Source organism: Paraburkholderia ultramafica (assembly GCF_902859915.1).
Classification (GTDB): domain Bacteria; phylum Pseudomonadota; class Gammaproteobacteria; order Burkholderiales; family Burkholderiaceae; genus Paraburkholderia; species Paraburkholderia ultramafica.
The window spans coordinates 1-115343 of record NZ_CADIKK010000001.1 but is presented as its reverse complement, the minus strand read 5'-3'; the positions used below and the strand labels follow the sequence as shown (position 1 = coordinate 115343).

At 63.1% G+C, this 115343-nt stretch carries 105 protein-coding genes, 1 rRNA gene and 3 pseudogenes (1 of these 109 running past the window's edge); 69 read left to right on the top strand and 40 right to left on the bottom strand.

The annotated features are described in order from the left end of the window. Positions 1–386 carry the 3' portion of a DUF3455 domain-containing protein gene (locus HV744_RS00545; RefSeq protein WP_175147628.1) on the top strand. It extends 130 nt beyond the left edge of the window, so 386 of the gene's 516 nt are visible here — the last part of the coding sequence; its start codon lies off the left edge, out of view; its stop codon occupies positions 384–386. Between the two features lie 141 nt (positions 387–527). Here the strand turns inward: HV744_RS00545 and HV744_RS00540 are convergent, their stop codons facing one another. The 3 genes from HV744_RS00540 to HV744_RS00530 are packed head-to-tail and all read right to left on the bottom strand — an operon-like array spanning position 528 to position 3807. Beyond that, the gene (locus tag HV744_RS00540; RefSeq protein ID WP_175147627.1) at positions 528–1949 is read right to left on the bottom strand and encodes a serine/threonine-protein kinase; all 1422 of its coding nucleotides are present in this window, start codon (positions 1947–1949) and stop codon (positions 528–530) included. Beyond that, positions 1946–2866, bottom strand: coding sequence for a c-type heme family protein (locus HV744_RS00535; protein WP_175147626.1), 921 nt, complete (start codon positions 2864–2866; stop codon positions 1946–1948). The genes HV744_RS00540 and HV744_RS00535 overlap by 4 nt, the downstream gene beginning before the upstream one ends. After that, positions 2863–3807, bottom strand: coding sequence for a hypothetical protein (locus HV744_RS00530; RefSeq protein WP_175147625.1), 945 nt, complete (start codon positions 3805–3807; stop codon positions 2863–2865). Before HV744_RS00530 ends, HV744_RS00535 begins: the two co-directional genes overlap by 4 nt. Before the next feature lie 380 nt (positions 3808–4187). Here HV744_RS00530 and tssB point away from each other — a divergent pair, with 380 nt between their 5' ends. From tssB to HV744_RS00440, 18 genes are all read left to right on the top strand, one after another. Then, the gene (gene tssB / locus HV744_RS00525; protein WP_175147624.1) at positions 4188–4709 is read left to right on the top strand and encodes a type VI secretion system contractile sheath small subunit; all 522 of its coding nucleotides are present in this window, start codon (positions 4188–4190) and stop codon (positions 4707–4709) included. Between the two features lie 8 nt (positions 4710–4717). Beyond that, positions 4718–6220: a type VI secretion system contractile sheath large subunit gene (tssC, locus tag HV744_RS00520; RefSeq protein ID WP_175147623.1), complete on the top strand. Its 1503-nt coding sequence runs from the start codon at positions 4718–4720 to the stop codon at positions 6218–6220. Positions 6221–6341: 121 nt separating this feature from the next. Next, positions 6342–6833 (top strand): Hcp family type VI secretion system effector, encoded by a 492-nt coding sequence (locus HV744_RS00515; RefSeq protein WP_246278882.1) that lies wholly within the window; start codon positions 6342–6344, stop codon positions 6831–6833. 78 nt (positions 6834–6911) lie between these two features. Next, positions 6912–7724 (top strand): type VI secretion system accessory protein TagJ, encoded by an 813-nt coding sequence (locus tag HV744_RS00510; protein WP_217469074.1) that lies wholly within the window; start codon positions 6912–6914, stop codon positions 7722–7724. Positions 7725–7737: 13 nt separating this feature from the next. After that, positions 7738–8241, top strand: a complete 504-nt coding sequence (gene tssE / locus HV744_RS00505) for a type VI secretion system baseplate subunit TssE (protein WP_175147621.1) — start codon at positions 7738–7740, stop codon at positions 8239–8241. Between the two features lie 5 nt (positions 8242–8246). Further along, positions 8247–10136, top strand: coding sequence for a type VI secretion system baseplate subunit TssF (gene tssF, locus HV744_RS00500; protein WP_175147620.1), 1890 nt, complete (start codon positions 8247–8249; stop codon positions 10134–10136). After that, entirely contained in the window at positions 10100–11116 is a 1017-nt protein-coding gene (gene tssG / locus HV744_RS00495) for a type VI secretion system baseplate subunit TssG (protein ID WP_175147619.1), read from the top strand. The genes tssF and tssG overlap by 37 nt, the downstream gene beginning before the upstream one ends. A 98-nt stretch (positions 11117–11214) precedes the next feature. Then, entirely contained in the window at positions 11215–14073 is a 2859-nt protein-coding gene (gene tssH, locus HV744_RS00490; RefSeq protein WP_175147618.1) for a type VI secretion system ATPase TssH, read from the top strand. Between the two features lie 185 nt (positions 14074–14258). Then, the gene (locus tag HV744_RS00485) at positions 14259–14873 is read left to right on the top strand and encodes a YopT-type cysteine protease domain-containing protein (RefSeq protein ID WP_175147617.1); all 615 of its coding nucleotides are present in this window, start codon (positions 14259–14261) and stop codon (positions 14871–14873) included. A gap of 173 nt (positions 14874–15046) precedes the next feature. Continuing rightward, positions 15047–16933 (top strand): type VI secretion system tip protein TssI/VgrG, encoded by a 1887-nt coding sequence (gene tssI / locus HV744_RS00480; protein WP_246278881.1) that lies wholly within the window; start codon positions 15047–15049, stop codon positions 16931–16933. Then, positions 16930–17478, top strand: a complete 549-nt coding sequence (locus HV744_RS00475) for a DUF6931 family protein (protein WP_175147616.1) — start codon at positions 16930–16932, stop codon at positions 17476–17478. Before tssI ends, HV744_RS00475 begins: the two co-directional genes overlap by 4 nt. Then, positions 17475–19079 (top strand): type VI secretion system-associated FHA domain protein TagH, encoded by a 1605-nt coding sequence (gene tagH / locus HV744_RS00470; RefSeq protein WP_175147615.1) that lies wholly within the window; start codon positions 17475–17477, stop codon positions 19077–19079. The genes HV744_RS00475 and tagH overlap by 4 nt, the downstream gene beginning before the upstream one ends. A 65-nt stretch (positions 19080–19144) precedes the next feature. After that, a complete protein-coding gene (gene tssK, locus HV744_RS00465) occupies positions 19145–20482 on the top strand; it encodes a type VI secretion system baseplate subunit TssK (RefSeq protein WP_175147614.1) in 1338 nt (445 codons plus the stop codon). Next, positions 20479–21849, top strand: coding sequence for a type IVB secretion system protein IcmH/DotU (gene icmH / locus HV744_RS00460; protein WP_175147613.1), 1371 nt, complete (start codon positions 20479–20481; stop codon positions 21847–21849). Before tssK ends, icmH begins: the two co-directional genes overlap by 4 nt. A 4-nt stretch (positions 21850–21853) precedes the next feature. After that, positions 21854–25429 (top strand): type VI secretion system membrane subunit TssM, encoded by a 3576-nt coding sequence (gene tssM, locus HV744_RS00455; RefSeq protein WP_175147612.1) that lies wholly within the window; start codon positions 21854–21856, stop codon positions 25427–25429. Next, entirely contained in the window at positions 25426–27042 is a 1617-nt protein-coding gene (gene tagF, locus HV744_RS00450; RefSeq protein ID WP_175147611.1) for a type VI secretion system-associated protein TagF, read from the top strand. Before tssM ends, tagF begins: the two co-directional genes overlap by 4 nt. Beyond that, on the top strand, positions 27039–27797 hold the full coding sequence (locus tag HV744_RS00445; protein WP_175147610.1) for a PP2C family protein-serine/threonine phosphatase: 759 nt from the start codon (positions 27039–27041) through the stop codon (positions 27795–27797). Before tagF ends, HV744_RS00445 begins: the two co-directional genes overlap by 4 nt. A 10-nt stretch (positions 27798–27807) precedes the next feature. Further along, complete coding sequence (locus tag HV744_RS00440) at positions 27808–28152, top strand: hypothetical protein (protein WP_246278880.1); 345 nt, start codon at positions 27808–27810, stop codon at positions 28150–28152. Between the two features lie 52 nt (positions 28153–28204). Here the strand turns inward: HV744_RS00440 and tssA are convergent, their stop codons facing one another. After that, on the bottom strand, positions 28205–29257 hold the full coding sequence (gene tssA, locus HV744_RS00435; RefSeq protein WP_175147609.1) for a type VI secretion system protein TssA: 1053 nt from the start codon (positions 29255–29257) through the stop codon (positions 28205–28207). Between the two features lie 201 nt (positions 29258–29458). Beyond that, a complete protein-coding gene (locus HV744_RS00430) occupies positions 29459–29761 on the bottom strand; it encodes a hypothetical protein (RefSeq protein WP_175147608.1) in 303 nt (100 codons plus the stop codon). On the opposite strand from HV744_RS00430, the gene HV744_RS00425 reads away from it, so the two are divergent. The 4 genes from HV744_RS00425 to HV744_RS00410 all read left to right on the top strand — a co-directional run bounded on the left by HV744_RS00425 (position 29760) and on the right by HV744_RS00410 (position 33592). Next, a complete protein-coding gene (locus tag HV744_RS00425; RefSeq protein ID WP_175147607.1) occupies positions 29760–30314 on the top strand; it encodes an RNA polymerase sigma factor in 555 nt (184 codons plus the stop codon). The genes HV744_RS00430 and HV744_RS00425 overlap by 2 nt on opposite strands. Next, on the top strand, positions 30311–31261 hold the full coding sequence (locus HV744_RS00420; protein ID WP_175147606.1) for an anti-sigma factor: 951 nt from the start codon (positions 30311–30313) through the stop codon (positions 31259–31261). Before HV744_RS00425 ends, HV744_RS00420 begins: the two co-directional genes overlap by 4 nt. A gap of 125 nt (positions 31262–31386) precedes the next feature. Then, complete coding sequence (locus HV744_RS00415) at positions 31387–32466, top strand: catalase family peroxidase (RefSeq protein ID WP_175147605.1); 1080 nt, start codon at positions 31387–31389, stop codon at positions 32464–32466. Positions 32467–32728: 262 nt separating this feature from the next. Then, positions 32729–33592: an anti-sigma factor family protein gene (locus HV744_RS00410; RefSeq protein WP_175147604.1), complete on the top strand. Its 864-nt coding sequence runs from the start codon at positions 32729–32731 to the stop codon at positions 33590–33592. 58 nt (positions 33593–33650) lie between these two features. Here the strand turns inward: HV744_RS00410 and HV744_RS00405 are convergent, their stop codons facing one another. Further along, complete coding sequence (locus tag HV744_RS00405; RefSeq protein WP_175147603.1) at positions 33651–34001, bottom strand: hypothetical protein; 351 nt, start codon at positions 33999–34001, stop codon at positions 33651–33653. Between the two features lie 388 nt (positions 34002–34389). Here HV744_RS00405 and HV744_RS00400 point away from each other — a divergent pair, with 388 nt between their 5' ends. Then, positions 34390–35520, top strand: a complete 1131-nt coding sequence (locus HV744_RS00400) for a hybrid sensor histidine kinase/response regulator (RefSeq protein ID WP_175147602.1) — start codon at positions 34390–34392, stop codon at positions 35518–35520. A gap of 64 nt (positions 35521–35584) precedes the next feature. On the opposite strand, the gene HV744_RS00395 is transcribed toward HV744_RS00400, so the two are convergent. The 4 genes from HV744_RS00395 to HV744_RS00380 form a co-directional block, all read right to left on the bottom strand. Beyond that, positions 35585–38137 carry an ATP-binding response regulator gene (locus HV744_RS00395; RefSeq protein ID WP_175147601.1) on the bottom strand — a complete coding sequence of 851 codons (2553 nt, stop codon included), beginning with the start codon at positions 38135–38137 and terminating at the stop codon, positions 35585–35587. A gap of 16 nt (positions 38138–38153) precedes the next feature. Continuing rightward, positions 38154–39380, bottom strand: a complete 1227-nt coding sequence (locus tag HV744_RS00390; protein WP_175147600.1) for a hypothetical protein — start codon at positions 39378–39380, stop codon at positions 38154–38156. Between the two features lie 847 nt (positions 39381–40227). Then, positions 40228–40866: a sulfotransferase gene (locus tag HV744_RS00385; RefSeq protein ID WP_175147599.1), complete on the bottom strand. Its 639-nt coding sequence runs from the start codon at positions 40864–40866 to the stop codon at positions 40228–40230. Between the two features lie 167 nt (positions 40867–41033). Continuing rightward, positions 41034–43040 carry a bifunctional DedA family/phosphatase PAP2 family protein gene (locus HV744_RS00380; protein ID WP_175147598.1) on the bottom strand — a complete coding sequence of 669 codons (2007 nt, stop codon included), beginning with the start codon at positions 43038–43040 and terminating at the stop codon, positions 41034–41036. A gap of 254 nt (positions 43041–43294) precedes the next feature. On the opposite strand from HV744_RS00380, the gene HV744_RS00375 reads away from it, so the two are divergent. Together HV744_RS00375 and HV744_RS00370 are read left to right on the top strand one after the other, a co-directional pair. Next, on the top strand, positions 43295–43642 hold the full coding sequence (locus HV744_RS00375; RefSeq protein WP_175147597.1) for a hypothetical protein: 348 nt from the start codon (positions 43295–43297) through the stop codon (positions 43640–43642). Positions 43643–43731: 89 nt separating this feature from the next. Next, complete coding sequence (locus tag HV744_RS00370) at positions 43732–44208, top strand: OsmC family protein (protein WP_175147596.1); 477 nt, start codon at positions 43732–43734, stop codon at positions 44206–44208. 186 nt (positions 44209–44394) lie between these two features. Here the strand turns inward: HV744_RS00370 and HV744_RS00365 are convergent, their stop codons facing one another. Together HV744_RS00365 and HV744_RS00360 are read right to left on the bottom strand one after the other, a co-directional pair. Next, a complete protein-coding gene (locus HV744_RS00365) occupies positions 44395–44628 on the bottom strand; it encodes a hypothetical protein (protein ID WP_175147595.1) in 234 nt (77 codons plus the stop codon). 75 nt (positions 44629–44703) lie between these two features. Further along, positions 44704–45171 carry an Lrp/AsnC family transcriptional regulator gene (locus tag HV744_RS00360; RefSeq protein WP_175147594.1) on the bottom strand — a complete coding sequence of 156 codons (468 nt, stop codon included), beginning with the start codon at positions 45169–45171 and terminating at the stop codon, positions 44704–44706. A 155-nt stretch (positions 45172–45326) separates the two neighbouring features. On the opposite strand from HV744_RS00360, the gene HV744_RS00355 reads away from it, so the two are divergent. Beyond that, a complete protein-coding gene (locus tag HV744_RS00355; protein WP_175147593.1) occupies positions 45327–45980 on the top strand; it encodes a LysE family translocator in 654 nt (217 codons plus the stop codon). Between the two features lie 65 nt (positions 45981–46045). On the opposite strand, the gene HV744_RS00350 is transcribed toward HV744_RS00355, so the two are convergent. Continuing rightward, a complete protein-coding gene (locus tag HV744_RS00350; RefSeq protein WP_175147592.1) occupies positions 46046–46219 on the bottom strand; it encodes a DUF1289 domain-containing protein in 174 nt (57 codons plus the stop codon). 138 nt (positions 46220–46357) lie between these two features. Here HV744_RS00350 and HV744_RS00345 point away from each other — a divergent pair, with 138 nt between their 5' ends. Further along, complete coding sequence (locus HV744_RS00345) at positions 46358–46678, top strand: YnfA family protein (protein WP_175147591.1); 321 nt, start codon at positions 46358–46360, stop codon at positions 46676–46678. Positions 46679–46761: 83 nt separating this feature from the next. Here the strand turns inward: HV744_RS00345 and HV744_RS00340 are convergent, their stop codons facing one another. Then, positions 46762–47271 carry a DUF1993 domain-containing protein gene (locus HV744_RS00340; RefSeq protein WP_175147590.1) on the bottom strand — a complete coding sequence of 170 codons (510 nt, stop codon included), beginning with the start codon at positions 47269–47271 and terminating at the stop codon, positions 46762–46764. 304 nt (positions 47272–47575) lie between these two features. Between HV744_RS00340 and HV744_RS00335 the strand changes: the two genes are divergently transcribed. The 4 genes from HV744_RS00335 to HV744_RS00320 all read left to right on the top strand — a co-directional run bounded on the left by HV744_RS00335 (position 47576) and on the right by HV744_RS00320 (position 51714). After that, the gene (locus tag HV744_RS00335) at positions 47576–49135 is read left to right on the top strand and encodes a S53 family peptidase (protein ID WP_175147589.1); all 1560 of its coding nucleotides are present in this window, start codon (positions 47576–47578) and stop codon (positions 49133–49135) included. A 101-nt stretch (positions 49136–49236) separates the two neighbouring features. Continuing rightward, complete coding sequence (locus HV744_RS00330) at positions 49237–50901, top strand: S10 family peptidase (protein ID WP_175147588.1); 1665 nt, start codon at positions 49237–49239, stop codon at positions 50899–50901. A gap of 385 nt (positions 50902–51286) precedes the next feature. Then, positions 51287–51445 carry a hypothetical protein gene (locus HV744_RS00325; RefSeq protein WP_175147587.1) on the top strand — a complete coding sequence of 53 codons (159 nt, stop codon included), beginning with the start codon at positions 51287–51289 and terminating at the stop codon, positions 51443–51445. A 5-nt stretch (positions 51446–51450) separates the two neighbouring features. Next, entirely contained in the window at positions 51451–51714 is a 264-nt protein-coding gene (locus tag HV744_RS00320; protein WP_175147586.1) for an RNA recognition motif domain-containing protein, read from the top strand. Between the two features lie 132 nt (positions 51715–51846). Here the strand turns inward: HV744_RS00320 and nadE are convergent, their stop codons facing one another. Then, positions 51847–52707 carry an ammonia-dependent NAD(+) synthetase gene (gene nadE / locus HV744_RS00315; protein ID WP_175147585.1) on the bottom strand — a complete coding sequence of 287 codons (861 nt, stop codon included), beginning with the start codon at positions 52705–52707 and terminating at the stop codon, positions 51847–51849. Positions 52708–53172: 465 nt separating this feature from the next. Here nadE and HV744_RS00310 point away from each other — a divergent pair, with 465 nt between their 5' ends. Continuing rightward, positions 53173–54144 (top strand): L,D-transpeptidase, encoded by a 972-nt coding sequence (locus tag HV744_RS00310; protein ID WP_246278879.1) that lies wholly within the window; start codon positions 53173–53175, stop codon positions 54142–54144. Positions 54145–54163: 19 nt separating this feature from the next. Here HV744_RS00310 and HV744_RS00305 read toward each other — a convergent pair whose 3' ends face one another. Both HV744_RS00305 and HV744_RS00300 read right to left on the bottom strand, forming a co-directional pair. Beyond that, complete coding sequence (locus HV744_RS00305) at positions 54164–55033, bottom strand: DMT family transporter (protein ID WP_175147583.1); 870 nt, start codon at positions 55031–55033, stop codon at positions 54164–54166. A gap of 269 nt (positions 55034–55302) precedes the next feature. Then, positions 55303–56862: an ABC1 kinase family protein gene (locus tag HV744_RS00300; RefSeq protein ID WP_175147582.1), complete on the bottom strand. Its 1560-nt coding sequence runs from the start codon at positions 56860–56862 to the stop codon at positions 55303–55305. 688 nt (positions 56863–57550) lie between these two features. Here HV744_RS00300 and HV744_RS00295 point away from each other — a divergent pair. Further along, a complete protein-coding gene (locus HV744_RS00295; RefSeq protein ID WP_175147581.1) occupies positions 57551–57811 on the top strand; it encodes a hypothetical protein in 261 nt (86 codons plus the stop codon). Between the two features lie 123 nt (positions 57812–57934). Here HV744_RS00295 and HV744_RS00290 read toward each other — a convergent pair whose 3' ends face one another. Beyond that, positions 57935–58573: an IS110 family transposase gene (locus tag HV744_RS00290; protein ID WP_246278878.1), complete on the bottom strand. Its 639-nt coding sequence runs from the start codon at positions 58571–58573 to the stop codon at positions 57935–57937. A gap of 294 nt (positions 58574–58867) precedes the next feature. Here HV744_RS00290 and HV744_RS00285 point away from each other — a divergent pair, with 294 nt between their 5' ends. Then, positions 58868–59866, top strand: a complete 999-nt coding sequence (locus HV744_RS00285; RefSeq protein WP_175147580.1) for an ABC transporter substrate-binding protein — start codon at positions 58868–58870, stop codon at positions 59864–59866. Positions 59867–60016: 150 nt separating this feature from the next. Here HV744_RS00285 and HV744_RS00280 read toward each other — a convergent pair whose 3' ends face one another. Together HV744_RS00280 and HV744_RS00275 are read right to left on the bottom strand one after the other, a co-directional pair. After that, positions 60017–60889, bottom strand: coding sequence for a 4Fe-4S dicluster domain-containing protein (locus tag HV744_RS00280; RefSeq protein WP_175147579.1), 873 nt, complete (start codon positions 60887–60889; stop codon positions 60017–60019). Beyond that, entirely contained in the window at positions 60859–63816 is a 2958-nt protein-coding gene (locus tag HV744_RS00275) for a molybdopterin-dependent oxidoreductase (protein ID WP_175147578.1), read from the bottom strand. Before HV744_RS00275 ends, HV744_RS00280 begins: the two co-directional genes overlap by 31 nt. 319 nt (positions 63817–64135) lie before the next feature. Here HV744_RS00275 and HV744_RS00270 point away from each other — a divergent pair, with 319 nt between their 5' ends. The 9 genes from HV744_RS00270 (at position 64136) to HV744_RS00230 (ending at position 73838) form a co-directional block, all read left to right on the top strand. After that, a complete protein-coding gene (locus HV744_RS00270) occupies positions 64136–64675 on the top strand; it encodes a MarR family winged helix-turn-helix transcriptional regulator (RefSeq protein ID WP_175147577.1) in 540 nt (179 codons plus the stop codon). A 195-nt stretch (positions 64676–64870) separates the two neighbouring features. Continuing rightward, a complete protein-coding gene (locus tag HV744_RS00265) occupies positions 64871–65917 on the top strand; it encodes a cupin domain-containing protein (protein ID WP_175147576.1) in 1047 nt (348 codons plus the stop codon). Between the two features lie 33 nt (positions 65918–65950). Then, a complete protein-coding gene (locus HV744_RS00260; RefSeq protein WP_175147575.1) occupies positions 65951–67051 on the top strand; it encodes a Gfo/Idh/MocA family protein in 1101 nt (366 codons plus the stop codon). A 598-nt stretch (positions 67052–67649) separates the two neighbouring features. After that, positions 67650–70127, top strand: a complete 2478-nt coding sequence (locus HV744_RS00255) for an ATP-binding cassette domain-containing protein (RefSeq protein WP_175147574.1) — start codon at positions 67650–67652, stop codon at positions 70125–70127. Between the two features lie 29 nt (positions 70128–70156). Further along, the gene (locus HV744_RS00250; RefSeq protein ID WP_246278877.1) at positions 70157–71155 is read left to right on the top strand and encodes an ABC transporter permease; all 999 of its coding nucleotides are present in this window, start codon (positions 70157–70159) and stop codon (positions 71153–71155) included. A gap of 264 nt (positions 71156–71419) precedes the next feature. Next, positions 71420–72487 (top strand): porin, encoded by a 1068-nt coding sequence (locus HV744_RS00245; RefSeq protein ID WP_175147573.1) that lies wholly within the window; start codon positions 71420–71422, stop codon positions 72485–72487. An 83-nt stretch (positions 72488–72570) separates the two neighbouring features. Then, positions 72571–72954 (top strand): nuclear transport factor 2 family protein, encoded by a 384-nt coding sequence (locus HV744_RS00240; RefSeq protein ID WP_175147572.1) that lies wholly within the window; start codon positions 72571–72573, stop codon positions 72952–72954. A gap of 17 nt (positions 72955–72971) precedes the next feature. Then, the gene (locus tag HV744_RS00235; RefSeq protein WP_246278876.1) at positions 72972–73226 is read left to right on the top strand and encodes an SDR family NAD(P)-dependent oxidoreductase; all 255 of its coding nucleotides are present in this window, start codon (positions 72972–72974) and stop codon (positions 73224–73226) included. Positions 73227–73298: 72 nt separating this feature from the next. After that, positions 73299–73838 (top strand): MarR family winged helix-turn-helix transcriptional regulator, encoded by a 540-nt coding sequence (locus HV744_RS00230; protein WP_175147571.1) that lies wholly within the window; start codon positions 73299–73301, stop codon positions 73836–73838. A gap of 33 nt (positions 73839–73871) precedes the next feature. Here the strand turns inward: HV744_RS00230 and HV744_RS00225 are convergent, their stop codons facing one another. Further along, positions 73872–75617 (bottom strand): FAD-binding protein, encoded by a 1746-nt coding sequence (locus tag HV744_RS00225; RefSeq protein ID WP_175147570.1) that lies wholly within the window; start codon positions 75615–75617, stop codon positions 73872–73874. 192 nt (positions 75618–75809) lie between these two features. Here HV744_RS00225 and HV744_RS00220 point away from each other — a divergent pair, with 192 nt between their 5' ends. Beyond that, positions 75810–76400: a MarR family winged helix-turn-helix transcriptional regulator gene (locus HV744_RS00220; protein WP_246278875.1), complete on the top strand. Its 591-nt coding sequence runs from the start codon at positions 75810–75812 to the stop codon at positions 76398–76400. A gap of 58 nt (positions 76401–76458) precedes the next feature. On the opposite strand, the gene HV744_RS00215 is transcribed toward HV744_RS00220, so the two are convergent. The 7 genes from HV744_RS00215 to HV744_RS00185 form a co-directional block, all read right to left on the bottom strand. Continuing rightward, entirely contained in the window at positions 76459–76695 is a 237-nt protein-coding gene (locus tag HV744_RS00215) for a hypothetical protein (RefSeq protein WP_175147569.1), read from the bottom strand. Between the two features lie 50 nt (positions 76696–76745). After that, the gene (locus HV744_RS00210; protein WP_175147568.1) at positions 76746–77858 is read right to left on the bottom strand and encodes a Gfo/Idh/MocA family protein; all 1113 of its coding nucleotides are present in this window, start codon (positions 77856–77858) and stop codon (positions 76746–76748) included. 41 nt (positions 77859–77899) lie between these two features. Next, a complete protein-coding gene (locus HV744_RS00205) occupies positions 77900–78409 on the bottom strand; it encodes a nuclear transport factor 2 family protein (protein ID WP_175147567.1) in 510 nt (169 codons plus the stop codon). Between the two features lie 112 nt (positions 78410–78521). Further along, positions 78522–79469: a 3-keto-5-aminohexanoate cleavage protein gene (locus tag HV744_RS00200; protein WP_175147566.1), complete on the bottom strand. Its 948-nt coding sequence runs from the start codon at positions 79467–79469 to the stop codon at positions 78522–78524. A 434-nt stretch (positions 79470–79903) separates the two neighbouring features. Further along, positions 79904–81274, bottom strand: a complete 1371-nt coding sequence (locus HV744_RS00195) for a substrate-binding domain-containing protein (protein ID WP_246278874.1) — start codon at positions 81272–81274, stop codon at positions 79904–79906. 221 nt (positions 81275–81495) lie between these two features. Further along, positions 81496–82953, bottom strand: coding sequence for an NAD-dependent succinate-semialdehyde dehydrogenase (locus tag HV744_RS00190; protein WP_175147565.1), 1458 nt, complete (start codon positions 82951–82953; stop codon positions 81496–81498). A gap of 11 nt (positions 82954–82964) precedes the next feature. Beyond that, entirely contained in the window at positions 82965–83723 is a 759-nt protein-coding gene (locus HV744_RS00185) for an SDR family NAD(P)-dependent oxidoreductase (protein ID WP_175147564.1), read from the bottom strand. Between the two features lie 161 nt (positions 83724–83884). Here HV744_RS00185 and HV744_RS00180 point away from each other — a divergent pair, with 161 nt between their 5' ends. Then, positions 83885–84670: an IclR family transcriptional regulator domain-containing protein gene (locus HV744_RS00180; RefSeq protein ID WP_175147563.1), complete on the top strand. Its 786-nt coding sequence runs from the start codon at positions 83885–83887 to the stop codon at positions 84668–84670. A gap of 25 nt (positions 84671–84695) precedes the next feature. Here the strand turns inward: HV744_RS00180 and HV744_RS00175 are convergent, their stop codons facing one another. Continuing rightward, positions 84696–85526, bottom strand: coding sequence for an IclR family transcriptional regulator domain-containing protein (locus HV744_RS00175; RefSeq protein ID WP_175147562.1), 831 nt, complete (start codon positions 85524–85526; stop codon positions 84696–84698). Between the two features lie 123 nt (positions 85527–85649). On the opposite strand from HV744_RS00175, the gene HV744_RS00170 reads away from it, so the two are divergent. From HV744_RS00170 to HV744_RS00155, 4 genes and pseudogenes are all read left to right on the top strand, one after another. Beyond that, positions 85650–86921, top strand: coding sequence for an aromatic ring-hydroxylating dioxygenase subunit alpha (locus HV744_RS00170; protein WP_175147561.1), 1272 nt, complete (start codon positions 85650–85652; stop codon positions 86919–86921). Positions 86922–86923: 2 nt separating this feature from the next. Further along, on the top strand, positions 86924–87394 hold the full coding sequence (locus HV744_RS00165) for an aromatic-ring-hydroxylating dioxygenase subunit beta (RefSeq protein ID WP_175147560.1): 471 nt from the start codon (positions 86924–86926) through the stop codon (positions 87392–87394). Positions 87395–87449: 55 nt separating this feature from the next. Continuing rightward, complete coding sequence (locus tag HV744_RS00160) at positions 87450–88436, top strand: 2Fe-2S iron-sulfur cluster-binding protein (protein WP_175147559.1); 987 nt, start codon at positions 87450–87452, stop codon at positions 88434–88436. Positions 88437–88475: 39 nt separating this feature from the next. Continuing rightward, positions 88476–89082: pseudogene (locus tag HV744_RS00155) on the top strand (substrate binding domain-containing protein); the annotation flags it as partial. Between the two features lie 13 nt (positions 89083–89095). On the opposite strand, the gene HV744_RS00150 reads toward HV744_RS00155, so the two are convergent. Continuing rightward, a complete protein-coding gene (locus HV744_RS00150) occupies positions 89096–90025 on the bottom strand; it encodes a LysR substrate-binding domain-containing protein (protein WP_175147558.1) in 930 nt (309 codons plus the stop codon). A gap of 179 nt (positions 90026–90204) precedes the next feature. Between HV744_RS00150 and HV744_RS00145 the strand changes: the two genes are divergently transcribed. The 5 genes and pseudogenes from HV744_RS00145 to HV744_RS00125 all read left to right on the top strand — a co-directional run. Then, the gene (locus HV744_RS00145) at positions 90205–90909 is read left to right on the top strand and encodes a pirin family protein (protein WP_175147877.1); all 705 of its coding nucleotides are present in this window, start codon (positions 90205–90207) and stop codon (positions 90907–90909) included. 42 nt (positions 90910–90951) lie between these two features. Beyond that, positions 90952–91374: a DoxX family protein gene (locus HV744_RS00140; RefSeq protein ID WP_175147557.1), complete on the top strand. Its 423-nt coding sequence runs from the start codon at positions 90952–90954 to the stop codon at positions 91372–91374. A gap of 104 nt (positions 91375–91478) precedes the next feature. Continuing rightward, complete coding sequence (locus tag HV744_RS00135) at positions 91479–92240, top strand: SDR family NAD(P)-dependent oxidoreductase (protein WP_175147876.1); 762 nt, start codon at positions 91479–91481, stop codon at positions 92238–92240. 59 nt (positions 92241–92299) lie between these two features. Beyond that, positions 92300–93160, top strand: coding sequence for an aldo/keto reductase family oxidoreductase (locus HV744_RS00130; RefSeq protein WP_175147875.1), 861 nt, complete (start codon positions 92300–92302; stop codon positions 93158–93160). A 54-nt stretch (positions 93161–93214) separates the two neighbouring features. Then, positions 93215–93589, top strand: a pseudogene (locus tag HV744_RS00125) (alcohol dehydrogenase catalytic domain-containing protein); the annotation flags it as partial. Here HV744_RS00125 and HV744_RS00120 read toward each other — a convergent pair. Next, positions 93579–93923, bottom strand: a pseudogene (locus tag HV744_RS00120) (LysR family transcriptional regulator); the annotation flags it as partial. The pseudogenes HV744_RS00125 and HV744_RS00120 sit on opposite strands and share 11 nt — an antisense overlap. A gap of 166 nt (positions 93924–94089) precedes the next feature. Here HV744_RS00120 and HV744_RS00115 point away from each other — a divergent pair. After that, positions 94090–94704: an FMN-dependent NADH-azoreductase gene (locus HV744_RS00115; RefSeq protein ID WP_175147555.1), complete on the top strand. Its 615-nt coding sequence runs from the start codon at positions 94090–94092 to the stop codon at positions 94702–94704. Positions 94705–95094: 390 nt separating this feature from the next. On the opposite strand, the gene HV744_RS00110 is transcribed toward HV744_RS00115, so the two are convergent. The 5 genes from HV744_RS00110 to HV744_RS00090 form a co-directional block, all read right to left on the bottom strand. Beyond that, complete coding sequence (locus HV744_RS00110) at positions 95095–96543, bottom strand: DHA2 family efflux MFS transporter permease subunit (RefSeq protein WP_175147554.1); 1449 nt, start codon at positions 96541–96543, stop codon at positions 95095–95097. Positions 96544–96590: 47 nt separating this feature from the next. Then, positions 96591–97445: a pirin family protein gene (locus tag HV744_RS00105; RefSeq protein ID WP_175147553.1), complete on the bottom strand. Its 855-nt coding sequence runs from the start codon at positions 97443–97445 to the stop codon at positions 96591–96593. Between the two features lie 45 nt (positions 97446–97490). Next, entirely contained in the window at positions 97491–98021 is a 531-nt protein-coding gene (locus tag HV744_RS00100; protein WP_175147552.1) for a carboxymuconolactone decarboxylase family protein, read from the bottom strand. Between the two features lie 29 nt (positions 98022–98050). Beyond that, positions 98051–98893 carry an NmrA family NAD(P)-binding protein gene (locus HV744_RS00095; protein ID WP_246278873.1) on the bottom strand — a complete coding sequence of 281 codons (843 nt, stop codon included), beginning with the start codon at positions 98891–98893 and terminating at the stop codon, positions 98051–98053. A gap of 102 nt (positions 98894–98995) precedes the next feature. After that, positions 98996–99601: an FMN-dependent NADH-azoreductase gene (locus HV744_RS00090; protein WP_175147550.1), complete on the bottom strand. Its 606-nt coding sequence runs from the start codon at positions 99599–99601 to the stop codon at positions 98996–98998. A gap of 110 nt (positions 99602–99711) precedes the next feature. Here HV744_RS00090 and HV744_RS00085 point away from each other — a divergent pair, with 110 nt between their 5' ends. Next, the gene (locus HV744_RS00085; RefSeq protein ID WP_175147549.1) at positions 99712–100635 is read left to right on the top strand and encodes a LysR family transcriptional regulator; all 924 of its coding nucleotides are present in this window, start codon (positions 99712–99714) and stop codon (positions 100633–100635) included. A 401-nt stretch (positions 100636–101036) separates the two neighbouring features. After that, entirely contained in the window at positions 101037–101225 is a 189-nt protein-coding gene (locus HV744_RS00080; protein WP_175147536.1) for a hypothetical protein, read from the top strand. A gap of 1 nt (position 101226) precedes the next feature. On the opposite strand, the gene HV744_RS00075 is transcribed toward HV744_RS00080, so the two are convergent. Next, positions 101227–102111 carry an SDR family NAD(P)-dependent oxidoreductase gene (locus tag HV744_RS00075; protein WP_175147548.1) on the bottom strand — a complete coding sequence of 295 codons (885 nt, stop codon included), beginning with the start codon at positions 102109–102111 and terminating at the stop codon, positions 101227–101229. Positions 102112–102215: 104 nt separating this feature from the next. Next, positions 102216–103046, bottom strand: a complete 831-nt coding sequence (locus HV744_RS00070; RefSeq protein WP_175147874.1) for an SDR family NAD(P)-dependent oxidoreductase — start codon at positions 103044–103046, stop codon at positions 102216–102218. A gap of 124 nt (positions 103047–103170) precedes the next feature. Between HV744_RS00070 and HV744_RS00065 the strand changes: the two genes are divergently transcribed. Continuing rightward, entirely contained in the window at positions 103171–103734 is a 564-nt protein-coding gene (locus HV744_RS00065; RefSeq protein ID WP_217469072.1) for a TetR/AcrR family transcriptional regulator, read from the top strand. Between the two features lie 75 nt (positions 103735–103809). Here HV744_RS00065 and HV744_RS00060 read toward each other — a convergent pair whose 3' ends face one another. Both HV744_RS00060 and HV744_RS00055 read right to left on the bottom strand, forming a co-directional pair. Then, entirely contained in the window at positions 103810–104175 is a 366-nt protein-coding gene (locus HV744_RS00060; protein ID WP_217469071.1) for an NADPH-dependent F420 reductase, read from the bottom strand. Next, positions 104151–104522 (bottom strand): hypothetical protein, encoded by a 372-nt coding sequence (locus HV744_RS00055; protein ID WP_175147547.1) that lies wholly within the window; start codon positions 104520–104522, stop codon positions 104151–104153. Before HV744_RS00055 ends, HV744_RS00060 begins: the two co-directional genes overlap by 25 nt. Before the next feature lie 364 nt (positions 104523–104886). On the opposite strand from HV744_RS00055, the gene HV744_RS00050 reads away from it, so the two are divergent. From HV744_RS00050 to HV744_RS00005, 10 genes are all read left to right on the top strand, one after another. Then, on the top strand, positions 104887–105642 hold the full coding sequence (locus tag HV744_RS00050; RefSeq protein ID WP_175147546.1) for a DeoR/GlpR family DNA-binding transcription regulator: 756 nt from the start codon (positions 104887–104889) through the stop codon (positions 105640–105642). 782 nt (positions 105643–106424) lie between these two features. Beyond that, entirely contained in the window at positions 106425–107516 is a 1092-nt protein-coding gene (gene phnS, locus HV744_RS00045) for a 2-aminoethylphosphonate ABC transporter substrate-binding protein (protein ID WP_175147545.1), read from the top strand. A gap of 125 nt (positions 107517–107641) precedes the next feature. Further along, positions 107642–108742 carry a 2-aminoethylphosphonate ABC transport system ATP-binding subunit PhnT gene (gene phnT / locus HV744_RS00040; protein ID WP_175147544.1) on the top strand — a complete coding sequence of 367 codons (1101 nt, stop codon included), beginning with the start codon at positions 107642–107644 and terminating at the stop codon, positions 108740–108742. After that, positions 108720–109670, top strand: a complete 951-nt coding sequence (locus tag HV744_RS00035) for a 2-aminoethylphosphonate ABC transporter permease subunit (RefSeq protein WP_175147543.1) — start codon at positions 108720–108722, stop codon at positions 109668–109670. The genes phnT and HV744_RS00035 overlap by 23 nt, the downstream gene beginning before the upstream one ends. After that, a complete protein-coding gene (gene phnV / locus HV744_RS00030) occupies positions 109660–110523 on the top strand; it encodes a 2-aminoethylphosphonate ABC transport system, membrane component PhnV (RefSeq protein ID WP_175147542.1) in 864 nt (287 codons plus the stop codon). Before HV744_RS00035 ends, phnV begins: the two co-directional genes overlap by 11 nt. An 80-nt stretch (positions 110524–110603) precedes the next feature. Then, positions 110604–111371 carry a phosphonate utilization associated transcriptional regulator gene (locus tag HV744_RS00025; protein ID WP_175147541.1) on the top strand — a complete coding sequence of 256 codons (768 nt, stop codon included), beginning with the start codon at positions 110604–110606 and terminating at the stop codon, positions 111369–111371. Between the two features lie 66 nt (positions 111372–111437). After that, positions 111438–112703 (top strand): phosphonoacetate hydrolase, encoded by a 1266-nt coding sequence (phnA, locus tag HV744_RS00020; protein WP_175147540.1) that lies wholly within the window; start codon positions 111438–111440, stop codon positions 112701–112703. Next, the gene (phnY, locus tag HV744_RS00015) at positions 112700–114151 is read left to right on the top strand and encodes a phosphonoacetaldehyde dehydrogenase (protein WP_175147539.1); all 1452 of its coding nucleotides are present in this window, start codon (positions 112700–112702) and stop codon (positions 114149–114151) included. The genes phnA and phnY overlap by 4 nt, the downstream gene beginning before the upstream one ends. A gap of 4 nt (positions 114152–114155) precedes the next feature. After that, the gene (locus tag HV744_RS00010; RefSeq protein WP_175147538.1) at positions 114156–114716 is read left to right on the top strand and encodes a phosphonate degradation HD-domain oxygenase; all 561 of its coding nucleotides are present in this window, start codon (positions 114156–114158) and stop codon (positions 114714–114716) included. Between the two features lie 537 nt (positions 114717–115253). Then, positions 115254–115343 (top strand): 16S ribosomal RNA (locus tag HV744_RS00005); the annotation flags it as partial.

The window sequence follows — 115343 nt, the reverse complement described above, 5'->3', positions numbered from 1 at the left end:
CACTGGTTGCGTCGGGCGTACAGACCTATGCGTGCGAGTTCGATGCGCAGCATCGTCTGGGATGGGTGTTCAGGAGCCCTCAGGCGACGCTGTTCGACGCGGGTGGCCACGCTGTGGTGCGGCATGGGGCGGGGCCGTCGTGGGAAGCGGAAGACGGAAGCCGCATCGTGGGGCAAGCGATCGCGCAACTGCCGAGCGAGACGAAGGCGAGCGTGCCGCAACTGTTGCTCGAAACTCATGGCACGGCGGGAAGCGGTGTGTTGTCGGCTGTGCGGTATGTGCAGCGTGTGAACACGATGGGCGGCTTGATGCCGGCGGCGCCATGTTCGACCGCGCATGAGGTCGGCAGCTCTCCGTATCTTGCGGAATATGTGTTCTATAGATAGTGGACGTACTGCACAGCGCTTTGCGGCAAATTTGAGTCGCCTTGATGGAGTCGGTCGCACCGCGCGCGATCCCGGCACGCGGTCGCAGCGACAAGGAGACCCGATGCGGGATCTGTTACGCCGCAAACGCCGCGCCGCCTGTCAGGCAGCCGGATCGTCGAGCGTATTGAGAAACGCGTCCCTGTCCACGGAAGCGGGTAACGCAGCGACAAGCCGCGCATGGAAGGTCGCCGTATCGGCGCCGACAGCGGCGCGCTGAGCGACGATGCGGGCGATTGGGCCGATATGCGAGGCAAGCCGCCGCGCGGCTGATTCAATGTGCGCCGGATCAAGTGCCGGTACTGCCGTTCGCGCGGCGCTGGTCTCGCGCGCGACCCGTGTCGACTCGATCCCCGAAGCCGCCGCATGACGCTCGAGCAGCGTATTGAATTCGTGGCGCGCGGCGTCGTCGGGCAGATGGCGCGCGAGTTGGGCCGCGAGCATCCGCGAATCGGTGGCCTGCGCCGCGGCGCGCCGTACCAGGCGCGACGCGACCGGGCCGACATGGCTGACGAGCCGCTGCTCCAGTTGCGCAAGCAAGGCGGGCGACCAGTCGACCGGGAAGGAACCCGGGCTGGCGGCGGGCGACGGTGGCGCGAGCGCTTGACGGGGCACTGGCGCGACGACGACCGTCTGGTCGGGATCGAGCCGCGCCGTCAGCTTGTCGAGCAGCGCCAGTACTTCGCCGCGCCAGCTTTGCGCGGACGCGTAACGTTGGTCGGGCCGCTTCGCGAGCGCTCTTTGCACCATCGCGTCGAGTTCGACCGGCAGGTTCGCGGTCCGGCTCGACGGTGCGGCCGGCGTGTCGTTCAGCACCTGCTGCATCACCGCGGCCGACGAGCCGGTGAACGGACACTTGCCGGTCAGCATTTCGTAGAGCACGACGCCGGCGGAGAACAGATCGCTGCGTGCGTCGATCTCCACACCGGCATACTGCTCTGGCGACATGTAGCTAGGCGTGCCAATCATCATGCCGGGTTGGGTCAGGCGGCCGGTATCGAGCTGCGCGATGCCGAAATCGGTGATCTTGCACTCGCCGCGTGGCGCGATCAGCAGGTTCGCCGGCTTGATGTCGCGATGGATCACGCCGACCTCGTGCGCGTAAGCAAGCGCGTCGAGCAACTGCGCGAACCAGACGAGCACACTCGTCAGCGGCATCGTGGTGCCGTTGTCGGCGTGTTGCGCGAGCCGCGCGGCGAGTGTTTCGCCGGGCACGTATTCGAGTGCGATGAACGCGACGCCGTCGGCCTCGCCGTAGTCGAACACGCTGACGATATGCGGATGCAGCAGCCGTCCGGCCGCCCGCGCTTCGTTGATGAAGCGCGCCGGCAGTTCCGCTTCCGACGCGCCGCCGCCGTCATGCGCGTCGTGCAGCAGCTCGGTGCGGATCGTTTTCAGCGCGACCTGCCGCTGGATATGCGGATCGCTCGCGAGATAGACCGTGCCCATTGCCCCCCGGCCGAGCACGCGCTCGACCTGGTAGCGGCCGATCCGCCGAGGCGGCGGTTCCGTGCGCTGGATCATGCTTGCGATCCGCTTGGCACGGTGGCCCCGGCGCCGGTTTCGTCGAGAATCTCGAACGCGGTGACGAGGCTCGTGCGCATCCGCCCGAACGACACCGCGAGCGATGCGATCTCGTCGCTGCCGCGGGTCGGCAGCTCGACCTCGCCGAGCTTGCCGAGGCTCACTTCGTCGGCCGCACGCGACAGTGTCTGCAGGCGCCGGGTAACGAGGACATGCACCATCAGGTTCAGCACGACCAGCACGACGGCGAACACGACGGTCAGCGCCTCCATGAAGTTGCGCCACAGCGCGCGGCCGCGCGCGATCGATTCGGACATCGGCACCGACACGAACTCCGCGCCGATCACGTCGTTCATCTTCCAGCCGAAGCCGTTCGCCGGTCCGTACTTGTCGAGCATGGTGCGCGGCGCGGCCGACGGTGTGCTATGGCACTGCATGCAGGTCGAATCCGTGATGCTGGCCGGGCGCGCGAGGAACAGCAGGTGCTCGCCGCCGGGCGTGCGGCGCTGCCCGGTGATCTCCTTGAGCGCCGGCTGGTCGTGCAGATGTGAAATGACTTCGGTTTCCCAATCGGTCGGCCGGTCGCGCGGATTGGTCGGATTGAGCATTGTCGAACGGTACGAGAAGTTGGGGAACGCGCTTTGCAACGTGTTCAGCATCTCGATCGCGGAGAACGCCGGCACCGATTCCGGCACGAACGAATACTGGATCTGCGTTGCGAGCAGCGGCGTGATGTGCTGCGCGGTGTAGCTTTGCATCGCCTCGGCCGCGCTCATCAGCACGTTGGCGTCGTGGCGCGTCTCGTCCAGCGCCTGCTGCTGCAGTACCCGGTCGGCGACGACTCCGGCCGCAGTCAGTCCGATCGCGAAGATCGTGACGAACACGAGATTGAATTTGATGGCGAGTGACAGCTTCATGGGCGAGCGGATATCGATGGGTAAGCGGAAGGCACCGCGAGGATCGCGGCGCGCGGCGTCAGCCGCGGCTGTGGAAACACGAGCGGGCGCCAGTCGGGCAGCTCGCGAACGTGCTGCCTCACGTCGCGGCGGAATGCCGGATCCGACAGGCGCGCGCGGAAGCGCCCGGTGAAGCGGGTCGCCGGGTCGGTCCGTACGGCGAGCGCGCTGCCGAGCCAGTCCGACACGTCGTCGTAGGTCACTGGGCGCAGATCATGAGTCGGCAGGTTGCGCGGGTTCGCCGGCGACGGCAGCGTGCGCAAGGCATCGCGAAACGTGATCGGCATCGTTGCGACGAACTTCGAATCAGGGCTTGCGTAAATCGAGATCGCCTCATTCGTTTTCGCACGCAGGGCGAACTGATGCGCGTCGATCCGGACGTCGACCGGCTTGCTGCGCGACTTGCCGAGTGCGAGCAGCTGGGCCGAGCCGCTTTCGCAGTACACCGCGTCTGCGCTGTCGTAGCCGGGCGGCGCCGCGGCAATGACCAGCGCGGTGCGATCCGCCAGCGTGAAGCGCGTGCGTTCGGTATCGACGACGGGCGGCACGCAGTTCGCCACGCTACATGCGTTCAGCACCTTGACCCAGCCGCGCAGCAACGCGACATGCGCGTCGCGCATCAGCAGCACGCGCGTGTCGTGGCCGAACGCGACGATGTTGCCGCTCTCGTCCTGGATCTGTACGACGCCGCTGGACGGCGTCTGGACGATGTCGTCCTGCACGAGACGCTGGCCGGCCTCGGCCTGATACACGCTCGTCGCGTGAATCGTGGTGACCGGCGTGTCGGCACGCGCCAGCGTCCAGCCTGCATGCGCGTACGACGCGATCGCCAGCAGGACGAGCGGCACGAGCCGCAGCGGCGCTCTGAAGAGCGTTCGATCGGGTTTTACTGAACGTGTCATTGGGTGCGGTGCAGTGAATCCACTGTCGGCTAAGGCGGTAATACGGACTGAACAGCCAGCCCCGCGCGTTTATTCCTCTGCGCGCCGATCAATCCAATGCGCGATGCGCGATCCCCTGGCGGGCGAATTGCGATTCATCGATCCGAGCCATGGAATATTCGCGGCCTCCGGATTGTTCTGTTTTGCGCAGGCAATGCGGTGACGACCGGAAACCCGTGCAGGTCGATTGAGGAAACGTGGAATAGATCGCGGCGCTGCGCTGTTCTGTGAGCGTGAACGACGGTCGCGGAACGACACGAGTCCATTGCCGGCCGGCCGGTCTTGGTCGCGCGATTCCGTCGAATCCCTGAAAACCTTACGTACCCCAAAGGAACAAGCGTATGGCAACGAGGCAGAGCAGTCAGAAATTCATTGCGCGGAATCGGGCACCGCGCGTCCAGATCGAGTATGACGTGGAGCTGTACGGCGCGCAGAAGAAAGTGCAAATCCCGTTCGTGATGGGCGTGATGTCGGATCTGTCCGGCGCGAATGCCGGCGATCTGCCGCCGATCGAAGAGCGCAAGGCGCTGGAGATCGACGTCGACAACTTCGACAGCCGCATGCATTCGATGAAGCCGCGTGTGAACTTCAACGTCCCCAATACGCTGACAGGTCAAGGCAATCTCGAAGTGGACATTACGTTCGAGAGCATGGACGACTTTTCACCCGCGGCGGTCGCGCGCAACGTGGATTCGCTTGCCAGGCTGCTCGAGGCGCGCACGCAGCTTGCGAACCTGGGCACCTATCTCGACGGCAAGGCCGGTGCTGAAAAGCTGATCGCGCAGGCGATCAGGGATCCGGCGCTGCTGCAATCGCTGAGCGCGGCCCCGAAGCCCACCGACACCGAACCCGGACAGGAGTAACGGCGATCATGGAAAGCCAGAATCAATTCGAAGCGGCCGCGCAGGACGCGCACGCTGCACTCAGCGAGACCAGCGACTTTGCGGCGCTGCTCAGCAAGGAGTTCAGGCCGAAGAACGAGCGCGCGAAAGAGGAAGTCGAAGCGGCGGTGCGCACCCTCGCGGAGCAGGTATTGCAGGATTCGAACATCGTATCCGACGACGTGACGCAGACGATCAATGCGTACGTCGCGGAGATCGACCGCAAGCTCGGCGAGCAGTTGAACCGCATCATGCACCACGCCGAGTTTCAGAAGCTGGAAGGCGCATGGCGCGGCCTGCACCACCTCGTCACGAATTCGGAAACCGATCCAATGCTGAAGATCCGGGTGATGAACGTGTCGAAGAAGGAGCTCGGAAAAAACCTCAAACGCTTCAAGGGCGTTGCGTGGGACCAGAGCCCGGTGTTCAAGCGGATCTATGAAGAGGAATACGGCCAGCTCGGCGGCGAGCCGTACGGTTGCCTGATCGGCGACTACTACTTCAATCAGAGTCCTCAGGATGTCGAACTGTTGCGCGGCATTTCGCAGGTCGCCGCCGCCGCGCACGCGCCGTTCATCTCGGCCGCCGATTCGACGCTGCTCGGCATGGAGAACTGGAACGAGCTCGCGAATCCGCGCGATCTATCGATGATCTTCACGACGCCGGATTACGCCGGCTGGCGCTCGCTACGCGAGATGGACGACGCGCGCTATCTCGCGCTGACGATGCCGCGCACGCTCGCGCGCCTGCCTTACGGCGCGAAGACGGACCCCGTCGAGGAGTTCGACTTCGAGGAGGACACCGAAAGCGCGGATTCGTCGAAGTACACGTGGCAGAACGCGGCGTACGCGATGGCGGTGAACATCAACCGCTCGTTCAAGCTGTACGGCTGGTGCACGCGCATTCGAGGCGTGGAATCGGGCGGGGCGGTGGAGAACCTGCCGGTGCATACGTTTCCCAGCGACGACGGCGGCGTCGATATGAAGTGCCCGACCGAAATCGCGATCACCGACCGCCGCTCGGCCGAGCTGGACAAGATGGGCCTGATGCCGCTCGTCCACCGGAAAAACTCGGATCTGGCCGCGTTCATCGGCGCGCAGTCGGTCGCGAAGCCGGAGGAGTACGACAATCCGTCGGCGACGGCGAACTCGAACCTGTCGGCGCGCTTGCCGTATATGTTCGCGTGCTGCCGCTTCGCGCACTACCTGAAGTGCATTGTCCGCGACAAGATCGGCTCGTTCAGCACGCGCGAGCAGATGGAGAACTGGCTCTCCAACTGGGTGATGAATTACGTCGACGGCGATCCGGTGAACTCCAGCGAGGAAACCAAGGCGCGCAAGCCGCTGGCCGCCGCGCAGGTGGTCGTCGAGGAAGTCGAGGACAACCCTGGCTATTACACCTCGAAGTTCTTCCTGAAACCGCATTACCAGCTCGAAGGCCTGACCGTGTCGCTGCGTCTCGTGTCGCGTCTGCCTGCCGCGCGCGCCGCGTGAGCATCCGGCGGTACGCCGCGCGCAAGAACCCTATCCGGAGCGCAGACGCTCCGGTCCCATCGTTCGTCGGACCGGCGAGCACACTCATTAGCAATCAGCAGAGGTAATTATGGCATTCGACATGCATCTGAAATTCGGCACTGGTTCGGTCACGATCCAGGGTGCGTCCAACCATTCGAAGCACAAGAACGAGGTTCCGATCATCGCGTGGTCGTGGAGCGTCAGCAACACCGGCAACCTGCACACAGGCGCGGGCTACGCATCGGGCGGCAAGGCGAACATCCATGACATCACCATCACGAAGTACATCGACAGCTGCTCGAACGCAATCCTGAACGCGTGCTGCACGGGCGCGCGCGTCGAAACCGCGTACCTGTACGTGACCAACGCGACCGGTCAGCAGACCGACTTCGTGACGATCGAGCTCAGCGAAGGCGTGCTGATCACGTCGGTGTCGACCGGCGGCAGCGGTGGCGACGAGCGCCTGACCGAAAACATCACGCTGCACTTCGGCAAGTTCAAGTATTCGTTCCAGCCGCAGGACGACGAAGGCAAGGCAAATGGCGGCACGAAGGACTTCACCTTCGACATCCAGCAGGTTGCGAAGCAGTAAGCACGCACGCGTGCGAGCCGGCTTCCGGCACGCACCGGGCCCGTCACCTGCCTTCATTCGTTAAATGGACTATCTACCGTGAGCATTTCTCCAGGCGTCGCCAATCCAGAAACGCTGCTCGTGAACGGGCAACTGGACGAGGCATTGCGCGTACTGTCCGCCGAGGTCAGAAGCCGGCCCGCCGATGCGGTGCTGCGTGTGTTCCTGTTCCAGCTGCTCGCGCTGCTGGGCGACTGGGAGCGCGCCGCGAATCAGCTGAAAGTGGCCGGCGAACTGGACGAGCAGAACGCGCTGATGGTGACCGCCTACGGCTGCGCGTTGCGTGGCGAACGCGAGCGCGAAGCGGTGATGACGGGCAGCGCGAGCCCGAACTTGATCGGCGAGCCGGCCCGGTGGCATGCGTCGCTGGCGCAGTCGCTGCAAGCGCTGTGCGCCGGCCGCGTCGCGCAGGCCCTCGAATTGCGCGCGAACGCGTTCGATGCGGCCGGGACGGTTGCCGGCACCATCGACGGCGAGCCGTTCGCATGGCTCGCGGATGCCGATCCGCGTTTCGGCCCGTGCCTCGAACTGATCCTGAAGACCGGCTACGCGTGGGTTCCGTTCGCGCAGATCCGAGCGCTGACGTTCGAGGCGCCGGCCGATCTGCGCGACAAGATCTGGGCGCCGGCGCAGATCACCTGGCAGAGCGGCGCTCAGGCGGTCGGCTTCGTGCCATGCCGTTATCCGGGCAGTGAACGCTCCGGCGTCGCCGGGCTCGCGCTCGCGGCACGTACCGAGTGGATCGCGCAGGGCGACGACTGCTTCGCCGGCCGCGGCCAGCGCATGTTCGTCACCGACACCGCCGAGTATTCGCTGCTCGACGTGCGCTCGGTGACGTTCGGCACGCGCTGAGGAGAATGCACGGATGGCGGAACTGACACCGCAGGAACGCCTGCAGCCTTCGCTGCTCGACCGGCTGACCGATCTGGCGCCGGCCGAGCCTGATGAGAGCCGCGAACAGCGGGTGATCACCGCGGCGCGCCTGCGCGAGTGCGTGACCCGCGACATTGCCGCGTTGCTGAACTGCACCCGTCAATGGAACGGCGACGAGCTCGACGGGCTCGATCAGGTTGGCAACTCCGTGCTCAATTTCGGTATTCCCGATCTGGCCGGCGCCGCATTGTCGGGCATTGATGCCGCCATGCTGCAGAACCGCATCCGCGTCGCGCTGCTCGACTTCGAGCCGCGGCTGATCGGCGAAACCGTGCAGGTGAGTGTGAGCATTGACGACGCGCGGATGGACGGCCGCTCGCTCAGTTTCCGCATCGAGGCTCAGATGTGGGCGCAGCCGATGCCGCTCGGCCTCTACCTGCGAACCGATGTCGATCTCGAAACGGGCGAATTCCGCGTGTCGCAATACTTCGGCTGACCATCATGGATCCACGACTTCTTCACTATTACAACCGCGAGCTGCAGCACGTCCGTGAGATGGGCGCGGAATTCGCAAGCGAGTACCCGAAGATCGCCGGCCGGCTCGGCATGGCAGGCTTCGAGTGCGCGGATCCTTATGTCGAGCGGCTGATCGAGGGTTTCGCGTTTCTCGCCGCACGCGTGCAGTTGAAACTCGACGCGCAATATCCGGTGTTCACCCAGCACCTGCTGGAGATGATTTACCCGCACTACCTGTCGCCGATTCCGTCGATGGCGGTGGTGCAGATGCATCCGGACGCGTCCGAGGATCTGCCGCCCGCCGGCCATGCGGTCGCACCGCATACGGTGCTGCGCAGCGTGACCGGCTTCGGCGAGCGCACCGCGTGCGAATACCGGAGCGCGCACGAGGTGACCCTGTGGCCGCTCGAACTCGCCGACGCACGCTACTTCGACACGCCGGCCGCGCTCGCCGCGGCGGGACTCGTGCCGCCGTCCGGCGGGCAGGTTCGCGCGGGCCTGCGCCTGCGGTTCCGGACGCTGTCCGGCGTGCAGGCGAAGATGCTCGCGCTCGACCGCCTGCCGGTCCATCTCGCCGGCGCTGACCAACTGCCCGGCCTGATCTACGAACAGCTGCTCGCGAATGGCGTCGGCTACACGGTGCGCGCCGCGGCGGCGCAAGAAGGCGAATTCGTCAGCCAATCTCATGACGCGGCGGCTTTGCGCGCGATCGGCTTCGACGAGCAGGAGGCGATGCTGCCGTACGCCGACCGCTCATTCAGCGGCTACCGTTTGCTGCAGGAATATTTCGCGTGTCCCGAGCGCTTCCGTTTCGTCGAATTCACCGGGCTGCGCTCGCTGCTCGCGCGCGCCCAGGGCAACGAGTTCGAGATCGTCGTGTGGCTCGAGCGCAGCGTCGCGCGCCTGCACAACGCGATCGACGCGGGCAATTTCCGGCTGTTCTGCACGCCGGTGATCAACCTGTTCGAACGCCGCGCGGACCGGATTCATCTGCAACAGGGCAGGACCGAGTATCACATTCTCGGCGACCGCACGCGTCCGATGGATTTCGAGGTGCACAGCGTGCTCGACGTGCAGGGTTACGGTGATCGTCAGGAACCCGAACAAAGCTTCATGCCATTCTACGGCGGCACGTCGCGCACCTGGCATGACACGCAGGCGGCGTTCTACACGCTGCGCCGAGAACCACGTCTGTTGTCGAGCCGCCAGAAGCAGAACGGCGCGCGGTCGAGCTATGTCGGCAGCGAGACGTTCATCGCGCTGGTCGACGCGAATGACGCGCCGTACTCGACCACGCTGCGCCAACTCGGCCTGCGGCTGCTATGCACGAACCGTGATCTGCCGTTGCATATGCCGGTCGGCAAGTCATACACCGATTTCACGCTGGACACCGACGCGCCGGTCGCATCGATTCGCTGCGTGGCCGGGCCGACCCGGCCACGTGCGCCGACCGCCACCGGCGAAACCGCGTGGCGGCTGATCAGCCACCTGCAACTGAACTATCTGTCGCTGCCCGACGAGGACGGCGAGCACGGCGCGGCGGCATTGCGCGAGATGCTCGGCCTGTATCACGACGAGTTCGACGCGGCCACGCGACGGCAGATCGAGGGCATCAAGCAGGTCATCGCGAAACCGGCGACGCGCCGGGTGCCCGTGCCCGGGCCGATCACCTACGGCCGCGGGCTCGAGATCACGCTGACCTGTGCCGACGCGGCGTTCGAGGGCGGCAGCGCGTTTCTCCTCGGGTCGGTCTTGCAGCATTTCTTCGCGCGTTACGTTTCGCTGAATTCGTTCACGGAGACGGTATTGCGCACGTTCGAACGTAACGAGGTAGCCCGATGGCCCGCCACGCCCGGCAAGCGTCCGATCCTGTAGCGCTAGAGACGGCGCTGCGCGACCGGCCTTTCGACTTCGAGTTCTTCGAGGCGATGCGCCGGCTCGAATGCGCGTATCCGGATCGTCCGCGGCTCGGTCATTCGACGAAGCCGGCCGAGGATCCCGTGCGGCTCGCGCATGCGGCGGCGCTCGAATTCCCGCCGCGCAGCATCGAGCGCTTCGAGCCGGGGACGGCCGGCGCGCCCGGCCGGCTGCACGGACTGTTTCTCGGGCTGTTCGGGCCGAACGGGCCGCTCCCGCTGCATCTGACCGAGCATGCGGTCGATCGTCAGCGGAACGCGAAGGACCCGACGCTCGTGGCGTTTGCCGACATCTTTCATCACCGGATGTTGAGCCTGTTCTACCGCGCGTGGGCGGACGCACAGCCGACCGTGCAGCTCGACCGCCCGGAGCAGGACCGTTTCCGCACGTATCTCGGGGCGCTGATCGGCATCGCGACGCCGCAGCTCGAGGGGTGCGACGCACTGCCGGACCAGTACAAGCGCTTCTTCGCCGGGCGGCTCGTGCCGCAGGCGCGCAACGCCGAGGGGCTGAAGGGCTTTCTCGAACATTACTTCGGCGTGCCGGTGGGCGTACTCGAGTTCGTGGTCGGCTGGATGCAGCTGCCACGCGATGCGCATCTGCGGATGGGCACCGGCATGGCGTCAATCGGGCGCAACGCGACGATGGGCGCGCAGGTGCGCGGCGCACAGCAGCACTTCCGGCTGCGCATCGGGCCGCTGAGCCTGAACGACTTCAACCGCTTTCTGCCTGGTGGCGACGCGCTCGGGCAACTGGTGGCCGCGGTGAAGCTTTACGTCGGCGGCGAGAAAGGTTGGGACGTGCAGCTCGTGCTCAAGAAGGACGACGTACCGACGACACACCTGGGCCAGTCGGGACGCATGGGCCTCAGTACCTGGATGGGCCACTATCCGAAGCCCGTCGATGCCGACCAGGTCGTGCTGAGTCCGGTCGAATGAAGCTCGTCGGATGAAACGCATCGCACCCCTGCCGTGGCTTTTTCAAGTTGAACCGGTGGCCGCCGAGCGGCCGCCTCACTCTCTACAGGATTGACATCATGGCCGAGATCAGTCGCGGCGCCCTGTTCGGCAAGCTCAACGCGGTTGCCTACCGGGGTATCGAAAGCGCCACCGTGTTTTGCAAGCTGCGCGGCAACCCGTACGTCGAACTGGCGCACTGGGTTCATCAGATCCTGCAACTGCAGGACTCCGATTTGCACCGGATCGTCAGGCACTTCGCCCTGAACCCGTCGAATCTCGCGCGCGACATGACCGCGGCGCTCGAACGGCTGCCGCGCGGCAGCACGACGATCTCCGATCTGTCCGCCGAGGTCGAGGAAGCCGTCGAGCGCGGCTGGGTGTTCGCCACGCTGATGTTCGGCGAGGCGCAGGTGCGCACCGGCTATCTGCTCGTCGGGCTGCTGCGCACGCGTCATTTACGTCATGCGCTGCACGCGCTGTCGGCCGAGTTCGCGAAGCTGAAGCCGGAGGCGCTCGCGGACGGGTTCGCCGGGATCGTCGCCGGATCGCCGGAAGACCAGTTGCAGGCAACTGACGGCTTTCGTGTCGATGCCGCCGCCGCGCCCGGTGAAAGCAGCGGCGCGATCGCGCCCGCGCAGATGGGCCGGCGGCAGGCGCTGCAGCAGTTCACCGTCGATCTGACCGCGCAGGCGCGCGATGGCAGGCTCGATCCGATCGTCGGCCGCGACGGCGAGATTCGCCAGCTCGTCGATATCCTGATGCGCCGGCGGCAGAACAACCCGATGCTGGTCGGCGAGGCGGGCGTCGGCAAGACGGCCGTGGTCGAGGGCTTCGCGCTGCGGATCGCGCGTGGCGACGTCCCGCCGGCGCTGAAGGACGTGCAGGTGCGCACGCTCGACGTCGGGCTCCTGCAGGCCGGCGCGAGCATGAAGGGCGAATTCGAGAACCGTCTGCGCCAGGTGATCGACGAGGTGCAGGCGTCGCCGCAGCCGATCATCCTGTTCATCGACGAGGCGCACACGCTGGTCGGCGCCGGCGGCGCGGCCGGCACCGGCGATGCGGCGAACCTGCTGAAGCCGGCGCTCGCGCGCGGCAACCTGCGCACGATCGGCGCGACCACCTGGGCCGAATACCGCAAGCACATCGAAAAAGATCCGGCGCTGACCCGGCGATTCCAGACCGTGCCGGTCGACGAGCCGAGCGAGGAGAAGGGCATCCTGATGATGCGCGGCGTCGCGAGCGTGATGGAGCAGCACCATCGCGTGCAGATTCTCGACGAAGCGCTCGAAGCGGCGGTGAAGCTGTCGCATCGCTATATCCCTGCGCGCCAGTTGCCGGACAAGGCGGTCAGCCTGCTCGACACGGCCTGCGCGCGCGTCGCGATCAGCCAGCACGCGGTGCCGGCGGAGATCGACGACACGCTGAAGCGGATCGAGGCGCTGGAGACCGAACAGAGGATCATCGCGCGCGAGAAGCGCGTCGGTATCGACGTGGCGGCGCGCGAAGCCCTGGTCGTCGCGTCGCTCGATACGCAGCGCGTGCGCCTGTCGCAACGCGAGGCTGCGTGGGCAACAGAAAAGACGCTGGTCGAGCAGATTCTCGCGCTGCGTGCGCAACTGCGTGCCGATACCGCGCCGGTCGAAGGAACAGGCAGCGAACTCGAACAGGCGGCGCGGGCCGAGGCTGAACAGAAGACGCAGGAGACCCAGGTGGAACGCGCCGCTGAGGCCAGCGATGACAGCACGGCGTCGCCGGCAACCCTCGCGCTCGACGACGACGCACGGACCGAGGTGCTCGCCGACCTGAAGCGTCTTCAGGCGCAGCTGGCCGAATTGCAGGGCGAGAACCCGCTGATTCTGCCGAACGTCGATTACCAGACAGTCGCGTCGGTCGTCGCCGACTGGACCGGCATTCCGGTCGGGCGGATGGTTCGCAGCGAACTGCAAACCGTGATGAATCTCGCGAGCCTGATGTGCGAGCGCGTGATCGGCCAGGACCACGCGATGGAGGCGATCGCGAAGCGGATCCAGACGTCGCGCGCGGGCCTCGACAATCCGGATCGCCCGATCGGCGTATTCATGCTCGCGGGCACGTCCGGCGTCGGCAAGACCGAGACCGCGCTCGCGCTGGCCGAGGCGCTGTACGGCGGCGAGCACAACCTGATCACCATCAACATGAGCGAGTTTCAGGAGGCGCATACGGTATCGACGCTGAAGGGCGCGCCGCCGGGCTACGTCGGCTACGGCGAAGGCGGCGTCCTGACCGAAGCGGTCCGTCGCAAGCCGTATTCGGTCGTGCTGCTCGATGAAGTCGAGAAGGCGCATCCCGACGTGCACGAGATGTTTTTCCAGGTGTTCGACAAGGGGGCGATGGAGGACGGCGAGGGCCGCTCGATCAACTTCCGGAACACGCTGATCCTGCTGACCACGAACGTCGGCACCGAGCTGATCGCGGGGCTGTGCAAGGACCCGGACCTGATGCCCGACGCGGACGGGCTCGCCAAGGCGCTACGCGAGCCGCTGCTGAAAGTATTCCCGCCCGCGCTGCTCGGCCGCCTCGTGGCGATTCCGTACTTCCCGCTCAGCGGCGCGATGCTCGCGCGGATCGTCACACTGCAACTGAATCGGATCAGGCGGCGTGTCGAGGAACGCTATCGCGTGCCGTTCGGCTACGACGACGCGGTCGTGCGTCTGGTTGTCGGCCGCTGTACCGAGAGCGAATCGGGTGGCCGGATGATCGACGCGATTCTGACCAACACGATGCTGCCGTCGATCAGCCGCGAGTTTCTCGCGCGCATGATCGGCGGCGGCGCGGTCAAGCGGGTTCGCGTGAGCGTCGAGGACGGCGATTTTGCGTATCGCTTCGACGAGTGTGCGCCGGTTACCACTGCGATGCCCGGCGTTGCCGCCTGGCGTGACGGGAGCGCCGTGCGCTGAGTCGGTCCAAAGAAAGTGACCTGTATAGGAGTTCGAAACGTGAAAGCCATTCCAAAGGCAATTCTTATTATCTGGATCGGCGGCGGCATCCCGCAACGAAACCGCGATTGTTGACTACCCGTCTCATCTGGACAGCGACCGCCGCATTCCGCGGCTACGAAAGCAATTCTGACAACGAGGAAACGATGGAACAACCGACGTTTGTGTTCAAGCAGGGTGATCTCCTGAAAGGCATGACGAGTTCGCTAAAAAAAGGAGCATGTTGGGGGCTAACCGTCAGATGGCTGCGAGACTGCTTCTCCGGTGGCCCAAGTGTCGCCGGCCTGGGTATCAATCATGGTACGACGGGGCACGAGGCGTTGATCGACCATTCCGAACGGGCCAATCAGTTCCTGAGCGGCATCTCGGGCGACAGTCAGATCGCGAACGGAATCGTCATGCTCTCCTCCGGTCGACTCGATGGCGCGCGCGACTCGCGGATCGATAACCCCGCCGGCTCTTCGGCGGGGCTTCTCTCGATGAGCAAGGCAATCTCGATCACGTCCGCATTGTCGAGCGATGGCAACAACTATTTCGGGATGATCGTCTTCACTTGTGCGATCGGCCGACACGCGATGGCGGTCGTCAAATGGCGCAATGTGTGGGCATTGTTCGATCCGAACTATGGCACGTGGACGTATGCCGGCGATGCCCAGGGCGCACCGCCGAAGTTTTCGGCCTTGCTCAAGGACAACTTCGACAGCTACAAGGTAACGGAAGTGAAGCTCTTCAATATCACGAGACTTACCACCGAGTACTAAAGCGGTCTGCTCGCCGGCGCGCGCGATCCCGCGCGGATGTGCCGCGCCGCTCTGTTGCGGAGCCAGCATCCTTGGCGTCGCGCAAGCCGAGCCCGCCATGTCGACGGAATAGATAAGGGTATCCAGCTGTTCTTTGTCGTGATGCACATCGACAAACGCTCGCAGATCATCCTATGGCTCACGCAATCACGCTCACCTCCAATCTCGGCAGCAGCCTTCTGTTCTCGAACATGACCGCGACCGAGTCGCTCGGCCGGCTGTTTTCGTATCAGCTCGAAGCGATCAGCAAGAACGCCGAGGTCGATCTTCGCGCGCTGCTCGGCACCCCGATGACGGTGAAGCTCGTCAGCCCGCAGGGCTACACGCGGTATTTCAACGGCATCGTCTGCGAGGGCGAGCAGCGCGGGTTCGTCAACATCGACAACGTGCGCTATGCGGTCTACAAGTTCGGGCTCGTGCCGAAACCGTGGCTGTCGACACGCCGGCGCGACTGCCGGATCTATCGCAGCATGAGCGTGCCGCAGATCATCCAGTCGGTGCTCGGCGACATCGGCTACGGCGACGTGAAATTGAGCCTGAGCGGCAGCTATCCGGCGCGCGACTACTGCGTGCAGTACCGCGAGAGCGACTTCGACTTCATTAGCCGGCTGATGGAGCAGGAGGGTATCTATTACTTCTTCACGCACACGGACGGCACGCACACGATGGTGCTCGCCGATGCGCTCGGCGCGCACTCGAGCGTGTCCAGCTTCGAGCAGATTCCGTATGCACCGCCGATCGAGCGCGGCAAGCGAATGAAGGCATCGATCAGCGAATGGAAAACCGCGCGCACGGTAAACACGACCCGTGTGCAGCTCGACGACTACGACTATCTGAAGCCGAAGGCGTCACTGCTCGCGACCGAGGAGCTGACCGACAAGGACGATGCGCACAACGTCGGCGGCCTCGACATCTACGATTACCCGTATGAGTACGTCGGCTACGACCAGCGGCTGCCGGACGGACAGCGCTATGCACAGGCGCGTGCGGACGCGCTGAATGTGCCGCTGCTGACGAGCGCCGGCCACACCGACGCGTGCGGCCTCGCAACCGGCGCCCTATTCAGGTTGAAGGATTTCCCGCTTCCCGACGCGAACCAGGAATATCTGGTGATCGAGACCGAGATGCGGCTCGTCGAGCCCGACTACGTGACGGGCGGCGGCGCGGACGACGGCGAGGAGCCGTTTCGCTGCGCGTTCAAGGTGATCCGCAGCCGCCAGCCGTTTCGCACGATGCCGGTGACGCCGCGCCCGGTGATCGCCGGCCTGCAGACCGCGGTGATCTACGGCGACACGCCGGAGGACATCGCGGTGGACAAGTACGGCCGCGTGCAGGTCACCTTCTTCTGGAGCCGCCCTGGCAAGCCGAACGCGCAGAACTCGTGCCCCGTGCGCGTCGCGCAGATGTGGGCCGGCAAGCGCTGGGGCGCACAGTTCATTCCGCGCGTCGGGCAGGAGGTGGTCGTCAGCTTTCTCGACGGCAATCCGGACCGGCCGCTGATTATCGGCAGTGTCTACAACGCGGACAACATGCCGCCGTACAGCCTGCCCGACAACAAGACGCAGAGCGGCGTGAAGAGCCGCAGCCACGCAGGCGGCGGCAGCGAGGACTACAACGAGATTCGTTTCGAGGACAAGCAGGGCGGCGAGCAGGTGCTGATCCATGCGCAGCGGGATCTGCGCGAGGAGTCCGGGCACGACCATGACGTGCAGGTCGCGCGCAACTACACGCTGACTGCCGGTGACCAGATCAAGCTCGTCACCGGGCTCGCGAGCATCACGATGAAGAGCTCCGGCGAGATCGCGATCCAGGGCACCAACCTCACGATCAACGGCGACCTGAACGTGACGATGAGCTCGGGCCTCGCGATGGAGATCAACTCGAAGGCCAATCTGAACATGAGTTCGATCGCGGCGATGGAGATCCTGTCCGAGGCGGACTGCCTGGTCCAATCGACCAACCTGCAGTTGATCGGCACGGCCACCGCGGTACTCGGCGGCGCGGCGCCGATGATCCTATGAGCACGATCCTCGACGCCGCCCGGCAGATGCGGCTTTCCGCGCCGGCGAATGCCCGCCTGCGGCCGGCGATGGACCCCCATGCGGCTGTCCAGACCCTGCTCGACGACGGCCTGACGGCCGACGCGCTGAGCCTGCTCGCGCGGCTGCTGCCGCGCCGCTACGCGGTGGCGTGGGTGTGCCAGTGCGGCAGCCGGCAGACGCTCGGCGAGCACGACCACGCGGGCCTCGCGCTGGCCGAAACGTGGGTGCGCGATCCCGGCGAAGCGCATCGGCAGGCCGCGGCGTCGTTTGCAAACGCGCACCGCTACCGGACCATCGGCGCATGGGCCGCCGCTGCCGCCGGCTGGACGGGCGGCAACCTGAATCCGCGGCATCAGCAGCCGACCCCGCCGCCAGAGCATCTGACCGCGATCGCGGCAATGGCGGCCGTGACCTACATGGCCGCGCTGATTCCCGCGCAACTGGACGTGCGCCGCACCGACTTCGTGCGCGACGCGCTGGGCCTGCTCGGCGTCCCTAACGGTATCGACGGAGGGTTCAAATGAGCAGCGCGCCGAGTCTGATCCTGTCGGTGCAGGGCGAACGGGCCGGGCGTTTCGACGGCCGGCGCGAGCAGAGATTCGATTGTCGCGACGGCAGCATCGGCCGCTCCGACGAGTGCGACTGGGTACTCGGCGCGGAAGGCGTGTCGCGCCTGCACGCGCTCGTGCGCTACCTGAACGGCCTGTACTTCATCGAAGACCGCAGCACCAACGGCATGCTGCTGAACGGCGCATCGCTGCGCAGGGGCGACCCCGCCGCGCTGAAGCACGGCGACCGTCTGCAGATCGACACATTCGAGATCGGTGTGCGTCTGAGCGGCGACACGGCGACGCTATCGGATGCCTCGCCGGACAGCGGCCGGTCCGCGATGCCGCCGCCCGCGCCGGTCTCCGCATTGGCGCCCGCGCCGGCAACCGCGCAGAACATCGATCCACTCGATCTGAGCCTGTTGCTGGCGCCCCGGCGGACCGATGCGCAGACCGGCGCGGGCGACGCGGGCCATGCCGCAGGATTGATCCCCGGCGCGACCGATGCGGCGGCGCCGGGCGCGAGTCTCGATCCGCTCGCGCTGTTCGATGCGCCGTCGTCGTATTTCGACGAGGCGGCGCCGCCCGCGCCGCCCGCGCAGGGTTGGAACCACACGCCGGCCGTGTCCGACCGCTTCCGGCCGCCGCAGATCGAAGCGGTGCGCGCGAGCGGCCCGCTGCTGCCGGACGATTGGGACGTGAGCGGCAGCCGGGTTGCACCGCGTCCCGAGCCGCAGCGGGGCGACTCGCTGCTCGCGCGAGCTTCGCCAGCTTCGCCAGCTTCGCCAGCTTCGCCAGTTTCGCCAGTTTCGCCAGCTTCGCCAGCTTCGCCAGCTTCGCCAGCTTCGCAGCCGGGCGCCTCGGCGTCCGAGTCGTCCGCGGCGGTACAGCCACATCCCCCGCCGCACGAGGCGCCCGCGATCCGGGTCGCGCCGGTGCCCGGTTCACAGCGGCCGCCGGGGCCGACGTCGATGCCGGTTTCGACGCCGGCGCCGGCACCGTCAGTCGCCAGCTCGGCGGCCGCGGCCGAGTCCACCGCCGCCGTGCAGCCGGCGTCGTCCGCCGGCACCGCGTCGCCGGAGTTGACCGAAATGTTCCATATCGCCGTGGACGCGATGATGGACGTGCTGCGCGCACGGGCGGAACTGAAGAACAGCTTCCGGCTGCCCGCCACGCTGATCCAGCGCTCGGAGAACAACCCGCTGAAGTTCGCGCCGACCGCGCAGGAAGCGGTCAGGAAGCTGTTCGCGCCGCCGGACAACGGCTTTTTGTCGGGCAGCGCGGCGCTCCACGACGCCGCCGACGACATCCGCAATCACCAGATGGCGATGCTGGCCGGCGTGCGCTCCGCATTCCAGTCGCTGCTCGCGCATTTCGATCCGGCGCGCATCGAAGAGTCCGAAGGCAGCGTGCGACGCTTGCCGCTTGGCGGCCGACCGCGCCACTGGGAGCGCTACAAGGCGCAGTTCGACGCGCTCACCAGGCATCCCGACGAATGCTTCCAGCGCCTGTTCGGCGACGAATTCGCGCGCGCCTACGAGGAACAGCTAGCGCGGCTGAAACGCCGTCGCAACTGACCATCGCGAACGCCCGTCGTCCAGCAGCCGGACGACGCATAGAGAACCTTGATCGACGTACGAACATGACCCATAGCAACAAAGTCATCTGGAGCGAAGGCCTGTTTCTGAGGCCGCAGCACATGCAGCAGCAGGAACGCTACTTCGAGCGCTACGTGGAGTTGCGTGCCGGCGGACTGCGCCCGTATGCGTGGGGCTTCCAGCAGCTGGAGCTCGAAACCGACCTGCTGGCGATCGGCAAGCTTGGCATCAAACGCGCACGGGGCGTGTTCCCCGACGGCACGCCGTTCGCGATGCCCGGCGACGATCCGCTGCCGCCGCCGCTCGACATCGATTCGAACTGGCGCGACCAGGTTGTTCACCTGAGCTTGCCGCTGCGCTCGTCGACGCAGCCCGACAGTGCATGGGCCGATTCCGGCGCCGAGCAGATGTTCCGCTATCGGGTTCGTGAAACCGACGTGCGCGACGCGTCCGGCAGCATGGAGGGGCTCACCGCGCTCGAGGTGGCGGGCATGAGCACGCGGCTGCTGCCCGAGTCGCAACCGGCCGAAGGCCTGGTGCGGATTCCTGTCGCGCGTGTGATCGAATGCCGGGCGGACCGGCGCGTGATCCTCGACGAAGGCTTCATGCCCACCGCGCTGCACACCGAGGCCGCCGGCCGTCTCGTGACCTTCCTGTCCGAACTGCTCGGCCTGCTGCACCAGCGCGGCGAGGCGCTCGCTGGCCGTGTCGCCGAGACCGATCGCGGCGGCGCGGCCGAGATCGCCGACTTCCTGATGCTGCAGGTGATCAACCGCTATCAGCCGCTCGTCGCGCATCTCGCCGAGGCGCCGCTGCTGCATCCGGAAGCGCTGTACCGGCTGCTGCTCGAACTGGCCGGCGAACTGGCGACGTTCACCGCACCGGGCAAGCGCGCGCAGACGTTCCCGCCATATCGGCACACGGCGCTGCGCGAGAGCTTCGAGCCGGTGATCGCCGCGTTGCGGATCGCGCTCAGCGCGGTGCTCGAGCAGAGCGCGGTGCCGATTCCGCTGCAGCAGCGCAAGTACGGCGTGTGGGTCGGCGTGGTGCCCGATCCGACGCTGCTCGACACGGCGACGTTCGTGCTCGCGGCGAAGGCCGACATGAAGGCCGAAGACATGCGCCGGCAGTTGCCGACGCAGTCGAAGATCGGTCCGGTCGAGAAGATCCGCGATCTCGTGAACCTGCAACTGCCGGGCATCGGCGTGTCGCCGATGGCGGTCGCGCCGCGCCAGTTGCCCTACACGTCCGGCTTCCTCTACTTCGAGTGCGACCGCAACTCGTCGATGTGGCGAATGCTGAAGACGTCCGGCGGCATCGCGATGCACTTCGGTAGCGGCTTCGCCGGGCTCGACCTGCAATTCTGGGCGGTACGCACATGAGTACCAGCCATCGCAACGACGATCCGACGCCGCGCATCGACGCGACCGTGCTGCGGCCGCAAGGGAGCGCGGGCGCCGACGGCGCGACCCATCTCGGGCCACCGCGCGTGCCGCCGCGTACGCCGTCGACCGGCTTCGCACAACCTTCGCCTGCTGCGCCTTCCGCACGTTCGGCGCGGCGCGCCGAGCTAGCCGACTTCATGAGCGGCGTGGCGAACCCGCTCGTGCGCGCGGCCAATCCGTTGCTGCTGCTGACCGTGCAGTTGCGGCACAGTGTGGCGTCGCCCGCCGACGTCGCCCGGCTGCGCGAGCAGGCAGTCGCGCAGGTGCACAGCTTCGAGCGCCACGCGCAGAACGCGGGCATCAACACGCAGACCGTCATGGCCGCGCGCTACGTGCTGTGCACGATGCTCGACGAGGCCGTGAACAACGCGCCGTGGGGTGATCTGAGCGGCTGGGCGCAGAAGACGCTGCTCGTCACGTTCCATGGGGAGACCTACGGCGGCGCGAAGTTCTTCCAGATCCTCGATCGCCTGAGCGTCGATTTCTCGCGTCATCTCGATCTGATCGAAATGATGTACATCTGCCTCGCGCTGGGTTTCGGCGGCCGCTATCTCGTCGAGCCGGGTGGCCTGGGCCGTCTCGCCGACATCCAGGACGATCTGTATCGCCGCATCCGCGGGCTGCGCGAAGCGCCCGCCGCCGAGCTCGCGCCGCACTGGCGCGGCGTCGAGGATCGCCGCAATCCGGTGATGCGCCATGTGCCGCTGTGGGTCGCGCTCGCCGCGTCGGCCGTGATCGTGCTCGGCGCGTTCTTGTACTTCTTCACGCGGCTCAATGCGCTGACGGAGCCCGTCAGCGCACAGCTCGCCGCGATCGGCCTCGAGAGCGCGCCACCGCCGCAGAGCGCGGTCGCGCCGAAGGCCGCGCGCAAGAGTCTGAAGCAGTTGCTCGCGCCGCTCGAACAGTCCGGCGCGCTGGGCGTCGACGAGCAAGCCGACGGCCGCGACACCGTGCGTCTCGCCGCGAGCGCGCTGTTCCCGTCCGGCGGAGCCGACCTCGGGCCCGACGAGATCCCGCTGCTGCGCCGTGTCGCTGCGGCGCTGAACCAGGTGCAGGGGCGCGTGATCGTCGTCGGCCATACCGACGACCAGCCGGTGCATTCGCTGAAATTCAAGGACAACTTCGAACTGTCGACGGCACGCGCGCAGAACACGCTGGCGATCCTCGCGCAGGGGCTCGACGATCCGCGCCGGCTCGAGGCGAATGGCGCCGGCTCGTCGCAGCCGATCGCGACCCCGCCGAGCCTGCCGGCCAACCGGGCGCGCAACCGGCGTGTGGAAATCCTGTACATCCCGGAGAACTGAACCCATGAACACGCTGAAAACCTGGGTGAAGTCCCGGTGGTTCGCAATCGCGATCGGGCTGTTGCTGGTCGCGGCGCTGATCTGGCTCGGCGGCCCGTACCTCGGCATTGCCGACCGGCAGCCGCTTGCTAGCCCAGCGGCCCGGCTCGCGCTGATCTTCGCGATGGTGCTGGTCTGGCTGCTCGTCATGCAGCTCCTGCAATGGCGCGCGCAGCGCAAGACCGCGCGGCTGTCCGGCGCTCTCGCCGGGCAGGAAGCGCAGCTCGCCGCCGAGGAACCGGGCAGCGCCGAGCGTGCGCAACTTCAGCAGCGCTTTCGCGAGGCGATCGACATGTTGCGCAAGACGCGCCGTAACGGCCGCAATCTGTACGCGCTGCCGTGGTACGTCGTAATCGGCCCGCCCGGATCGGGCAAGAGCACGCTGCTGCAAAACTCCGGCCTCGACTTCCCGCTGTCGGAGCGCTTCGGCAAGGAAGCGCTGCGCGGCATCGGCGGCACGCGCGACTGCGACTGGTGGTTTACCGACGAGGCGGTGTTTCTCGATACCGCCGGCCGCTACACCACGCAGGATTCCGACGCGATCGTCGACGCGTCGGCATGGCAGTCGTTCCTGACGCTGCTGCGCCGCTATCGCAAGCGCCGGCCGCTGAATGGCGTGATCGTGACGATGAGCGTGTCCGATCTGCTGACGTTCGACGACGACGCGCGTCAGCAGCACATCCGCACGGTGCGCCGGCGCCTCGACGAGATCACGCAGCATCTGAAGGTCGCGGTGCCCGTCTATCTCGTGTTCACGAAGTGCGACCTGGTCGCGGGCTTCGGCGAATTCTTCGACGATCTCGGGCCGGAACTGCGCAGCCAGGTCTGGGGCATCACGTTCCCGCTCGACGCCAGCCTCGACGGCAGCGCGTGCAGCCGGTTCGCGGGCGAATACGACCTGCTGCTCGAGCGGCTCAATACGCGGCTGATCGAGCGTCTGCACGCCGAGCGTGACCGCAGCCGGCGCGCGGCTGTGCTCAGCTTCCCGCAGCAGCTCGGCGCGTTCCGCGAGATCGCCCGGCAGTTCGTCGAAGGCGCGTTCGGACCTCACGAGTACGGCACGCCGCCGCTCTTGCGCGGCGCGTATCTGAGTTCCGGCACACAGGAAGGCGCGCCGATCGACCGGATGTTGAGCGCGGTCGCGCGCACCTTCGGCGTCGATGCGGCGCGGGTGCAGGTCGGCGCCGGGCAGCGGCACACCTACTTCGTCGAACGGTTGCTGAAGGAAGTGCTGTTCCGCGAGTCGGGCCTCGCCGGCACGAATCCGCGGCTCGAACGGCAGAAGCTGCTGATCCAGGCGGCCGCCTATGCGGGCATGGCACTGGTCACGGTGCTGCTGGTGGCCGGCTTCGCGACCAGCTACGCGCGCAACCGCGGGTTCGTCGCCGACGTGCAGGGCGCGCTCAAGGATCTGCCGGGCGCCGATACCCTGGCCGGCGTGCCGGACGTCAAGTCGTATTTCGCGCGGGCGCTGGCACGGCTCGAGGTGATCTCCGCTACGCAGGATGTCGCGGGCCAGTACCGCGATCATGTGCCGTTGCTGATGCGCTTCGGCCTGTTCCAGGGGCATGCGCTGTTCGCACAGGCGCACGGCGCGTACCTGCGCGAACTCGACACTACGTTGCTGCCGGGCATCGGCGTGCGCTTTCGCGAAGGCCTCAGCGCGAGCGCGAGCGATCCGCAGTCGCTGTACGACTATCTGAAGGGCTATCTGATGCTCGGCGAGCCGCAGCATCTGGATCCGGGCGAACTCGCCGCGCTCGCGCGCCTCGAGTGGCAACGATTGTTCCCGCAGGATCCGGCGATCAGCAAGGCGCTCGACAAGCACTTCTCGGCGCGGGTCGGCGATCCGCAGAAACCGCGTGCGCTGTCGCTCGACAATGCGCTGGTCGACCAGGCGCGCGCGACGCTGAAGACCGCGGATCTCGCCACGCTGATCTACGGCAGCGTGCAGCTCGAAGCCGGGCGCTCGGGCACCTCGCCGGTGCGCCTCGACGAATCGTTGGGACTGCTCGGCAATGTGTTCCGCCGCACGAGCGGGGCGCCGCTGTCGCAGCCGCTGCCGGTGCTGTTCACGCGGCCGTATTTCGCGTTCGAGGTCGACGGCGGGCTCGGCCAGTCGGTCGATCGCTTCGTGAAAGACTACTGGGTGTTCGATACCGGCCGCGTCGATCCGCTTGCGCGTTCGCGCTATGAGCAGCAGGTGCTGACGCTGTACGAGCAGGACTACATCAAGAGCTGGGATGCGTTGCTCGCCGATCTGCAACTGCAGCCGGTCGCGAACATTCAGGACGCGAGCGCGCTCGCCGCGAAACTGTCCGGACCGAGTTCGCCGCTGAAAGCGCTGCTCAATCTGGTCCGCGACAACACGAGCGATCTCTTGCGTGGCCCGGCAAGCGCCGGCGGCGCGTCCGCTGTCGATGCGGTGACGGCGCAGGCGAAGACGGTCGGCGAGAACGTCGTCGCGCGGCGCGCGCTGAACACGCACCTCGCCCGTGAATTGCGCAACTCCGGCGCACCGCTGCCTTACGGCATCACGCGTGGCGTGGGGAATGCGAATGCGGCGAATGCGGCGGGCACCCGTCAGCCGGGTGCCGCGATCGAGGAGCATTTCGCGCCGATCGACCAGCTGAGCATCGGGACGCCGGGCTCGACGCCGCTCGACCACACCATCGGCGTACTCGACCAGCTTGGCAAGACCCTGCTGACGATGAACGACCTGAGCGATCCCGCCGCGCAGAACAATCCCGCGTTGCTCGCCGCGCGCCAGGAAGCGGGGCAACTGCCGCCGCAAGTGGCGGGACTGATCTCCGGCCTCACCGGCAAGAGCGCGGATCTGGTCGCGGGCGGCGGCAGCGCGGCGCTGGCCGACAAGTTTCGTGCTGCCGCGGGCAACGACTGCGCGAACTTTGTCGACGGCCGCTATCCGTTCGCGCCACGCGGCGCGTCGGACATTCCGGTGCAGAACTTCGCCGAACTGTTCGGCAACGGCGGACGGTTCGACAGTTTCTTCAAGTCGACGCTCGCGCAGCGGGTCGATACGGGCGGCCGCACATGGCGCTGGAAGCCCGGCATGCCGCCGGGACCGGACCAGGTGCTGGCCGGGGCGCAGGTTGCCGACGATATCCGCCAGATCTTCTTGCGCAATGGCGCGCAGGTCCAGGTCGGCTTCACGCTGCTCGCGCCGCAGCTCGATCCGTCGATCGTGCGGGTCGTCGTCGAGATCGACGGGCAGAAATACGACTCCTCGGCGAATGGCGCGTCGGGCGCCGCGATGACATGGCCCGGTCCGCAACCCGGCCACGTGGTGGTCAGCGCGTTCGACGGCTCCAACCATCCGGTCGGCGCACCGCTGCGATTCGACGGCGACTGGGCGTTCTTCCATGCGCTCGACGCGGGGCGCCTGCAGAAGCAGGGTGAGCAGCGCTATCTCGCGAGCTTCGTTTTCGACGGCCGTGCGGTCAAGCTGCCGATCCAGCCGGCGAGCCTCCGCAATCCGTTCCTCAACGATGAAGTGCGGCGTTTCAGGTGTCCGCGATGAGCGGCGTCGTCGGCTTTTATGGCAAGCTGCCAGGCGCGGGCGACTTCGTCCGGCGCCGGCTGCCGTCTGACTTCGTCGATGGCTGGGACCGTCATTTCCAGCGCGCGGTCGACACCGGCCGCCGCGAAATGGGTGAGCGCTGGACTGCCGAATGGCGGCACGGTACGGCATGGCGTTTCGTGCTGCCGCCGCAGGTGTGCGGCAACGGCTCGTGGTGCGGCTTGACCGGGCCGGCCGTCGACCGGCTGGGCCGCGCGTTTCCGATGGTGCTCGCGACGCCGTGTGACGGCGACGTCGCGCGAATCTTCGGCCAGGACGCGTGGTTCGACGCGCTCGAATGCGTTTATCGGAGTGCACAGCACGAGCCGGTCGGCGTCGAGACGTTCGATGCGGGAGTCGCGGCACTGCCTCATCCGCTGGCCGACGCGAGCGACCTGTCCGCGTTCTGGCGCGGGCTGCCGTGGGACAGCGGGCAGTGGCAACTGGAGATGCCCGGCGGCGCGGCCGCCGGCGTGATACTGACCGAGGCGTGGCGGCAACTTTGCTTGCGGCCGGGGCCCTGGTGTCTGTGGTGGACCGAGGGGGCGGCGCGCCTGCTGGCGACGCGTGGATTGCCGCGCAGCCATGCGGCGCTGCTCGATGCGCTCCGGGCGCAACGGTACGACGAGGTCGAAGTTGCCGATGGATTGGCCGACGGATTCGGTGAGCGTAGCGCCGGCGGCCTGCCGTCCGTGGCGCCGCCGTCGCACGATGCGACGCAGACGATACGAAGCGACTGGCTCGCGGACGACGCGCCTCGCGGACGTGCCGCGTCAGACAAATGGCGCGAGCATTCGACTGGCGACCCGCTGACGGCCACGCTCACGGCGTCGCGCATCGATGCGACGGACCCCGCGCGCGGCGACGTCACGGTGGCGAGCGTGGATGGCGCATCGTGGTTCGACGGTTCGCGCACGGCGCAAGACACGGCGCAAGACACGGCGGAGGCCGGCGACACGATGCTGTGGCTCGACAACGGCCGCATGCTGGTCCTGAGCGCCGACGACGGCCCGTACGACGCACGCCGCGCGGCCGCGCGGGGCATCCGCGAGACGGTGGCGGCGAGCGCGCCGGATCCCGTCAGCCTGCGGGTCGGCCTGATGTCGCTGCACGCGCGTCTGCGTGGCGCGAGCCACGATGCGCCCGGGACTGCGAACGAAAACGGCGTGGCGATCGTCGTGCGCTTCGACGGCACGTACGCCCATTTGCTGCGGGTCGGCGCTGCGGTGCTATGGCACTGGCGGCGCGGGCAGTTGCAGGCGCCGTTCGTCGAACGCGCGGCGGGCGCCGGCGGCGAATTCGAAGATCTGCTGTTCGGCGACGCGTGGCTGAACATGCCCGGCATCGGCACGGCCGGCGGACCGGATTGCGATGAAGCGACGCTCCGGCTCGCCCCCGGCGACCGCCTGCTGCTGCTCGCCACGCGCGAACTCACGCAGCTTCCACCCGACTGTCTTGCCGAAGCGCTCGCGCTCACGACATGCGACGACGCGCGCGCGCATCTCGCGATCCGCGCCGGGCTCGGCAGGCCGTCCGCACAATGGCCGCTCGCGGTCGTGGAAGTCCAGCCATGACGACGCTCTACCGCTGCGCCGGCCGTACCGAGATGGGCAACGTGCGCCGTCGCAACGAGGATGCGATCCTGGTTCGCGACGATCTCGGCCTGTGGGTCGTCGCCGACGGGCTCGGCGGCCATGCGGCGGGCGATTACGCGAGCACGCTGATTGTCGAGCGGCTGGGCGCGCTGACTCGCGGCGGCGACGTGAACGACTTCATCGCCGCGATCGAGGACAGCCTGCAGCAGGTGAACGCCGAGCTGCGCGCCGCCGCCATCGCGCAGCAGGTCGACGTGATCGGCTCGACCGTCGCGCTGCTGGTGCACGCCCCGGCGTTCATGCTGTGCGGCTGGGTCGGCGACAGCCGCGTCTACGTCCACGAAGACGGCGCGCTGATTCAGCTCACGCGCGATCACGTGCAGGGCCAGCCGGTGGACATCACCCATTACGGGGCGCAGCCGGCACCGGCCGCGAGCGCGGGCGTGCTGACCCGGGCCGTCGGCGTCGAGGAGACGTTGTTCGTCGACTGGGTGGTGGCCGGCAACCGTCCCGGCATGCAGTTCCTGCTGTGCTCGGACGGGATCAACAAGGAACTGAGCGACGACGAACTGGCAAACGCGTGTCGCGAGCCGCACAGCCCGCAGCAACTGGTCGACCGGCTGTTTGCGCTCTCGCTCGCACGTCGCGCCCGCGACAACCTTTCGGCCGTGATCGTGCGGCTCGAAGCGCGTTGCCACGCGCAACGCCGCGACGGATATGGCCGCGCCCGATGAGGGAAGGGAGATGAGCGTGCGCGAGCAGCAGGTCAACGACGCATTGCGCGTGCTTGATGAAATGCACCGGCTGTGCAGTATCGAACGCGACGAGTACCGGCGACGCCGGCGTCAATTGCTCGAATCGCTATGCGACGCAAGCGGATGCAACGGCAGCGATACCGTACGGCGCGCGCTGCCGGCGGGTGTCACGCTGTCGGCGGGCACGACGGTGCCGCGGCACGCTGCCGGCAAAGCGGAAGTGGCCGCGCCGCGTGGCCGTCGGGTCAGCTCACGCTTGGCCACCGTGTGCGTGGTGGTGCTCGGTGTCGTTGCGGGCGCCGCCGCCGTCTGCTGGTTCTTGATGACTGCCTGACGGACTGTGGTGCCGCGACTGCCGTGGTGTGACGCGGCGATCCGTGAAGCACTTATTCGCTATCCGACCCGGACAGTGTCTGAAATTCCGGCAGTGCGCCCGGCGCGATGTCCTTCAGCACTTCGGCGAAGCTTTTGCCGACCAAACGCCGTGCCCGCCTGAGCAGAACCGGTAGTGGGCTCGAAGGTTCAATTCGTTCGTAATACTCACAGATCTCGTCGAGTCGGCGGATCACGTCATGGTGGTCCGCGATCTTGCCGTGTGCCTGCTGGAGCGCCGGGCTCGATGGGTGAGCGTCGCTGTCCCGCACGGCGACTTCGGCGGCGGCGCTTGCTTCGAGCCGATCAGGGAAGCGCCGGAGCAGTTGCGCATCGACGAACTTCTTCAGCTCCTCGATATCGCCGGACAGGTGGCTCATGTCAGGGCTCGCCGTGCCCAGTTTTTCCCGCAGCAGCGCGATGATGGCTTGCGCATGCGCGTGCGCGTCGGCCAGCATCGCGGCTGACGCGGGCAACTGATCGTCGGGGCAATCCATGCAGCACGCTTCGAGATCGACGAGTGTCGGAGCCGGCGTGCTGTCCGCCGATGGCGGCGCGGTGATCGCGCCCGTCGCGACGCGCAGATCGCGCAGCGAAAAACGGCCGAGCCGCGGCGACTGCACGAATGGCGCGATCCGGAAATAGCCTAGTGCGCTTTGTGGATCGGCGAGCGGCATCACCGCGTTCGCGCGGGCGGTCGGGTCGTTGTCGTCGTCGGCATCCAGTTGCGGGTGCACGTCGTCCCAGTACTGTTCGAGCAGGCCGCGCACGAGGCCAAGGCCCGCGGCCCATCCGGAGAGGCCGTGCCTGCGCGTTCGAGCCGCAATCAGGTGGACGGCGACGCGCAGGTCCTTGGTGCGGGCGAGCAGCGCCTCGGCGGCGCTCGCGACCTTGTCCCAGTCGGGCTCCTGCGCGGCCTTCAAGCTGTCACCCATCGCGCGCTCGGGTGTCGGCATCGCGATCTGCTCGAGCTCGGTGAAGGCCGGATCGTATTCGAGGTTCGGGCCGCTCGGTGTCGGACCATCGATCGGGGCGAGCAGGGGATCGGTCGTGTCTGATTGGCTCATGATGGGCTGGGAGATAGTCGACGCGCTGCCGATTTGTACCGGATCACCGGCGATACGTGCACAAGCGCCCTCGTACAGCAGAACAACTGGCAACAGATAATTATTCCGTGCGTTATTGCGTAACGGTGCGGTTCCTGTCGATCACTTGTGCATCGATGCCGATGCTGGAAGCGGCTAATTGAAACTCTCCGGCCGGATTGTTTAGTTCCGGGAATCACCTTGTTTAGTTAGCCCTACTTGAAGTATGGGCATCGCTAGCATTTGCTTACAATTTTTCCGGTTCTGCGCAGCATCCGGCACGACGGCGGATCGCGCCGATGCCACGACGTATCCGTGCTTGCGGCTGCGACGAAAACGGCTTATTTTTGGCGGAAAACCGTGCTTGCGTGCATCGGCAAACGTTTGACGTCCGCTGTACAATTTGCGAATTTCTTCACCCCGCAGTAACGGCCAGTTTTCGGCCGGCACGCCGGCCGGCAACCCTGCTTTCAGCCAGTCAATCATGTCAACAGCAGATGTCGAGAATTTGCCCAGTCTTCTGCCGGGCATGCTGCCGCGGCTTTGGGCGTTCTCTCTGCGCCTGTGCGGGAACCAGCACGACGCCGAGGATGTACTCCAGCGTGCCTGCATACGGGGGCTCGAACGCGCCCATCAATTGCAGCCTGGCACCTCGCCGCTGAGCTGGATGTTCTCCATCGTTCATTCGACCTGGATCAACGAACTGCGTGCGCGCAACGTGCGCACTCGTTCGAGCATGGAATGGGACGACAACTTCCTCGAGACCGTGGCTGATCCCGGTGCGCGTAATCCGGAAGCGACCCTGATGAGCAGTGAGGTCATCGCCGCCGTCGAGCGTCTGCCCGAAGCGCAACGGATCGTCATGTTGCTGGTCGCGGTCGAGGGCTTGAGCTATTCCGAGGCGGCTGAGGTGCTCGGCGTGCCGATCGGCACGATCATGAGCCGGCTGTCCCGCGCGAGGCAGACTATCGGCGCGCAATTCGGCGACCGCGATGCGCCGGCGGCACGGTCGGCCAGAACCCAGCGAGCAACGCGATGAAGATCGATGACGCCAGCCTGTTGGCCTACGTCGACGGCGAGTTGTCGACGGACGAGTGCGCGCAAGTCGAGAAGGCGATCCGCGAATCCGACGAGATTGCGTTGCGCGTGTCGATGCTGCGTGCGTCGCAACTCTCGTATATGGAAGCGTTCGACCAGCAGTCGCTGCCGCCGGTGCCTGAATCCCTGAGCCGAAGTGTCGATGAGCTGATCCGCCAACACCTCTCGGGCGCGTCCGCGCAGCGCGCCGCAGACGTTGCCGATTCCAGCGTCGACGGCGCAGCCGGGCAATACCCCGGCGATAACGTGCATCGGCTAAAGCCACGCGCTCGATCGCTGCCGCGGCTGACATGGCCGAAGCTCGCGGTGGCGTTCGTCGCGGGCGCGTTCTGCTGCGGACTCGCGCTGTACCTGGTGCCGCAAATGACCGGTGGCAGGGGCGGGTTCATCACGGCTTCGAACGATTCCAGAATGGCGCCGTGGATCAAGGCGGCAGCCGGCTATCAGCAGCTTTACTCGCGCGATACGATTGCACAGTTGCAACCCGACTTGCGCGTGACGGCCAGCACTGTCGCCGACATCCGCAACATCGACAATCTCGCTGTGCAGATTCCCGATCTGCGCAGCCAGGGCCTCACGTTCAAGCGCGTTCAGCGCCTGCGCTTTCACGACAAACCGCTCGTGCAGATCGTCTATCTGCCGGAGCAGGGCAAGCCGGTCGCGCTGTGCGTGCTGCAGGAGGTGAAGGCCGATGCGGCGCCGTCGACCGCTAGCGTCGGCGGAATGGCCGTGGTTGCATGGCGTCGCGGGCAGCTCGGCTACGCGCTGATCGGCGAGCCCGGCGCCGTCGATCTGGACGCGCTCGGCAAGCGGCTCTTCAACGGCCAGGTATCGGCCACCATCAGTGACAACGACAACGACGCCGGTGACAACGCCCATCGGACCTGATCCGACCGTCAACGATCAATCATGTGCCGAGCTAATCACGCTGCAGTGCCCCGTCCTGATCCGCATCGGTTTGCAAGGCCGATGCCGCCTCGCTGCGGGCTTCGCTGGTCCGTCACGCAGTCCTGATGAAGTTCGAGCGCTCGCGCGGGTTGCCGCCGCGCTCTCAGAGGTTTGATCTGGGGCTGCGCTGGGTCGTTGTGCTCGCCATACCCGCGACGATCGCCGCACTGTTCGTCTGGTGCGCCGGCTGGTTTTCGCCGCGGCCGAGCGCGCCGCGCATCGTCGATGCGTTCGAGGCGACGACCACGCCGCATCCGGGTTTTCGGCGCAATCACGCGAAAGGCATCTGCGTGACCGGACACTTCGAAAGCAACGGAAATGGCGAGTTGGTGTCGCGCGCGAGCGTGTTTGCGCCCGGTCGCTATCCGCTCGTCGGACGGCTGTCGATACCCGGCGGCGATCCCGGACAGGACGATGGCGCGGGCGCGGTACGCAGTTTCGCGCTGCGCACTGTGCTACCGCACGGCGAGGACTGGCGCATTGCGATGAACTCCGTGCCGATCTTCGCGGTGCGCACGCCGCAGGCGTTGTTCGAGCAACTGAATGCGGATGCGCGGGATCCCCAAACGGGTCGGCCGGACCCGGAGAAAATGCAGGCGTTTCTGGACAGCCATCCGGAGGTCCGCGCGTTTGATCGATATCTCGATCAGCACCTGCCGTCGTCCCGCTACGACAACGCGACGTATTACGGCATCAGCGCGTTCCGGATGACCGACGCGCACGGCGTGCATCGCTTCGTGCGCTGGGAGGTGGTGCCGGACCTTCCGTATCGTCCGGTCGATGCGCGCAAGCGGCGCGATCCGGACTTCCTGTCTTACGATCTGATGAGGCAGCTCGCGACCGGCCCGTTGCGCTGGCATCTGGTGCTGAACGTCGCGATGCCCGGCGACTCGATCGACGACTCGACCCGGCAATGGGCGAACTCGCCGAGCCGGCCACGGATCGACGCGGGCACCTTCGTCATCGAGCGCGCGCAGACGCAGATCGACGGGCCGTGCCGCGATATCGTGTTCGACCCGACGATCCTGCCGGCCGGCATTGCGCCATCCTCCGATCCACTGCTCGCCGCGCGATCGTCCACGTACCACGTGTCGCTCGAGCGCCGCACGTGGGAAGAGGCGGCCGCTTTGGCGAATGGGCACTGAACGCCGTCGCGGCCGCAATTCGTCGCCGATCCGATCCGTTCGCTCTGCAGACGATTGCGTGCGCTGGCCGACGGCGCGGCGGATTCCGAGGGCCGGCAAGCGCACGCGATGTGGCGTGAATGCGGTCCGGTTTAAACGCTACCTGCGAAGAAGGTGGAACTGCGGTTATCATAAAGGTCGGCGGGCGAACGAGGGTTCGTTCCGGCCCGAACGTCATCCACATAGAGCGACCACGCCTCTGTCCTTTTAGCCTTATCGTTCAATGAAACCCGACGACAGCCAACTGATCGCGTATGCTGACGGCGAACTCAGCGCTTCCGAAGCGGCATCGGTCAAAGAGGCGCTGGCCGAGTCGCCCGATCTGCGGGAAAGCGTCGAATTGTTGCGGGCGTCGCGCCTGCCGTATCGCGAGGCATTCGCGACGCAGAAGCTGCCGCCGCTGCCGGACGAACTTCGGCGTCGAATCGAGGCGATGGCGAGCACCGCCAGCCAGCGGGCCGATCATCTGGCCGCGCAGCCGGCGCCGCGCTCGCATCGGCGTTGGTGGCTCGCTGCGGCTTTCGTTGCGGGCGCGTTCTGCGCGGGCCTCGTGCAGCAACTCGGCGCCGGGTGGTTAGGCGCGTTCGGCAACCGTGCGGCGCTGGTCGCCGCCGGAAACACCCGGCCGTGGATCAGCGTCGCGGCGGATTATCAACAAATGTACACGCGCGAGACGGTCGCGAATGTCTCGCCCGATCCCGTCGTGTCGGCCGATACAGTCGATGCGATCCGCAAGGTCGACGGCATCCGTTTGCGCGTGCCGGATCTACGGCCGGCCGGACTGTCGTTCAAGTCGGTCGAGCGTTTGCGCTACAACGGCAAGCCGCTCATCCAGATCGTTTATCTGCCCGACCACGGCACGCCCGTCGCGCTCTGCGTGATGAAGGATTCGCGGCCGGATCAGCCGATCGCGCAACGGCAGATGAACGGCATGACCGTCGTGTCGTGGCGACAGAACGAACTTTCCTACGCGCTAATCGGCAAACCGGATTCCGGCGACCTGCGGACGATTGCTCGACAGATCTCCAACGGCGATGTCAATGCGATGTTCGCCAGCAGCGATATCGTCCGGCCCGACCTTGGTTAGTTCTCCCGCGTGATCGGCGCGCGATGCTGCCGTGCGTGCAGGGCGCGGTTGTCCTTGTTCAGGCCACGCCCGGTTTCGGCGCCGCGATAGAAAACGCCGTGCCCGTTGCGCCGAACTCGACGCTTCTTGTCACAAACACCACGCCGTTGCCGTCATAGAGTGTCGACTTCTGCGTGTTGTTGTCCGCTACCCAGAAGGCGCCGGTCGGATTGAACGCTACGCCCGAGCCGTTCTTCAGATTGGGATCGATGTTCGGCGCGGCGACGCTGCCGTCCGAGACGAGAACGGTTTCCCTGAACGTGCCGGCAGACGATGCCGGCGGTGTATTGGAGTCCGAATTGCCGCCACACGCGGCGAGACCGGATGCCGCGACTGCTGCGATGGAAAGCGCGGTTGCAAGTGTACGCATGTTGATTCCTGATCGTCGGATGATTTGTAAATCAGTGCCGGGCCACAGGACATGCGTCGCACGGCGCTCGTGGTAGTGTTCCGAACGCGCTCAGGAACCGGCTGCGGCATCGGGCCTCGAGTTGCCCGCGACGGCCGCGTCCTCGACGTTCGTCATTGCCTGTACAGAACGCCCGATCTTTCGCGTTTATTCCGAGGACTCTGGCGAATGCTTACCGGGCCGCTTGCGGGTCGCAGCGGAGTCGATCATTCGGTTCTGCTGCAAATCGCTGAGTAACCGGAACCCCTATCCGGCCAAGCTTTAGTTATGATCCTGGCGAACACCGTTTTTATCACCCGCAAAGTTGGCCCGGTTCAATTTCGACCTGCCGCGATCCGCTGAGAACGCAATGAGTGACACCACGCAGCCACCGTTTTCCATCCTCTTCGTCGATGACGAGGAGATGTCGCGCAACCACTTCGCACGCGCGATCCGTGCGGACTATTGCGTGCACGTCGCGCGCAGCGCTGACGAGGCGATTGCCGTGCTGAGCCAGCACGGCGCTGAGATTGCCGTACTGGTGACCGATTACCGCATGCCGGGTCGTGATGGCGACGACCTGCTGCGTCAGGTGGCGCAGGAGTATCCGCAAATCGTGCGGATACTCGTGACAGCGTATGCGGACAAGGACATGCTGTTGCAGACGGTCAATACCGGCGACGTATTCCGTATCCTCGAAAAGCCGCTGCGAACGGAAAAGGTGCGCGAAGTCCTGCAACTGGCGATCGCGCGCTACGCAGAGCGGGAAACGCGTCAACAGCGGCTACTGGCGATGGATGAGACGCTGGCGTTCCTCGCGCACGAGTTGAATACGCCGTTGGCAACCATCTCGCTGTTTGCGCGCTCCGTCGAAACCGATGTCGGCGAGCAATACGATCCGGAGCGTCAAAGGGAGATCGGTCACGCGGCAAGATCGATGCTGAATAACGCGCAGTATTGCCTGACGCTGATCTCGTCGTTCTGGGAGACGGTGCACAAAAGCGGGGGCCAGCAGTCCGCCTCGGAGGCCGGGATTCGCGAGGTCAAAGCGACGCGGTTGATCGCCACGTTGCTCGATACCTATCCGTTCGTCGCGTCGCAGCGCGACTGGATACAGGTCGACGTGCAGGGGGATTTTGTCGTGCGCGCGATGCCCAATTGCGTGGCGCTCGTCCTGTCTTCACTGCTGTCCAACGCGCTGCGTGCGCTCGACGGTGCGACCGCGCCTGCGCTGCACCTCGAAGTGGTGGACAACCCCGAGCCCGAGATCCGTATGCGCGACAACGGCCCCGGCATTGCACCGGAGATCAAGGCGCGTCTGCTGCTGGACCCCGTGACCACTTACGCCGGCGCCGGCGGGCACGGCATGGGCATGATCTTTTGCAACCGCATCATGCAGTCTTTCGGTGGGTGCCTGCGGATCGAGTCCATGTTGGGCGAGGGGACCACCATTACGATGGGGTTTCCCAATTCGACAGGCCGGATGCATACCACCGACTAGTGAGGCCGTTCGCGCGAGATCCATTGGAGTCGTGCGAGCGAACCCTCATGCCGCCCAAGAGCCACTAATCGCTCAGCGCATCCCGATGATCGCGACGTGCTTTGGCCGACGCGTAATACGACTGCAGCGCATCAGCTGAACGCTCGCCCAACAGGCAAATATGCGCGAGCCAGTCGGGCTCCGAAGGCCATTCGCCGTCAATCACGCGCGGATAGATTTGCCTCGCGAATCGATGCAGCGCCTTTGCTCCGATATTGCCGCTGACGCCAAGCAACACGTGCAAGGCGCTGTGTGTCGATTTGAGGTCGAGCGCCGCCACACTGGTCGCGAGCCGCGCCACTAACGAGCGAATCTGCTCGATCCCGTTGAGGAACGATTCGTCGAGCAGATCGAGCGCGACCAGTTCTTCCAGGTGTTCGTCATCGAGCAGATCATCGTCCGCGATTGCCGCAAGTTGACCGGCGGGAGCGGCGGCAGCCGGCGTCGCCGACAAATCTGTTTTGGCTGGAACGTCCAACGCCCTTTGCGGTGCGAACTGCCTTGTCAGGCATGCATAAAGAGAGCCGGCCTGCACGGGTTTTATCATCACCTCGTTCATGCCGCTGGCGAGGCACGCGTGCACCGATTCGATATCGGATTGACTGGTCAACGCGATGATCGGCACGTTGGCGCAGGCGTCGGTGCGCGCGCGAATCGACGCGGTGGTTTCGATGCCGGTCATGCCCGGCATGTTCATATCCATCAGGATCGCGTCGATCACGCCATCTTGCTGCAGCCGGGCGAGCACGGCTTGCCCATGTTCGGCCTCGACGACAGTCGCTCCGCACCGCTCCAGATAGGCCTTGGCAACCAGCCTGCTGTAGGTGTCGTCGTCCGCCACCAGGATCGATTTGCCGGAGAAGCCGTCGGCTCGCTCGCTCAGATGGTGCTGGTTGCCGTTCTCGAAGAGCGTCTGCAGAGCGCTGATCAATTCCTGCACGCTGGACGATTTGCTGATGATTTCATCCATGCCGGCTCGCCGGGCATGCACGCGTACCGCATTGCCGGGCTCCGCCGTATAGGCGGCAATCAGGACGCTGCGGTTCGGACATTCATGGTCGGCGCGAATTGTCTCGGTGGCCGCATAGCCATCCAGAACCGGCATGCTGATGTCCATCAGGACGAGGTCGTAGGGCGATGACTGCCGCAGCGTCGTCAACGCGATCTCGCCGTTTTCCGCCTCGCTCACATAGGCGCCTGCCTTGGTCAACGCGCGACGGGTTCTGGCCCGCTGCCCGGCGTCGTCATCGACGATGAGGATGCGCTTGCCTTTGAACACCGGCGCGGCGCGTTCGAAAATGCGGCGCTCATAGTCCGCGACTTCGTCTTTCGAGACGACCGGAAAGCGCAGCGTGAACTCCGTGAACTTGCCGACTTCCGACTGGCAGCCGATGGTTCCGCCGAACGCGCGCATCGCGCGCTGGCAGTACGCGAGACCCAAGCCTGTGCCGCCCGAATTGCCCGCCGTGCGAAACGGCTCGAACAGATGCGCCAGGATCTCCGGCGCGATGCCGGCGCCGGTGTCGCGAACGATGACCGACTGCCGGTCGACCGTGAGTGTAAGCGTCGCCGACGGATGCGTGGCAATGTGATAGAGCGCGTTCTTGATCAGATTGAACAGGGTGAACAGATAGACCGTTTCATCAACCTTGAAGATGAAGTCTTCCTGCACCACGAGGCTGACCTTGCTGCGCTCCTTGTCATCGTCGAAGCCGTATTCTTCCAGCGCCTTACGCGTGGTCGCCGCCGCATTCAGATAGATCAGGCGATCCGAGCGGATGGACTTGGCGCTGACTTCGTCGAGCGTCATCGCGATGATGCGCAGGCCGCGCTCGATCGACAACTGTCCGTGAGCGAGATGGCCATACAGCGACGCCGCGCTGTCGTGCGATAACGCGGGCGCCCGATTGGCTGGCGTGGTGGCGGGCAGCGCTTCTTCCACCCGATCCAGAACGTGCCGCAACTGGCTGAGCGGGTTGCGCATTTCGTGGGCGATCGAGCCCGCGAGGGCCTGCAACGCCCGGTTCTTTTCGACAAAGATGCGTCCCTTGCTGATCGCATGGCTGAAAGCCATGCTGCACAGGACGACCGCTGGCATCACCGCGAGATTCGACTTGTCGGCCGCGCTGAGGACAATCGGCACCGGCGAGCTGATCACTGCCGCCAGCGTGCCGGAAAATGCGCCAATGCCGATACAGGCGATCAGCAAAAGCGGATTGTCGATACAGAGCGCCAGGATGAAGATCATCATGACTTCGGTCATCATCCACATCGTGGAGAAGGAATTTCTGACCGTAAGAAATGTGCAAACAAATGGCAATACGTAGATCAGTGCGCAATGCCAATAAATCAGCAGGTAATGGTTAAACCGCTTTGGCCAGTAAGCCTGAAAAATCAATGGAATGCAGATGAGCGCCGCGCTCAATCGAAGCAAAAGATTGTCGTATGGCTGCGGCAGGATATAGGTCCACACAACGTAATAGATGGGGTGACACAGGAGGCCAAGTGCGCCCCCCCATCGAATTGCAAACCTGCTTCGTTCCAGCATATCCCGCATACTTTCGCGCGGTATTGCCATCAGGCCTCCGTTGACGTTACGACCCCATCAATTCATGGTTACTGCGTTGATGCGCTTCCAGGCTGATCGGCGAGCCGTTTTTCCCGTGAAAAGGACCGACCGAAAAGCCGTACTTCTTCAAGAGACTGTGAGTATACGAGACCGACCACACGGGCGGGCTGCCGATGATGAAATCGGAAGCAATGCCTTCCTGCCAGGCGGAGTAGCCTTCAGCGAAACAGGTGTAGCAATCGCGGGTGGTCGGCAGCCTGAACGGAAAGGTGGTGTCGAGTCCGACGGGGCCACGGGCGAAGCACTCAATATATAGCGTCTGGCCGCGTGACGCGAGTTCGGCTTCGACGCTCGCCGCCCGGGGGTGGGAGTCGTCGATCCAGAACTGCGCCCGTTTGAGATCGGACGCGGTGAGGTAGGGCACGCTGGTGCTGCTGGCGAGGATGGCGCCGTCGAACTGCGGCAGCAGGGTATCCGGACTGAAGGTATGCACCGACACCCGCGATTTGCCCAGCAGGTCCGACGCCAGCAACTCTCTCGCCTGCTCGGTGAGCAGATTCACCTTGTCCGGCAGATCGATCAGAACCAGCTCTTTCGGTGCATCTTTATAGAGCAGATACTTGGCCACCGTCGTGCCGAGCCGCCCGGCCGCACCAAACAGTGCGAGCTTCGTGTTGCCAAATTCGAGGTCGAGTTCGTTGCAGCAATGGACGGCCCAGTCCTTCAGCATCGCCGCCGTGGCCGCATGCCCCGTGGTGATATGAGGCGGCTTCGTATGGCGCGGCAGGGCTCCATAGTTGCACGCGTAAGGCGTCGAGGCGCCCATTGCCACCATGTTCAGGCCCGCCTGTCTTGCCAGCTCCAGTGCCGGAAAAAATTGCGTTTCCCTGAATCGCTTGATGCCGCGCGGGCTGCCGAGCCACATCTCGAGCGGCACCGGACAGGCAATATTGGCCCCGATGACCTGGGATCCCGAATAGATAGGCGAGGCAATAAAAGGCTTGGTGTTCCAAAGCTCCTCTTCAAATGAGGCGTTTCGGTGCTTGACGTTATGAAAAGAAAATGAAAGTGTATCCCAGTCCGTAGCGTGAAACAAAAAGCCGACGCCGCCATGACCCGCGGGCAGGTTATCCCGGATATGTTCCGGGTGAATTGTATGTTTGAGCGTCAGAGGTGCACTATTTAGATGCAAATGGAGCCCGGCGTGCTCGTCGGAATTGGTCAACACTTCCTTGTGAAGAGGAGTTTTCATTGGTTTTCCCTTAGATTGAAATTACGCTGAAAAATCAGCGCAGTGTCGCCGGTCAGGATTGACAGGCGATCCTTCAACTCTAGAGAAAAGTGCCGTTGTGTGCCCGTCTGTTCGTTCACAAAGCATTGAGTCGGCTCTTTCGAGTCGCCCCGTTCGCTGGACTTGTTGTCGGTGAACCGGCAAGCGGAGAGGGATTGACTGCGAATCGGGATGCCAGCACTGTCGATGCCAGGCCGTTTTTCCAGATGCTTGTGGGGAAAGCGCGATGTCGTCTATGCAATCGGCATTCCGACGGGAACGGAACAAATGACCGATCGATAACGCGGACGCCCCGGCGCGCGAGCCCATCCGCCAGAGCCACGTTGGGTCGGGGGCTCTGATGTCGCGCGGCCTTGGGTCGTTCGTCCCAAACCGTCACTGATCGTGGCAGGTATCTGCCTCAAGGCCCCTACCGCGTAATGCTATACCCAATTCTCGCAATCCACCGATGCTGGTTGTAGTCGAGAACATCCTCACCATATCCGGTAAAGAACCCGACCCAATGCCGGTTTTCGCGGCACAGGGCGGTCGCTTTCGAGGCAGGGCGTTCGTCCAGCAGCGGGGCGAACGACGCGGCCGCATCGGCGAGGAGTCGCCGCGTGGCTTGCACGCGTGCCGCACTACGCGATCGGTGACCAGCTCAAACGGGCTACGATTTTGTCGTGGCCTCGTTACTTCGAGATGACGGACAGGGTGCTCGGGATGCGTTGCCGCTCAACGGGCAACAGAGGTTGGACACTTGCACGTGGACGGCGTACGTTCTATCAGATTCGGTGTTCGCCTCGATAGATCAGTAGGCATGCCTAACTTATGGGGCTGCATATCCCAGATGCGTCGCCGCGCTTCCTGCAAGTGCCAGGAGTTTGTCGTCGCCCGCAGGCTTGCTGGGGATCACATAGAGATCGGCGATGTCGGTCACCGGATCACTGAACGGTGTCGGCGCATGACGCTGGGAGATCTGAAAATCGCTGATCGGCGACGCGTCCGCCAGACCGAGGAAGCTCCCGATGCTTGCGCCTGTCGCGTCCGGATTCTCGATCAGACCGCGATACGGAATGGTCAACGCAAACCCGGCGGGAAGCCCTTCGAAAAAGTCGAGGATCTCTCCCACGTATTGCCCCCAGACGCGCACGGCGTCGTCGATGGACCCGATCCAATGTTTATGCAGCAGCGAATTGGCGACCTGGCGAGGATCGCGATGGATGTGAATGAAGCGTGCTTGAGGATCCAGGCATACACACCGAAACTGGCGCGGGGATGGCTTGCCGGTCGAGTGTTTGCGCGGGTGTTTGCGATTGACAGTCAATCGACAGGAATGGGTGTGTGCCGGGTTCGGCGCGGCGTTGGCGTTGTGCTGACAATCCGGAAGATCAGGTCTTTGCGTCGGCCCGCGTCCAGGACGGTTCGGCATGCTTGCCGAACGGAACGGAACGGAGCGCAACGGCATAAAAGAACGGCATTCGCACCGCCCAGCTTATCCACAGAAAACGTTCATAACCTTGTGGACAAGTCCTGGCCAACCGCGTTAACTCCTTGAGCGCATGGCGAATTGCTAGTTGGTACAACGAACGCGCGCGCCGTGCGAGCCAGCGGCAAACCTCTTCACCTGGCCACTCATTCCACCGGCGACGCAAGCAGCGACACCGGCACGCCATGACAGTCCACCCTGGCCAGAATCGCCGCGGCGAGTCCGGCGTCCGCTTTCGCGTGAGCGTCGAACGAACCCGGTTCCTTGTCGACCCGCAGAATGTTGAGCGGCCACGACGGCCTGGACAGCCGCTCGTGCGCGAGTGCGCCGATCCACAGCGGCGTGGCGGACGCGCCGTTCTCCACCGCATAGCCGCTCGGCCAGAAGCGCAGCACGTCGCGTTCGGCGCGCGTGTCGCCGGGACGTATCAAGACCAGCGACGAAGGCACGCCGTTGTTGAGCTTCGGCAAGACCGGCAGCGACACCGCCGCAACATCGGGCGACGCGAGCGAGAGCAGGCTGTGCGCGGACACGTCGGTGCCCTCGACCCATCCCTGGGCGCGTAGTTGTCCACGGATCGAATCGAGGTCCGACACCCACTGCACGGTGAGCGGTTCCTTGCGGTCGCCGCCCATGTCCGAGCGATAACACGGCAGCCGCTTCCACAAGGAGAGCGTCCACTCCGATTGCGTGACCAGCACGGGCGGCACGCGCTGCGTGCTGCCCGGCGGCGGCATCGGCGGATTGACGCCGATCTGCACCGCCACGCTGACCAGCACGACCACCAGCACCACCACGGGCATGACCGTGTTGGGCGGCGGCGCTTGCGGATGCCGCCACATCGCCGTCAGCGCGACGATCGCCACCCAGACATACGCGAGCGCGGCGCCGCCGATCGCGTCGGACATCCAGTACCGGCCGAAGTACACCCCCGCGAGCGCGACCACGATCACCACGATCATGCTCGCGGCCGCCACCAGCACACCCTCCAGCATGCCGACCCGCCGGCCGAGCAGAAACGCGAGGAAGCCATACACGATGACCGTCGCGGCGACGTGATTGCTCGGAAACACGTAGTGGGCGGTCATCAGTTCATTGGGCGCCGCACGCTGCATCGCGAACTGCAGTCCGAAGATCAGTAATTGGGAAAACACGACCGCGGCAAGCCAGTAGCCGATGGTGCGCCAGCGCCGCTCCCACAGCATCCACAGCACCACCAGCACGATCAGCGCCGTCAGCGTGATGCCGCTGCCGAGCGTCTCGAGACTCGCGAGGACGGTGTCGCCCCACGGCGTGCGCACCGATTGCAGGAAGTGATAGACGGACAGGTCGACGCTCGTCAGCGGGTCGCCGCTGATCACGTCTTCGAGAACCCCGAAAAACAGCGCGCCGGCCACCAGCACGATCAGCGACGTCACGAGGATGTTGGTCGCATCCGGCGTTTCGGGGTCGAGCATGTGGCGTGCGGCACGGCCGAGCGGCCCGGGGTGGCGGCACGCCCAGTTGCCGAGATAGCGGCCCGCGGCGCTCGACCACGCATTGGCGTGCGACAGCAGGAAACCCGCGCCGCGAAAGCTTAGCCAGACGATGCACACCAGCAGCGCGAGAATCACGACGAGCCGGAACGACACCGCGCCGGCCAATAGCACCGACGCGCCGAACACCACGCCAGGCAGGATATGGGCGGGCGCCCACAGCAGCGCGGACAGCACGTTCATCGCATAGAAGCGCAGCGGCGACATGCCGAGCATGCCCGCGACGACCGGCACGATGGCCCGCAACGGGCCGATGAAGCGGGCCAGCACGACGCTCTTCGCGCCATGCTTGTGAAAGAAGCCGTGGCCCGCGTCGAGCAGTTCGGGGTGTTTGCGGAACGGCCATAGCTGGACGATCCGTTCCTTGTAGCGGCCGCCGAGCCAGAAGCTCATGCCGTCGCCGGCGATGGCGCCGATGATTGCCCACACGAATACCCAGCCGAGGCTCAGCGAGCCGGTGCCAGTCAGCGCGCCGGCGAGGAACATCGCGGTGCTGCCAGGGATGAAGGTGCCGATGACGGCGATGGCCTCGAGGAAGGCCGCGAGGAAGACGACCGTGAGCATCCACGCCGAATGGCCGGCTAGCTGATGCAGAAGCTGGATGTAGGCGTGCTCCATCGTGCGCGATCGGCCGTTCTGGCGTGACAATCGATCATAACGCGCACGGGGTCGGTCTTATTCCTTTTTGGAAACCGGCAAGCGATGAAAGTCGGCTGGAAGATTGCGAAGTGTTCGGTGAGCCGCTCAGTGAGGCGCTCGGTGAGTCGCTCGCGACCACTTGAACGAAGCGGGGCGCGCGACGTCATATGTTTTGAGCGGTCCGCAGTGCGGGCGTCGCGCTCGGGCAATTCAACGATATGACGGAGTAGGCAATGAAGATTGTAACGGGCAGTATCGCGGTGTCGGCATCGGCGCTCATGGCGGCGCTGATGATCGGCGTGGCGGGTGCCGCTTATGCGCAGCAGTCAAGCCAGGCCGGCGGCAGCATGAGCGGCACGCAGTCAGGCGGCGCCAATAACGCGGGCACCGCGGCGGGAACGAGTGTGGGCACCGGGGCTGGTCTCAGTCCGATGCCGGGCGTGGGAACATCGGCCGGCACGACAGGCGGCATCCGTTCGGGCCCGGTGCTCAACAACATGCGGGCAAACGGCACGAGCCTGGAAGCGAGCCCCGATCCGCGCGCGCCGAACCTGGCCGGCAGGGTAGCGCCGCCTCGGTAGGTAGTTCGTCACCCCGCGTATGCCGGGCCGGTTGCCGCGTATAAAATGCACATCCCGGCAACCGGATCCGGTTCGACAAGGAGAGGCGTATGGCATACGGCGAGCACAAATACAAAGTATCGGTGCAGTGGACGGGCAACCGCGGAAGCGGCACCTCGGGCTACCGCGATTACGGCCGGGATCATCTGATCACGGCGGGCAACAAGCCGGCCATCCCGGGTTCGTCGGATGCGGCTTTTCTCGGCGACGCCAACCGCTGGAATCCGGAGGATCTGCTGGTCGCTTCGGCGTGCGCGTGTCACAAGCTCTGGTATCTGCATCTCTGCGCGGATGCCGGCATCGTGGTGCTCGACTATCGCGACGCCGCCGAAGGCACCATGCTCGACAGTGCGCAGCAAGGCCGTTTTTCACAGATCGTTCTGCGCCCGCAGGTCGTCATTCGGGCCGGGGGCGATGTCGAACTGGCCACGCATTTGCATCATGTGGCGCACGAGAAGTGCTACATCGCGAACTCGGTCAACTTTCCTGTTCTTTGCGAGCCGGTGATCGAAACGGACGCGCGTTGACGAGCGTGTGGCGCTCGCTGTTCACCGTCCGTCAGAATAGCTCCATGCCTGAGCAGTCAGACGTCAAGATGCTTCGTTAAACGAAGCATTCTTGTGTGGGCGGTTGCGCAGGGCGCCGCGGTGAAAGCACGCGAGCGCCGTCGCGTGTATGCCGTGCCCGCGGCGATGCGGGCGTCCAGTTCTCTCTCAACGATTGCCGTCGAGCAGATCGCCGAGCAGTTCGTCGAATGCCGCTTGCGCGTCTTCCAGTTCCTGCAACGCGGCGTCGAATGTTTGCAACGCGAACTGCGAAGGCTTGCCGCTGCCGGCAGGCGGGAATTGCGATTGCAGCGATGCAAAGGCCGTCTGCACCCGTTTGGTCGCGGTCAGTACGCGTTCCATCGCGGCTGATTCTTCGGCTCGCGCCTTTTCGTGGTCCATGAAAACTCCGTGTTCGTCTGGTTTCGTCTGGTCGGCTCACGCCGTATCAAATGGGTGACTATGCCACGTTCGCGCTCAGGACAGTGGCAAGCCGCCGTTGGCCTTCACTTCCCGCAACGACAACGCCGACTCCACCGAAGTCACGCCCGGCAGGCTGCGCATCTCGTCGCGCATGAAAGTGCCGTAGTCGTCGAGGTCGCGCGCCACCACTTGCAGAATGTAATCGGCACTCCCCGACACGTTATGGCACGAGAGAATGCGCGGGATCGCCTGCACCTCGCGCTCGAAGCGGGTCGCCACCGTGCGGTCGTGCACCGCAAAGCGCACATAGACGAACGCGACCACCCCGAAGCCGAGCGCGGAGCGCGAGAGCATCGCGCGGTACTGGTCGATATAGCCTTCGCTTTCGAGGCGCTTGAGACGGCGCGCGCAAGGCGTTTCGCTGAGGCCGACCGTTTCGGCCAGCCGCGCATTCGACATGCGGCCGTCATTTTGCAGCGCCGCGAGGATCGCACGGTCTGTTTTATCGAGGTCGGTCGTCATGGCTTGGGAATGCTTGCGGCGGGTTAGCGGAAAACGTGCCTGAAAGCGTGAATATTAGCGTATTCCTCCAAAATTGGAACGTACGCCCCGGTAATTCGCCAGCAAACCCTCCGCCGACGATAGCAAGATAGAGCCCTTGAGAACTGGAGGCTCTAATGATTTCCGCACACCTGCTGGCCGTCTATATCGCTGCGCTTTTCGTGGTCTATGCGGTCCCTGGGCCGGACATGGCGCTGATACTGCAAACCAGTATCGGACGCGGCATGCGCAGCGGCTTCGCGGCCGCCGGGGGGCTGGGTCTGGCGCGGGCCACGCATGTGACGCTCTCGGCGTGTGGAGTGGCGGCGTTGTTGCGCAGTGCGCCCTGGCTGTACGACGTCGTGCGATACGGCGGCGCGGTTTATCTCGCATGGGTGGGGATTCAGATCTTCCGCTCGCCGGTGTTCGCGCTGCCCGAGGGTGGCAACGAAGGCGGCAATGCGGCGGGAATCGCGAATCCCGGCGTGCGTCCGTTGCGGGCCGCGTTCGTCAAAGGCTTGCTGACAAATTTGCTGAACCCGAAGGCGTTGCTGTTTTGCTCGGTGCTCTTGCCGCAATTCGTGCGCCCTGAGGCTGGGCCGGTTGCGTTGCAGATGGTCGAACTCGGTTTGGTGCTGCTTGCTATCGGCGCGTGTTTCGACGTGATGTATGCGATCGGCGCCGCGCGGATCGCCGGCTGGATGCGTGCTCATCCGCTTGCGCAGACCTTGCAGCGCTGGACGTTTTCAGCCGCGCTGATCGGCTTCGCGCTACGGCTTTCATTGGATTGACGCCGACGCGTTCCGCGATCCTCAAACCATCGGCTTGACGAAGCGCGATGGCCTCGCCGAGCCGCTCACTTTTTCAGCATATGCTCGCGACGCGGACGGTCCTCGATAATCTTCCTGCGATGCTTGTCTTTCATCTTCTTCCAGCTTTTGCATTCGTCGCGCGTGCGCATGCAGCCGATACAAAAACCGGTTTTGCCGTCGAACTTGCAGATCTCGATGCAGGGTGACGCGATGCTCATGACCGATAGTCATCAGGGACCAAAATACGGCGACTGTCGCACGCGGCATGCCCGCTGAGCCAAGTGATTGTGTTAATAAAGCTGATAGAGAGCTGCGCACGAGTCCGCGGCGACACAACCACTTGCTTCTATCCGTCGATGAAAACCTTCCTGCTGTATGTCGTGACCGCTGTTGCTGAGATCGTCGGCTGCTATTTGCCGTGGCGCTGGCTGAAAGAGGGCGGCTCCGTCTGGCTGCTGCTGCCCGGCGCGCTCAGCCTCGCGCTGTTCGCGTGGCTGCTGACGCTGCACGGCACCGCCGCAGGCCGCGTGTATGCGGCTTACGGCGGTGTGTATGTGGCGGTGGCGCTTGCCTGGCTATGGTGCGTCGACAAGGTGCGGCCCACGCTGTGGGACGCGGCTGGCGTGGCGTTGACGCTGGCCGGCATGGTGGTCATCGCGTTCCAGCCGCGCATCTAGCATCCGGGCATCGCGCGACGGACGGTGCACGACGCACGAGGCACGCGTCTCGCACGTATCGCGACCCAATTCACGCAAGTCCTTTACTTGATGCCGCCCAGATAATCGAGCTTGCCGAGTTCGACGCCGTTGTGACGCAGAATGTCGTACGCCGTCGTGACGTGAAAATAGAAATTCGGCAGCACGAAACCGAGCAGATACGACAACCCGGTGAACTCGATCGGGCCCGTGCGCATTTTCAGCGTGATGGGGCGCCCTTCCGAGCCGTCGATCTGTGCCGCATTGAATTCCTTCAGATAATCAATCGTCTTTTGAAGGCGGGCCTGCAGCTCGTCGAAGGTCTGTTCGACGTCTTCGTACTTCGGCGCTTCGACACCGGCCAGACGCGCGGCGCAACCCTTCGCGGTGTCGCTCGCGATATAGACCTGGCGCACCAGCGGCAGCATGTCAGGTGCGAGCCGGGCGTTCGTGAACACCGAAGGTTCGATCTGCTTCTCGGCAGCGTGCGCTTCGGCTTTGCCCAGGATGGCTTGCAGGTTCGTCAGGCCGCGAATCAGCACGGGCAGGGATGCTTGATACATCGAAATTGACATGGGGTTCCTCTGCTTCTTCGATCGTGCGCGCGTTGGCGCGCGAGGCGATGTAACGGCTGGATTGCCGCTGCAGCATCATAGCGCGAGCGGCCCACGATGCGCATTGATGCAGCACCGGGTTAGCCATCCGGATAACTGCCGCACACGCCGGAACTGTGTTCGAATGCTCGGGTCGGACAGTTTGACGAAGCCCTTGAAACAGCAACCTGCCGCCGTCCGTCGGGCGCTGAGGTTGTGCAGGCGCGTGCCGTGCGCGAGGCCAGCTGGTGGCCCGCGCCGTCACGCTAACAGGAGAGTCGACACAATGGTCAACAAGCACCCGTTGCCGGGAAGTGAGCGAACCGTAGAACAAGGTTCGCAGGTCGTTGGACAATGCGATCCAGCGGAGCGGATCGAGGTTTTCGTGATACTGCGCCGTCAGCAGCAGGCGCAGTTCGATGCGCTGATGAGCCAGATCGAAGCCGGCGACCCCGGCGTCAAACCGCTGTCGCGCGAGGCGCTCGCAAAAGACTACGGCGCCGCGCCGGACGACATCGCGAAGGTCAAGGCGTTCGCCACCGCGCACGGCTTGAGCGTGGTGCGCGAGGATCCGGCGGCGCGCTCGGTGCTGCTGTGCGGCACGATCGCGCAATTCCAGAGCGCGTTCGAGGTCAAGCTCGAACATTATCAGCATCACGCGACCGGCCAGTTCCGTGGCCGCACCGGCACGATCAGCGTGCCGGACGATCTGTATGGCGTGGTGGAAGCGGTGCTCGGGCTCGACAACCGGCCCCTGGCGCGGCCGCACTTTCGCATCCGGCCGCCTTTCGTGCCGGCTAGAGCACAACAGGTCTCTTTCACGCCGCCGCAACTCGCGTCGCTCTACCAGTTTCCGCAGGGCGACGGCGGCGGGCAGTGCGTCGGCATCATCGAACTTGGCGGCGGCTATAACACCTCCGATCTCAAGTCCTATTTCGCGAGTCTCGGCGTCGCCTCGCCGACGGTAAAAGCGGTCAGCGTCGATCAGGGCAGCAATCAGCCGAGCGGCGACCCGAACGGGCCGGACGGCGAAGTCACGCTCGATATCGAAATCGTCGGCGCGATCGTGCCTGGCGCGACCATCGCCGTGTATTTCACGCAGAACAGCGACGCCGGCTTCATCGACGCGGTGAGCAGCGCGGTCCACGACACGACCAACCAGCCGTCGGTGATCTCGATCAGTTGGGGCGGACCGGAGTCGATCTGGACCAGCCAGTCGCTGCAGGCGTTCAACAGCGTGTTGCAGAGCGCGGCGGCGCTCGGCGTGACGGTCTGCGCGGCGTCGGGAGATAGCGGCTCGAGCGACGGCGCGGGCGGCGGCGATCAGGTCGACTTTCCGGCGTCGAGCCCCTATGTGCTGGCGTGCGGCGGCACGAGCCTGACCGCGTCGGGCACCTCGATCTCGCACGAGGTGGTGTGGAATGACGGCGCGCAGGGCGGCGCGAGCGGCGGCGGCGTGAGCCAGGCCTTCCCGGTGCCGGTGTGGCAACAGGGCTTGTCCGCTACCGCGACGCACGGCGGCAAGACGGCGCTCAGCGGGCGCGGCGTGCCGGACGTGGCGGGCGATGCGTCGCCGGTCACCGGCTACGACGTGCTGATCGACGGCACGCAGACGGTGGTCGGCGGCACCAGTGCGGTCGCGCCGCTGTGGGCGGCGCTAATTGCGCGGATCAACGCGGCGAAAGGGCAGCCGGCCGGTTTCATCAACCCCAAGCTTTATAAGACGCCGGGCGTCTGCAACGACATCACGCAAGGCAACAACGGCAGTTTCGCGGCAGCCGCGGGCTGGGATGCCTGCACGGGGCTCGGCAGTCCCAATGGTCAGAAGGTGGCGGCCGCACTATAGTCAGCAACTCACGCCCCGAAGGAAGTCACCTTGGGGCGCGCCCCGAAGGAAGTCCCCTTGGGGGACGACCTGGAAGACGTGAACGAACCCATGGAGCGATCATGACGAATACAGAGTCAGCTTCCGCTAGTCCGCAGTCGCCGCACAATGCACATACTTCGGCCACCGCGGGCACAGCGGCACCCGCCGCGGCGCACAAAGCCGGCGATCAGCCGTTCTTCGATCCGGTCGCGTATGGCAACGGGCCGGACGATTCCGTCACCGAAATCGCTGAAACCGCGGCGATCACGCATCATTCGGTCACGATCGGCGGCCACAAGATCAACTACACGGCGACGGCGGGTCATCTGGTGATCGTCGACCCGAGCAGTTCGCAGCCGGCAGCCCGGATGTTCTACGTCGCGTTCACGCAGGACAACCAGAAGGAGGAAACCCGTCCGGTAACGTTCTTCTATAACGGCGGGCCGGGGTCGTCTTCGGTATTCGTGCTGCTGGGCTCGTTCGCGCCGCGCCGCATCAAGACGTCGATGCCGAGCTTTACGCCGCCGGCGCCGTACGCGATGGAGGACAACCCGGACAGCCTGCTGGACAAGAGCGATCTCGTCTTCATCAATCCGGTCGGCACCGGCTACTCGGCGGCGATCGCGCCGAAGAAGAACCGCGACTTCTGGGGTGTCGACCAGGACGCCGACTCGATCAAGCAGTTCATCAAGCGTTTTCTGACCAGGAACAATCGCTGGAATTCGCCGAAGTACCTGTTCGGCGAATCCTATGGCACGGCGCGCAGCTGCGTGCTGGCGTACCGCTTGCACGAAGACGGCGTCGATCTGAACGGCATCACGCTGCAGTCGTCGATTCTCGACTACACGCAATCCGGCAACCCGGTCGGCACGCTGCCCACGGCGGCCGCGGACGCCTGGTATCACAAGAAGCTCGGCGTCGCGCCGCGGCCGACCGATCTCGGCGTGTTCGCCGAGGAGGTCGCGCAATTCGCGCGCACCGATTATCTGGCGGCGCTGCGCAAGTTTCCGACCACCGATTCGGCGACCGTCGAAAAACTGGGCGAGTACACCGGCATAGGTAAAACGACCTTGCTTGCGTGGAGCCTGGATATCGCGGCGTATGACAGCCGTGGCAATTCGCTCTTCCTGACCACGCTGCTGAAACCGCAAGGTCTCGCGCTCGGCGAGTATGACGGCCGGGTGACGGCGATCGACACGGGCATTGCCGGCAAGATCGACCCGAACTCCGGCGGCAACGATCCGACCATGACGGCGGTGACCGGCGTCTATACGACGATGTGGAACGTGTATTTGAACGAGCAGTTGAAATACACGTCGAATTCGTCGTTCACCGACCTGAACGATCAGGCTTTCAAGTACTGGGATTTCAGCCACATCGATCCGACCGGTGCGCAGAAGGGGCTCGACGCGAAGGGCAACATCATTCTGTACACCGCCGGCGATCTTGCCGCTGTGATGGCGCTCAATCCCGATCTGAAGGTACTGTCGGCGAACGGCTTCTTCGACTTCGTGACACCGTTCTATCAGACCGTGCTCGATCTGCAGCAGATGCCGCTGCTCAGTCAGCAGGTCCGGCAGAATCTGTCGGCGCGTTTTTATCCGTCAGGGCACATGATTTATCTCGACGGCGGTTCGCGCACCGCGCTGAAGGCGGACCTCGCGCAGATGTACGACGCAACGGTGTCCAACACGCAGGCGCTCGGGCGGATTCGCGCTTTGCAGGCTCGAGTGGTGAAGTCATAGCGGGCCAAAGTGCCGCGCTTGCGGTGTGAAGCGGCGCGGTGCGGGGCGCTGCCGGATTGACGGGCAAGGTGCCCGCGGTCATTGGGGCAGGGAGGGTGGCGCGCAAGCAATGGCGTCGCCCTTTACACGAGCCCGGCGCGAGTTCGCCAGGCGCATTTCACATAGCGCGACAACACGTCCGCCCCCGGCCTATCGCTGCTGAAGCGTTGGCCGCGCCTGCACCGCGCTAAATGAACAGATGTTTTGCTGTTTCCGATCCTGCTGATTCAGGTACAGTGCATTAACGGGGATGTTTAGCCCGTCTTTTACGATACCGTGTCGCGTCGCTTTTGCTATCGGATGTGGCTATCCTGAACTCAGGACGAAATTCGTAGAGGAGATTCGAATGATTGCCTTCTATCTGTCATTGGTCGCCGTGGGCGCCGCCGGTGTTGCAGTGATCCGCGAACTCGCCGCCGCTCGGACGAAACAACGCGCCGCGCTGCGCCCGGTGCGCGTGCGGGCCGCGGATCGACACACAGGCGGCAACGCGCGGCGAGGGTAGGCAGCATGAACCTGATCGTGAGCAACATCGCGCAATCGTGCAGCGAGCAGGAAGTGCGGGAATTCCTCAAGCGCGAACTTGGGCATTATGCGAAATACGTCGAGGTGATCGACGCTGGCAAACCCAGCGCGTACGCCACGGTCGAACTGGATGCAAAAGTGCCCTATGTTGCCGAGGTGATCGCGCGGCAGATTCACGGCAAGCAGTTGGGCGGCCAGACGCTCGAAGCGAGCGCCGATCTGTTCACCGACGAACCGCCCGCCCACTGACCCCGCGCAGTCAGCTCCGTAGTCAGCTCTTTCGAATGCGGTGCGCGGCAAGAACGCGCGGTGGTCAGCGGGTTCACTCCGCGCACGCTCGCCGCATTTCCCGTCGTTACTTTCCCTGCTTCTTCCCCGGTCCTACTCTTCGCTTGCCTGCGCCGTCCAGTCGAACGGCGTGTACGGCAATGCCCGCTTGTGACGCGTCACATCGTAGAAACGCAGGATGATGTCGCGCGCGGCATCGCTCACGGGCTTGCCTTCCAGGAAGTCGTCGATAGCGTCGTACGGGATGCCATAGGCGTCTTCATCGGGGCGCAGCGGGCGCAACATTTCGAGGTCGGCGGTCGGCACCTTGTGCGCCAACGTTTCGGGTGCGCCCAGCGCCTTGGCCACCGCACGCACCCGGCGCTTGGTCAGCCCGGCGAGCGGTAGCACGTCGGCGCCGCCATCACCGAACTTGGTGAAGAAGCCCATCACCGACTCGGCCGCGTGGTCCGTGCCGATCACCACGCCGGCCCGTGCGCTGGCCACCGCGTATTGCGCAATCATTCGCTGCCGCGCCTTGATATTGCCGTGCACGAAATCCCGTTGCGATTCGTCCTTAAATAGCACGCCGCTGTTATCCAGCGCGGCCAGCATCGCATCGGCGGCCGGTTTGATGTCGATCGCAAGATTTTCGTCCGCGCGAATGAAGCGCAACGCCTGCTGCGCGTCGGCTTCATCTTTTTGTTCGCCGTAAGGCAGACGTATTGCGATGAAATGCGCGTCGTAATGAGCAGCGCGCAACCGTTCGACGGCGAGTTGCGCAAGGCGCCCCGCAGTTGTCGAATCGACGCCGCCGCTAATGCCAAGCACATAAGTTTTCAGGCCGCTGTTGCGCAGATAGTTCGCGAGAAAAGCGACCCGGTGCTCAATTTCCCGCTCGGCGTCAAACTCGGCGGCGACGTGCATTTCCGCCGCGATGCTTGCCTGGCGGGCGATGGGATCGTGTTGCGTCATGATTTCTTTTAACTCCTCGCACGCTTACGCATTGTCAGCAATGAACGCTTGCGTGCCAATAAGATAAATAGCGAACCTGCGAGCGGGGCGGCCGCGGCGCGGTTTCAGCTTGCACGGAGTGACGGATTGGTATCGGGTTTTATCGGCGATATTGGCTTTAAATCCTGTATTAGATTGATTTAAAACTGCCACGAGGATTGTAGAAAATGTCCAGCCATTACAGTGAAATTGATAAATTGTGTGCATCTTCATCGACAGAATGCAATGTGCTTAGTAACATCCTCGTTCCGAGCGCCGCATGACCCGGCGAGTAGTCAATAATAATCAGGTTTGCTCTAATACGCGATGAACTACCCAGATCGGCCTGGCCAGCCTGTATTGGACCGCCTGACTTTCGTACCGGTAGTTCGTCGGCGTGACGAGGTGTGTATGCCGCGCCCGTGCTCCGTGTCGCGCGTATCCAGTATGACTCCCGGCACGCGTGCTTTGCGGATTCTGACGCACGCGTTGGCCGCCGCCTTTTGCGCTATGTCGTGCGCCGCTGCGTTGGCTGCATCGGCTCAGGGGTCAGCATCGGCGCTGGCATCGGCATCGATCGCGGCGAGCCGTCCGCCAGCCGCCGTCAACGCTTCCGCGTTAGCCGCGCCCGATGCGGCCGGCGTCGTCGATCCGCGTCGCGCGTTTTTGTTGCGCGACGTGTTCGCGCGCGACGTGGCGCGCCGGCTGAAGGTGCCGGCCGCCGAGCAGCGCGCCTACGCCGATCGTCTGAAGGCGGCACTCGGTGCGAACGTGCTGGGCAACTTGTCGGGCGAGTACGTCGCTCTGGTCGATCGCAATGCCAACGTGCAGGCGCTGCTCATCTACTTTCGCGCAACCCCGGCCGACAACTGGCAGATGATCGGCGCGTCGCCGGTTGCTACAGGCCGGCCCGGCGAATTCGACCATTTCATTACGCCGCTCGGCGTGTTCGAACATACGCCCGCGAACATGGATTTCCGCTCCGAGGGCACGCAGAACGAAAACCATATCCGCGGCTACGGCAAGCGCGATATGCGGATTTTCGACCTCGGCTGGGCGCAGGGCGAACGCGGCTGGGGCAAGGGCGGCATGTCGCAGATGCGCTTCCAGATGCATGCCACCGACCCCGACCGGCTCGAGCCGCTGCTCGGCATTCGCCACTCGAAGGGCTGCGTGCGGATTCCCGCGTCGCTCAATGCGTTTCTCGACCACTACGGCATTCTCGATGCCGAATATGCGGCGCTGGTCGACTCGGGTCAATCGTTGTGGGTGTTGAAAAGCGATCGGCAGATCGTGCCGTGGGCCGGGCGTTATATCGTCGTGGTGGATTCGGCGCGCAAGGGCCGCCCGGCGTGGGCGCCGGCGCCCGGCAGCAAGGTGCGCGCCAAGGTGCCGGCCGGCGCGGATACGGCCGATTGATTCCCGGCTGCCCGGCGCCTCACGAGCGCGCCAGCAATACGCCCGCCAGCGCGACGGCAAAGCCGGCGACCTGCACCGGCAGCAGCGTTTCGCCGAAGCCGGCATAGCCTTCGAGCGCGGCGAGCGGCGGGGCGAGGAACATCAGCGCGGTGGCGCGCGCCGCATCGCCGCGCCTGACCATCCACACCAGCAAGGTGACGCTGATGCCGGAGAGCATCACGATGCCCCACGCGAGCGACGCCCACAAAGTGGGCGACGCAATCCAGCGCTGTTCGCCGAGCGCGAGCGCCAGCACAGTCGCGACGAGCGCCGCGCCGACATTCTGCACCGCGCTCGCGCTGCGAATATCGGCCTTCGCCAGCGAGGTCTTCTGAAACAGCGTGCCCGCTGTGATCGCGGCGACCGCGACGATCGAGATGAACACGACCAGCCATGCCGGCGCGTTGCCATGCGACGGCGGCGCGGCCGACGCGAGCTTCGGTGCGAGCACCAGCACGACGCCGGCGAGGCCCAGCGCCATGCCGGTCCAGCCGCGCCGCGAAAGCCGCTCGCCGAACAGCGGCGCCGCGACGGCGGCCGTCGCGAGCGGCTGCAGCGCGCCGAGCAAGGCCATCACGCCGGCGCTCAAGCCTTGCGCGACAGCCCAGTAGCCGGCGCCGAGATAGACACCTTGCAGCAGGGCGCCCGCCGCCAGATGCTTGCCGAAGTCGCGGCCGGTCGGCCACGCCGCGCGTGCGACCCCGGCGGCGAGCGCGAAGATCAGCGCGGTGCCGCCAAAGCGTGCGAGTAGAAAGAGATTGGGATCGGCATACGGCGTGATCGCCCGGGCGACCACGAAACCGGTCGACCATAGCACGACGAAGACAGCGGCGATGAAGGAAGCGAGCATCGGAAGGGATGACGTGAAAAGCCGCCATCTTGTCGGGCTACGCGCTGCATGTCTTGTTCGAAGCTGCAATCGGCGGGAGCGTGTCGCGCGAAGCTTTGCGCGATATTTTCGTTCGCGCGAATGAAGCGCAACCCCTGTTGCGCTTGGACTCCGTCTTTTTGCCCGCTGTAACAAGGCGGCCGCATTGCGACGGGCGGCACGTCCTCATGGTCCGCAAGCACGTTGCGCCGGGGCGCGTCCTGAGCGGTCACCGGGATTGACTGACTGCGTCACCACATCAGCAACATCGTTCCCGCGCCGAGCACGCCGCCGCACAACACACACGCCCACAGCAGCACCCGCGTGCGCCGGTATTCGCGGGCGATATCCGCGATCAGTTGCGCGTTCTGCTGTGGTGTGCGCGCGCGAGCGTGCTCATGCTGAAGATAGCGGACCGCCAGTTGGGGCACGCGCGGCAGCATATGCGCGAGATGCGGCAACTCGCGCGAGATGCGCTTGATCCAGCCGCGATGATCGAGGTCGCGCCGCGCGATATCCGCGAGCACGCCGCGCGTGATACTCCACGTATCGACGCCCGGATGCAGTGCGCGCGCCAGCATTTCAGCTTGCTGGAACGAGCGCTGCGCGTTGGCGAGGCGGGCGGGCACCGCGCCTTCGAACGGATGCACCGCGTGCAGCAGATGATGAAACAGCGAACCCGCCGAGCGGTCTTCCGGCTCCGCCGCGAAGTGCGCTTCGGCGCGCGTGCGCAACTCGGCTTCGAGCATCTCCGCGCGCGTGTCGTGCGGCACGTGCCCGGCCTCGCGATGCATGTCGGCGAGCCGGCCGTAGTCCTGGTCGAACAACGCGGTCGCGCCGTGCACGAAGAATTCGCGCTCGCCGGTCGACAGCGTCGACATGATCGAAAATTCCGCCAGCACGAGGCGACCCAGCGTGTCCGGCTCGACGCTCACCCGCACGTGGCGCGCATCGAGCGTAGCGTGGAAGAAGCCATGCTCGAACGCCTGCCTGGACACGACTTCGACGATATGCGCGGCCAGCGGCGCGAGCTTGATGTGATGCGCGTGCAGGCCGGGCAGGTCGCTCGCCGGCAAAGTGCTGATGCGCTGCATCGTCAGCGTGTGGTTGGTGCACAGATCCCAGATCACGGCTGGCACGACGATGCGCTTGTCGCCGTCGAAATGATGGCCGGTCTGGCTCAGATTGGCGGCTTCGGCGCGCAGATCGAAGCGGCGCAGGATGTCGTCGGTGAAGGTCTGCGCGAGGGCGCGCAGTTGCAGACGACGCGCGGTGCCGGAGAGCTTTTCCAGCCAGCGCGCGACCCAGCGCAACAGCGCGAGTTCGTCGCCGATCTGTTGCAGCTGGTCCGCGCGCACCAGTTTGATCGCCACTTCGTGATGGCCTTTGACCGGCGTGACGAGCCGCGCAAAATGCGTCTGTTCGGCAAAGCCGCCGCGCACCGGCACCAGATCGACCGCGCTGAAGAGCGTGGCGAGCGGCTGGCCGAAGGCGCGCGCCAGCGCCTGTTCGGACTCGTGAGGCGGCAGTGGAGCTTCCATGTGATCGATTGCGTCGATCGCGTCGTGCAAGGTGCCGGTCGCGAGTTCGGGCCGTTCGGTGAGCGTCTGCGCGAAACGGCTGGCGAGCGGCCCCAGCGCCGGCAGCACGTTATGCAGGCTCCGCCCGCCGCGTCCCGACGCATGCACGCGGCCGACCAGCTCGATCATCCAGTGCAGTTTGTGCTCGGGCGGGGCGGCCAGCCAGATCAGGCGCGCGCCGTAACGCAGCGCGTGGAACAGCAGCAGTAGACGGCGAAACAGTGGCGGCATCGGTAGTTCGGTTGACGGACCGGCAGTATCGGGACACGCAACGACCGGACGTCGGCGCGCGGCCAGGGCAATAAGGTTAGCAGGTAAGTCGGCAAGTGAGCGCGCCGCTGGGAGCGTCGGCGCGCCACGCGTAATACAATACGCCGGCCTTCTCCAACCGCGGCGAAACCAGGCGTGCCGGCTTCCGGCCTTCCGCTGATGCTCTCAGAACTACGTCAGTCCCCTTTCCGGACGGTCTTCTGTTGCAAAACCCGCGCTGAAACCTGCACACCGGCATCGTACGCTGTCTTGCGCGTCGACAGTGAGCGTCCTGTACGGATATACAGTAATGGCGCCTGACGGTCCGTCCCACTCAGTAGGGTTTTGTTTTTCCGCGACCTACAAGACCGCGTGGCGCTCGCAATTCCTGCAAATAGTTGCACAGCCTTGAAGACCACAGACGGATCGGCAGAACGCCGATAACTGCCCCTGCCTGTGGGAAACAGGCGATCTGAGGTTTAAATCCTCTCGCCTCGACCAAAGAGATCAACACCTTACAAGTAATGTTTGTATGGCCTCTTTCGTTTCGTGCATAAGCCGACAACAATGAATTGCTCTGTTTGCGCCAATTCTGAGCAGTCACCGATCTATACTGCACTCATAAAATCCGCAAACGAGTGCTTGCGGGACATCTCCTGGAGGAACCGTGATGAAACTCGTTCAGCTCATCGTCGCTATATCTATTTTAATTCCAACTGTGTCATCGTTCGCTCAATCGACGCCGCTGGCTGCGAATGAAGACGTAAGGGCGCAGCTAGTTCAAGAAAAAACGACGTACCAATCTTTGAATTCCAACGATCAGAAGCAGGCGTCAATGAATAAAGTCAAACGGAATGGAGGGCAGTCTCATCAGATAGCCGGAATGAACATGGGTCGTTACTCGCTGTCAGTGGTCGGTCCTTCTTTTTGATGTTGCCGATGACTATCGCGTTGTCGTCGTATTCGCCGAACCCGGTATTTTCCTAAAGTCATTGCGATGGGCGAGCCTGTCATCGCAGCTGTTACGGACGAGTCCATCGTAGCGTGAACGGTTTCAACGCAGGTCTGCTTTACCTTTGATCGAACTGCGGGGCGCTCGGAGTCGTGGGAGCCACCTGCAAACGGCCGTTCGACACACGTGGGCATATTGTCGATAATCCGTCACATCGGGCGCAAAACCGAGCGCATTCACCCGCTCGTCCCTCAGATGCTTGATCACTTCTCCGGTCATCCGCTGACCTGTCTGTCGGGAAAGCAGGTTTTCGATTGAGAATATCTGTGCGGTCCGGCAGCGCACCAGTTGCATTCGCTTGCGCGAGTGGTCCCGTACCGGCCGCTCTTCTGCTGGATAAATGTAGCCTTCTGGCAATAGCCCCAGACGCAGGAGTTGCGCGAGATGGGCTGCATCGATGAAGTCGCCGCTATATTTCAGGCGCTCGTACTGCCTGATTGCCGCTGGGTTCGCCAGATGTACCTGATAGCCAAGCTCCATCAGTTCATCTACCAGCCAGTACCAATTGAACGTCGCTTCGATGACCACCCCGATCAGTTCGGCGCGGTACGGAGCCAGAGCGGCCCGAATCTGGATCGGATCGTTGGGTAACCGCCGCTGGTAGAGGACCCGGTCAACCTCATCACTGACCACCACAACACTGTGGTTTGAGTGCAAGTCGATTCCGCCAAACTTGTCCATGCTGACCTCCCGTGCATCAATTCGGTTTGGACCTTGACTTTACGCTGGCCGTCTCTGCTCGACCGAGAGCAGGCCGGCCATATGATTACCCGTGCCGTTCGACAACACGTGACTGTGTTGCCATCGACATGGCACGCCGATCAATGGTCCTCCATGATCCTTGACATATGTAATCCTTCATAGGATCATGCGATGCAGAATAAATTGATTGCGATTTAAGCGGTCTCCGGACCCGCCCGGCTGACCTGTGTTGACGTTTTCGTTTCGATCGTTCCGCAACAAGGAGAAGAGGTAATGGGAAATCACAAGCTCCGGCTGTCTATTGCCGTTGGCAACTATGACCGTATGCGGCCGCTCGTCGATGGGGATGTTCAGATCGACGGCGTAGATCCGGTCTTTATGCTGCAGGAACCTGAGGAGATCTTCTTTCGTGCGTTTCGGCACGCCGACTACGATATCTGCGAACTGTCGCTCAGCAGCTATTCTGTCAAGACGGCTGCGGGCACGTCGCCCTATATCGCCGTGCCGGTCTTTCCGTCGCGGGCGTTCCGGCATACTGCGATCTACGTGCGAGCGGACCGGGGCATCAACAAGCCTGAAGACCTGAAGGGCAAGCGCATTGGGGTACCCGAGTACCAACTCACCGCCAACGTCTGGGTCCGGCTCTTTCTCGAGGAAGAGTATGGGGTAAAAGCGTCCGATGTGACCTGGGTGCGTGGCGGCTACGAAGATCCTTCCCGAGTCGAGAAGATCTCGCTGAACCTGCCGGACGACATCAAAGTGGAAGACACCCCGGAAGGCGAAACCATCTCCCGGCTTCTGGCGGCGGGGGAGATCGATGCCGTCATCGGTCCGCGTGCGCCATCCTGCTTTGACCAGGGCCACCCGCAGGTTCGGTATCTCTTCGACGATCCACACAAGACTGCGGCCGATTGGTATGCGCGCACAAAGCTGTTTCCGATCATGCACACGCTCGGTGTCAGAAAGACGCTCGCGGATCAGCATCCGTGGCTGCCGGGTGCACTCGTCAAGGCGTTCGAGAAGTCGAAGGCGCTCGCGCTCGAGCGGCTTAGCGAGACCGGTGCGACCAAGGTGACCTTGCCATTTGTCGAAGACCAGTTGCGGGCGGCGCGCAAGCTGATGGGCTTCGATTTCTGGCCGTATGGCTTTGCGCAAAACGAGCACACAATCGACCGCTTCCTTGCCCGGCATCATGCCGAGGGCTTATCCAGCCGTCGGCTTCAGGCGCGTGAGTTGTTCCATCCCGCGAGCCTCGAAAGCTTCAAGATCTGATTCCAGTGTCGAGCCTTGTCCGGGGTCACGCGTCCAAGCCGGGCGCGGGCCCCGGAACGCCACATACTGGCTACTGGCAAGCCGATCGTCCAGAACGTTGCATGTCCGGCAACGAACAGACGGACATGCAAATTCGCTGGAGACCAGGTTTCAATAGAGTAGCGTGCCGAGGTTGACGCTCCCAATGCGATCTCTTGTAGCGAGAACCTTTTCCTTTCCGTCCTTTCTCACCCGCAATTCGATACGCGAGGACGGCGCAATCAGCCCAGAGAACCGGAAGTCGCCAAAATGGTCGGTTCTGGCGATGCGTTCGCCTCCATCGGCGGAGTCGCGCAGAATAATTTCAACACCCTCCAGATTACGCAGTTGACCACCACCCAGGTCTTCGCAGACGTTGCCTGCCACCAGATGGCTGAGCGCATCGTCGAGATTCCTGTAGAAGACGCGCGGCTTGGTGCCTAACTCGGGGCGCATGACTGACAGGTGCTCTTTCTCGACCATCTCCGCCAATTGGGCGTCTCCGACATTCAACGCACGGATCGCCTTGGTAGGGCAGGCTTGCGCACAGCGTGGCTCTTTCCAGCCGGCGTCGAGCAGGTGAGCGTCGAAGTTCCAGTTCTGCGGCACCTGTTCCTGTTCATTCCATTCGATCATGCCGTAAGGGCATGTGCCGACCAGATCGCGCCGGCCGTGCGACTTGACTGGGTCGATCACGACAATCCCGTCCGGGCGCTTGTAGATCGCGCCGTCCGGGGCCGCTTTGACGCAGGGTGCGTTGTCACAGTGATTACAGGTCTTCGGGATATAGGTGACATCGACGAGCGAGCCCTCTCCGCGAACGTGACGTTCGATCCGGATCGTTTCCAGACCTTCCGGCGGATGCGGCGCGGAATAACCCGGAAAGGCATTGCCGGCGTACTCGTCCTTGGTCGCGAGGACGCAGTTTCTGCAATTGATGCAGAGTGAAACGTCAACGACCAGCGCCCAGCCGCTCACGCTGCTTTCTCGAGAGTCGAGTCCCATTTTTCCACCTCCACCCAACAAGTATTAGGCATGATCCCGTCTGCAGTCGGACTCATTTTTCCACCTGGCGTCAGGAGATTGAGACAGCCTCCGCGATCGACCAGGCCCACCGAAGTCTCGATCAGGTCGAGCTCCGCACACGACTCGTTGCCGCGCGTCACGCCCGCTTTCACGAGCTGAGAAACGTCCACGGCACAGATCACCGACGCCTGCGCGTTGTAGACACGAACCAGATCGCCACGCTGTATGCCGCGCGTCTCCGCATCCCGGTTACTCATTCGCAGAACCCAATATCGATATCCGCCGACTTCCATCCGGTGTTCGTCGATCGTGCTGACGTGACTGTTCTTTCCGTCCGCATGCGTATGGAAGCTGTAGACCGGATGGTTGGTGACGAGCTGCAACGGGAACGGCTGTTTCGCCGCACTGGCGCGGTTTATGTATCGGTTGACGGCCGGCCTTGCGGGATCAATCTGCTCGATGCGACGCAGGCTCGACGGCACGAACTCGAACTTGCCTGATTGAGTGGGAAGTCCCTCGCCGAACGCTTTCGAATACACGCCGGGAAGCGGGTTCGCTTCCGGCAAATCCTTGGGCCGCCCTTGCGCGAACCAGCGCATGTCGACGGGCTGCTTTTCATTGTCCGAAGGAGGAGGGACGACGTGATAGCCCTTTTGCAGGAACTTCTTCCAGGTGGTTTGCTTCGGCAGGTCCGTGGAGTTGAACATCCGCTCGCACCACGCCAGTTCGGAGCAACCGCCTTCCGAGAACATGCCACCGTATCCAAGCCTTGTCATGATCTCCAGAAAGATCTGATAATCCGACTTCGATTCGCCGAGGGGCTCAATGCATTTGTGTTGCATGATCACCATGCGGTGATTGAGCTGGCTCTGCGCATGCTGGATGTAGCCGCCGCAATTGGCCCATTCGGAGATGTCATCACGTTCGAGCGCGGTGCAAGCGGGCAGAATGACGTCTGCGAACTGGGCCTCGTTCTCCATCCATATCGACTGGTTAACGATGAACTCCAGGGATGAGTGACGATACGCTTCAACGAGCCTGTTCGATCCCGGCGTTGTGCCGAACGATGACGAGCCGTAACGGTACAGCATGTGAATGCGGGAATGGCCCGGCCTCGGATACGAGTATTGAGCAAACTGTCCCTCGACCGAGAAGCCGTCCCACGCGTAGCCTTCCGATTTACCTTCCACGATGGCTTCGGCAAGCCGTTGCCGGGGGACGGCCTGCTTCACCGGGTTGATCGTGATGATGTGAGGCATGCGGCAGTAGTTGTTGGCGGCGCTCGCCGTGTTGTTCAGATCGCCTGAGATTCCGCCCTCGGCGTACCCGGGAAAGTAGAAATTGAGGTCCTGCGGCGCACCGATCTGCAAATTGCCGAAGTTGATCCCCGGTTTTCCCCATCCCTGCATGGCCATCATCATGACGACGCTTCGCGCCCATTGCGCGCCCGTCTCGGTGCGGCACGCGCCGCCAAAGCCCGCGCCCAGGCCGCCCGCCGCGAGATAAGTCTTCTTGGACGCCCACAACCGCGCGAGACTGCGGACATCCTTGGCGGGCACGCCGGTTTCCGCTTCTTGCCACTCGGGCGTCTTCGGTACGCCGTCCTCTTTACCAAGGACGTAAGCGCTCCATTCGTCAAAGCCGGTCGAATTTGATGCCACGTATTCCTTATCGTAGCTGCCGCTAACCATCCATTCGTGCATGATGGCGATCGCGAGCGCCGAGTCGGTGCCGGGTTTGATCGGCAGCCATTTCCCGCCAAGGAACTGAGCGGAATGCGTCAGATAGGGGTCGATATGCACGAATTCAATGCCGAGCTGTTTGGCCCACAGCCGGCGCTCGGTGCCTTCGAATCCGCCATAGACACCATTGGTCGATTCGGGATCGCTCGACCAGAACACGATGACCTCGGCATGCTGAAGGCAATCTTCGGTCGTGCCGTAAAAGCTCGGCGTGCCCAGGCGCAGGCTGTTGCCGTAGTGATGCATGGCCCCCCAGTACCAGCCTTCCCAACTGATCGGACTCGGTTCGATGCGGGTAAAGCCGATCAGGTTGCCGAAACGCAGCATCGCGCTAAGGTAGTAGTTGATGTTTCCCCACTGGTGGTGCGCGCCCGTGACCATGCCAATGGCTCCGGGGCCGTAGTCCTTCTTCATGCGGCGAATTTCCCCGGCGACGATATCGAGCGCTTCGTCCCAGCTGATGCGTTCATAGCCCGAGATCCCGCGATTCTGGGGATTGCGTTCGCCATTGGGATCGAAGTCGACGCGCTTCATCGGATAGAGGAGGCGCTTGTCGGAGTACACGAGCGATTTGAGCGAGAGCGCGTGCGGACTGACCGTTGCACGCCGTGCCGGCGAAAGCCGGCGACCTCTTGCCGTGATACTCCAGCTCGGTCCGTCTTCCTCTTCGAGATCGATGGGCGTGGTGCGGACAATTTTGCCGTCCTTGACGAAGACGAACACAGGGCCGCCATTGGTGAGGGTGACGAAACGCGTGGTTCCGTCTTTCATCGGCATGCCCTTACGCCACGCAGCCGTCTTCATCGTGTTGACGAGTTGGCCGAACCACACGAGCTTCTCGTCGCTTCCGCCCTGCGTGATCTTGAAGTTCTTGAGCGCATCGATCAGGAACGCATGATCCGTTTTCGGCGCGAGCATCTTGTGCGCGGTCGCGACGTCCATGAAGACGAGCTCGGCGTCGGGCCTGGCGCACACTCCCCAGCGTCCGGACACGCTGCCGTCCCTGAAATGGAGCTGCCTCGCGAGACTGTTGTTTCTGAGCCGTAGCTGGATGACTCCACTTCCTGTGGCGAGATGCGCGCGCACGGCAGGAAACTTGCGGGCCGCCATACGCAGGACGGTCGGCATGAGCCAGAGGATAAGTACAAGGATTTTTCGCTGCATGAGAATGTCATCCCTGAGCAGAACTGGGCTTTGATTGGACGCAACGACTGCCGTTCAGGCACCGATCGAGGTTGTTCTGAATTGCCCTTGATAAGCGAATTTTACGGAGCAGCGCGACGCAGCGGTCAGTCACGTTGTATGATCCTAACTGGAGCGGATCATTTGTAAGGCAATGATACCTAAAAAAATAAACCTATATAGAATGATGTTATTTGGTATAAATAAAGTCAAGGACTCCCATGGTGGGGTATGCCCTGACTACCGTTTGTTCGTGGCCCGGAAATTTGCCCGGTTGGCCCATATGGAAAGGAAACACGGAATGTCCAAGTCGAATCCCAGCGCCGCCAGGGCAACTCTGGATCGCGAACCGTCAGGCGAGGCAGCCGCGAAGTTGTTGCCCGAACTATTTGATGAGCGTGGCCGAACTGTGCCGTGGATGGCCAGGACGGTGCACCGGCTCTACGATGCACAGGGTCAGAAAATTCTCGACAAGGAAAACCTTGCCATTTCGTACTGGTATTACCTCCGCGTGCTGGCCGAGCGCGGCGAGCTGAATCAGCTCGAATTGAGCAAGCGAGTGGGGATCGCCTCGACGACCGCGGTGCCGGCGCTCGACAACCTGGAAAAGCGTGGGCTGGTGCAAAGGATCCGGGATCCTAAAGATCGACGAAAATATTACGTCAGTCTTAGGGAAGAGGGTAGACGCCTGGTCGACGACATCTTGCCGGAGTTCACGGACATCCACTCGGCCTCCCTCGACGGAATTTCTGCGCGGGACATGCGGGTGTTCTGGAAGGTCGCGCACCAGATTGAGCAGAATCTGATCCAGATGTCCAAGGACGATGCGGCCTTGGACTGACTGATACCGGTTGCCTGGGAGATTCCCTGGTGCTCTTGACTTGACTTGATTTGCTCCACGACACATCATTCTATATAAATCTATCCGTTATGCGATCATCGCAAAAGTGATATGCGATGGACGTTATTTGCCGACGTCCGCGAGGCGTAGAAAGAGCCGGCGGAGGCGGTGTTAGAGAACGAAGGAGGTGGACAAATGAGTGACAAAACGCATGATGCAGGCCCCCCCCTGGTGCAACTCTGGAGCCGTGACGGGTTCCAGGGTGCACTGTCAGTTGTGACCCGGCCCACCTATGCGCCTGATTATCTTTCCGTGCAGGGGCCGCACGCACCGCGGCGAGCCGTCCTCGAGCGCTTGACGCCTGACGATCACGACGACCCTGAGGCTCTTCCGACCACCGTGGCGACGTCCAGGCTCGGCGTCAAACTGCATGTGTCGGGGCGGCGCAAGCCCATGCCGTACGTGGTGCGCAATGTCGAAGCGGACGAGATTCATTTCATCCAATCCGGCACGGTCAGGTTCGAAACGGACGTGGGCTGTCTCACGGCGACGGAAGGCGACTTCGTCTGCATTCCCAAATCCGTCGCGTATCGATATGCGCCGACCGGCGATGCCATGCGAAGCATCATCGTCGAGAGTCCTGCGGCCCTGAAGCTTGCGCCGCCCGCGCCAAGTGGCCTGCTCAACGTAGCACGGGATCTCAAGTTTGCCGAGATCGACTCCGCCATGCCGGCCGGCGGTCCAACGCGGCTGGTGCTGAAAACCCTCGACCCCGAGAACACGGTCTTCACGATGCCGCATGATCCGCTTGCACTCGGCGTGTGCCTGTCGGAGTCCGTCCCGGTGTGGAAGCTGAATCTGGCCAATATCCAGCTTCACGCGTACCTGCCTGAGGGTGGTCCGCCCAGCCAGTTTCTGTCGTCGAGCACGGGCGACGTTCTGATGTTCAACCTCAGCGCACGTCCCGGAGGGCGGCCACCGGTTCACATCAACGCCGATTTCGACGAAGTGATCTGTTACGTGCGAGGCCCCGGCGCCTGGGGCGGGTGTACGGAACCGGGTACCTTGACCTGTGTGCCAAAGGGGGTCATCCACCACGGGCCGTCGGAGGACGTTCCTGAGGGCTATCAGGCATGGTTGCTGGAAACGCGCGCGACGCTGCGTTGGACACCGAACGCCCTTGCCGCTTCGGAGTTGATGGAAACGGGCCAATACCGGCCGCACCCCAGTGTGGACAATTGACCGGCGTGACGCGACTCGTATTTCGAGGATGCAATGAAAAAACGTTTTCGAGTAGGAATCGTGGGAGTGAGCGCGCAGCGCGGTTGGGGCACCGCAGCGCATATTCCTGCGTTGCGTGCGTTATCCGACGTATTCGAGACCGCCGGCGTGGCAAACACGAGTCTCGCGAGCGCAAAGGCGGCCGCTGCTGCCTTTGGCATTCCACGCGCGTTCGAGAACGTGGCGGAGCTCATCGCCTCCCCGAATATCGACGTCGTGGCCGTCACGGTCAAAGTTCCGCACCATCGTGAAGTTGTCGCCGCGGCTTTGGCGGCGGGCAAGCATGTCTACTGTGAGTGGCCGCTCGGCAATGGCCTTGCAGAAGCGATCGAGCTTGCAGACCTCGCCAGGGCGAGCCACGCACGGGCAGTGGTGGGCACCCAGGCCACCGCGTCGCCCGAAGTCGAACTCGTGCGCAAGCTCGTGGCTGACGGATACGTGGGCGAGGTGTTGTCGTCGACCTACCTCGGCTGCGGCCCTACCTGGGGCGACGAAGTCACGCGCGGTGACTCGTACGCGATGGATGCGGCCAACGGCGCAACCTTGCTGAGGATCATCGGCGGCCATGCACTTGCGGCCATCCAAAGTGTGCTCGGCCCAGTAGACGAGGTGGAAGGTTTGATGTCGCAGCGCCGCAAGACTGTGCGCATTGTCGAGACGGGCGACACGATCCCAATGCGAACACACGATCATGTGATGGTCAATGCCGTTCTGAAATCGGGCGCAGCGTTGTCGCTGGAGCTTCGCGGCGGCCTGCCGCGTGGCACGCAGCTGTTGTGGGAGATCAACGGAACGCTGGGCGATCTGCGCATTACCGCTGCGCATGACCACTATCCCGTGATCAATATCGCGCCATTGCGCGTGGAGGCGGGCCGCAAGGGCGAGCAGGGGTATCGCGAGGTCGAGGCGGCGAAATCCGATTTCGCGGATGTGGTCATTGCGCGCAATGTGGCGGCCATCTATCGACAGATGGCCGACGACCTGGTTCACGGAACCAGCACTGCTCCTGATTTCGATGACGCTGTGGCCCTTCACAAGGTGATTGATGCCATCGAGCGATCAGATCAGACCCGCAAGCGGGTGCGAATCGACTGATCTGTTGAGGTCTGCGATCGGGGCCACTGGCACGCCGCACGCAGACTATCGTGTTGCCAGCGGCAACAACACATCTCAACGTTGATCCTCAACCACACCGACCTGCTCGACGAACCCGCAAGTGACACTGCTGGCGGGTCGTCTGTCTTTGCATTGCACCACACTCACTAAAGACATCCGCGGTCCATGCGGCATGGCTAGGGAGATTCCCTAGGGTTCTTGACTTTGGTCGCTCTAAAACACATCATTCGATATAAATCAATCGCTCATGGAATCATCGTATTCGAATTGATGTGCGCGAGAATACGCTGCCCGCATTCCTCCGTTTATTTTCGAGCTATTGCATTCCGCCGTCGAGGCTATCAATCGGCATCCACTTCCGGAACCAAGATTTTTCGTAATAACTCAGGGCGCAGATAGATAAAAGAACAAGAAATCAGGTGCAAATTCATTTGTAAATATTTCGTACAACAGATAAATGCAAACGATAGGCGCGTTGTGAAACATTTAAACCGCTCCGCATGATGCTGACTATCCTCCGCGCTTCCTGCCAACAAGCTCATGGAAGTATTTGCGCAATACTTGTTCGAGACGAATCATGAATGACCAGAAAACGCTGCTGCAGGTCGATGGTGTCACCAAGATCTTCCCCGGAGTCCGGGCGCTCGACAACGTGACGTTCTCGGTGGTCGAGGGCGAGGTACACGGTCTCGTTGGCGAGAACGGGGCAGGCAAGTCCACGCTGATGGCCGTTGCGTCCGGCGCCCTCGTTCCGGAGCAGGGGCGCGTCGTGATCGACGGCACCCAAACGCGAGGCGACACGGAGCAGGCACGCCGGTTGGGGCTGGCCATCGTACGGCAGGAACCGGCGCTTATGCCCGACCTGACCGTAGCGGAAAACCTCTATCTCGGCGTGCCTGCCGAGCAGCGTCCGTCCTTGATAGAGGTTGCGCAATGGGCACGAGGGCTCCTCACGCAATGGAGCGACGATGTCGCAATCGATGCGAACGAGCGCGTGGGGAGCCTGGGCCCCGAGCAGAGGTTCATCGTCGAAATCGTCAAAGCGCTTGCTGCAAAGCCCAAGGTTCTGGTTCTCGACGAACCGACCGAGCATCTGTTGACGGAAGACGTCGACCGTTTGTTCGCGCGCATCCGCAAGATAACCGCTTCGGGTTGTTCGGTCGTTTATATCTCGCACCGGATTCGCGAGGTGCAGAGAATTGCACATCGCCTGACGGTTCTTCGCGATGGTCAGGGCCAGGGCACCTATGAGGCCGCGGGCCTCAGCGAACAGGAAATCGTCGAACTGATCGTGGGCGGCGCGCTCGACCGCGACTTCCCGGCCAAGGGCAACAACAGCGGCGCAAGCGTCGTTCTCGAAGTGGCAAAGCTGCGTGGTGCCGGCTTTACCGACATATCTGTGCGGATCAGGAAAGGCGAGATTGTTGGTCTTGCGGGAATCGACGGCAATGGCCAGCGAGAGTTCATGCGGGCTCTCGCGGGACAAACGCGAAGCCGCGGCAGCGTCACGGTTGCCGGCGTTCCCGCGAAGCTTCACAACTCGCGGTCTGCCGCCGATTCGAGCATCCGTTATCTGCCGGGCGACCGTCACCGCGAGGGCATTTTCGGCGAATTGTCGGTGCGCGAGAATTTTTCTCTCCGCAGTCTGCCATTCGATTCCATCAAGGGGTGGGTGAGCCAGCGCAGCGAAGCAAAGCGCGCGAGAGACGCCGTGACGCGATTCGCTGTCAAGACGCCGTCCATCGACACGCCTATTCGTACGCTGTCGGGCGGTAATCAGCAGAAGCTCGTGCTGGCGAGCGTGCTCGCCAGTCATCCCAAGGTGCTGCTGGTCGACGAGCCGACCCAAGGCGTGGACATTGGCGCGCGGATGGAAATCTACAGGGTGCTTCGCGAGGCTGCAGCCGCCGGCGCCGCCGTGATCGTCGTTTCGTCGGACGCGCACGAGGTGGCGGGACTCTGTGATCGCGTGCTCATCTTCTCGCGCGGACACGTCGTCAAGGAATTGGGCGAGAACGCCGTCAGCGAGAACAACATCACGTCTGCCGTCCTGACCGCAACGACTGAGCGGGAGAAGGGCGCTTCGCGGACTTCCGGGCTCTGGAAGTGGGCTGCCGGGGATTGGGCGCCGCTCGTGATGCTTGCCGTCGCGGTCTGTGCACTCGGCTTGTATGCGGCGCACGTCAATCCGGCCTACCTTTCTGCGCGAAACCTGAGCGGAATGCTGGCGCTCGTGGCGACACTGGCCATCGTCGCGTACGGGCAGCAGATGCTCATGCTGGTCGGCGGGATCGATCTTTCGGTTGGGCCGCTCATGGGGCTCATCGTCGTCATACAGTCGTTCTTCCTGAATGATGGCGCCTCGTTGGCCCATCAGCTCTCGGGATGGGGGATCGTATTGCTCGTCGCCCTCGCCGTCGGACTCGTGAACTGGATGCTGGTCGGCCCGTTCCGGTTGCATCCGATGGTGGCGACACTCGCGACGTACATGGCGCTGCAGGCCGTCTCCCTGCTGCTGCGCCCGGTTCCGGGTGGCCTGATCGCGGATTCCATTGCGGAGTCGATCAGTGCGCAGGTCGGCGTCATGCCCATTATCGCGATCGTGGCAATCGTGCTTGCCGTGGTGCTCGAAATCGCGTTGTTCAAGTCGAGGGCCGGTCTCACGCTGCGCGGCGTGGGCTCCCGCGTCGAAGCGGCCCGCATGTCCGGTGCCCGCCCGCAACTGACGTCGCTCGCCGCGTACATGGGGTGTTCGTTTCTTGCGGGCGTCGCTGCCGTGCCCATGATGGCGCAGGTCGGCACTGGCGACCCCAGCGCCGGTATCAACTACACGCTCGGAAGTGTCGCAGCGGTAGTGATCGGCGGCACGAGCCTGTTTGGCGGACGCGGCTCCTTTGTCGGTTCACTGCTGGGGGCGCTCCTCATCATTCAGGTGAACGTCGTCACCTCGTTCCTCGATATCGGTGACTCGTGGCAGTCCTATCTTCTGGGCGGGATGATCCTCACGTCAGTCGCGCTCTATTCCAAGAGCAGAGAAATGGTGGTGGCGAAATGAGAAACGCAACGCACAATCAGGCGGAAGTTATGTCGGAATTCCTTGAGCCCTCTACGTCGAAATCAAAATCAAAGCCCGCACGGCTACCCGTGATTGATGAATTCTCATGGATCTGGGTTGGGCTGATCGCGCTCTTCGTCTGCAGTTCCATCGTCGCGCCGGGCACGATGACGCGAGGCTCGATCCTGGCCATGCTTCCGTTCGCCGGCATTCTCGCCATCGTTGCGACAGGCCAAACGCTGGTTATCCAGCAGCGCGGGCTGGACATGTCGGCAATCGGCATGGTTTCGCTCGCTGGCATTGTCATGGCCAGAACGGGATTCGCGTTCAATTCCATAGTCCTCGCCGTCATTTCTACGGTCTGCATTGGCGTGGTCGTCGGAATCATCAACGGTGCGCTCATCTCGAGGGTCGCGATCACGCCGCTGGTGGCGACGCTTGCCGTCAACGCGCTGCTGATCGGCTGCGCACGCTCGTTGACCGGTAACGTTCCGGTGGACGTTCCGACCGTCATGCAAACCATTTCGCACGCCCAGTTCCTCGGGCTTCCGGCCAACGTCTGGTTCGCCCTCGCGTTCGTGACGACCGCGTGGGTTATTACCCGCAAGACCACGGTAGGGCGCAGGTTCGTCGCCGTCGGGGTGAATCCGCGCGCGGCCGAGGCCGCAGGCGTCGCCGTGCTGAAGTACAGGATTGGGGCGTACCTCGCGTCCGCCGTTTGCTTTTGCGCGGCGGGCATGCTGCTCGCCGGATTTATCGGAAGCGCGTCGCAAACTTCCGGCAACGACTATCTCCTGCCGGCGATCGCGGCCGTGGTGGTCGGGGGCACGCCGTTCACGGGCGGCAGAGGCAGTGTCGTTGCGAGTGCGGTGGCCGCATTGTTCATGGCGCAACTCGGTCAGCTCGTGCTGGCGCTTGGCGCTGGCCCCGCTGTTCAGCTCCTCGTTCAGGCTTGCGCGATTCTTCTGGCGACAACGGTACGTCATCTTCCGGAAGTTCTGCGGACAATTCGCAAGTCAAGGGGGTAGTCGTTTTGCACCGCGTCCGCCAAGCCACTGGCGCACGCTTATTGACCAGATCTGAAAATTTTCGGTTTGTAATTAGCAGTGCGATGATTTGCTTTGTTCGATTCTGGCCGCTTGTGGCTTGCGCCGGAGGTCGAGTCAGGCGATTGAAAGGCCCTACGGTCTATCTGTGCTAATCGGCGGCAAGGCAGCGGATTATGGGCAGTGTGGTCCGGAAAGAGGCCTCCGCTTTATCCATGGAGATCATTTTTCGTTCAGGATTACAAAATGAAAAGACTGGCATTATTTACAGCTTTGACAGTCATCGGGATCTGCAATGCAAACGCACAGAGCTCAGTGACCCTGTATGGGCGCGTTGCGGCTGGCCTCGATTTCGTGACAAATGTGGCGACGAACGGCCAGTCAAAGAACAATTTCCGATTCGGCAGCAATCAGTACGGGTACAGCTGGTTTGGCCTGAAAGGCGACGAAGACCTCGGCGGTGGCGTGCATGCGGTCTTTAAACTCGAAAGCCTGTTTTCGTCCGGAACCGGCCAGATTTTTGCTAACGAGCTCTTTCCCCGCTACGCGTACGTGGGCCTGGCCCACGAGAAATACGGGAGCATCTGGTTCGGCGCGGCCATGAGCCTGGCCGACGAAACCGGCTGGTACATTGACCCGCTGGGAGAGCAGGTTGGGACCGGTATTGCCAACTTCGCGTTCGGAAGAGCGTGGGGGCCGCGATCAAACGTGGTCACCTACAATTCACCTAACTGGGGCGGCTTCTCATTCCGCCTGCAGAATGGTTTTGGCAACCAGGCCGGCAACTTCCGCGGCGGGCGCGAGTTCAGTGCGAGCGCGCAATACACGGCCGCCAGCTTCGCTGCGTACGGCGTATACGAAGAACTCCGCGACGCCAACGGGAAGTTTTCAGACCTGTACGCCGCATCCCGGGTATACATGGCCGGTGTCACCTACACGTTGGGCCAGGTCAAGTTCTACACGGGCTATCAGCAACTGGTCTCATCCGGACAGGACACGGTCGCCACTACGTTTAACCCATTCGCCGCCACACGCTCCCAGCAGGAGTGGGTCGGCGCCTCGTATCAGGCTACCCCTGCGCTTTCGCTCCAGGCCGGCTGGTATCACGGCAATGTGAATCATGGCGGTGGAACGGGCAATCTCGGTGCCATCGGCACCACCTACAACCTGTCGAAACGGACATTCCTCTATCTGACCGTCGGAGCAATGTTTAACGGCAAGCAGTCCGCGTTCCCTGTTGAAGCGACCGACTCTCTGCCACTGCCGGGCCACAACCAGCAAGGTGGCTACTTCGGCATCATGCACTTCTTCTGAGCGAAATTGACTGAAGGCATCGCGAGCCTGTGTCGATGCCTTCAGCGTCCCGAACCCAATCATCAACAAGGAGACGATTCACGATGTCGGTTACGCAAACACCCACAGCAGCGACCGAGTTTGTTTCAAAGGTCTATGAAGCGATCGATTCGATGGACCAGCAGGGATTCGCGAACTGTTTGACCGAGAACTGCACTTTCGTCTTTGCGAATAGCGATCCTGTCATTGGTCGAGCAAATGCTGCTGCGGCTTCACAGAATTTCCTGAAGCAACTTGCGGGCATCAAGCATCGCCTCCTTAACGTATGGACGTTCGAGGATGTCATTGTTTCGCAAATATCCGTGACTTACACACGCAAGGACGGCTCGACACTAACGATACCGGCCGTGACGATCTGGAAGTTGCAGGACAGATTGATTGATGAGTGCCGTATCTACCTCGATATTTCTCCGCTGTTCGAGCGTTGATCTACGAGGGCAAAGAAATGAATCGCGATCTTGAGGGGAAGACCATCATCGTCACCGGCGGCGGCTCGGGTATCGGGCGTGCGGCGGCGCTGGCATGCTCCGTGGCGGGGGCACGCGTTGTTGTCGCCGATATTGATGATGCCGCGGGAGAGGAGACGGTCTCGGCGATTCAACGCGCAGGCGGTGATGCAATCTTTGCAGCAACGAACGTAGCGGATGAAGAACAGGTCGAAGAACTCGTGGCAGAGGCCATGCCCAAACCTGTTGTATGATTTCTCTTTGGTGAATCAGTTTGAACAGCTAGTACCAACCGACGCCTCCATCCCATGCTGAGGAATGAGTGAATGCCCAAATCCAATACGTCTGCAGTCAAGGCAGCCACCACCGCTCCGAAGTTAGTCGAGGCAACCGCGCAGAGACCATCAGATGTATTTGATGATCGCGGCAGAACCATTCCGTGGATCGCGCGAACGGTACACCGGCTTTACGATGCTCAAGCGCAGAAGCTTCTCGACACGGAAACTCTTCCGATAGCGTACTGGTACTACCTTCGCGTACTGGCCGAACGCGGCGAGGTCAATCAACTCGAGCTCAGCAAGCGCGTGGGCATCGCGTCGACGACCGCGGTACCCGCGCTCGACTACCTGGAAAAGCGCGGTCTGGTGAAGAGGGAGCGCGATCCAAACGACAGGCGAAAGTATTTCGTCAAACTACAGGACGAAGGCAAGCGCCTCGTCGACAAAATGTTGCCTGATCTGACCGACATGATTTCCGGGTCACTCGAGGGAATCTCGCAGAGGGACATGCGCGTCTTCTGGAAGGTCATGCATCAGATCGAAGCAAACCTGATTCAGATGGCTCAAGGCGACACGATCGTCGACTGACTGACTTACTGATCGCGAACGCCAGCGGTGCTGTCAGGTTTGTGCGATCTTGTGAGCCGTCGAAGAAGCGGCCATGGAAGCAGGGCCGTCTTCTGACTGACTACGCTTTGCCAGCGCCATCGCCGCCAGATAACCAAACGTGATCGCCGGTCCCAGCGTAATGCCGGCACCAATGTAGTGGCCGCCAACAGGCGAGTTCATGTCGTTGCCGCATGCAAAGATGCCGGGAATCGGATGGTCGTTGTTGTCCAGAAGTTCACCGTTGGGTCCCGTCACAAGACCGCGGCTCGTGCCGAAGTCGCCCGGCATCAGCTTGACTGCGTAGAAGGGTCCCTTCGTGATCGGGCCGATACACGGGTTCGGGGTGTGAGTGGTGTCGCCCTTGTAGATGTTGTAGGCCGACGCACCCTTGCCGAAGTCCTCATCGACCCCGGTCTCCGCGAAGCGGTTGTTGCGTACGACGCTGCGCGCGAGCCCGGCGGCATGGATGCCTGCCTTGGCGGCGAGCTCCTCGAGTGTCTTGCCGCTATAGAGATAACCTGACTCCTCATAGCGACGCAGCGACATGCCCGGCAGGATGATGCCAATGCCATACTTCTTCACGGCTGCTGCGTCGGCGACCAGAAACGCGGGGATCGCGCCGGCGTCGAACATTCCTTGGGTGAAGGCGTGGTACGACGCGGCTTCATTGGTGAAGCGATTGCCTTCCTTGTTCACCGCAATGAAACCGGGCTTGGGCCGATCAAGCATGAAGTGGCCCCACAGCGTACTGCCTTTTTCGTTCCGGTATTGCGAAATCGGCACGTAGTAACTTGTGTCGCGCGCATTGTGATCGAGCCGGCCACCGACTGAAACTCCGAGTCGAATGCCTTCGCCGACATTGCTTGGCAAACCGAGGCCGAGTTCGACCGTCGGCTGACGGGAATGCTCGCGGCGCATTTCGAGGTTACCGCTATAGCCGCCGGTCGCAATAACGACGCCGCGGTGCGCGCGGACGCGAGACGTGCAGCCATTGCGCGTCACTTCGGCACCGATCACGGCGCCATTCTCGGTGATGAGCCGCGTTGCATGCGCGCCTGGCCAAACCGGAATCTGCTCATCGAGGATCGTCTTGTACAGGCGCGCAATGAGCGCATTGCCGCCCACGAGGCGGGTGCCGCGATGATAGCTCAGGCGGTCTTTGCCGTAGCGCAGGAAGCGCTTCACGACATGCGAGAACGATTTGAACGAGCGCGTGAAGGACAGGAAGTGGTTCAAATCCAGAAGGTCGAGCATCATGCCGCCAAATGGGGCGAATGCCGGCAACGGTGCGCGCAGGTCCTTGAAGTGTGGACCGAGCACGCGCCCGTCGAACTCGAGCGGGGCGTGAGCCCGTCCGAACATGCCGCCATCGGACTCCGGATAGTAATCCGGGTAATGGACCGCCATCACCTCGAGCTCGGAATGGCGGACCAGATAGTCCAGCGCAACCCTGCCCTGGGTGATGTAGCTTTCCTGAAGCGGACTACCCACGGTGGTGCCGACGGTCGCCGCAAAGTACCGACGTGCTTTCTCGAAGGAATCCTGAAAGCCCGCCTCCTGCATCGGCGCGCTATCGACGAACCACATCATGCCGACCGACCAGGCGGAGGTGCCGCCAACCTGGTCCGTCTTCTCCAGCAGGAGCGGCTTGAGCCCTTCGTTCTTCGACACGATGGCCGCCGACATGCCACCTGCACCCGCTCCCAGGATGATGACATCGACCTCGAAATCCCAGCCTGCCGTCATATCAGTACTCATAGCGCTTGTCCTGTTGGAGAGGTCCCGGGAGTTTCGCTTGCACATCCATTTTGCGCATGCTGTATAATCCTCGCAAAGCGGATTATCTTCAAAGAGATAATGCTTTTTGGAATAGATTTATATCGAATGATGTGTTATAGATCGAACAAAGTCAAGAGTTCCAGGGAATTTCCTGTATCGGGAGCATGACGCTTGCTGCCCAAACCCGGACCGTGCGTTGCCGGCCGGGTGGCCCCAGTTGAGGAATGGCCAATGTCAAAACTAGGTTCGAATGCGATGCATGATGCGCTCGAGGGGCTGGAAGCGCCGAGTAATCAGCGCTCAGACGTTTTTGACGACCGCGGCCGAACTGTGCCCTGGATGGCGCGCACGATATACCGTCTCTACGACGCCCAAGGCCAGAAGCTGCTGGACAGGGAGGGCGTTTCGGTCGCGCACTGGTTCTATCTTCGGGTGCTGGCCGAACGTGGCGAGATGAACCAGCTCGAACTCAGCAAGCGGGTAGGCATCGCGTCGACCACGGCCGTACCGGCGCTCGATAGCATGGAAAAGCGCAATCTCGTGCGACGCACGCGCGACCCCAAGGACAGAAGAAAATACTACGTCAGTCTGCAGGATGAAGGGCGGCGCCTTGTCGACGAAATGCTGCCTGAGCTCACCGAGATGATTTCGACTTCGCTCGAAGGCATCTCGGCAAAAGATCTCCGGGTTTTCTGGAAAGTCATGCACGGGATCGAAGACAATCTGACCCAGATGTCTCAGGGCGACTCCGTGATCGACTAGCCACCGGCGGGTCGTTGGGCGCATCGCCCATCGACGTGCGGCCAACGGCGGCATGCGCTCACGCCACGCGCATGGTCGGGCGCTCACGGCACGGCGGGAAAATACACCAGAGTCCGTCCTTGTGGCGGAAGAAGAACATGGCCGCGGTTCCGGCGGCCCTGCGTGCTTCGACGCACACGTAACATTGCCGCCTCGCACGCTGGTTCCTGAATTCGACCACGTGCACCGTGTCCATCGAGGTGGGAGCAAGCCAGTGTTCCACCATCGAGTGCAACGACTTTCCTGCGCTAGCCATGATCTTCTCCTTACCACGCTCGCCTTGATCGCGTGACTACAACCAGCTGCCTATTTGCTCACCTTGATCCGCTTGCCTGTTTCACTCGACTGCTCGATTGCATGTAGCACTTCGTGTAGGGCGCGTGCGTGATCGAAGCTGGGCGCCGTGCGTGTGCCATGGCGCAGGTCATCGGCGAGCAACCGGTAAACGCCGGCGACATTGCGCGCGGCGACGGCATCGCCGGCGTCGATCGGGAACGGATCCGGGACGTCGAGTTCCTCGTAGCCGTCCTGGCCTTTGCGTCCGAACTCGACCCGCAAGGGCGAGATGTTCACCGCCGGGACATGTTCATTCCTTGCGGTGACACGCAGATCGCCCTCGCTTCCGTTGATTTCCCACAGCAGCTTCGTCCCGCGCGGCACGCCGCCGCGGAGCTGCAGCGACAGCGGCGCTCCGGAGCGCAGAATTGCGTTCGCCATGAGGTGGTCGGGCGTTTTCATCTCGACGGTTTCGCCAGTCTCGATGATGCGCACGGTTCGCCTGCGTTGCGAGAGCACCGCGCCGATCTGGTCGATATTGCCGAGGACGGCATCAATCGCCGCAATGGCGTGCCCCCCAATCACGGAAAGCAGTGTGGCGCCGTTGCGGTTGTCCATGGCGTAGGCGTCACCCTGCAGGACGTCGTCGCCCCAGCTGAAACCCGAACCGACGTACGTCGAAGAAAGGACAGTGCCGATCTTGCCGTCCGCGACGAGCTTGCGCATGAACTGCACTTCGGGGGAGGCGATCGCCTGCGCGCCAACCACGGCCAATGCCTTTTTCTCACGCGCGAGTTCGGCAAGTGCAATGGTTTCTTCGAGCCCGTTGCCGAGTGGCCATTCGCTGTACACGCTCTTGCCTGCCTGCAGGGCCGCCGTGAGGACTTCCTTGTGGTGCTGAACCTTGACGGTGATGACGACGATGTCGATATCCGGCGATGCGGCCAGCGCAGCGGCGCTCTCGAATGCTCGCGGGATGTCGAAAGCAGCAGCTGCGGCCTGCGCGCTCGCGAGGCTCGTATTTGCCACGCCGGCGAGTTCAAAGACGTCGGACAAGGCCCGCAAGGCCGGAATATGGGCTGTCGCCGCCCAGCCGCGTCCTGGGCTCAGGCCGACGATACCGATACGATATTTTCCTTGCATTGCTTCCTCTGACCTTTAGATAACTGCAGTAACGAAAGCCGTCATACGATCTGGTATTGGTACGACGGGTCTTCCTTGTCACGGCGCCCGACAGTGAAGTTTTCGAGCGGTGCCATATCTGTGGGAACCGGGTCCGATCGCTGCGAGTCGAGCACGACCACCCGATCGGCAATGCGCCATTCACCGTTGCGCCGCTCCATGCGGTCCACGTAGCGAATGTTCACCACCCAATCCATCGCTGGCTTGTCGCCGTCGGGCTTCGTGCGGTGGCTTGCCTGCGCATAGTGTTCCGCGAACGCCACGTTGCCGTGCACCTCGACATACTGGTTGCCGGTGAAGTGTTGAGTCGATTCGAAGCTCGGCAACAACTCGGCTGCCCAGTCGATGAAACCTTCTACGTCGCCGGTGTACGCACCGTGCCTGTCGATCGCATCCGGGTGATAACACGACCGCACGAGATCCCAGTCCATCCGATCGATGCCACGGCAATAGCGGATATGAACGCGGCGAATCTCCGCCTCATCCAGCAGCTGCTGAAGTTTCGCTTCCACTTCGGTCTCCTTGATTGGGTCGTCGCAACTGAACTCGGGTGCAAAGCACGATTGCCTGCTTCCGTCGTGCCTGCACGCTGTACGCCTGCGCGGTCATGGCCGCGCAATCCTTTTAATTCCGGGCCGGCTTGCCGACCAGCGCCCGGTATTCATTGGCCGAGGCAGGCTTGCGTCCGAGCAGGCCGGCGATGTCGCGCGCCATGTTGAACATTTCCAGATTGTCCTTGAGACGCTCGTCGCTGTTCGGGTACTTCCACGGGGTGTCTTCGGTGCCAATCCGGATATGCAGGCCCATCATCGTGGCGAGGGTAGTCATGTAGAGCGACGCGCGGCCGGCCGCACAGACGCTGATGACCGACGTCGGATCGATCTTGCGGATCTGGTCGACCATCAGGAACATGTGCTGCGTCATGTCCTGGGCATCGCTCACCCACGTGCCGGACACCAGCGTGCGACCGACGTTGAACGGCAGGCCATAGAGAATCAGCCAGTTGTAGGGTTTCTTGAGAATGCCGGTATCGATCAGTTTGCGCTTCGCGAGTTCGATCTCGCCGGAGCTATGGACGGCCAGTTCAGGTTTGACGCCGGTTGCCTCGAGCTCCATGATGGCCGGCACCATGAAGGCTTCCGGATGGCCCGGCGCGCACGGTGCGACTTCGGTCAGACCTGCGCGAGCGGGGCTCACGCACTCATCGAATGACGAACCGTTGAGGACGTTCAGATTCGGCACGAAGTCGTTGCCAAAGCGCGCACGCAGCGGCTCGAGAACGGCGGAATAGGCCTCGACTGGCGGAATGTCGCGGTCGAGGCGCCGCCCCTTCTCGTCGGTCATGAACGAAAAGTCGATATGCACGCCGCAGGCGCCGGCTTCGATGACGCTCGACGCGGCATCCACATACTCCGCTAGCGACGTGGTGCTCTCAAAGCGCCCCGATACGGCGGCATTGATCGCAATCTTGTCCGACACGTCCCATTTGGGTTGCAGCTCGGCTCCGGCAATGAACTGGTACTCCTCCATTTCGCGTTTGGCGGCTTCCCAGAGAGACAGTTTTTCGACCATGATGATCCTCGACACAGGTAGTGAATTTAGGCTCGCAAATCTTCCGAACCCACGGCAACCAAACTGGAGAGGTGTTGGTGGGTCGCGCCGAAAAAGCACACCCCTCCCGTAATCAGATCGTGTGCATCAAGATGATTCCATGCACAATCGATTTATATCGAATGATGTGCCGTAGAATCAAGTAAGTCAAGGAACCTGGGGAATGCCCTGGGGAGCCGCGCGTGAGCAACGACCCTGCTGAGGCGAGGAGGTTACGTCTTGGGGGATATTCGGAGGCCTGGCACCCTCGTAGGTAAGGCGCAGGAGGCCGTTCGAGGAAGAAAGCGCGAAGTCCACGCGGCTCGTGGCGGACGTCGCGCTGGACAATGTCGTCGTTTGTGGCCTTATCGGTCTGCGGCAGTAAATGCGGGTCGTTTGAGACCCGTGTTTAGCGATCAACGCTCGAACACGGCCTTCAGCTTCTGCGGCGGAAGCGCGGAGGTGAGGTCGGCATCCGGCGGAGCGGTCGGATCGCACTTCGGATCGAGGCCCTTGGTGCTATCGGCGTAGGCAAAGGGCAGAATCGACGGCGACTCCTTGTTGACCTTCCCCTGATAGGCCGCTACACCCTGCCGCACGGCAAAGCGGACGTAAGTCGTCGTGCCGTCGAGCGTGTAATACGAATAGGGCTTGCCTGCCTGCTTCGCCGACATGTAGTGGCAATTCACCTGGTTGTCGCTTGCAATCGTCGCGATGGCGGGGACCGGCAGGTGAGCCTGCTCGAATGCCTTGACGGCGGCCAGCGAAGTTTCGCCACCATCCGTCACGATGGCGTCAATCTTCGGATACTGCGCGATGAGACCGACGGTGGCCTTTTGTGCGTCGACGGGATTCCAGTTCGTCACGATGTACTGCTCGTTGAGCAACTTCAGATCCGGGTATTTCTTGAGTCCGGCCTTTAGACCGTCCATGAAGTTTTGCGAGGTGGTCGCTCCCGGCGATCCACCCATGAACACGACATTTCCCTTCTTCACCGTGCTTCCGAGCCAGTCGGCCCACAGAACACCGATCTGCTGCGTATCGCCCACCACGTTGACGACGTAATCACGACCTGGCGTGCCTGCCATCTGAGCGGAGTACGGGACGACCGCGACGCCCGCCTTCATGGCCGCCCGCATGGCGGGAAGCTGCACCGCGCCGAAGTCAGGAAGCAGGATGAGGACGTTGATGCCCTGCGCGACCATGCTGTTGATATCGGAATTTGCCTTCTGCGGATCGCCGTTGGCATTGCTGTAGATGATCCGCGTGACGTTCTTGCACCGGCTGAGTTCGTCCTTGACTTCCGCGAGGCCGGTCTTGCGCCACGTATTGCCACCGTAGCCGTCCGACACGCCGACGATCATCGGCTTCGTACCGCACATCGGCGTGATGTCGCCTTGATGGTTGGTGATGGAATCTCCCGCCGCGTGGGCAGGAGTAGGGATCAAACCCATGGCAAGAAGCAGGCTGGCGCTTATTTGCGTAATCGGGACGAGCGTCTTCCGTCGCCAGTATTGAAGATCGCGTCGGTCCTCGAGGCCGCACTGATGAGCGGCCATAGTCCCTTGCGCAACGAACGTAGTTTGCGGTTTTTGCATTGCAGCTTGCGATGCGCGAAGCTTGAAGAACATGGTGATCCTCGCCGTGGGTGATGGATGAGTCATGGAACTGGGTCGATCAGGAAAATGGAACTTCGTGTGGTGACATTGGTATGTGATGCTAAGCGAAACAGTGTGTTGCAGGATAGATTCATATCGAATAATGTGTCTCGGGATGAGTGAAGTCAAGCACCCTGGGGAAAGTCCCTGGCAAGGGGGCATGTGAACGTGAAGGGTGCGGCCGAATGCGCTTCGCGCGAAGCGATGAGGAAGGGGCGAATGCAGCGCACCCGCCCGCAGGTCGAAAATGAGAGAGGAGACGGAGGCGGGATTCCGGGAAGTCCGATCTGCCCCATCCGTCAGCGCAATGATCGGAATCCAGTCGGAGAAATGGTCCAGCCGCGTTGTTGTCAGGGCACCCGACTGGCTTGCGACACAAACTTGGTGACGAGGTAGCCATCGAACGTCTCGATGCCACCTTCGCTGCCCATGCCGCTCTCCTTCACGCCACCCAGCGGCGTTTCGGGCAGTGCCAGACCGAAATGGTTGATGCCGACCATTCCAGCCTCGATACGGCCGGCAACATATTCTGCGGTCGCGATCGAGTTGGTGAACACGTAGGAGGCCAGGCCGTATGGCAGCGCGTTGGCCCGTGACAACGCATCTTCAGTGCTACTGAATGTCGTGATTGGAACAACGGGGCCGAACGGTTCCTCGACCATCAGACGCGCGTCATCGGGCACGCCGGTGAGGATGGTTGGGGGAAAGAAATAGCCTGTTTCATCCAGACGGCTGCCACCACACACCAGTGATGCGCCGCGCTCGCGCGCGTCCGTCACCAGGGCCTGCATTGCGTCGATGCGTCGTTCGTGGGCTAGCGGTCCCATCTGGGTCTGGGGATCGAGGCCGTCGCCGACCCGTAGCGGTGCGTATTCGGCAGTGAAGGCATCCACGAACCGCTCATAGGCTTTTTCGTGCACGAAGAAGCGGCTCGGTGCCATGCAGACCTGACCGGCATTGCGTGTCTTGGTGCGCGCCAGAAAACGCGCGGCCTGTTCTACGTCGGCATCATCGAACACCAGCACCGGCGAGTGGCCACCCAGTTCCATCGTCATGCGCTTCATCTGCGCGCCGGCCATTGACGCCAGCTGTTTGCCGACAGTGGCGGAGCCGGTAAACGAAATCTTTCGCACCGCCGGCGCGTTGATGAGATGCGTGGACACCTCGGACGGCACGCCCCAGACGACGTTCAGGCATCCCGCCGGCAAACCTGCATCGTGAAAGATACGCGCCAGCGCGACGACTGCGCTTGGCGAATCCTCAGGACCCTTGAGTACTGTCGTGCAGCCCGACCCCAAAGCAGCGACCACTTTGCGCAGTGCCAGGTTGAAGGGGAAGTTCCACGGCGTGAACGCGGCGCAAACACCTATGGGCTCACGGGAGACTGTCTGCTGTACGCCCGGCGTGCGCGCCGGGATCACGCGCCCGTAAATACGCCGGCACTCCTCCGCATGCCATTCAGCATGCTCAGCACAGCTTTGTACTTCCAGAATGGCTTCGGCCAAAGGCTTGCCCTGGTCGAGGGTAATGTTGCGGGCAATCTGTGGGGCTCGCTCCCGGATCAACGAGGCAACACGGCGCAGTAGTGCTGAGCGTTCGATTGCCGGCGTGTGCCGCCAGCTCTGGAATGCATCAGACGCGGCGTTCACGGCATTATCCAGGTCCTCGCGCGTGGCGTGCGGCAATTGGGCGAACGCTTCGCCCGTTGCAGGGTTGATCACCTCCTGTTCGGGCCGCCCGCGGGCGCTCAGGAAACGGCCACCGATGTAGAGGGCGAGTGCTTCGTATTGTGCGGTTGTGGTGTCCATGGCGGCCTGACTCAAAGAAATACACTGCCGCCGTCCACGGCGAGGGTTTGGCCGGTGACAAAGCCCGCACCATCGCTGACCAGGTACGCGAGCGCCGCCACGAGGTCACCCGGCACCTGATCGCGCTGAATGCAGCGGCCGGAAGTACGGGCGTTTTCACCAATGCGGTCTTGCAGATCGGTCTGCAGCACGCCGTCGCTCAGCGTGAAGCCGGGGGCAATCGCATTGACCGTGATGCTGTCCTTCGCCAGTTCCCGTGCAAGTGCGCGCGTGAAGGCAATGACGCCCCCCTTGCTGGCCACGTAGTGCGCCATATTCACCGGCCCCTTGATTGGCACGGTGGAAGCGATGTTCACCAGGCGCCCCCGGCCGCTCTTGCGCAGATGCGGCAACACTGCTTTGGCACAGTTGAATGGGCCCAGCGTGTTGACTTCCATCACCCGCATCCATTCCTGATTGGTGATCTGCTCGAAGGGCTTGAGCGTCAGGGTGGCAAATAGCGCGGCGTTATTGACGAGGCCATCGATTCCACCGAACTGCGAGACTGCCGCGGCCGCCATGTCAGCGACATCTGCCTCGCTGACAACGTCCGTGCGCACACCAAGGACCTCGTGCCCGGACTCGCGAAGCCGCGCCGCGGCTTCGTCGGCGCCACGCAGGTCGGCGATGACGACGCGGTGCCCCAGTCGTGCAAGGTGTTCGCTGAAAGCGTAGCCAATGCCGCTGGCGCCGCCGGTGACAATAATGCGCTTGGGTAATTCAGGTTTCATGGTTTCCTTCGCAGATCAGAAGATTTCAGGTAGTTCCTGTGGGTCGCTTGCCCCGTGGTATGTAGCGAAATATCTGCAAAGGCTGATTCGATGTCAAAGATCCCGGCTACTATGTCCGCATACCGGACCTTTGTACGGATTTCGACTATCGCGAGGTGTTTATGGCGTCTCACGCGCAAGGGAAAGAATCACGGGAAAACGAACCGGAATACGTGATGGGGCTCGAGAAAGGGCTCTCCATCATCGAAGCATTCGGTATGAAGAAGGGGCCGCTGACGTTGACACAGGCGGCAGAAATAACCGGCCATACCAAGGGTTCGGTGCGCCGCAGTTTGCTGACGCTTTGCAGGCTGGGCTATGCCGTGCAGCATGGCCACAGTTTTGTGCTGGCGCCGCGCGCTCTGAGGCTGGGCTATGCCTATGTCGTCTCAGATCCGTTGACCAAGGTCGCGCAACCTATCCTGGAGATCACCAGCGAACGCACGCAGGAGGCTGCTTCGATCGCTGTGCTGGATGCGCAGGATGCAGTCTTCGTCGCGCGCTCGACGCATCGGCGCAGCCTGTCCAGCGGTTTGGGCGTGGGTTCGCGCTTGCCGGCTTACTGTAGCGCCACAGGGCGCGTTCTGCTGTCAGGGCGACCACCGGCCGAGGTTAGATTCATGCTGAACAGAATGTCACGTCCCGCTTTGACGCCTCACACTCTGACTGCCACCAGCAGCATCGTGAAGGAGATTGAGTTTGTGGGCCAGCACGGGTACGCCATCATCGACGAAGAACTGGAGATCGGTATTCGCTCGATTGCGGTTCCGATCCGCAACGCACATGGCGAAATGATCGCAGCCATGAGCCTTTCGGTGTCCACAAGCCGCATGACGCGCGAAGGCGTAGTGGAACACCTGCTGCCGGAACTTGAAAGCGCACGCCGCCACCTTGCCGCCCTGTTGTAGCCGGATAAGCGAAGCGCCAGCCGGGCTAAAGCGAGCGTTGCAGGCGCCCGGCCGTTTCAAGCAGCGTTGGCAGAAAGTTTTCCCGCAACGTTTCAAGGTTCACGCGCCCTGAAAATACGCTTACGCTCAGCGCCGCCTCGATCTGCCCGGCGCTGTTCCTTACCGGTACCGCCATCGCCGACATGCCGATTTCCAACTCCTCGTCGCTGATCGCGTAGCCGTCCTCCGCCGCGCGCCGGATCGCATTCAGCACGCCGTCGAGATTTGCCACCGTGCGATCGGTGAACCGCTTCATGGGTACGCTTTCGAGGTGAGCGCGAGCCTGCTGTTCAGGCAGACCGCCGAGCAGCACGCGTCCCGTGGCTGAGCAATAGGCGGGCAGACGGCCACCAAGCTTCACGCCCGTCGACACGATATGGACCGCCTCGGCGCGTGCGATGAACACCGCATACCCCTCGTCCAGCACGGCCAGCGACACGGATTCCTGCAGCTTGTCGCGCGCGCTCGCCAGCAGCGGCTGTGCAATCTGCGATAGCGACGACGTGCTGAGGTAGGCGCCACCCAGCCGCAGCATGCGCGGCAACGGCGTGAAGAACTTGCCGTCGTGCGCGAGATACCCGAGATCGACGAGCGTCAGCAGGCAGCGCCGGGCCGCGGGGCGGCTCAGGTCGGCCAGATGTGCCGCATCCGAGACGGTCATGCGCCGCGTGTCCGCGCCGAAAGCCTCGATGATCGCCAGCCCCTTGGCCAAGCCCCCCATGCCTTCCTTCGCGCGGGCCTGGTTTGTCCCAGCCTCGTCCTCGACGGACAACAAGGCGCCGGTCTCTGTATTGACAGGACTTTTGATGGGTGTCATATTGGGTTCCAATATCGAACAACGTACGATATTCGAACACATCTAGGTGGAGCTGTCAACGACAGTTCCGCCGATGTCCCCGGCAATCTGCATCTGGCAACCGCCCTTTACGGAGTCCGCAACTTGAACATCATCCCCATCCATCCGGCGCGCCGCGCCAGCATCGAGTGGCCCGTCGAGGGCGTCACGCGCGCGCCCTATGAGCTGTTCCAGAGCAATGAAGTCTATGCGGACGAGCAGGAAGCGATCTTTCGTGGTCCGAACTGGAGCTATCTGTGCCTCGAAGCCGAGGTGCCGAATCCGGGCGACTTCCGCAGCACGTTCGTGGGCGACGCACCCGTGGTAGTGACGCGTGACACGGACGGCGAGCTCTATGCATTTGAAAACCGCTGCGCGCATCGCGGCGCGATGGTTTGCCTGGAAGACGCGGGCAACGCGAAAGATTTCAGCTGCGTCTACCATGCCTGGACCTATAGCCTGCAGGGCGATCTGCTCGGCGTCGCGTTCCGGGACGGTATCAACGGCCAGGGCGGCATGAAAGAAGACTTCTGCCTCGGCGATCACGGTTTGCGCAAGCTACGCGTGGCGACGCTCCACGGTCTGGTGTTCGGCAGTTTTTCCGACGACGTGCCGCCGCTCGACGAATACCTTGGCGAGGAGATCGTCGAACGCATTGCGCGCGTGCTCGAAGGGCGCACGTCCGTCGTGCTCGGCCGCTTCACGCAGATGCTGCCGAACAACTGGAAGCTCTATTTCGAGAACGTTAAAGATTCCTATCATGCAAGCATCCTGCATCTGTTCTTCACAACCTTCCAGTTGAACAAGCTGTCGCAGCGCGGCGGCATCATCGTCGACCCGAGCGGCGGACATCACGTCAGCTATTCGGCAGTCGATCACGCGGCGCAAGCGGCAGCGCCGACGGCCACGCAGGACTACGCGGCTCAGAACATCCGCTCGGAGAGCGGCCACCGCCTCGAAGATACCTCGGTGCTCGCAGGCACTGACGAGTTCGGCGACGGTATCACGCTGCAGATTCTTTCAGTCTTCCCGGGCTTCGTGCTCCAGCAGATCCAGAACGCCATCGCGGTGCGCCAGATCCTGCCGCGCGGAGCGCGCCAGACCGAACTCAACTGGATCTATCTCGGCTTCGAGGACGATACACCTGAGTTGCGGGAAATGCGTCTGCGCCAGGCGAACCTCGTGGGCCCGGCCGGGTATGTCTCGATGGAGGACGGCTGCGTGGGCGGCTTCGTGCAGCGCGGCATCGACGGAGCAAGCGACGCACACTCGGTGATCGAAATGGGTGGCGACGGCACGACCAGCAGCGCGAGCCGCGTGACGGAAGCCTCGATTCGCGGCTTCTGGAAGGCCTACCGTAACGCAATGGGATATTGACGATGACGCAGGACATTCATCAACTGATCGCCCGCGCGCAGGCCGAATACGTGCGCTGCATCGACGACGGCGACCTCGGGCAATGGCCCGGGTTCTTCACCACGTCGTGCGTGTACCGGGTCACGACCGCTGACAACCATCGCCGCGGTCTCGTGGGCAGCATGATCTACGCGGCCTCGCGCGGCATGCTGGTCGACCGGGTCGCGTCGCTGCGCGACGCCAATATCTATGAACGGCATGCCTACCGTCATCTGCTCGGACAACCGTACGTGATCAGCGACGACGGCACCGAGGCACGCAGCGAAACCTCGTTTATGGTCGCGCGCATCATGCGCGACGGCACCACCGATCTGTTCGCGACGGGCCGCTATTGCGACGCTTACCTGCGCGACGAGGCGGGCGTGCGGTTGCGCGAACGCGTCGTTGTGTGCGACAGCTCGCGTATAGACACGCTGCTCGCGTTGCCGTTATGACGCCCGCAAATCCGCTTTCGACCGGCGCCTGCTGACAACGCATTGAGGTGACATCTTGGACTTTCTTATTTCCGTCGCTGACAGCGACATAACGTTTCCTTGCGCGACCGGTGAAACCGTGCTCGACGCGGCCGAACGCGCCGGCTATGCGGTGCCGTACTCTTGCCGCAAGGGCGTTTGCGCGTCCTGCGAAGGACGTCTCGTGGCGGGCGAGGCGCGTTCGCCGGTGCAGGGCGCAGTGGCGGCGCCGGCCGAGCGGGCGCTGCTGTGCTGCCTGCGCCCCGACACGGACCTGACGATCGCGCCGCGCCGCATCGAGAAGCGCGACCCTGTCGCGCGCAAGACGCTCGAGGTCTCCGTGTACCGCATCACGCAGCCGGCCGCCGACGTCAGCATCCTGCAGTTGCGGCTGCCCACAGGTGTGCGCGCGAGATTCGGCGCTGGCCAGTATCTGCAGATCGAACTGGAGGACGACACGCGGCGCAATTATTCGATGGCGAATGCGCCGCACGAAAACGACAGCGTGCAACTGCACGTGCGCCACGTGCCCGGCGGCCAATTCTCCGAAGCCGTGCTGGGCCGCCTCGCGAAGGGCGACAAGCTGCGCATCGAACTGCCGTTCGGAGAGTTCACGCTGCGCGAAGGGTCGAACAGGCCTGCCGTGCTGCTTGCGACCGGCACAGGGTTCGCGCCGGTGAAGTCGATCGTCGAGGACGCCATCAAGCGCAAGCTCGAACGGCCGTTGCATCTGTACTGGGGCGCCCGCCGCGCGGAAGACCTCTATCTCGGGGCACTCGCGCAGAAATGGCACGACAGTGGCCGCGTGAAGTTCGTGCCGGTGCTGTCCGAAGCTGACGCGGCGTGGACGGGCCGGCGCGGTTTCGTACACGAGGCGGTGCTCGAAGACTTCGGCTCGCTCGCGGGGTGTGAGGTGTACGCGTGCGGCAACCCGTCGATGACGAGCGCCGCGCGCGACACCTTCGTGAAGACCGGCTTGCCCGAAGACGACTTCTTCAGCGACGCGTTCGTTCACACCGGCTGACGCGCTTGCGCCTCATGCGGTGTGCCATTCTTTCATGTGCGGGTCCGCAATCCAGAACTCGTTGTGCAGATAACGGCGGCGAACCGATCCGAATTTCATCGAGGCAGGCATCGACGTGGCGATCCGCACGCGCGAACACGAGGGCGATTCGGGCATCACGGTGCGGCGGCTTGCGCATACGCGGCGCGTGCTGGCCGCCTCGCCTGGCTACCTGGCGCAGCACGGCGTGCCGGAGACACCGGAAGACATCGCGCGGCACCATATGCTCGTCTATACCTATGCGGAGAGCCCCTATCAGTTGCAATTGAAGCGAGGGCGCGAGCGGCGCAACATCCCGATTGGCGCCGCACTGGAGTCGAACGAAGGGCAGGTGATTTGCGCGGCGGGCCGCGCCGGTCTGGGAATCGTCATTCAGCCGTTGTACATCGTGCACGACGACATCGTTGCGGGCCGCCTGATTCCGTTGCTGGGCGACTGGGAGTTAGCGCCTCTCACGATAAACATCGCGTACCAGAGCCGCCGGAACCAGCCAGCGAAGATTCGCGTATTTGCGGATGCATTGAGCGAGCATGTCAGGAAACTGGACCTGGAAGCCCGCTGGACCACCTTGCCGACCAGCATTTCGCGCGCACAAAAGAAGAACTGACCGGGCTGACGCATCAACGGCCGCTGTACCACTTCTTGTTGAACGCCTCGAATTCCGTAACGAGTGCGTCGAGCAGGTGCCGGACAGCGGGCACCATGCCGCGGCGCGTGGCGAAGATCGCGTGCACGAGCCCTGGCGTGGTACCCAGATCGGGCAGCAGGTGCTGCAGCCTGCCAGCCTGAATGTCATCTCCCACCAGTTCCCGCGGTAGCAACGCCACGCCGACTCCTTGTATTGCCGCGATTCTCAGGCTGGCCAGGTCGTCTGTCGCCAATCGAGGCTGATGTGCCCACGAGATCGCCTGGCCCTTGGTGTCCACCAGATTCCATGCAAACCGCCCGCTGTTGCTCGCCATCGAGAGGGTTGGCCAATCTTTCAGCGATTCAATGGAGCCGGGCGCCGGGTGGCGCTCCGCCAATTCCGGACTGGCAACCAGAATGTGAATCGACAGGCCCAGTTGCCGAACTGCCAGATCGGTGTTTTCGAGTGGGGGAAGCCTGACCCGGATCGCAAAGTCCAGACCTTCCTCGATTACATCTACGCGGCGGTTGGTTGAATCGAGCTGAACCTGGACTTGAGGGTTGTTCTCCACGTAACGGGAAATGATCGCGGAGACGCCGGAGCTCAGTAATGCCACCGGGCAACTGACGCGCACTGTGCCCTGCGGTTTTGTCCGCGTCTTGTCGACGATATCTTTGGCCGCCTTCGATTCAGCCACCACCGCAAGGCAATGCTGATAGAACTGCCGCCCGGTTTCGGTCAGGGACAGGCTCCGGCTCGTGCGGTTGAGCAGACGGACCTGAAGCTCCTCTTCCAGGGCGCGAACGCGCCGGCTGAGCTTGGACGTCTGTGTGCCGAGTGCCCGGGCGGCCGCCGTGAAGCTTCCATGGTCGACCACCGCCGCGAAGATTCTCAGGTCATTGAGGTCGGTGATCTGGTTCACGGGCGGCCTTCCATTGAGTTTCCATCGTTCTACCACGAGCAATGATGCATTGCAATTCAGGAGATATGCGCGTGATCGTTGCGCATATAGCATTCGGTCACGGTCTAAATCATCACGGGTCGCAGTGGCCGTCGATCTGGCGGCTGTCCATGTTCGGGCAGAAGGGAAAAGGAAGCGAAATGTTAGTACACCGTCGTTGGGACTCACTGGGCAGCGCTGATCTCGGCTGGTTGCGCGCGAAGCACCATTTCGCTGTCAGCGCCGACGACAATCCCGAACACGGCGCGCTGGACCCGTTGATCGTCTGGAACGACGATGAGATTGCGGTCGGCGGTGGTTTCCCGATGCATGGGCATCGCGACGTGGAGATCATCACCTATGTGCGCCAGGGTGTTGTCGGACACTGCGATACTTTGGGATCCGAAGGAACTATCAATGCGGGTGATGTCCAGGTAATGAGCGCGGGCACCGGCATACGCCACTCTGAGTTCAACAAGAGCGACGTGCCGCTCAAGCTCTATCAGATCTGGTTGCTGCCTCGGGTGGCTGGCGGCGCCCCACGGTGGGATACGAAGCCGTTTCCCAGGAATGATCGCTCAGGGCGCTTTGTCGTGCTTGCGAGCGGGTTCCCCGAAGACGAAGGCGCGCTTCCCATTCGGGCCGATGCGCGCCTGCTTTGTGCAACGCTAAAAGCAGGCGAGAGCATTCGACAGGACTTGAGCTCGTCAAGTTGTGCCTATCTCACGGTGGCATCGGGACGAATCGAGATCAACGGCGAATCCATGGGTTCTCTGGACGGTGCCGCGATCACGCAAGTGCAGGCGGTAGACATAACCGCGCTAGAGGATTCCGAGCTGGTGATGGTGGATACCGGCAAGGTGTAATTTTCATAGTCCACCTACGCAATACAATTTCCGGAGGTCATCATGGATCGTTATAAGTTTCTTCCACTGTTGGGTCGTATCATGATTGGAGCACCGTTCGCGATGAGCGGGCTGGGCAAACTTGCCGCGTACGCCGCGACGGTCGGCTATATCGCGGCGATGGGTTTGCCGGTACCGCCGCTCGCGTACATTGGCGCCGTGGTCATCGAACTGGGTGGCGGCCTGCTGTTGCTGTCGGGCTACCGCGTGCGCTCGGTGTCGTTGGTGATGGCGGTGTTCTGTGTCGTCACGGCGGCTTTCTTCCACCACAATTTCGCCGATCAGAACCAGATGATTCACTTCCTGAAGAACGTGATGATGGCGGGTGGCCTGCTGCAGATCGCCTACTTCGGTGCCGGTGCGTTCAGCCTCGACGCGCGTGCCGGACGGACGAGCTCGAGTGCGGCGTCTTTGAACGCGAGCTAAGAAGACGGATCCGTCGAGGCGAACGCTTGCCTGAATGGGTAGGTGCTCGTCTCGTCCGGATCGCTTCTCTGTTTACCACCGCTATCGCCGAACGGAGATCCAACGTGTCGAACAGGCTCGCGGGAAAGGTGTGCATCATCACTGGAACGGGCGGAAGCATGGGGCGCGAAGCCGCGCTGACGTTCGCGCGGGAAGGTGCGCTCGTAGCCGGCTGCGGTCTGTATGCCGACGATGCCCAAGCCACAGTCGATGCCGTTCAGGCTGCCGGCGGCACCATGGTGTCCCTGCATCCGTGCGATCTGACGAAACCCGCCGACTGTGAGGCGCTCGTCGAGCTTGCCGTGCGGACTTATGGCCGTGTCGACGTCCTCTTCAATAACGCCGCAATGGCGTACTTCAACTGGATCGAGGACATCTCGGACGACGAATGGGACCGCAATCGTCGCGAAGAGGTCGATCTGGTGTTTTACCTTACCCGGGCCGCCTGGCCGCATCTGAAATCAAGCCGGGGCGTGATCGTGAACACGGCGTCCCTGACCGCGCTCATGAGCTTCAAGGGCCTTGGCTCGCTTGCCCACACCACCGCCAAGGCGGGGATTATCGGCATGACGCGCCAGTTGGCGATGGAAGGGCGGGACCATGGGATTCGCGCCAATTCGATTTCGCCTGGGGTGATTGAAACCAACCAGACGCGAGAGCAACTGAAAGATCCGGAGTGGGCCGGCTACATGCTTGGCAAGACGCTCCTCGGTCGTCTTGGACGTCCCGACGAAGTGGCGAAGGTCGCGCTTTTTCTGGCCTCCGATGACAGTTCGTACGTGACCGGCGTGGACCTTGTCGTCGACGGAGGAATGAAGGTCTGGTGATCGCCCGGCTGGTCTGTCACAGGGTGGCAGCGACACCCAGGCAATATTGGAGTTTAGCTATGACGGCTACAAATATCCCCGGCACGTTCGCGCTCGGCGATCGTCTCGTGAACCGCATGGGCTATGGGGCAATGCAACTCGCCGGGCCAGGCGTGTTCGGGCCGCCGAAGGATCGCGCCGCGGCGATTGCCGTGCTGCGCGAGGCGGTGACAAGCGGTGTGAACCATATCGACACCAGCGACTTTTATGGCCCGCACGTCACAAACCTCATCATTCGCGAGGCGCTGCACCCCTATCCCTCCGACCTCACGATCGTGACCAAGGTAGGCGCCGTGCGCGGGCCGGATGCCTCGTGGAACCCCGCACAGAGTCAGGCCGAACTCACGCAAGCAGTGCACGACAACCTGCGCAATCTGGGTGTCGATGTCCTCGACGTCGTGAATCTACGCGCGATGGGCGACAATCGGCACCCGGTCGAGGGCTCGATCGCCGAGCCGTTCACTGTCCTTGCCGAGTTGCAGCGGCAGGGTCTGATCCGGTACCTGGGGCTCAGCAATGTCACCGCCGCGCAGATCGAGGAAGCGGAGTCGATCGCGCCGGTGGTCTGCGTGCAGAACCTGTTCAATCTGGTGCAACGGGACGATGATCAGCTAGTCGATGCGCTTGCTGATCGCGGCATTCCCTATGTGCCGTTCTTCCCTCTGGGTGGTTTCTCCCCGTTGCAGTCCTCGACGTTGTCGCAGGTCGCGGAATCTCTGGACGCAACCCCGATGCAGGTCGCACTCGCGTGGCTGCTGCAACGCTCCCCCAACATTCTGCTGATTCCAGGCACTTCATCGCTCAAACATCTGCGAGAGAACCTGGCGGCAGCAGAGGTCGTTCTTCCGGCAGATGCACTCGACCGATTGAACGGAATGTAGTGAACGTTTTAGCTATTACACATTGATTGCCAGGATGCAGTGTCGGAGCGCGTTATGAAAGCCGTTGGATATCGAACAAAGGGCGGTCTGGAGGTGTTGACCGATATCGAACTCCCCACGCCCGAGCCAGGCCCGCGTGATCTTCTGGTCGCGGTGAAGGCAGTGTCGGTGAATCCCGTCGATGTGAAGCGCCGTCGCTGGGAGAATCCCGATGAGGGCGAGGATCACAGGATATTGGGCTACGACGCGGCAGGCATTGTCGAAGCGGTCGGCAGCGAGGTCACCTTGTTCAAGCCAGGTGACGAGGTCTTCTATGCGGGCGCGATGGACCGGCCCGGAACCAACTCGGAGTTTCACCTCGTCGATGAGCGGATCGTGGGACCCAAGCCCGGGCCATTGTCGTTTGCCGAAGCGGCGGCTTTGCCGCTTCGATGAATGCGTCAATCGGGAAGAAAGCGTCCAGCACGACCGCCAGTTCGGGCTCGAGGCCCGATGCCATGCCTTTCGCGCGCGCCTTCATCCAGTCGACGCCGGCAATGACGCTGCGCGCGTCAGCCAGCAATATCCTGCCCTCGGCTGTGAGTAACGGATATCTGCCGCTTCGGTCGAACAACGTCACCCCGATCTGGCCTTCAAGGTTGGCGACAAGTTCGCTGACCATGGATTGCGCCCGGCGAAGCTTTCTGGCCGCTCCGGAAAAGCTGCCTTCATCGACCGCCGCGATAAATGTTCGTAACTGATCTAACGATACGCCGTCCAGCATTGAGACCTCCTCATCTATCGTCCGGGGCGATGGACATGATCGGAAAATGATGGCTATTCGGGTTCATTGCAACCATGCGACATTGACGAAGTGTCCCCACGCATTGGCGTCCGGCCAGGTATCTCATGCATCGACGTGAGGCAACTGGCTGCCAGAGATCCCCGAAATGAAATTGTTGCACATCGATTCCAGCATTCTCGGTGCCCAGTCCGTTAGCCGCACGCTTACCGCGGAAATCGTCAAGTGCCAAAAGGCGTTACACCCCGGACTCAAGGTCGTCTATCGCGATCTTGCGGCCGACCCCGCGTTGCACTTGTCCGAAGCGCACGTCGCAGCATGGGCCGGTGGGTCGGTCGAAGGCGCGGCGCTCAGTTGCGATCTTGAAACCGGGCAGGAATATCTTGCCGAGTTGTTCGAGGCCGACATTGTCGTCATAGGCGCACCGATGTATAACTTTTCGGTGCCGTCGCAACTGAAAGCCTGGATCGATCGAATTGTCGTGGCGGGGCAGACTTTCGAGTACAGCGAATCCGGCGAACTCCTGACGTTTCTTCCGTCCGGCAAGAAAATCATCATTGTGTCCACGCGCGGCAACGTTTATCAACCTGGCATGCCGACAGCCGCGCACGAACACCATGAAAGCTATTTGCATAGCGTGTTCTCCTTCCTCGGTCTGCATGACGTAACGGTGGTGCGAGCGGAAGGACTCGCATTGGGTCCCGATACCAGGGGGGCCGCTATTCGACAGGCGCGATTCGAGATTGCCGTCATCACGGTTTGATATCGATCGGAAATCGGGCGCGGCGCCGAAGCATTGCGAGCGATCGCAACGCCGCTTGTTCGCGCTGGCGGCGCCAGCGCGTGTGCCTCGCCTGGCGAGCGCGCTTGGCGAGTCGGGCTCGAATACGAAATCGCATTTGAGTTGAAGGCACCGGTGACGAATACACTGCCGGTGTAGATGGGCACGCCAATGGCATAGTACGACGCGCTGCGCGCGTCTGTTGAGATCAGCGAGAGCACGAACGGAGACAACTGTACGCCTGCCTTGACGGTGCTGAAGTTTCCCGCTATCCCGCCCCACGCCTGGCGACCGAAGAGATTGTCGTTCGAATCGGTCAAACCGCCGTTGGACGGGTCTCGGCATGGCAGATAAAGAAAGCCTCAGCCCGCATTAAATGGTCGCTGCGGACGACGTTTCGCCATGCGCCTGACCGTGCGTGCGCGTACGCACGAAAGCCCCAGCCAGCGCGGAAGCCATGACCGCCGCAACGGCCCCCAGCAGGAAAGCCAGGTGGTAGCCGCTATTGAGCGCGGTAACGGCGTCGGCGCCTGCAGCACCCAGGCCTTCCGCACGCGCCGCCGCCACGCTCGCGAGGATGGCCAGGCCCAACGCGCCACCCATCATGAACGACGTGTTGATCACCCCCGATGCCAGCCCCGACTCGTCCGGTGCCACGTCGCTCATCGCGGCCAGCAACACCGGGTTGAAGGCCACGCCTGCCCCCAGGCCCATCAGCAGCATGCCCGGCAGCACGTCCGGCACGTAGTTGCCCCCGTCGGGCGCACGCGCAAACAGCAACAGCCCTAGCGCCGCCACCAGCAGGCCCAGCGACAACGGCGCGCGAATCCCGAAGCGCATCACCAGCCTGGCCGACAGCCCCAGCGAAAACGCCGCCATGATGATGTTGGCCGGCAGAAACGCCAGGCCCACCTGCATCGCGTTGTAGTGCAGCAAGCGCTGCAGGTAAAGCGCCGAGATGAAGAACCACGCGAACAGCGCAGCCGCCCACAATACGCCCACCACGTTAGCCGTGGCCAGGTTGCGCAGCGCAAACATGTGCAGCGGCATGAGCGGGTGCGGCACGCGCGATTCGATGACCAGGAACGCGATCATGAGCGCGATGGCCATTCCCAGTTGGATAAGCGTCTGCGCGGACGTCCAGCCGGCCTCGTTGCCGTGCACGACGGCGTACACCGCGAGCATCAGCGATGCGGTCACGGCGATGGCGCCCGCCACGTCGGGCCTTGCGCGATCCGCCGGCGGCTTCACCGCCGGCAGCAGCGCCACGCACCCGGCATTCACCGCCACGCCAATCGGCAGGTTGACGAGAAAGATCCAGTGCCAGCTAAATGTGCTGGTCAGCAGCCCGCCCAACAGCACGCCGATGCTGCCGCCACCCCCGCCCACGAATCCGTAGATGCCCATCGCCTTCGCGCGGTCCGCGGGCGAGGTGAACAGGTTCATGATGAGTGACAGCGACACGGCCGATACGACTGCACCGCCCAGCCCCTGAACGGCGCGCGCCACAATCAGCATGCCTTGCGAATTTGCCAGACCGCATGCCGCCGAGGCCAGCGTAAAAAGCGTGATGCCCAGCAGGAACAGCCTCCGATGGCCAAACAGGTCGCCCAGCCGCCCGCCCAGCAGCAGGAAGCCGCCAAAGGTCAGCATGTAGGCGTTGACCACCCACACGAGTGAGACTTCGGTAAAGCCCAGGTCCGCCCGGATGGACGGCAGTGCGACGTTCACGATGGTCGTGTCCAGCACGATCATCAGCACACCCAGGCAGAGCACGATGAGGGCAAGCCAGCGCTTGCGTTCGTCAATGCCATGCGTCATTTAACTACTCCTTTCGGACACTGCCAGTTCAAGATCGAAATGACGGGTCAACGCAGCACGCCCTTGGCGCGCAACTCGCGACCGATGCGCGCAATTTCGCGCTCGCCCTCGACCAGCGCTGCGGGGCTCGTGTGCACCGAGTAGCGGCCCAGGTGAAGATCGTGCGGATGCGGGATGGCCGTACCGAGCACGAAACGCGCATCGGTCACCGCTTCGAATTCGATCGCCGCATCGGACGGGTCGAATACGGCCAACTCGCCTTTGTCGACCGGGTCGGGCGTGCGCAGGCTACCGTCCATCACGGCAACCCAGCCAACCCGATGGCCCCGCGGCGGCTGGCAGGCCCAGCGCTCGCCGGCTTTGAGCTCCACAACGAAATAGTTGAGGCCGGGAGGCGCATCGATCGGGCTGACCGCCTCGCCACTGCGGCCGAGCAGCACGCGCGCCGGGCCGTCCGAGGGGATTTCGTTAACCGAAAGATGCTGGCTGAACGCGGGAGCCAGTTCGCGCTCTGGCGGCAATGCAACCCACAGTTGGAACGCCTTGAGCGGCGGCTCGGCGGAACCGGAATGCCAGACGCCATGACCGGCGCTCATCCATTCGATATCGCCCGCATCCATCGTGCCTTCGTGGCCGGTGGATTCGGCATAGCGGCCTCGCCCCTCCATCGCAAGGGTCAGGGTCGCGATCCCCGAATGCGGGTGCCAGCCGAAACCCTGCTGGCCCATCGCTTCCTGCGTATCGATCAGATCGAGAAATACGAATGGCTTGATCATCTCGCCGACGTCGGTGGCACTCACCATGCGGATGAGCGGTCCGTGCGCGTTGCCGCGCGTGCGGAAGATGATGTGACGGCCGACGCCGACAACGGGCGTAGGCGAATTTTGGACACTTGCATTCATGAGGTGCTCTCCAGGTATTTGACTTGCCATAGACGAGGCGCGTGGTCAGATATCCCTATCGGTTCGCGCGTAATTGAGGAAGTACCCCGTGAACATCGTCAGCCCGAGGAACGCGAATGCCTCAGCCAGGTGCTCATCGCTCCAGCCGGCTTGTTGGGCAGCCTTCCACGTGGCGTCGCTGACGTTTCCAGAATTGGCGGCCGCTTCCCTGACCACACTGGCTAGCGCGTCGATCCTGGCGTCACCCGTCGCGTCGCCTGTCTGCAGGGCGGCGATCTGTGCGTCAGTCCAACCGTTCACGCGGGCGAATCGACGGGCGATAGCCATCATGTAGTCGCTCCCAACCACGGCCGTCGTTGCGAGATTGAGCGCCCAACTCACCTTCGGATCGAGGGTGCCATGCTCGGCGGTAACGGCACGCAGCGATGCGTACGACGCCAGCACCGCCGGAGAATGCGCCATTTGGGCATGCACGTTCAGGGGCTGCCCCGTCGGCGAGGACTGGGCAATTTTTTGCAGAAACGGGCGCGACGCATCGGGCGCGTCCTCGACAGTGTGGGCAGGAATCCGGATCATGGGTATTCGCTCGTTCGTGAGAGGTGATTTCAGGTGGCTGCGGGAAGCGCGAAGTTCGCTTTGGCCCATGCCGCGAACTTCGTCGGCTGCCGGCCGGCGACTTTGTTCGCGAGCGCGATCGCATCGTGCGAATCCGAGCCGAGATACGTGTGCGTTTCGAACCAGGCAAGCATCGCCGCTATGCCCTCGGCGCCCGGGAACCAGCTGGCAAAAACCTCACGGGGGACTTGCTTGAACGAGACCCGGTTCCCCTGACGATTCAGGGTGTCGATGACCTCGTTAAAACTGAGGAAGTCGCCGACCAGCGGCAAATGCTCACCGTGCCCCGCGAGTTCGGGATGCGCAAACGCACCCGCCACGAGGCGGCCGAGTTCAGAAATATCGCCCATGTGGATGACGCGCCGCTCGGGATCGAGCGGCAGCGCCCAACCCGCGGTGCCATCTTCTTGTTTCTGCGGAGCCATCACGCCGATCAGATTTTGATAGTAGAACGGAGCAATTACAAATGTGTGGTGAGCAAATCCGGCTTCATTCACGATAGGCTCGACCTTCGCCTTACCGGTGAAATGCGGGACGTCGATCTTGCCGTGGCTGATCGCCTCCACGTTCGGAAGCGTCGACCAGATGAAGTGCTGCACGCCGGCGCCTCTCGCTGCGTTGACGGCGGCGAGTGCCTGTCTGGATTCTTCCGCACCGGCTTCCCAGGAATTGGTCACCACGAAAGCGCCGTGCGCTCCGGCAAATGCAGCTTCAAGGGTTTCCGGGCGATTGAGTTCCGCCAGAACGACTTCGTCGCCCAGTTTCGGATGCCTGGCGGGATTGCGCGTCAACGCGCGCACCTTGAATTGACCGCTCGCCTGGAGCGCGCGCACGACGGCGCCGCCTTGCTGACCGGTTGCGCCGACGACGGCGATGAGCTTCTGAGTATTCGACATGGGTGTTCTCCCGTGAGTATCTTTGGGGGCGGTGCGGCCTCACGCGGCGAGCGCGGCGGTCTCTTTCTTCGCCGAGGCAATGGCCGCGTTGCGCGCCTCCTCACCCATCGCAACGCCTTCCGCACGAATGAACGTGATAGCCGTGATGCCCAGAAATCCGAAGGCTGCTCTCAGATAGGTTTCCTGATGATCGAACAAGGCGGTGGGCGAGCCTTCGCTGTACACGCCACCGCGCGACGAGGCGATGATTAACTTCTTGCCGCCGCACAGCCCGACTGGGCCCTGCTCGCCGTAACGGAACGTCTTCCCGGCGATGGAGATGCGGTCGATCCAGGCCTTCAGTTGGGAGGGCACGCCAAAGTTGTACATCGGCGCGCCAACGACCACGATATCGGCCGCGAGGAACGTCTCGAGCGCGGTCTGGCCCATGGCAACGTCGGCCTTCAACGCATCGTCGACGGGCGCGCCTTGCGCCGCCGCGAGGTGTGCAGCCGTCAGGTGGCCGATCGGTGTGGAGGCAAGGTCGAGACGGATAACATCGAGGTCGGGATGACTGCCCTGGAAGGTCGCGACGACCTCCGCGGACAGATGGCGACTGACCGAGCCTGGCCCGAGGATGCTGGAATCTACGTGTAAGAGTTTCATGAGACTGATCTCCGAAAGGGTACTGTGGGATGCCTCAAGTATGGTGACGGAGAGCGTTTCACACTAGACGGTAAAATGGGATTTGATTTATCCATTTTTGGAGAAATGCCATGCTCGATCTAAATGATCTTGCGATGTTCGTGCAGGTCGTCCGCGCCGGCAGTTTCTCCGAGGCGGCGCGGCGTCTGCGCATGCCGGCGAATACGCTGAGCCGGCGTATCGATCAACTCGAAGGGCAACTCGGTACACGTCTTCTGCATCGCTCGACGCGCAAGCTCGCGCCGAGCACGGAGGGGCAGGTTCTATTCGAGCGCTATGCGCCGGCGCTTGACCAGATCTTCGAGATCGAGCGGCTCCATTCAGATGCGCAGGCACCGTCCGGCTCGGTTCGCGTCACCGCGATGGCCGGCCTGTTCGAATTCTTTCGAATGGAATGGTTGGCGGAGTTCTATGCGCGCTATCCACACATCAGTGTCGAATTTCTGCTCGACGATACGCCTTCCGATCTGATCGCCGAGCGCATCGATCTGGCCTTGCGCATGGGCATCGAGACCAGTAGCGGATTTCGGGTACGTCGGCTGGCGCCGAGTGAAATGATCCTCGCGGCAAGTCCGGCCTATTTGAAACGGCGCCCTGCACCACGCACGCTGCGTGAGTTGAGCGAACACGACTGTCTGACGATTTCCAGTCGTCAGGGGCGCAACGCGTGGCGTCTGCACGGCCCACGCGGTAGTCAGGAGGTGTCGATCAACAGCCGGTTCGCGGTGAACGATATGCGAGTGTTGGCGCAGGCCTGTATAGCGGGGCTGGGCATTGCGCTTCTGCCGCAATTGATAGTTGAGCCAATTATCGAGAAGGGGAACCTGGTGCGCGTGCTGCCGAGCTATCGGCGCTCGAGCACCGACCTCGGCCTGCAGCTTGTCTACACGAGCCGCCCACCGGTACCGCCCGCGGTAGCGGTCTTTGCCGACTTCCTTTTGGAGAGACTGGGCGACTCGATGACCAACCCCGCACGGAGCCACGCCAGTCGATAAGATCGCTCCGGACAGGATCATTGCGCAACTGCGACGGCGTGGAATCAACGAAGACATCGAGCGCGGCAATTGATGTTTGGGGCCGAGATGGTGTACACCGCAGGAATGAAGAGCAGTAATCCGTTGATAGTGTCGGAATATCTGGCGCTTGTCAGGTCGATTCTTTCCACGAAAGATTCGCCCGGGAAGAGGTGACGCGCTGAGCTGCATTACGCGACGACCCGCTTGCGTTCCTCTGACGAAGCGATCGGCGACGTTCCGTCCTCCATTGCTGACTTTGGCGAGACAGTGAGTTTTGAAAGCTGGCGTTTGCCCTTGGCAGATTGCCTCTTAAACTCTGTTCGCTTGTGGCAAAACGCTGTCTGACGCGCCACCAACAACAATTTGGAGGTTAAGAGATCATGCAACGCTTCATGCAGGCAGTCGAGGAGGCCGGCTACCAACCCGGCGACTGGCTGCACTACCCGGAGAATTTGCAGGCTGCCGAGGCAAAAGTCGCTGCGCAGAATGCTACGGCGCAAGCGGGCGTGTCGGGCTATGGTGGCGAATCCGTCGGCACGTCCGTTTCCGGACGTGTAGCGGGCCAGTAACTCATCGCCGCTTCTTCAGCACATCCAGTCCCTCCGGTAACTGCGCGTCGGGAAAATGCGTGGAAAGCGTGGTTTCGTGCCACAGCTCCATTTCCGCGGCGCGCTCGGCGTCCGCCAGTTGACACACGTGCAGCGCATCGCCGCCTAACAACAGGCGCGATGGAAGATCATCGCGCCGCGACAGCTGGACGATCAGCGTTGCGATCTTCGCGGGATCACTGATTTCGTGGCCCCCGTAGGCTTCCAGAAGCTTGAGCATCTTGCCGACCGACTGCTCGTAGTCCGGCAGCATGTCATCAATGCCGCGGCGCGCTTCGCTAGCCCAGTCTGTCCGCATCCCGCCCGGTTCCAGTGTGCAGATGTGGATGCCGAGGTGGGCAACCTCCTTCGCCACCACGTCGCTAAAGCCGCCGACGGCCCACTTCGCTGCCTGATAGGCGGACAATCCCGGCGTCGAGGTACGGCCACCCGCCGATGACACCTGGAAGATATGACCGGCATGTTGCTTGCGCATCACTGGCAGTGCCGCACGGGTCATGTTGACCACGCCGAACAGGTTGGCTTCCACCTGGTCGCGGAAAACTTGCGCCGTCATTTGCTCGAACGGAGCAGTGCGTCCATAGCCGGCGTTGTTCACCAGCACGTCGAGGCGGCCAAAGGCGCTGAGCGCGTGGTCGACTGCTCGCTGCGCAGCGAGTTCCTCGGTGACATCGAGCGAGACCGGACGAATCCGGTCCTTATAGCGATCGACCAGATCCGCGAGGCGTTGCGGATCGCGGGCACCGGCGACCAGACGATCGCCGGCGGCAAGCACGGCCTCGCTGATCAGGCGCCCAAGTCCGCGAGCGGCGCCGGTTACCAGCCAGGTTCTGGAAGTATCAGACATAGTGAACCTCATTAGTCATTCAACGGATTAAAACCACGACCTTAGTCACAGTCGCAGCATGGGACCGCAACACGCGATTGACCTGCATCGCGATTCCGGATGCGTTAGTTGCGGCTGCCTTGCGCGGCGTTTGAGACGCTTTCCCAGCTTTCCCAAACCTTCAGCCGTTCCGCGTAGACCTGCTTGACCAGCGGCAGCATCGTGCCGAGAATGAGGCGAAGCGGGGGCTCCGGTGAATCGACCACCTTCAGGATCGCGTCCCCCGTTGCGCAAGGATCGCCGAACGCGTCGGTCGTCAGCATGGACGCCAGGTGCTGACGCACGGTGTCGTATGCCGGCATAGGCGGTGCCTGCCTGACCGACGATTCATTCATGAAATCCGTGGCGAACGGTCCTGGTTCGATGATTGTTACCTTGATCCCGAAGCCGGCAACCTCGCCGGCGAGTGCTTCGGCAAGGCCCTCCACGGCAAATTTAGTTGCTTCGTAGATGCCGCCGGTGGGGAAGGCAACGATTCCGCCGGCACTCGACACCGGCAGGATGTGTCCTGATCCTTGCGCCCGAAGTAGGGGAAGGGCGGCCTGAATCACGGACAACGTGCCGAACACGTTGGTGTCGAAATTGGCGCGGGCGTCCTGCATGCTGACCTCTTCGACGGCGCCCATATAGCCATATCCGGCAACACTCAGGACGACATCGAGGCGTCCGAAGTGCTGATGCGCGTCATTGACGCTGCGGACCACTTCTTCGTGATTGGTGACGTCAAGCGCGAGCGGCAGCACGGCTTCGCCGTACTGGCTTCGCAGGGCTTCGAGCGATTGCGGATCACGCGCGGTGGCGGCCACCTTGTCGCCGCGTGCCAATGCGGTTTCCGTCCACCGACGGCCAAAGCCACGCGAGGCGCCCGTAACGAACCACGTTTTGGGACTGGACATGCGTATCTCCTGGGGCAATGAGGCATGACGAACTGACAAATTTGGAAAATGTGTCAGTTTCAGTCTAGTCCGCTTTACACGTTTCGTCAAAGTGTCATTCCGCCGATATGCCATAATCTCCAGCATGAGCGAACCAACTTCCATGCGCCGTGACCAGGTGGTCCAGGCGGCGATAGACGTATTTCTGCGATATGGCTATGCGCGCACGACAATGACAGACATCGCGCAAGCGGCGGGTTTGTCACGTCCCACGCTGTATCTGGCGTTTCCCGACAAGGACGCAATCTTCCATGCGGTCGTGGACGCGATGGTTGCCGACAAGCTGAACGAGATTCGCCAGCGCTTGCCACGCTATCGCGGCTTCGAAGCAAAGCTGCGCTTTGCCTGCGAGGCGTGGGGTGCCGAGGGATTCGAATTGGTCCAGGCCCACCCGGATGCAAAAGACATGTTTGATCTGGGATTCGCATCCGTCTGCAATGGATACTCCGCGTTCGGAGACTTGCTGGTCGACATCATCAGCGCGCCACTTGCCGAAGCGGACCTCGATATTGAAGCCACGGACCTGGCGCGAGCGATCGTGTTTGCTATCAAGGGATTTAAGGACGTCGCCCGCGATGGTGCGGAGGTGCGGCGAATGATTGGCGTGCAGGTCGCGGTTATCGCCGCCGCGGTTTGCCGGAATGCTTGAATCGTTCCGATGGAAGGGATAACAGCGAAAGGCGCGGTATTCCGCGCATTTCGCGTTCGTCTTTCAAGTTATTAGTTATCCGAATTTGACGAGGTTGTGTATCATCAGCGGGCCGCCGGGGATCTGAGCTAGCCGACCCCCAACTTCGAGCGAACCCAGGTCCACGCCAAAGAAGCCAGGCTGATCGATCAGCCCACCCACGGCCGCTTTCGCATACGCGTCGTCGCCGCAGAAGAACAGCACGCGGCGTCCGCCTTCCGCTTCCGGATCGCCGGAGAGAAAGTGTGCCGGAAGGTGGTTGAACGCCTTCACAACGCGCGCGCCCGGCACGAGATCCGCTACGACTTCGCTCGACATCCGGCCGTGCAATTCGGCCGGTTTGAATAGCGGCGCCTCGATGGGATTGTTCGTGTCGATCACGAGTCCAGTGCGTAATCCCACGCAGCGCCTGGCTCGGAACGCAGAATCGCCGCGTTGCGCGGCGCCTGGCGCTCCCCATCGAGCAGGTCGAACGCTTGCTTTCGCGTGATCGAGGTGGGTGGCAAGCCGGCAATCGGGGCGATCTTTGTCATGATGCGCCGACAGGACTGCGCGGCGCCGTGCGAATCGCGGTGCCGTTCAATGTGGCCCGTGAGGAAATCCTCACACAGTTTTCGCACCGTGTATGATTCCGGCGTCGAAACCATCACAGGCCGGTTTGATGCCTTGCGTGTGAGAACGGGGTCTTCGCCAGCGTCGCGGCGCGCCCGGATTTGTTGCCACTCGGCTATCGCGGCAGCGTAGGACATTGCTGGCTACTCTCCCAGCTTCCGTTGACGCATCCGGCCGTCGACGGGCGACTTGAATCGATAGGTCCAACTGCGCCGCGATGCGGTCGCTTCCAGACGAAGGCCCGGGAACGCCTCGAAGCTCATGTGGGTATCCGGTTTGAGCTGTTTCGCGGCCTTGGCATCAAATCGCATGATCGGCGTAGGTTTTCGGCGAATGATAGGGAAAGGCAACGCCGATGTCTCGAGTTTAGCAACTTGGAGACGACTGTAGACGCCACTTGCGGCGCCGATTGCAGATGCAGAAAGCCCTTGTCTGAAGGGCGTTTGATGAAGAAATGCCCTGCGTGACAAGTCTCTCGCGGGATGACGAAGGAAAGGCTCAATGCTCGCAGAACAACGTCACCAATACATCCTGGCGCAAGTTGCTAAAACCGGCGCGCTCTCGGTCGCCGAACTGGTGCGCGAACTGAACGTGTCGCGCGAGACCATCCGCCGCGATCTGAACGCGCTGGCCGGGCGCGGCCTGCTGGTCACGACACACGGCGGCGCGCTGTCGAGCGACCGGCGCGAGCCCGACCTCGATACGCGCGAAGCCGCGAACGCCGGTGCGAAGCGGGCGATCGGCGAGCGCGCGGCCGAGTTCGTGCCGGACGGCGCGTCGCTGATCATCGATTCGGGCAGTACCACGCAGGCGGTGGCGCGAGCGTTGCTCGACCGTCATCGGCTCGCGGTCTATACCAACGACTGGCGCATCGCGCTGCTGCTGGGCCGGCGCAACGACAACCGCGTCACGCTGCTCGGCGGCGAACTGTCGGATATCGAAGACGCCACCTTCGGGCTCGACACGGTCCAGCAACTCACGCAATACCATGCGGACTTCGCGTTCATCGGCGCGGGCGGGATTTCGCCGGAAGGCTATTTGACCGACTACAGCCGCATGGCCGCGGAAGTGCGCAGCCGCATGATCGCCGCCGCCGACATGGTGGTGATCGTCGCCGACCATTCGAAGTTCGGCCGCGTGACGCCGGTGCGGATCAACGGTATCGAATCGGCGCGTTATCTGGTGACCGAGCTGGCGCCTGAGCGCGCGCTTGGCAAGGCGATCGCCGCGCTTGGTCCGGAAATTCTGATTGCCTGAAGGTGGCGCGGCGCGGCTGTGCTGTTTATCACGCGGATGTGGGATCGATTGAGCGTGAGGTCGAACGCGGCTGCCGCGTTGGGTGGTTCGTTGTTATCGATCGCGCAGACGTGGATGCCGACGTGGGGCATGCGCACCGTTTCCCACCTGGCCGGACTCATATTCCACGGCATGACGCTGACTGTTTTCCTCCCTGCAAAAGCGCCCGTCCGATATAAGCCATCCTCATTCGCCGCAAGATCCTGACCGGACGGGCACAATGCGCGCCGTTGTCCAGAACCAGCACACAGACCTGGCGAGGCGCCGGCCAGTCGGCAGCCGTTTCGACCGCGTAAGTAAATGCCGCTGCCTTCAGGCGGCCCGCATACATCGTCATTTTCGCCGTGTACGATTTTCACGAGCCGGGCACCGGCGCCAAACAACCCTCCGCTGTCCCATGAACGTTCAGCGCCCGGGCGCGGTGGCGAACAGCGCGGCTTGGTTATTATTGGCGAATTGTGTCATTTTTTGGAATTCGCGAGAATAGTCATGGCGTTGTCATGCAAACCTGTGATTCTTGCCGTGCCCGTTCAGGCATGGCAGGCAGCGCGAGTGTCGGAGGTGGGCTGTAAGTCAGGCTGGAGAAGAGGCGGCAAAGTTGTCGGCAATCTGCAATCCGCGAAAATCGGCACGAGAGCTGGCCGCGGGCAACACGCAAGAGGCACGGCGCGCAGCGCCGTTCAATCACAACAGGTATCGGGTTATCCCGACCGTCTGGTTTTTTGCCTTTCGGAGAAAACGACATGACAAAGACGAATTCCCTTCACACCACGGCCGGCCTCACACGCAAGCTGCTGCCGGCGCTGGTCGCCGTCGCGGCGTTCGGCGGCGCGGCAATCCAGGCTCACGCAGCCGACGCCGTGGTGCTGTACACCGCTGACGGCCTGGAAAATCTCTATAAGGATGTGCTGCCGGCCTTCGAAAAGAAGGAAGGCGTGAAGGTCAACATCGTCACGGCGGGCAGTGGTGAAGTGGTGAACCGCGCCACCATCGAAAAGGATCAGCCGAAAGCCGACGTGCTCGTCACGCTGCCGCCGTTCATCCAGCAAGCCGATCAGGCCGGCCTGCTGCAGGCTTACCAGAGCGCCAACTACAAGAACGTGCCGGCGATCGCCAAGGCATCGAACGGCGCGTGGGCGACCTTCGTGAACAACTACTTCTCGTTCGCGATCAACCCCGAGGTTACGAAGACCCAGCCGAAGACCTTCGCGGACCTGCTGCACCCGGACTTTAGCGGCAAGGTCGCCTATTCGAACCCGGCCACGGCGGGCGACGGCATGGCCGTGATCATCCTGACATCGTCGCTGATGGGTGAAGACAAGGCGTTCGACTATCTGAAGAAGCTCGAGCAGAGCGCCAAGTTCCACACCAAGGGCACCGGCTACCTCGACGTGCTGCTGTCGCGCAACGAAATCGCCGTCGCCAACGGCGACCTGCAAATGGATCTGGACGACGCGGCCAACGGCGGCCTGTCGCTCAAGCCGGTGTTCCTCGCCGCCGAGCCCGGCGGCCAGCCAACCACCTTCCAGTTGCCGTACGCGATCGGCCTGATCAAGAACGGTCCGAACCAGGCTGAAGGCAAGAAGCTGATCGACTACCTGATGTCGACGGAAGTGCAGGCAAAAGTGCCGGACGTCTTCGGCATTCCGGGCCGCACCGACGTGCCGCTCGCCGGCAAGAACGGCGAAGCGGTCAAGCAGGCGATCACGGGCGTGAAGGTGATTCCGGTGGACTGGAATCAGGTGATGGTGAAGAAGGCCGACTGGACCGCGCGCTGGAAGAACGAAGTGATCGGGTCGTCGGGCAAGCAGATCGACGTGGTCAAGCCAAAGTAAGCCGCGGTTCACGGCGTAGCCGACGTGACTGAGTGACGTAACTGAGTGACGTCATTGCGTCAGGCGGCGCCTCCCGGTATCGCGAGGCGCCGCGTCAGCATTAATCTTGTTGGAGGATGGACCCGGTGAATACGGCCAGTCTTGCTCAACCCGGCGTGCACGACGCCTCACCGGACGCGCTCGATGCCGCGCGTTCGAACACGCCGGGCGGCGTGCAGATCGATCATCTGACGGTGCGCTTCGGTTCGCGCACGGTGCTCGACGATCTGTCGTTGACCATCCAGCGCGGCGAGTTGCTGACCGTGCTTGGCCGCAGCGGTTGCGGCAAGACGACCTTGCTGCGTTTCATCGCGGGCTTCATCGAAGCGGACGGCCTGGCCGGCACGCTGACCGTGGCCGGCCACGATCTCACGCACGTGCCGCCGCACAGGCGCAATCTCGGTCTGCTGTTTCAGAGCTATGCGCTGTTCCCGCATCTGTCGGTGTTCGAGAACGTGGCGTTCGGTTTGCGCGCGCGCCGCACGCCGTCGAAAGACGTCGCAAGACGTGTTGCCGATGCGTTGAAGCTGGTGCAACTGGGCGACGCCGGTCATGTGACGCCTGCGCAACTGTCGGGCGGCATGCAGCAGCGGGTGGCGCTCGCCCGCGCGCTGGTGATCGAGCCCGACGTGCTGTTGCTCGACGAACCGCTTTCCGCACTCGACGCCAATCTGCGCGCGTCGGTGCGTTCCGAACTGAAGGCGCTGCATGAGCGCCTGCCAAATCTGACGATCGTCTGCGTGACGCACGATCAGGACGACGCGCTGGTGCTGTCCGACCGCACGCTGCTGATGCGCGAAGGCCGCATCGCGCAACTCGGCACGCCGCAGCAGTTGTACGACACGCCGGCCGACGGCTTTGTCGCGCGTTATCTGGGCGCGGCCAATCTGCTGCCGCCGCAGGTCGCGTTCAGCATGGACGACGTGCGCTATAACGAGCGCGAGCGGGTCGCCTGTTTGCGTCCCGAGGCGCTGCGCATCGTGCCGCTCGGCGAAGGGCACCTGCATGGCGCGATCACGTCGGTCGAATGGTACGGCGCGGTGTTGTCGGTCTCGGTCGTGCTCGACGCGCTGCCCAACGAGCCGGTGCTCGTCACCATGCAGCGCGGCCAAGGCATGATGCCGGAGAAGGGCGCGCGTGTTTCCCTGCGTTACGAGGCTGACGATGTCGTCCTTATCAACCGCTGATACGCCCAATCCGCTCAGCGCGGCCGAGGCCGCCGCGAATGCGCGCCGCAGCGCCAGCGCCGCGTCGCATACGGCCGCGGTGAAGCGGCGCGAACGCGCGGCGCAATGGCATCTGCTGTTTATTGCCGTGGTGGTGCTCGGGCCGCTGGTCATCTATCCGCTCGTGCGTCTGGTGATGCTGAGTCTGACCGGCCCGCACGGTCTGAGCGTGCAGGCTTATTCGACCTTCTTCGGCAACCCCGAAACGCGCGGCGTGATCGGCACGACGCTGTGGATTCTGTTCGCCAGCGCGGGACTGGCGTCGCTGCTCGGCGTGGCGCTGGCGTCGCTCCTGTTCTTCAAGCCGTTTCCCGGCGCGCGGATGATCACGCGCTTTCTCGAACTGTTCGTCGCGTTCCCGTCGTTTCTGGTCGCGTTCACGCTGATCTTTCTGTACGGCTCGCAAGGCTCGGTCAGCATCGGCTTGCAGCGGCTCTTCAATCTGCCGGCGCCGCCGCTGAATTTCCTGTTCGGCATCGGCGGCGTGATTCTCGCGGAAGTGGTGTTCTACGCGCCGTTCGTCGTGCGTCCCACGCTGGCCTCGTTCGCGCTGCTGGACCGGAGTCTGATCGAGGCCGCCCGCAGCCTCGGCGCGAACGGCATGATGGTCGCGTTCGAGGTGATCCTGCCGCTCGCGTGGCCGGGCATCGCGGCGGGCACCATCCTCTGCTTCCTGCTGACGCTCAACGAGTTCGGCATTCTGCTCGTGCTCGGCAGCGCGCATCTGATCACGCTGCCGGTGGCGATCTACGGTTCCGCCACCGTCGACCTCGATCTGCCGACCGCCGCCGCCGGCGCGGTCGTGATGCTGATGATGTCTTTGTCGCTGTACGCGTTGTACCGCCGGGTCAACCGTCGCAAGGTGAAAGGAGCGGGCCATGGCCGTTGAACTCGACCCGACCGTGCTGCCGGTCATGCACAAGAAAGCGCGGCCGGTGCGCCACAGTTTGCTGGTGCGCATGCTCGGCGGCCTGTTTCTCGGCTTCGCCGCGTTGCTGAGCTTCTGGCTGTTCGTGTTGCCGGTGCTGGTGGTCGCGCTGTCGAGCGTGGCCTCGCACTGGTCCGGCACGATCCTCCCTGATGGTTTCAGCATGCGCTGGTTCGAGCGTCTCAGTTCGAGCGACTTCGACGCACTGACGACCAGCCTCGAAGTCGGCATGGGCGTCGCGGTGCTCGGCACGATGCTCGGGCTGTGGCTCGCGCTCGCGCTCGAAGGGCGCGACCGGCGCGGCCTCGGCGCCATCGTCGACACCATCGCGATGATGCCCAACGGCGTGCCGAGCGTGGTGCTCGGACTCGCGGTGCTGATCGCGTATCACAAGCGGCCGATCGATCTGTCGAGTTCCGCGGCGATCGTCGTGTTCGTGCAGCTCGCGCTGGTGCTGCCGTTCTGCTACCGGTGCGCGGCCGCGGCGTTGCGCCCGGAACTGACGATCCTGCGCGAAGCGGCGGCCAGTCTCGGTGCGCCGCCGTCGATGGTGTTGCGCCGCGTGGTGCTGCCGCAACTGGTGCCGGCGATCCGCGCCAGTCTCGCGCTCGGCTTCGCGCTGTCGCTCGGCGAACTCGGCGCCACGCTCACCGTGTATCCGCCGGGTTTTGCGACGGTGCCGATCGTCGTGGTCGGGCAGGTGGAGCGCGGCTATTACCTGCCGGCCTCCGCACTGTCGCTGATTCTGCTGCTGGTCTCGCTGGCCGCGCTGCTGTTGATCGCCGCACGCGTCCCACGCCGTCGGATGGACTGACGGGCAACTGCCGATGTCGGTGTTCGCGTGCCGTGACGGCGCGCAAACACCGATCGATCCATGTGGCAAAATTTGTCAAAATGACCGAATATATGCACTCTACTTCTGTCGATTCGATCGAGGTTTTGCGCCGGCATTCGCTGACGACGCTGGTCCGCGACGAAATCGAGCGGCACATCATCGAGGGGGCGCTCGCGCCCGGCGACAAGCTCAACGAAACCGATTGGGCCGCGCGTCTGCAGGTGTCGCGCGGGCCGGTGCGTGAAGCGTTTCGCGCGCTGGAGCAGGCCGGCCTCGTGCGCACCGAGAAGAACCGCGGCGTGTTCGTGCGCACGGTGTCGCTGGCGGAAGCGGACGAGATTTACGCGGTGCGCGCGGTGCTCGAAGAAGCGGCGTGCCGGTTGCTGGCGGCGAGTATCGACGCACGCCAGCTCGCGGGGTTGCGCAATTGGCTCGACGCGATGCGCGCGGCAGCCGAGGCGCACGATCACGATGCGTACGCGCGCGCCAATGTCGCGTTTCATGACGCGCTGATGGCGGCGTCGGGCAACCTGAAGCTGTACGAGACGTACCGCAGGCTGGTGAGCGAGTTGAGCCTGTTTCGCCGTGCCGCGCTGGTGGTGCATGCCGACGCGATGGAGCGTTCGCTGGCCGAGCATCGCGCGATCTTGACGGCGCTCGCTTCACGCGACGCCGATCTTGCGGCGAAGCTGATGCACGCGCATGTGCACGGCGGCTTGCAGCGCGCACACGCGGCGTGCGAAACGGCTGGCAAAGCGGCTGGCAAAGCGGCAGGGCCGCTGGGCGGGGTGCCGAGGGTGCCGGCGGCGCCGGTATCGAACGATTGAGTGCGGCACGGTTGCAACGAACGGATTGACTACTGCACGCGTGCCGGGCACGCATGGAAGGCAACGATGGCAAACTCAGGCGAACCCACGATCGAAGTCAACGGCCGCAGCTACCGGCTCCCTTCACAACCGACCGTCGTAGTGTGTGTCGACGGCTGCGAGTTCGATTATCTCGAGGCCGCGGTCGCGGCCGGCGTCGCGCCGTTCATCGGCAAGATGCTCAAGGGCGGCGCGGCCTTTAAGGGCGACTGCGTGATTCCGTCGTTCACCAACCCGAACAATCTGTCGATCGTGTGCGGCGTGCCGCCGTCGGTGCACGGCATCTGCGGCAATTACTTCTGGGACCCGCACGCGAACGGCGGCGCGGGTGCGGAAGTGATGATGAACGATCCCGCCTATCTGCGCGCCGGCACGTTGCTGGCCGCCGCCGCCGAGGCGGGCGTCGGGGTGGCCGTCGTCACCGCGAAGGACAAGCTGCGCAGCCTGCTCGGCTGGCAACTGAAGGGCATCTGCTTCTCGGCGGAAAAAGCCGACAAGGTCACGCGCGAAGAAAACGGCATCGACGAAGTGCTCGATCTGGTCGGCTTGCCGTTGCCCGACGTGTATAGCGCGGGGCTGTCCGAGTTCGTGTTCGCCGCCGGCGTGCGGCTCGCGCAAACGCGCAAGCTCGATCTGATGTATCTGTCGACCACCGACTACATCCAGCACAAATGGGCGCCGGGCACCGAGGGCGCGAATGCGTTCTACGCGATGATGGACGGTTATCTGGCGAAGCTCGACTCGCTCGGCTGGGTGATCGGCCTGACCGCCGACCACGGCATGAACGCCAAGCACGATCCGCAGACCGGCGAGCCGAACGTGATCTATCTGCAGGACGTGCTGGACGACTGGCTCGGCACGAAAGAGGCGCGCGTGATCTTGCCGATTACCGACCCGTATGTTGTGCATCACGGCGCGCTCGGGTCGTTCGCGACGATCTACCTGCCGCGCGAGGTCGACCCCGTGCTTATGATCGAGCGGATCGGCCGCTTGCAGGGCATCGAGGTCGTGCTCGACAACCGCGCGGCGTGCAAACGTTTCGAGCTGCCGGAGGATCGCGTCGGCGATATCGTCGTGGTCAGCACGAAACATGTCGTGCTCGGCACGCGCCGCGATGAACATGACCTGTCCGGATTGACCGTGCCGTTGCGCTCGCATGGCGGCATTTCCGAGCAGCAAGTGCCGCTGCTGTTCAACCGGCGTGTCGAAGCGTTGCCGGCCGGTAGCGGTGACAAGCGGCTGCGCAACTTCGATATCTTCGACGTCGCGTTGAATCGCGTGTCGGCATCATGAACACCACGCTGCGGGACCATCCGGCGTTTCGCGCCGAAGCGCTGCGGCTCAAAGGCGAGCGCGCGACCCGCGCGCGCACGCTCGACGTGTTCGATCCTTTTACCGGGACGCGCGTGGGCACGGTCCCGCTGGCAAGCGTCGACGATGTGCGCGCCGCGTTCGAATACGCGGCGGCCTATCAGCCGGCGCTCACGCGTTACGAGCGCTCGCAGATTCTCGAACGCGCGGCCGTGCTGTTGCGTGAACGGGCCGAGGAGGCGTCTGACCTGATTTCGCTCGAGTCGGGTTTGTCGAAGCAGGACTCGGGGTATGAGATCGGCCGCGTGGCCGACGTGTTCAAGTTTGCGTCGATCGAAGCGTTGCGCGACGACGGGGAAAGCTTCTCCTGCGATCTGACGCCGCATGGCAGGAAGCGGCGCGTGTTTTCGCAGCGCGAGCCGCTGGCCGGTGTGATTGTCGCGATCACGCCGTTCAATCATCCCATGAACCAGGTCGCGCACAAGGTCGCGCCGGCGATCGCGACGAACAATCGGGTGGTGTTGAAGCCATCGGAGAAGGTGCCGCTGTCGGCGCTCTATCTGGCCGATGTCCTGTACGAAGCCGGCTTGCCCGCGCCGATGCTGCAGGTGCTGACCGGCGATCCGCGTGAAATCGCCGATGAACTGATCACGCATGCGTTGGCGGAACTCGTCACTTTTACGGGCGGGGTGGCGATCGGCAAATACATCGCAGCGAAGGCGGCTTACCGGCGCGTCGTGCTGGAGCTGGGCGGCAACGATCCGCTGATCGTGCTCGACGACGCCGATCTCGAGCGCGCGGCAACGCTTGCCGTGCAGGGGTCGTACAAGAACTCCGGGCAGCGCTGCACCGCGGTCAAGCGGATGCTGGTGCAAAAGAGTATCGCCGCGGATTTCACCGATCTGGTGGTGGAGAAGACGCAGGCGTGGTCGTTCGGCGATCCGTTCGATGTGTCGAATCAGATGGGCACCGTGATCGACGTCGCCGCGGCGCAGCTTTTCGAAGCGCGTGTGAATGAAGCGATCGCGAGCGGCGCGCGGCTGCGGATCGGCAATCAGCGCAATGGCGCGCTGTATTCGCCGACGGTGCTCGATGGTGTCGATCCGTCGATGACGTTGGTGCGCGAGGAAACCTTTGGGCCCGTGTCGCCGATCATCACCTTTGACACGCTCGACGACGCCATCCGGATCAGCAATGGGACGCCGTTCGGACTGTCGTCGGGGGTGTGTACGAACCGGCAGGACGCAATCACGCGCTTCATCAATGAACTGCGTGTGGGGACGGTCAACGTGTGGGAAGTGCCGGGCTACCGGATCGAGTTGACGCCGTTCGGCGGCATCAAGGACTCTGGGCTCGGCTATAAGGAAGGTGTTCAGGAAGCGATGAAGAGCTTCACCAATCTGAAGACCTTTTCATTACCGTGGGAGTAAAAGAGTGGCATTGAGTCTGAACGATATCCGTTCCCTGTTCGAGCAATACGGCAATCTGGCTTATAGCGGCGAGCCGGTGACGCAACTCGAACATGCGTTGCAAAGCGGTGCGCTGGCCGAAGAGGCGGGTGCCGACGACGACCTGGTCGCCGCCGCGGTCTTGCACGACCTGGGGCATCTGCTCAATCTGCAAGGCGACACGCCGACCGAGCGGGGTATCGACGATCTGCATCAGTATTTCGCGCTGCCGTTCTTGCGGCCGGTGTTATTGGACGCGGTGCTGGAGCCGATCCGTTTGCACGTCGACGCGAAGCGCTGCCTGTGCGCAATCGACGATACGTATTTCGGCCAGCTTTCCGCCGATTCGGTGCGCAGTCTGGAACTGCAGGGAGGCATCTTCAGTAAGGATGAAGCCGAGGCGTTTCTGCGCAAGCCCTACGCGGAAGATGCGTTGCGCGTGCGTAAATGGGACGATCGCGCAAAAGAACAAAATCGCGCGACGCCGGATCTCGATCATTATCTAGGCGTGGTCGAGCGGGTGATGCGCAAGGATGCGGCTGCGTGAACCAGGGTGTTTCTGCTTGCGTTTGATCAACAGCTAGTGCCACTGTCATTGCGCCCATTCCGGCGCAATCCATGCATATCAAATAACGCTTGCAAGCCCTCTTCGGGCTCGCTAGAATCTCGCTCTTTCGTGCTTCGGACACCGGGGCACGGGGAAGCGGGAAAGCCAGCAGTGGCAAGGCTTCCAGCGCAGTGGGCAGGTTGAGGAAATTATAAAAACCTGTTGACGACGCAGCGGAAGTTCTGCATAATCCCGTTTCTCTGCTGCTGATGCAGCGACGCAGAACGAAGCGGTGCCGGGTGGTTGAAACGGGTGCGGCGAAGTTGGCGGATCGATCTTTAAAAATTAACAGCCGATAAGTGTGGGCGCTTGATGCGGGACGCGAGCCGGATTCTCCGGAATCTGGCGAAAAGCGAAAGTATCAAGTCTCACACAGTAATGAAAGGAAGGTTTGAGAGTCGAAAGATGATCGAACAATTCGTCAGTACGTTGAGTGAGCGACCGGTCTCGGAAGAGACCGAAAACAGTAACAGGTTTGAACTGAAGAGTTTGATCCTGGCTCAGATTGAACGCTGGCGGCATGCCTTACACATGCAAGTCGAACGGCAGCACGGACTTCGGTCGGGT

Bases quoted from the DNA above. Each gene is read 5' to 3' on its own strand.
- HV744_RS00440 (WP_246278880.1), top strand. From the start codon at position 27,808: ATGAGCGTGCGCGAGCAGCAGGTCAACGACGCATTGCGCGTGCTTGAT.
- tssK (WP_175147614.1), top strand. From the start codon at position 19,145: ATGACCCATAGCAACAAAGTCATCTGGAGCGAAGGCCTGTTTCTGAGG.
- HV744_RS00110 (WP_175147554.1), bottom strand. From the start codon at position 96,543: ATGACGCATGGCATTGACGAACGCAAGCGCTGGCTTGCCCTCATCGTG.
- HV744_RS00345 (WP_175147591.1), top strand. From the start codon at position 46,358: ATGAAAACCTTCCTGCTGTATGTCGTGACCGCTGTTGCTGAGATCGTC.
- HV744_RS00420 (WP_175147606.1), top strand. From the start codon at position 30,311: ATGAAGATCGATGACGCCAGCCTGTTGGCCTACGTCGACGGCGAGTTG.
- HV744_RS00385 (WP_175147599.1), bottom strand. From the start codon at position 40,866: ATGCCGTTGCGCTCCGTTCCGTTCCGTTCGGCAAGCATGCCGAACCGT.
- tssI (WP_246278881.1), top strand. From the start codon at position 15,047: ATGGCTCACGCAATCACGCTCACCTCCAATCTCGGCAGCAGCCTTCTG.
- HV744_RS00050 (WP_175147546.1), top strand. From the start codon at position 104,887: ATGCTCGCAGAACAACGTCACCAATACATCCTGGCGCAAGTTGCTAAA.
- HV744_RS00475 (WP_175147616.1), top strand. From the start codon at position 16,930: ATGAGCACGATCCTCGACGCCGCCCGGCAGATGCGGCTTTCCGCGCCG.
- phnA (WP_175147540.1), top strand. From the start codon at position 111,438: ATGGCAAACTCAGGCGAACCCACGATCGAAGTCAACGGCCGCAGCTAC.
- HV744_RS00165 (WP_175147560.1), top strand. From the start codon at position 86,924: ATGACGCAGGACATTCATCAACTGATCGCCCGCGCGCAGGCCGAATAC.
- HV744_RS00410 (WP_175147604.1), top strand. From the start codon at position 32,729: ATGAAACCCGACGACAGCCAACTGATCGCGTATGCTGACGGCGAACTC.
- HV744_RS00090 (WP_175147550.1), bottom strand. From the start codon at position 99,601: ATGAAACTCTTACACGTAGATTCCAGCATCCTCGGGCCAGGCTCGGTC.
- HV744_RS00190 (WP_175147565.1), bottom strand. From the start codon at position 82,953: ATGGACACCACAACCGCACAATACGAAGCACTCGCCCTCTACATCGGT.
- HV744_RS00085 (WP_175147549.1), top strand. From the start codon at position 99,712: ATGCTCGATCTAAATGATCTTGCGATGTTCGTGCAGGTCGTCCGCGCC.
- HV744_RS00245 (WP_175147573.1), top strand. From the start codon at position 71,420: ATGAAAAGACTGGCATTATTTACAGCTTTGACAGTCATCGGGATCTGC.
- HV744_RS00335 (WP_175147589.1), top strand. From the start codon at position 47,576: ATGGTCAACAAGCACCCGTTGCCGGGAAGTGAGCGAACCGTAGAACAA.
- HV744_RS00180 (WP_175147563.1), top strand. From the start codon at position 83,885: ATGGCGTCTCACGCGCAAGGGAAAGAATCACGGGAAAACGAACCGGAA.
- HV744_RS00265 (WP_175147576.1), top strand. From the start codon at position 64,871: ATGAGTGACAAAACGCATGATGCAGGCCCCCCCCTGGTGCAACTCTGG.
- HV744_RS00445 (WP_175147610.1), top strand. From the start codon at position 27,039: ATGACGACGCTCTACCGCTGCGCCGGCCGTACCGAGATGGGCAACGTG.
- HV744_RS00100 (WP_175147552.1), bottom strand. From the start codon at position 98,021: ATGATCCGGATTCCTGCCCACACTGTCGAGGACGCGCCCGATGCGTCG.
- HV744_RS00390 (WP_175147600.1), bottom strand. From the start codon at position 39,380: ATGAAAACTCCTCTTCACAAGGAAGTGTTGACCAATTCCGACGAGCAC.
- HV744_RS00255 (WP_175147574.1), top strand. From the start codon at position 67,650: ATGAATGACCAGAAAACGCTGCTGCAGGTCGATGGTGTCACCAAGATC.
- HV744_RS00300 (WP_175147582.1), bottom strand. From the start codon at position 56,862: ATGCCGCCACTGTTTCGCCGTCTACTGCTGCTGTTCCACGCGCTGCGT.
- HV744_RS00415 (WP_175147605.1), top strand. From the start codon at position 31,387: ATGAAGTTCGAGCGCTCGCGCGGGTTGCCGCCGCGCTCTCAGAGGTTT.
- HV744_RS00285 (WP_175147580.1), top strand. From the start codon at position 58,868: ATGGGAAATCACAAGCTCCGGCTGTCTATTGCCGTTGGCAACTATGAC.
- HV744_RS00145 (WP_175147877.1), top strand. From the start codon at position 90,205: ATGTTAGTACACCGTCGTTGGGACTCACTGGGCAGCGCTGATCTCGGC.
- HV744_RS00310 (WP_246278879.1), top strand. From the start codon at position 53,173: ATGACTCCCGGCACGCGTGCTTTGCGGATTCTGACGCACGCGTTGGCC.
- nadE (WP_175147585.1), bottom strand. From the start codon at position 52,707: ATGACGCAACACGATCCCATCGCCCGCCAGGCAAGCATCGCGGCGGAA.
- tssG (WP_175147619.1), top strand. From the start codon at position 10,100: ATGGCCCGCCACGCCCGGCAAGCGTCCGATCCTGTAGCGCTAGAGACG.
- HV744_RS00210 (WP_175147568.1), bottom strand. From the start codon at position 77,858: ATGCAAGGAAAATATCGTATCGGTATCGTCGGCCTGAGCCCAGGACGC.
- HV744_RS00535 (WP_175147626.1), bottom strand. From the start codon at position 2,866: ATGAAGCTGTCACTCGCCATCAAATTCAATCTCGTGTTCGTCACGATC.
- HV744_RS00355 (WP_175147593.1), top strand. From the start codon at position 45,327: ATGATTTCCGCACACCTGCTGGCCGTCTATATCGCTGCGCTTTTCGTG.
- HV744_RS00185 (WP_175147564.1), bottom strand. From the start codon at position 83,723: ATGAAACCTGAATTACCCAAGCGCATTATTGTCACCGGCGGCGCCAGC.
- HV744_RS00065 (WP_217469072.1), top strand. From the start codon at position 103,171: ATGAGCGAACCAACTTCCATGCGCCGTGACCAGGTGGTCCAGGCGGCG.
- HV744_RS00200 (WP_175147566.1), bottom strand. From the start codon at position 79,469: ATGGTCGAAAAACTGTCTCTCTGGGAAGCCGCCAAACGCGAAATGGAG.
- HV744_RS00395 (WP_175147601.1), bottom strand. From the start codon at position 38,137: ATGGCAATACCGCGCGAAAGTATGCGGGATATGCTGGAACGAAGCAGG.
- HV744_RS00075 (WP_175147548.1), bottom strand. From the start codon at position 102,111: ATGTCTGATACTTCCAGAACCTGGCTGGTAACCGGCGCCGCTCGCGGA.
- tssH (WP_175147618.1), top strand. From the start codon at position 11,215: ATGGCCGAGATCAGTCGCGGCGCCCTGTTCGGCAAGCTCAACGCGGTT.
- HV744_RS00530 (WP_175147625.1), bottom strand. From the start codon at position 3,807: ATGACACGTTCAGTAAAACCCGATCGAACGCTCTTCAGAGCGCCGCTG.
- tssC (WP_175147623.1), top strand. From the start codon at position 4,718: ATGGAAAGCCAGAATCAATTCGAAGCGGCCGCGCAGGACGCGCACGCT.
- HV744_RS00080 (WP_175147536.1), top strand. From the start codon at position 101,037: ATGCAACGCTTCATGCAGGCAGTCGAGGAGGCCGGCTACCAACCCGGC.
- HV744_RS00370 (WP_175147596.1), top strand. From the start codon at position 43,732: ATGGCATACGGCGAGCACAAATACAAAGTATCGGTGCAGTGGACGGGC.
- HV744_RS00515 (WP_246278882.1), top strand. From the start codon at position 6,342: ATGCATCTGAAATTCGGCACTGGTTCGGTCACGATCCAGGGTGCGTCC.
- HV744_RS00375 (WP_175147597.1), top strand. From the start codon at position 43,295: ATGAAGATTGTAACGGGCAGTATCGCGGTGTCGGCATCGGCGCTCATG.
- HV744_RS00360 (WP_175147594.1), bottom strand. From the start codon at position 45,171: ATGACGACCGACCTCGATAAAACAGACCGTGCGATCCTCGCGGCGCTG.
- HV744_RS00430 (WP_175147608.1), bottom strand. From the start codon at position 29,761: ATGATTGACTGGCTGAAAGCAGGGTTGCCGGCCGGCGTGCCGGCCGAA.
- tssB (WP_175147624.1), top strand. From the start codon at position 4,188: ATGGCAACGAGGCAGAGCAGTCAGAAATTCATTGCGCGGAATCGGGCA.
- HV744_RS00240 (WP_175147572.1), top strand. From the start codon at position 72,571: ATGTCGGTTACGCAAACACCCACAGCAGCGACCGAGTTTGTTTCAAAG.
- HV744_RS00380 (WP_175147598.1), bottom strand. From the start codon at position 43,040: ATGGAGCACGCCTACATCCAGCTTCTGCATCAGCTAGCCGGCCATTCG.
- HV744_RS00260 (WP_175147575.1), top strand. From the start codon at position 65,951: ATGAAAAAACGTTTTCGAGTAGGAATCGTGGGAGTGAGCGCGCAGCGC.
- HV744_RS00320 (WP_175147586.1), top strand. From the start codon at position 51,451: ATGAACCTGATCGTGAGCAACATCGCGCAATCGTGCAGCGAGCAGGAA.
- HV744_RS00405 (WP_175147603.1), bottom strand. From the start codon at position 34,001: ATGCGTACACTTGCAACCGCGCTTTCCATCGCAGCAGTCGCGGCATCC.
- HV744_RS00115 (WP_175147555.1), top strand. From the start codon at position 94,090: ATGAAATTGTTGCACATCGATTCCAGCATTCTCGGTGCCCAGTCCGTT.
- icmH (WP_175147613.1), top strand. From the start codon at position 20,479: ATGAGTACCAGCCATCGCAACGACGATCCGACGCCGCGCATCGACGCG.
- HV744_RS00485 (WP_175147617.1), top strand. From the start codon at position 14,259: ATGGAACAACCGACGTTTGTGTTCAAGCAGGGTGATCTCCTGAAAGGC.
- HV744_RS00175 (WP_175147562.1), bottom strand. From the start codon at position 85,526: ATGACACCCATCAAAAGTCCTGTCAATACAGAGACCGGCGCCTTGTTG.
- HV744_RS00340 (WP_175147590.1), bottom strand. From the start codon at position 47,271: ATGTCAATTTCGATGTATCAAGCATCCCTGCCCGTGCTGATTCGCGGC.
- HV744_RS00280 (WP_175147579.1), bottom strand. From the start codon at position 60,889: ATGGGACTCGACTCTCGAGAAAGCAGCGTGAGCGGCTGGGCGCTGGTC.
- HV744_RS00105 (WP_175147553.1), bottom strand. From the start codon at position 97,445: ATGAATGCAAGTGTCCAAAATTCGCCTACGCCCGTTGTCGGCGTCGGC.
- HV744_RS00350 (WP_175147592.1), bottom strand. From the start codon at position 46,219: ATGAGCATCGCGTCACCCTGCATCGAGATCTGCAAGTTCGACGGCAAA.
- HV744_RS00235 (WP_246278876.1), top strand. From the start codon at position 72,972: ATGAATCGCGATCTTGAGGGGAAGACCATCATCGTCACCGGCGGCGGC.
- phnY (WP_175147539.1), top strand. From the start codon at position 112,700: ATGAACACCACGCTGCGGGACCATCCGGCGTTTCGCGCCGAAGCGCTG.
- HV744_RS00270 (WP_175147577.1), top strand. From the start codon at position 64,136: ATGTCCAAGTCGAATCCCAGCGCCGCCAGGGCAACTCTGGATCGCGAA.
- HV744_RS00540 (WP_175147627.1), bottom strand. From the start codon at position 1,949: ATGATCCAGCGCACGGAACCGCCGCCTCGGCGGATCGGCCGCTACCAG.
- tssM (WP_175147612.1), top strand. From the start codon at position 21,854: ATGAACACGCTGAAAACCTGGGTGAAGTCCCGGTGGTTCGCAATCGCG.
- phnV (WP_175147542.1), top strand. From the start codon at position 109,660: ATGGCCGTTGAACTCGACCCGACCGTGCTGCCGGTCATGCACAAGAAA.
- HV744_RS00055 (WP_175147547.1), bottom strand. From the start codon at position 104,522: ATGTCCTACGCTGCCGCGATAGCCGAGTGGCAACAAATCCGGGCGCGC.
- phnS (WP_175147545.1), top strand. From the start codon at position 106,425: ATGACAAAGACGAATTCCCTTCACACCACGGCCGGCCTCACACGCAAG.
- HV744_RS00290 (WP_246278878.1), bottom strand. From the start codon at position 58,573: ATGGACAAGTTTGGCGGAATCGACTTGCACTCAAACCACAGTGTTGTG.
- HV744_RS00225 (WP_175147570.1), bottom strand. From the start codon at position 75,617: ATGAGTACTGATATGACGGCAGGCTGGGATTTCGAGGTCGATGTCATC.
- HV744_RS00325 (WP_175147587.1), top strand. From the start codon at position 51,287: ATGATTGCCTTCTATCTGTCATTGGTCGCCGTGGGCGCCGCCGGTGTT.
- HV744_RS00035 (WP_175147543.1), top strand. From the start codon at position 108,720: ATGTCGTCCTTATCAACCGCTGATACGCCCAATCCGCTCAGCGCGGCC.
- HV744_RS00025 (WP_175147541.1), top strand. From the start codon at position 110,604: ATGACCGAATATATGCACTCTACTTCTGTCGATTCGATCGAGGTTTTG.
- HV744_RS00070 (WP_175147874.1), bottom strand. From the start codon at position 103,046: ATGTCCAGTCCCAAAACGTGGTTCGTTACGGGCGCCTCGCGTGGCTTT.
- HV744_RS00400 (WP_175147602.1), top strand. From the start codon at position 34,390: ATGAGTGACACCACGCAGCCACCGTTTTCCATCCTCTTCGTCGATGAC.
- HV744_RS00295 (WP_175147581.1), top strand. From the start codon at position 57,551: ATGAAACTCGTTCAGCTCATCGTCGCTATATCTATTTTAATTCCAACT.
- HV744_RS00330 (WP_175147588.1), top strand. From the start codon at position 49,237: ATGACGAATACAGAGTCAGCTTCCGCTAGTCCGCAGTCGCCGCACAAT.
- tagF (WP_175147611.1), top strand. From the start codon at position 25,426: ATGAGCGGCGTCGTCGGCTTTTATGGCAAGCTGCCAGGCGCGGGCGAC.
- tssF (WP_175147620.1), top strand. From the start codon at position 8,247: ATGGATCCACGACTTCTTCACTATTACAACCGCGAGCTGCAGCACGTC.
- HV744_RS00250 (WP_246278877.1), top strand. From the start codon at position 70,157: ATGTCGGAATTCCTTGAGCCCTCTACGTCGAAATCAAAATCAAAGCCC.
- HV744_RS00215 (WP_175147569.1), bottom strand. From the start codon at position 76,695: ATGGCTAGCGCAGGAAAGTCGTTGCACTCGATGGTGGAACACTGGCTT.
- tagH (WP_175147615.1), top strand. From the start codon at position 17,475: ATGAGCAGCGCGCCGAGTCTGATCCTGTCGGTGCAGGGCGAACGGGCC.
- HV744_RS00140 (WP_175147557.1), top strand. From the start codon at position 90,952: ATGGATCGTTATAAGTTTCTTCCACTGTTGGGTCGTATCATGATTGGA.
- HV744_RS00305 (WP_175147583.1), bottom strand. From the start codon at position 55,033: ATGCTCGCTTCCTTCATCGCCGCTGTCTTCGTCGTGCTATGGTCGACC.
- tssA (WP_175147609.1), bottom strand. From the start codon at position 29,257: ATGAGCCAATCAGACACGACCGATCCCCTGCTCGCCCCGATCGATGGT.
- HV744_RS00230 (WP_175147571.1), top strand. From the start codon at position 73,299: ATGCCCAAATCCAATACGTCTGCAGTCAAGGCAGCCACCACCGCTCCG.
- HV744_RS00130 (WP_175147875.1), top strand. From the start codon at position 92,300: ATGACGGCTACAAATATCCCCGGCACGTTCGCGCTCGGCGATCGTCTC.
- tssE (WP_175147621.1), top strand. From the start codon at position 7,738: ATGGCGGAACTGACACCGCAGGAACGCCTGCAGCCTTCGCTGCTCGAC.
- HV744_RS00365 (WP_175147595.1), bottom strand. From the start codon at position 44,628: ATGGACCACGAAAAGGCGCGAGCCGAAGAATCAGCCGCGATGGAACGC.
- HV744_RS00425 (WP_175147607.1), top strand. From the start codon at position 29,760: ATGTCAACAGCAGATGTCGAGAATTTGCCCAGTCTTCTGCCGGGCATG.
- HV744_RS00275 (WP_175147578.1), bottom strand. From the start codon at position 63,816: ATGCAGCGAAAAATCCTTGTACTTATCCTCTGGCTCATGCCGACCGTC.